117 protein-coding genes and 1 pseudogene (2 of these 118 running past the window's edge) are annotated in these 115,343 nt (G+C 44.3%); 14 read left to right on the top strand and 104 right to left on the bottom strand.

All coding sequences use genetic code 11. The features are described 5' to 3' along the window. From AC0YN7_RS14245 to leuC, 15 genes are all read right to left on the bottom strand, one after another. Positions 1-96, bottom strand: the start of a protein-coding gene (locus AC0YN7_RS14245; protein ID WP_475810666.1) for an ABC transporter permease. 891 nt of this gene lie to the left of the window's left edge; only the first 96 of its 987 coding nucleotides appear in the window; it begins with the start codon at positions 94-96; its stop codon lies off the left edge, out of view. Next, a complete protein-coding gene (locus AC0YN7_RS14240) occupies positions 89-1,039 on the bottom strand; it encodes an ABC transporter ATP-binding protein (RefSeq protein ID WP_475810665.1) in 951 nt (316 codons plus the stop codon). Before AC0YN7_RS14240 ends, AC0YN7_RS14245 begins: the two co-directional genes overlap by 8 nt. Positions 1,040-1,080: 41 nt before the next feature. Further along, positions 1,081-1,905 (bottom strand): GDSL-type esterase/lipase family protein, encoded by an 825-nt coding sequence (locus tag AC0YN7_RS14235; RefSeq protein ID WP_475810664.1) that lies wholly within the window; start codon positions 1,903-1,905, stop codon positions 1,081-1,083. 1,473 nt (positions 1,906-3,378) lie between these two features. Continuing rightward, positions 3,379-3,654: a YqkE family protein gene (locus AC0YN7_RS14230; protein WP_475810663.1), complete on the bottom strand. Its 276-nt coding sequence runs from the start codon at positions 3,652-3,654 to the stop codon at positions 3,379-3,381. A 69-nt stretch (positions 3,655-3,723) separates the two neighbouring features. After that, positions 3,724-4,905: a formate-dependent phosphoribosylglycinamide formyltransferase gene (purT, locus tag AC0YN7_RS14225; RefSeq protein WP_475810662.1), complete on the bottom strand. Its 1,182-nt coding sequence runs from the start codon at positions 4,903-4,905 to the stop codon at positions 3,724-3,726. A 139-nt stretch (positions 4,906-5,044) separates the two neighbouring features. Beyond that, complete coding sequence (locus AC0YN7_RS14220; RefSeq protein WP_475810661.1) at positions 5,045-6,868, bottom strand: ABC transporter ATP-binding protein; 1,824 nt, start codon at positions 6,866-6,868, stop codon at positions 5,045-5,047. Continuing rightward, positions 6,865-8,652, bottom strand: coding sequence for an ABC transporter ATP-binding protein (locus tag AC0YN7_RS14215; protein WP_475810660.1), 1,788 nt, complete (start codon positions 8,650-8,652; stop codon positions 6,865-6,867). Before AC0YN7_RS14215 ends, AC0YN7_RS14220 begins: the two co-directional genes overlap by 4 nt. Positions 8,653-8,957: 305 nt before the next feature. Continuing rightward, the gene (locus tag AC0YN7_RS14210; RefSeq protein WP_475810659.1) at positions 8,958-12,644 is read right to left on the bottom strand and encodes a dynamin family protein; all 3,687 of its coding nucleotides are present in this window, start codon (positions 12,642-12,644) and stop codon (positions 8,958-8,960) included. A 10-nt stretch (positions 12,645-12,654) separates the two neighbouring features. Then, positions 12,655-12,927, bottom strand: a complete 273-nt coding sequence (locus tag AC0YN7_RS14205; protein WP_475810658.1) for an NAD/NADP transhydrogenase alpha subunit — start codon at positions 12,925-12,927, stop codon at positions 12,655-12,657. Positions 12,928-12,932: 5 nt separating this feature from the next. After that, on the bottom strand, positions 12,933-13,628 hold the full coding sequence (gene nth / locus AC0YN7_RS14200; protein WP_475810657.1) for an endonuclease III: 696 nt from the start codon (positions 13,626-13,628) through the stop codon (positions 12,933-12,935). 140 nt (positions 13,629-13,768) lie between these two features. Next, the gene (locus tag AC0YN7_RS14195) at positions 13,769-16,270 is read right to left on the bottom strand and encodes an S-layer homology domain-containing protein (RefSeq protein WP_475810656.1); all 2,502 of its coding nucleotides are present in this window, start codon (positions 16,268-16,270) and stop codon (positions 13,769-13,771) included. Between the two features lie 55 nt (positions 16,271-16,325). Then, positions 16,326-16,877, bottom strand: a complete 552-nt coding sequence (locus AC0YN7_RS14190) for a GerMN domain-containing protein (protein ID WP_475810655.1) — start codon at positions 16,875-16,877, stop codon at positions 16,326-16,328. A 19-nt stretch (positions 16,878-16,896) separates the two neighbouring features. Next, positions 16,897-18,312 carry an N-acetylmuramoyl-L-alanine amidase gene (locus AC0YN7_RS14185; protein WP_475810654.1) on the bottom strand — a complete coding sequence of 472 codons (1,416 nt, stop codon included), beginning with the start codon at positions 18,310-18,312 and terminating at the stop codon, positions 16,897-16,899. Between the two features lie 158 nt (positions 18,313-18,470). Further along, positions 18,471-19,070 (bottom strand): 3-isopropylmalate dehydratase small subunit, encoded by a 600-nt coding sequence (gene leuD, locus AC0YN7_RS14180; protein WP_475810653.1) that lies wholly within the window; start codon positions 19,068-19,070, stop codon positions 18,471-18,473. Positions 19,071-19,098: 28 nt separating this feature from the next. Continuing rightward, complete coding sequence (gene leuC / locus AC0YN7_RS14175; protein ID WP_475810652.1) at positions 19,099-20,514, bottom strand: 3-isopropylmalate dehydratase large subunit; 1,416 nt, start codon at positions 20,512-20,514, stop codon at positions 19,099-19,101. A gap of 186 nt (positions 20,515-20,700) precedes the next feature. On the opposite strand from leuC, the gene AC0YN7_RS14170 reads away from it, so the two are divergent. Next, the gene (locus AC0YN7_RS14170) at positions 20,701-21,594 is read left to right on the top strand and encodes a LysR family transcriptional regulator (protein ID WP_475810651.1); all 894 of its coding nucleotides are present in this window, start codon (positions 20,701-20,703) and stop codon (positions 21,592-21,594) included. Here AC0YN7_RS14170 and AC0YN7_RS14165 read toward each other — a convergent pair whose 3' ends face one another. Then, complete coding sequence (locus AC0YN7_RS14165; protein ID WP_475810650.1) at positions 21,595-22,395, bottom strand: carbon-nitrogen family hydrolase; 801 nt, start codon at positions 22,393-22,395, stop codon at positions 21,595-21,597. It lies immediately after the preceding gene. A 123-nt stretch (positions 22,396-22,518) separates the two neighbouring features. Here AC0YN7_RS14165 and AC0YN7_RS14160 point away from each other — a divergent pair, with 123 nt between their 5' ends. The 9 genes from AC0YN7_RS14160 (at position 22,519) to AC0YN7_RS14120 (ending at position 33,289) form a co-directional block, all read left to right on the top strand. Continuing rightward, entirely contained in the window at positions 22,519-22,989 is a 471-nt protein-coding gene (locus AC0YN7_RS14160) for a hypothetical protein (RefSeq protein ID WP_475810649.1), read from the top strand. Positions 22,990-23,103: 114 nt separating this feature from the next. Next, on the top strand, positions 23,104-24,300 hold the full coding sequence (locus tag AC0YN7_RS14155) for an aminotransferase class I/II-fold pyridoxal phosphate-dependent enzyme (RefSeq protein ID WP_475810648.1): 1,197 nt from the start codon (positions 23,104-23,106) through the stop codon (positions 24,298-24,300). 353 nt (positions 24,301-24,653) lie between these two features. Continuing rightward, positions 24,654-25,760 carry a glutamate 5-kinase gene (gene proB, locus AC0YN7_RS14150; protein WP_475810715.1) on the top strand — a complete coding sequence of 369 codons (1,107 nt, stop codon included), beginning with the start codon at positions 24,654-24,656 and terminating at the stop codon, positions 25,758-25,760. Positions 25,761-25,793: 33 nt separating this feature from the next. Then, positions 25,794-27,047: a glutamate-5-semialdehyde dehydrogenase gene (locus AC0YN7_RS14145; RefSeq protein ID WP_475810647.1), complete on the top strand. Its 1,254-nt coding sequence runs from the start codon at positions 25,794-25,796 to the stop codon at positions 27,045-27,047. Positions 27,048-27,097: 50 nt separating this feature from the next. Beyond that, positions 27,098-27,967, top strand: a complete 870-nt coding sequence (gene proC, locus AC0YN7_RS14140) for a pyrroline-5-carboxylate reductase (protein ID WP_475810646.1) — start codon at positions 27,098-27,100, stop codon at positions 27,965-27,967. Continuing rightward, positions 27,964-29,193 carry a 2,3-diketo-5-methylthiopentyl-1-phosphate enolase gene (locus AC0YN7_RS14135; RefSeq protein ID WP_475810645.1) on the top strand — a complete coding sequence of 410 codons (1,230 nt, stop codon included), beginning with the start codon at positions 27,964-27,966 and terminating at the stop codon, positions 29,191-29,193. Before proC ends, AC0YN7_RS14135 begins: the two co-directional genes overlap by 4 nt. Further along, complete coding sequence (locus AC0YN7_RS14130; protein ID WP_475810644.1) at positions 29,193-29,876, top strand: 2-hydroxy-3-keto-5-methylthiopentenyl-1-phosphate phosphatase; 684 nt, start codon at positions 29,193-29,195, stop codon at positions 29,874-29,876. Before AC0YN7_RS14135 ends, AC0YN7_RS14130 begins: the two co-directional genes overlap by 1 nt. Further along, positions 29,873-30,526 carry a methylthioribulose 1-phosphate dehydratase gene (gene mtnB, locus AC0YN7_RS14125; protein ID WP_475810643.1) on the top strand — a complete coding sequence of 218 codons (654 nt, stop codon included), beginning with the start codon at positions 29,873-29,875 and terminating at the stop codon, positions 30,524-30,526. Before AC0YN7_RS14130 ends, mtnB begins: the two co-directional genes overlap by 4 nt. A gap of 465 nt (positions 30,527-30,991) precedes the next feature. Next, positions 30,992-33,289 carry a discoidin domain-containing protein gene (locus AC0YN7_RS14120; protein WP_475810642.1) on the top strand — a complete coding sequence of 766 codons (2,298 nt, stop codon included), beginning with the start codon at positions 30,992-30,994 and terminating at the stop codon, positions 33,287-33,289. 195 nt (positions 33,290-33,484) lie between these two features. Here the strand turns inward: AC0YN7_RS14120 and AC0YN7_RS14115 are convergent. The 22 genes and pseudogenes from AC0YN7_RS14115 to AC0YN7_RS14010 all read right to left on the bottom strand — a co-directional run. Then, a pseudogene (locus AC0YN7_RS14115) lies at positions 33,485-33,808 on the bottom strand (ATP-binding cassette domain-containing protein); the annotation flags it as partial. 608 nt (positions 33,809-34,416) lie between these two features. Then, positions 34,417-35,100, bottom strand: coding sequence for a DnaD domain protein (locus tag AC0YN7_RS14110; RefSeq protein WP_475810641.1), 684 nt, complete (start codon positions 35,098-35,100; stop codon positions 34,417-34,419). A gap of 31 nt (positions 35,101-35,131) precedes the next feature. Beyond that, complete coding sequence (locus AC0YN7_RS14105) at positions 35,132-36,349, bottom strand: acetate/propionate family kinase (protein WP_475810640.1); 1,218 nt, start codon at positions 36,347-36,349, stop codon at positions 35,132-35,134. Then, a complete protein-coding gene (locus tag AC0YN7_RS14100) occupies positions 36,349-37,221 on the bottom strand; it encodes a 3-hydroxyacyl-CoA dehydrogenase family protein (RefSeq protein WP_475810639.1) in 873 nt (290 codons plus the stop codon). Before AC0YN7_RS14100 ends, AC0YN7_RS14105 begins: the two co-directional genes overlap by 1 nt. Before the next feature lie 151 nt (positions 37,222-37,372). After that, entirely contained in the window at positions 37,373-38,866 is a 1,494-nt protein-coding gene (locus AC0YN7_RS14095) for an AAA family ATPase (RefSeq protein ID WP_475810638.1), read from the bottom strand. Next, positions 38,859-39,401: a hypothetical protein gene (locus AC0YN7_RS14090; RefSeq protein WP_475810637.1), complete on the bottom strand. Its 543-nt coding sequence runs from the start codon at positions 39,399-39,401 to the stop codon at positions 38,859-38,861. Before AC0YN7_RS14090 ends, AC0YN7_RS14095 begins: the two co-directional genes overlap by 8 nt. Positions 39,402-39,526: 125 nt before the next feature. Next, entirely contained in the window at positions 39,527-40,027 is a 501-nt protein-coding gene (locus AC0YN7_RS14085) for a cell wall elongation regulator TseB-like domain-containing protein (protein ID WP_475810636.1), read from the bottom strand. Positions 40,028-40,059: 32 nt separating this feature from the next. Next, positions 40,060-41,361 carry an amidohydrolase gene (locus AC0YN7_RS14080; RefSeq protein ID WP_475810635.1) on the bottom strand — a complete coding sequence of 434 codons (1,302 nt, stop codon included), beginning with the start codon at positions 41,359-41,361 and terminating at the stop codon, positions 40,060-40,062. Next, on the bottom strand, positions 41,342-41,998 hold the full coding sequence (locus AC0YN7_RS14075; RefSeq protein ID WP_475810714.1) for a redox-sensing transcriptional repressor Rex: 657 nt from the start codon (positions 41,996-41,998) through the stop codon (positions 41,342-41,344). Before AC0YN7_RS14075 ends, AC0YN7_RS14080 begins: the two co-directional genes overlap by 20 nt. Then, positions 41,998-44,877, bottom strand: coding sequence for an ATP-dependent DNA helicase DinG (gene dinG / locus AC0YN7_RS14070; protein ID WP_475810713.1), 2,880 nt, complete (start codon positions 44,875-44,877; stop codon positions 41,998-42,000). Before dinG ends, AC0YN7_RS14075 begins: the two co-directional genes overlap by 1 nt. Before the next feature lie 4 nt (positions 44,878-44,881). Next, positions 44,882-45,610 (bottom strand): tetratricopeptide repeat protein, encoded by a 729-nt coding sequence (locus AC0YN7_RS14065; protein ID WP_475810634.1) that lies wholly within the window; start codon positions 45,608-45,610, stop codon positions 44,882-44,884. Positions 45,611-45,730: 120 nt separating this feature from the next. Beyond that, a complete protein-coding gene (gene panD / locus AC0YN7_RS14060; protein WP_475810633.1) occupies positions 45,731-46,114 on the bottom strand; it encodes an aspartate 1-decarboxylase in 384 nt (127 codons plus the stop codon). Further along, positions 46,041-46,991: a pantoate--beta-alanine ligase gene (panC, locus tag AC0YN7_RS14055; protein ID WP_475810632.1), complete on the bottom strand. Its 951-nt coding sequence runs from the start codon at positions 46,989-46,991 to the stop codon at positions 46,041-46,043. Before panC ends, panD begins: the two co-directional genes overlap by 74 nt. Continuing rightward, positions 46,988-47,914, bottom strand: a complete 927-nt coding sequence (gene panB, locus AC0YN7_RS14050) for a 3-methyl-2-oxobutanoate hydroxymethyltransferase (RefSeq protein ID WP_475810631.1) — start codon at positions 47,912-47,914, stop codon at positions 46,988-46,990. The genes panC and panB overlap by 4 nt, the downstream gene beginning before the upstream one ends. Before the next feature lie 240 nt (positions 47,915-48,154). Continuing rightward, positions 48,155-49,141: a biotin--[acetyl-CoA-carboxylase] ligase gene (locus tag AC0YN7_RS14045; RefSeq protein WP_475810630.1), complete on the bottom strand. Its 987-nt coding sequence runs from the start codon at positions 49,139-49,141 to the stop codon at positions 48,155-48,157. A 2-nt stretch (positions 49,142-49,143) separates the two neighbouring features. Beyond that, positions 49,144-50,460 carry a CCA tRNA nucleotidyltransferase gene (locus AC0YN7_RS14040; RefSeq protein ID WP_475810629.1) on the bottom strand — a complete coding sequence of 439 codons (1,317 nt, stop codon included), beginning with the start codon at positions 50,458-50,460 and terminating at the stop codon, positions 49,144-49,146. A gap of 32 nt (positions 50,461-50,492) precedes the next feature. Further along, positions 50,493-51,656 carry an N-acetyl-alpha-D-glucosaminyl L-malate synthase BshA gene (bshA, locus tag AC0YN7_RS14035; protein WP_475810628.1) on the bottom strand — a complete coding sequence of 388 codons (1,164 nt, stop codon included), beginning with the start codon at positions 51,654-51,656 and terminating at the stop codon, positions 50,493-50,495. A 191-nt stretch (positions 51,657-51,847) separates the two neighbouring features. Further along, positions 51,848-52,546 carry a bacillithiol biosynthesis deacetylase BshB1 gene (bshB1, locus tag AC0YN7_RS14030; RefSeq protein ID WP_475810627.1) on the bottom strand — a complete coding sequence of 233 codons (699 nt, stop codon included), beginning with the start codon at positions 52,544-52,546 and terminating at the stop codon, positions 51,848-51,850. Next, entirely contained in the window at positions 52,543-52,965 is a 423-nt protein-coding gene (locus tag AC0YN7_RS14025) for a methylglyoxal synthase (RefSeq protein WP_475810626.1), read from the bottom strand. Before AC0YN7_RS14025 ends, bshB1 begins: the two co-directional genes overlap by 4 nt. Positions 52,966-52,995: 30 nt before the next feature. Further along, positions 52,996-53,802 (bottom strand): 4-hydroxy-tetrahydrodipicolinate reductase, encoded by an 807-nt coding sequence (gene dapB, locus AC0YN7_RS14020; protein ID WP_475810625.1) that lies wholly within the window; start codon positions 53,800-53,802, stop codon positions 52,996-52,998. A 5-nt stretch (positions 53,803-53,807) separates the two neighbouring features. Then, positions 53,808-54,353: a tetratricopeptide repeat protein gene (locus AC0YN7_RS14015; protein WP_475810624.1), complete on the bottom strand. Its 546-nt coding sequence runs from the start codon at positions 54,351-54,353 to the stop codon at positions 53,808-53,810. 54 nt (positions 54,354-54,407) lie between these two features. Continuing rightward, entirely contained in the window at positions 54,408-54,743 is a 336-nt protein-coding gene (locus AC0YN7_RS14010; RefSeq protein WP_475810623.1) for a nucleotide pyrophosphohydrolase, read from the bottom strand. 182 nt (positions 54,744-54,925) lie between these two features. Here AC0YN7_RS14010 and AC0YN7_RS14005 point away from each other — a divergent pair, with 182 nt between their 5' ends. Continuing rightward, the gene (locus AC0YN7_RS14005; protein ID WP_475810622.1) at positions 54,926-55,789 is read left to right on the top strand and encodes a YitT family protein; all 864 of its coding nucleotides are present in this window, start codon (positions 54,926-54,928) and stop codon (positions 55,787-55,789) included. A 1-nt stretch (position 55,790) separates the two neighbouring features. Here AC0YN7_RS14005 and AC0YN7_RS14000 read toward each other — a convergent pair whose 3' ends face one another. The 60 genes from AC0YN7_RS14000 to AC0YN7_RS13705 form a co-directional block, all read right to left on the bottom strand. Further along, positions 55,791-56,660, bottom strand: a complete 870-nt coding sequence (locus tag AC0YN7_RS14000) for a sporulation protein YpjB (RefSeq protein ID WP_475810621.1) — start codon at positions 56,658-56,660, stop codon at positions 55,791-55,793. 42 nt (positions 56,661-56,702) lie between these two features. Beyond that, on the bottom strand, positions 56,703-57,332 hold the full coding sequence (locus AC0YN7_RS13995) for a DUF1405 domain-containing protein (protein ID WP_475810620.1): 630 nt from the start codon (positions 57,330-57,332) through the stop codon (positions 56,703-56,705). A 587-nt stretch (positions 57,333-57,919) separates the two neighbouring features. After that, entirely contained in the window at positions 57,920-58,792 is an 873-nt protein-coding gene (locus AC0YN7_RS13990) for a c-type cytochrome (RefSeq protein ID WP_475810619.1), read from the bottom strand. 18 nt (positions 58,793-58,810) lie between these two features. Then, a complete protein-coding gene (gene qcrB, locus AC0YN7_RS13985; RefSeq protein WP_475810618.1) occupies positions 58,811-59,482 on the bottom strand; it encodes a menaquinol-cytochrome c reductase cytochrome b subunit in 672 nt (223 codons plus the stop codon). A 16-nt stretch (positions 59,483-59,498) separates the two neighbouring features. Further along, positions 59,499-60,032 carry a Rieske (2Fe-2S) protein gene (locus AC0YN7_RS13980; protein WP_475810617.1) on the bottom strand — a complete coding sequence of 178 codons (534 nt, stop codon included), beginning with the start codon at positions 60,030-60,032 and terminating at the stop codon, positions 59,499-59,501. A 241-nt stretch (positions 60,033-60,273) separates the two neighbouring features. Continuing rightward, complete coding sequence (locus AC0YN7_RS13975) at positions 60,274-60,696, bottom strand: DUF2487 family protein (RefSeq protein WP_475810616.1); 423 nt, start codon at positions 60,694-60,696, stop codon at positions 60,274-60,276. A 185-nt stretch (positions 60,697-60,881) separates the two neighbouring features. Further along, the gene (locus AC0YN7_RS13970; protein WP_475810615.1) at positions 60,882-61,064 is read right to left on the bottom strand and encodes an IDEAL domain-containing protein; all 183 of its coding nucleotides are present in this window, start codon (positions 61,062-61,064) and stop codon (positions 60,882-60,884) included. Positions 61,065-61,086: 22 nt separating this feature from the next. Beyond that, positions 61,087-61,569, bottom strand: a complete 483-nt coding sequence (locus AC0YN7_RS13965; protein WP_475810712.1) for a gamma carbonic anhydrase family protein — start codon at positions 61,567-61,569, stop codon at positions 61,087-61,089. A 100-nt stretch (positions 61,570-61,669) separates the two neighbouring features. Continuing rightward, on the bottom strand, positions 61,670-62,845 hold the full coding sequence (locus AC0YN7_RS13960) for a hypothetical protein (protein WP_475810614.1): 1,176 nt from the start codon (positions 62,843-62,845) through the stop codon (positions 61,670-61,672). 235 nt (positions 62,846-63,080) lie between these two features. After that, positions 63,081-63,686 (bottom strand): histidine phosphatase family protein, encoded by a 606-nt coding sequence (locus AC0YN7_RS13955; protein WP_475810613.1) that lies wholly within the window; start codon positions 63,684-63,686, stop codon positions 63,081-63,083. Positions 63,687-63,732: 46 nt separating this feature from the next. Continuing rightward, entirely contained in the window at positions 63,733-64,338 is a 606-nt protein-coding gene (locus AC0YN7_RS13950) for an anti-sigma factor family protein (RefSeq protein WP_475810612.1), read from the bottom strand. After that, positions 64,335-64,931 (bottom strand): RNA polymerase sigma factor, encoded by a 597-nt coding sequence (locus AC0YN7_RS13945; RefSeq protein ID WP_475810611.1) that lies wholly within the window; start codon positions 64,929-64,931, stop codon positions 64,335-64,337. The genes AC0YN7_RS13950 and AC0YN7_RS13945 overlap by 4 nt, the downstream gene beginning before the upstream one ends. Before the next feature lie 319 nt (positions 64,932-65,250). After that, complete coding sequence (locus AC0YN7_RS13940) at positions 65,251-67,056, bottom strand: ABC transporter ATP-binding protein (protein ID WP_475810610.1); 1,806 nt, start codon at positions 67,054-67,056, stop codon at positions 65,251-65,253. Then, positions 67,049-68,890 carry an ABC transporter ATP-binding protein gene (locus AC0YN7_RS13935; RefSeq protein ID WP_475810609.1) on the bottom strand — a complete coding sequence of 614 codons (1,842 nt, stop codon included), beginning with the start codon at positions 68,888-68,890 and terminating at the stop codon, positions 67,049-67,051. The genes AC0YN7_RS13940 and AC0YN7_RS13935 overlap by 8 nt, the downstream gene beginning before the upstream one ends. Positions 68,891-70,009: 1,119 nt before the next feature. After that, on the bottom strand, positions 70,010-71,101 hold the full coding sequence (locus AC0YN7_RS13930; protein ID WP_475810608.1) for a prephenate dehydrogenase: 1,092 nt from the start codon (positions 71,099-71,101) through the stop codon (positions 70,010-70,012). Positions 71,102-71,105: 4 nt separating this feature from the next. After that, positions 71,106-72,203 (bottom strand): histidinol-phosphate transaminase, encoded by a 1,098-nt coding sequence (gene hisC / locus AC0YN7_RS13925; protein ID WP_475810607.1) that lies wholly within the window; start codon positions 72,201-72,203, stop codon positions 71,106-71,108. A 144-nt stretch (positions 72,204-72,347) separates the two neighbouring features. After that, on the bottom strand, positions 72,348-73,154 hold the full coding sequence (gene trpA / locus AC0YN7_RS13920) for a tryptophan synthase subunit alpha (RefSeq protein WP_475810606.1): 807 nt from the start codon (positions 73,152-73,154) through the stop codon (positions 72,348-72,350). Continuing rightward, positions 73,141-74,346 carry a tryptophan synthase subunit beta gene (gene trpB, locus AC0YN7_RS13915; protein WP_475810605.1) on the bottom strand — a complete coding sequence of 402 codons (1,206 nt, stop codon included), beginning with the start codon at positions 74,344-74,346 and terminating at the stop codon, positions 73,141-73,143. The genes trpA and trpB overlap by 14 nt, the downstream gene beginning before the upstream one ends. Further along, the gene (locus tag AC0YN7_RS13910; RefSeq protein WP_475810604.1) at positions 74,343-75,020 is read right to left on the bottom strand and encodes a phosphoribosylanthranilate isomerase; all 678 of its coding nucleotides are present in this window, start codon (positions 75,018-75,020) and stop codon (positions 74,343-74,345) included. Before AC0YN7_RS13910 ends, trpB begins: the two co-directional genes overlap by 4 nt. Further along, the gene (trpC, locus tag AC0YN7_RS13905; RefSeq protein WP_475810603.1) at positions 75,017-75,817 is read right to left on the bottom strand and encodes an indole-3-glycerol phosphate synthase TrpC; all 801 of its coding nucleotides are present in this window, start codon (positions 75,815-75,817) and stop codon (positions 75,017-75,019) included. Before trpC ends, AC0YN7_RS13910 begins: the two co-directional genes overlap by 4 nt. Beyond that, a complete protein-coding gene (gene trpD / locus AC0YN7_RS13900; RefSeq protein ID WP_475810602.1) occupies positions 75,804-76,856 on the bottom strand; it encodes an anthranilate phosphoribosyltransferase in 1,053 nt (350 codons plus the stop codon). Before trpD ends, trpC begins: the two co-directional genes overlap by 14 nt. A 30-nt stretch (positions 76,857-76,886) precedes the next feature. After that, on the bottom strand, positions 76,887-78,428 hold the full coding sequence (gene trpE, locus AC0YN7_RS13895; protein WP_475810601.1) for an anthranilate synthase component I: 1,542 nt from the start codon (positions 78,426-78,428) through the stop codon (positions 76,887-76,889). A 330-nt stretch (positions 78,429-78,758) separates the two neighbouring features. Then, positions 78,759-79,127 (bottom strand): chorismate mutase, encoded by a 369-nt coding sequence (gene aroH / locus AC0YN7_RS13890; protein ID WP_475810711.1) that lies wholly within the window; start codon positions 79,125-79,127, stop codon positions 78,759-78,761. Between the two features lie 2 nt (positions 79,128-79,129). Further along, complete coding sequence (gene aroB, locus AC0YN7_RS13885; RefSeq protein ID WP_475810600.1) at positions 79,130-80,227, bottom strand: 3-dehydroquinate synthase; 1,098 nt, start codon at positions 80,225-80,227, stop codon at positions 79,130-79,132. A gap of 2 nt (positions 80,228-80,229) precedes the next feature. Beyond that, complete coding sequence (gene aroC, locus AC0YN7_RS13880) at positions 80,230-81,399, bottom strand: chorismate synthase (protein ID WP_475810599.1); 1,170 nt, start codon at positions 81,397-81,399, stop codon at positions 80,230-80,232. A gap of 198 nt (positions 81,400-81,597) precedes the next feature. Next, the gene (locus tag AC0YN7_RS13875; protein ID WP_475810598.1) at positions 81,598-81,765 is read right to left on the bottom strand and encodes a hypothetical protein; all 168 of its coding nucleotides are present in this window, start codon (positions 81,763-81,765) and stop codon (positions 81,598-81,600) included. A gap of 72 nt (positions 81,766-81,837) precedes the next feature. Beyond that, positions 81,838-82,617, bottom strand: a complete 780-nt coding sequence (locus AC0YN7_RS13870) for a CheR family methyltransferase (RefSeq protein ID WP_475810597.1) — start codon at positions 82,615-82,617, stop codon at positions 81,838-81,840. Between the two features lie 30 nt (positions 82,618-82,647). Then, entirely contained in the window at positions 82,648-83,091 is a 444-nt protein-coding gene (gene ndk / locus AC0YN7_RS13865; protein ID WP_475810596.1) for a nucleoside-diphosphate kinase, read from the bottom strand. Positions 83,092-83,120: 29 nt separating this feature from the next. Continuing rightward, the gene (locus tag AC0YN7_RS13860) at positions 83,121-84,095 is read right to left on the bottom strand and encodes a polyprenyl synthetase family protein (protein WP_475810595.1); all 975 of its coding nucleotides are present in this window, start codon (positions 84,093-84,095) and stop codon (positions 83,121-83,123) included. A 4-nt stretch (positions 84,096-84,099) separates the two neighbouring features. Continuing rightward, on the bottom strand, positions 84,100-84,951 hold the full coding sequence (locus AC0YN7_RS13855) for a menaquinone biosynthesis protein (RefSeq protein WP_475810594.1): 852 nt from the start codon (positions 84,949-84,951) through the stop codon (positions 84,100-84,102). After that, on the bottom strand, positions 84,941-85,588 hold the full coding sequence (locus AC0YN7_RS13850; RefSeq protein WP_475810593.1) for a UbiX family flavin prenyltransferase: 648 nt from the start codon (positions 85,586-85,588) through the stop codon (positions 84,941-84,943). Before AC0YN7_RS13850 ends, AC0YN7_RS13855 begins: the two co-directional genes overlap by 11 nt. Continuing rightward, positions 85,582-86,457, bottom strand: coding sequence for a UbiA-like polyprenyltransferase (locus AC0YN7_RS13845; protein WP_475810592.1), 876 nt, complete (start codon positions 86,455-86,457; stop codon positions 85,582-85,584). The genes AC0YN7_RS13850 and AC0YN7_RS13845 overlap by 7 nt, the downstream gene beginning before the upstream one ends. Positions 86,458-86,459: 2 nt before the next feature. Continuing rightward, complete coding sequence (locus tag AC0YN7_RS13840) at positions 86,460-87,170, bottom strand: demethylmenaquinone methyltransferase (protein WP_475810591.1); 711 nt, start codon at positions 87,168-87,170, stop codon at positions 86,460-86,462. An 18-nt stretch (positions 87,171-87,188) separates the two neighbouring features. Then, positions 87,189-88,049 carry a heptaprenyl diphosphate synthase component 1 gene (locus AC0YN7_RS13835; protein WP_475810590.1) on the bottom strand — a complete coding sequence of 287 codons (861 nt, stop codon included), beginning with the start codon at positions 88,047-88,049 and terminating at the stop codon, positions 87,189-87,191. Between the two features lie 123 nt (positions 88,050-88,172). Beyond that, the gene (locus AC0YN7_RS13830; RefSeq protein WP_475810589.1) at positions 88,173-88,748 is read right to left on the bottom strand and encodes a hypothetical protein; all 576 of its coding nucleotides are present in this window, start codon (positions 88,746-88,748) and stop codon (positions 88,173-88,175) included. Positions 88,749-88,938: 190 nt separating this feature from the next. Next, entirely contained in the window at positions 88,939-89,160 is a 222-nt protein-coding gene (gene mtrB, locus AC0YN7_RS13825; RefSeq protein WP_475810588.1) for a trp RNA-binding attenuation protein MtrB, read from the bottom strand. A gap of 179 nt (positions 89,161-89,339) precedes the next feature. Beyond that, positions 89,340-89,615 carry an HU family DNA-binding protein gene (locus tag AC0YN7_RS13820; protein ID WP_475810587.1) on the bottom strand — a complete coding sequence of 92 codons (276 nt, stop codon included), beginning with the start codon at positions 89,613-89,615 and terminating at the stop codon, positions 89,340-89,342. Positions 89,616-89,905: 290 nt separating this feature from the next. After that, on the bottom strand, positions 89,906-91,384 hold the full coding sequence (spoIVA, locus tag AC0YN7_RS13815; RefSeq protein WP_475810586.1) for a stage IV sporulation protein A: 1,479 nt from the start codon (positions 91,382-91,384) through the stop codon (positions 89,906-89,908). A 295-nt stretch (positions 91,385-91,679) separates the two neighbouring features. Beyond that, positions 91,680-92,432, bottom strand: coding sequence for a hypothetical protein (locus AC0YN7_RS13810; RefSeq protein ID WP_475810585.1), 753 nt, complete (start codon positions 92,430-92,432; stop codon positions 91,680-91,682). Between the two features lie 14 nt (positions 92,433-92,446). After that, a complete protein-coding gene (locus AC0YN7_RS13805; RefSeq protein WP_475810584.1) occupies positions 92,447-92,794 on the bottom strand; it encodes a 2Fe-2S iron-sulfur cluster-binding protein in 348 nt (115 codons plus the stop codon). Then, entirely contained in the window at positions 92,794-93,396 is a 603-nt protein-coding gene (locus AC0YN7_RS13800) for a nucleotidyltransferase family protein (RefSeq protein WP_475810583.1), read from the bottom strand. The genes AC0YN7_RS13805 and AC0YN7_RS13800 overlap by 1 nt, the downstream gene beginning before the upstream one ends. 117 nt (positions 93,397-93,513) lie before the next feature. Then, entirely contained in the window at positions 93,514-93,810 is a 297-nt protein-coding gene (locus AC0YN7_RS13795; RefSeq protein WP_475810582.1) for a 2Fe-2S iron-sulfur cluster-binding protein, read from the bottom strand. A 55-nt stretch (positions 93,811-93,865) separates the two neighbouring features. Further along, positions 93,866-94,045: a DUF2768 family protein gene (locus tag AC0YN7_RS13790; RefSeq protein WP_475810581.1), complete on the bottom strand. Its 180-nt coding sequence runs from the start codon at positions 94,043-94,045 to the stop codon at positions 93,866-93,868. Between the two features lie 138 nt (positions 94,046-94,183). Then, positions 94,184-94,459 (bottom strand): stage VI sporulation protein F, encoded by a 276-nt coding sequence (locus AC0YN7_RS13785; protein ID WP_475810580.1) that lies wholly within the window; start codon positions 94,457-94,459, stop codon positions 94,184-94,186. 73 nt (positions 94,460-94,532) lie between these two features. Next, entirely contained in the window at positions 94,533-95,567 is a 1,035-nt protein-coding gene (locus AC0YN7_RS13780; protein WP_475810579.1) for an NAD(P)H-dependent glycerol-3-phosphate dehydrogenase, read from the bottom strand. 6 nt (positions 95,568-95,573) lie between these two features. Continuing rightward, a complete protein-coding gene (gene plsY / locus AC0YN7_RS13775; RefSeq protein WP_475810578.1) occupies positions 95,574-96,173 on the bottom strand; it encodes a glycerol-3-phosphate 1-O-acyltransferase PlsY in 600 nt (199 codons plus the stop codon). A gap of 12 nt (positions 96,174-96,185) precedes the next feature. After that, positions 96,186-97,508 (bottom strand): ribosome biogenesis GTPase Der, encoded by a 1,323-nt coding sequence (der, locus tag AC0YN7_RS13770; protein ID WP_475810577.1) that lies wholly within the window; start codon positions 97,506-97,508, stop codon positions 96,186-96,188. Between the two features lie 73 nt (positions 97,509-97,581). Then, on the bottom strand, positions 97,582-97,776 hold the full coding sequence (locus tag AC0YN7_RS13765) for a capping complex subunit for YIEGIA (protein ID WP_475810576.1): 195 nt from the start codon (positions 97,774-97,776) through the stop codon (positions 97,582-97,584). Continuing rightward, entirely contained in the window at positions 97,769-98,686 is a 918-nt protein-coding gene (locus AC0YN7_RS13760) for a YIEGIA family protein (RefSeq protein WP_475810575.1), read from the bottom strand. The genes AC0YN7_RS13765 and AC0YN7_RS13760 overlap by 8 nt, the downstream gene beginning before the upstream one ends. Continuing rightward, positions 98,686-99,330, bottom strand: coding sequence for a YphA family membrane protein (locus AC0YN7_RS13755; RefSeq protein ID WP_475810574.1), 645 nt, complete (start codon positions 99,328-99,330; stop codon positions 98,686-98,688). Before AC0YN7_RS13755 ends, AC0YN7_RS13760 begins: the two co-directional genes overlap by 1 nt. Positions 99,331-99,431: 101 nt before the next feature. After that, positions 99,432-100,667 (bottom strand): 30S ribosomal protein S1, encoded by a 1,236-nt coding sequence (gene rpsA, locus AC0YN7_RS13750; RefSeq protein WP_475810573.1) that lies wholly within the window; start codon positions 100,665-100,667, stop codon positions 99,432-99,434. Between the two features lie 79 nt (positions 100,668-100,746). Continuing rightward, the gene (locus tag AC0YN7_RS13745) at positions 100,747-101,328 is read right to left on the bottom strand and encodes a lysophospholipid acyltransferase family protein (RefSeq protein WP_475810572.1); all 582 of its coding nucleotides are present in this window, start codon (positions 101,326-101,328) and stop codon (positions 100,747-100,749) included. 3 nt (positions 101,329-101,331) lie between these two features. Then, on the bottom strand, positions 101,332-102,027 hold the full coding sequence (cmk, locus tag AC0YN7_RS13740; RefSeq protein ID WP_475810710.1) for a (d)CMP kinase: 696 nt from the start codon (positions 102,025-102,027) through the stop codon (positions 101,332-101,334). A 144-nt stretch (positions 102,028-102,171) separates the two neighbouring features. After that, the gene (locus AC0YN7_RS13735; protein ID WP_475810571.1) at positions 102,172-102,369 is read right to left on the bottom strand and encodes a hypothetical protein; all 198 of its coding nucleotides are present in this window, start codon (positions 102,367-102,369) and stop codon (positions 102,172-102,174) included. A gap of 55 nt (positions 102,370-102,424) precedes the next feature. Next, positions 102,425-103,075 (bottom strand): flagellar brake protein, encoded by a 651-nt coding sequence (locus tag AC0YN7_RS13730; protein ID WP_475810570.1) that lies wholly within the window; start codon positions 103,073-103,075, stop codon positions 102,425-102,427. A 61-nt stretch (positions 103,076-103,136) separates the two neighbouring features. After that, a complete protein-coding gene (ypeB, locus tag AC0YN7_RS13725) occupies positions 103,137-104,495 on the bottom strand; it encodes a germination protein YpeB (RefSeq protein ID WP_475810569.1) in 1,359 nt (452 codons plus the stop codon). A gap of 371 nt (positions 104,496-104,866) precedes the next feature. Continuing rightward, entirely contained in the window at positions 104,867-105,562 is a 696-nt protein-coding gene (gene prsW, locus AC0YN7_RS13720; RefSeq protein ID WP_475810568.1) for a glutamic-type intramembrane protease PrsW, read from the bottom strand. 50 nt (positions 105,563-105,612) lie between these two features. Beyond that, entirely contained in the window at positions 105,613-105,798 is a 186-nt protein-coding gene (locus tag AC0YN7_RS13715) for a hypothetical protein (protein ID WP_475810567.1), read from the bottom strand. A 97-nt stretch (positions 105,799-105,895) separates the two neighbouring features. Then, on the bottom strand, positions 105,896-106,510 hold the full coding sequence (locus AC0YN7_RS13710; protein WP_475810566.1) for a genetic competence negative regulator: 615 nt from the start codon (positions 106,508-106,510) through the stop codon (positions 105,896-105,898). 205 nt (positions 106,511-106,715) lie between these two features. Next, positions 106,716-107,039, bottom strand: a complete 324-nt coding sequence (locus AC0YN7_RS13705) for a hypothetical protein (RefSeq protein WP_475810565.1) — start codon at positions 107,037-107,039, stop codon at positions 106,716-106,718. Between the two features lie 194 nt (positions 107,040-107,233). Between AC0YN7_RS13705 and AC0YN7_RS13700 the strand changes: the two genes are divergently transcribed. Continuing rightward, the gene (locus AC0YN7_RS13700; protein WP_475810564.1) at positions 107,234-108,055 is read left to right on the top strand and encodes a polysaccharide deacetylase family protein; all 822 of its coding nucleotides are present in this window, start codon (positions 107,234-107,236) and stop codon (positions 108,053-108,055) included. Here AC0YN7_RS13700 and AC0YN7_RS13695 read toward each other — a convergent pair. Further along, on the bottom strand, positions 108,045-108,278 hold the full coding sequence (locus tag AC0YN7_RS13695) for a hypothetical protein (protein ID WP_475810563.1): 234 nt from the start codon (positions 108,276-108,278) through the stop codon (positions 108,045-108,047). The genes AC0YN7_RS13700 and AC0YN7_RS13695 overlap by 11 nt on opposite strands. Beyond that, on the bottom strand, positions 108,275-108,868 hold the full coding sequence (locus AC0YN7_RS13690; protein ID WP_475810562.1) for a lysostaphin resistance A-like protein: 594 nt from the start codon (positions 108,866-108,868) through the stop codon (positions 108,275-108,277). Before AC0YN7_RS13690 ends, AC0YN7_RS13695 begins: the two co-directional genes overlap by 4 nt. Before the next feature lie 105 nt (positions 108,869-108,973). Here AC0YN7_RS13690 and AC0YN7_RS13685 point away from each other — a divergent pair, with 105 nt between their 5' ends. Further along, the gene (locus tag AC0YN7_RS13685; protein WP_475810561.1) at positions 108,974-109,891 is read left to right on the top strand and encodes a hypothetical protein; all 918 of its coding nucleotides are present in this window, start codon (positions 108,974-108,976) and stop codon (positions 109,889-109,891) included. A 19-nt stretch (positions 109,892-109,910) separates the two neighbouring features. Here AC0YN7_RS13685 and AC0YN7_RS13680 read toward each other — a convergent pair whose 3' ends face one another. Next, a complete protein-coding gene (locus AC0YN7_RS13680) occupies positions 109,911-110,237 on the bottom strand; it encodes a rhodanese-like domain-containing protein (protein ID WP_475810560.1) in 327 nt (108 codons plus the stop codon). Positions 110,238-110,501: 264 nt separating this feature from the next. Between AC0YN7_RS13680 and serA the strand changes: the two genes are divergently transcribed. After that, complete coding sequence (gene serA, locus AC0YN7_RS13675; protein WP_475810559.1) at positions 110,502-112,094, top strand: phosphoglycerate dehydrogenase; 1,593 nt, start codon at positions 110,502-110,504, stop codon at positions 112,092-112,094. Between the two features lie 118 nt (positions 112,095-112,212). Here the strand turns inward: serA and AC0YN7_RS13670 are convergent, their stop codons facing one another. The 3 genes in view from AC0YN7_RS13670 to ccsA are tightly spaced (at most 26 nt apart) and all read right to left on the bottom strand, a layout consistent with a single transcriptional unit that may run on beyond the window. Beyond that, positions 112,213-113,673, bottom strand: coding sequence for an ATP-binding protein (locus AC0YN7_RS13670; RefSeq protein WP_475810558.1), 1,461 nt, complete (start codon positions 113,671-113,673; stop codon positions 112,213-112,215). Then, positions 113,674-114,390: a response regulator transcription factor gene (locus AC0YN7_RS13665; protein ID WP_138753462.1), complete on the bottom strand. Its 717-nt coding sequence runs from the start codon at positions 114,388-114,390 to the stop codon at positions 113,674-113,676. A gap of 26 nt (positions 114,391-114,416) precedes the next feature. Continuing rightward, positions 114,417-115,343, bottom strand: the 3' portion of a protein-coding gene (gene ccsA, locus AC0YN7_RS13660) for a cytochrome c biogenesis protein CcsA (RefSeq protein ID WP_475810557.1). 333 nt of this gene lie beyond the right edge of the window; the window shows 927 of its 1,260 coding nt (coding positions 334-1,260); its start codon lies beyond the right edge, outside the window; it ends in the stop codon at positions 114,417-114,419.

Here is a 115,343-nt window from a genome sequence, read left to right as displayed (position 1 = left end):
AATAAGCGCAGCCAATAGGAGAATGATAACAAAAAATCGTTTCTTTTTCCAAATTTTAAGCATTTCATTCTGGATGAGCGGTAATATATTAGCCAAACGCTTCACCCTCCGTCAACGTCAAAAACAGCTCTTCCAGCGTAGGCGCTACTTGTTGTACGGATAATACGCCTATTTGAGAATCGACAAGCTGCTTTACGATCTTTGGAATATTTTCGGCTGGCATTGTAGTTATTATGGCGTCCTGCTTATCGGCTAATAAGATTTCGTCAACATGGCTAGCGTTACGATCTACAATTTCAATTCCTTGATTCGCAGCCAGCAGCTGCTTACCTGATTTGGTTTGGTCCAGCTCCCAAATCACATATCCACTTGAATTCTTGATTAAATCGATTACCTTTCCCTCAGCAAGCAAACGACCACCATTAATGATAGCTACTCGATCGCACATTAGCTGTATTTCACTGAGCAGGTGGCTCGATATGAAGATACATAATCCTTCCTCAGCCAACTGCCTTACAAACTCTCTAAGCTCCTTAATTCCTTTTGGATCAAGCCCATTTGTCGGCTCATCTAGAATGAGCAAACTTGGCTTGCCAAGCAGCGCTTGTCCGATACCAAGGCGTTGACGCATACCGAGCGAGTATGTTCTCACTTTATCGTGGATACGATCTTCAAGCCCTACGATACGTACAACCTCATGAATGCGGGCCTCGTCTATCCCTACAAGCATGCGCGCAAAATATTCAAGATTTTCCCAACCAGTCAAATACGTATACGCTTCAGGATTCTCAACAATACAACCTACATGTCGAAGCGCCTTTTCAGGCTCTTTCTGTACATGATTTCCACATATCCGCACCTCGCCTGAAGTTGGTTTAATTAGATCGACAAGCATACGAATCGTCGTTGTTTTGCCTGAGCCATTCGGACCGAGGAAGCCGAATATTTCTCCTGCTCTTACTTCAAAGCTAATGTCATGGATTATGGTTTTCCCTCTTATTTTTTTGTGCAATCGATTGACAGCAAGAACATTTTCCATATAAGCTTCCTCACTTCCCAATTAACTCATTAATAAGCATTCTAATATAAGGATTCAATAATTCGAGCAGCTATTCGCTCATAGCCTAGGTGATTAGGATGAAAATGATCGTCTGACAAATAGTCGGTAATTTTCCCTTCAAACAAATCAAAGGTGGGAATCATCATCATGTTCGGATAGGTGTGAAGCATAGCATACGATTCTTTATTCCATTGCTGCACCTCAAGACTGCCGCTCCTTAGCGCTTCAATATCATAAAATGGATTGTATAAACCAACGTAAACGATTTTGGCGTTTTCATTAATATGGTGCAGCTCGGCTAACACTTGTTTAAAGCTATTTAATGCCTTTGGCAGCTCGATCGATAAGCTCGTTATAGTGGTTGCTGTGAGCTTCTTTCCAGCATTCTTAGCGCGCGCAGAATGAAATAAATCGTTTCCGCCGATTGTAAGAAGAATTAAATTTGCCTGTTTTATCGCATATTTGAAGCCATTATCATTGTGCAAACGATCTGCAAGTTCATCTGCGCGCATACCGTTTATAGCTAAATTATTCAGCACCCGTACCGGCTTATTCAGCTCGGTCCGCAGACCTTTTGCGACCATCTTTACATAGCCTTCTCCTGTCGTGTCTCCCGTTCCCTTCGTGAGGGAGTCACCTAGCGCGACAATCCGGATTTCCGACGCTTCCTTCAAGTTGCCCGCGGATGGTTTGTTGACATCCTCCACCTTCTCTACTTGATTCATCTGGTCCAAATCAGGAAGCAGCATATCCTTAACCGCCCAGCCGAATCCAAGCAATAACACCGCTGTCGCGCATATCGAGACAATCATCAAAGCATTCCAACTTGTACGAAAACTGTTCATCAGCTTGACTCCTTACCTATCAGCAATCTCCGTATCGCCAAAATAATTGATGTTAGCATGTTTTGCAGAATGATGGAATTTATGTATGATCCGCTAAAATAGATGAATATACAAACTCGACTACTACACTTTTAGAAAGTTTAGACGAATCGCATTAAGCAAGGATTTAGTTGAATGCAGCTAAATGAAGTTGAACGCAAACGAAAACTGTGTTTTAATCAAGTGATGTGTTCGAGGTCGAGCCTTATTTTATTTATTCTTTCAAAAGAGGGATTATTATGAGTGGTAATGAACGCGTGGATTGTATGAAATGCCAGTATTTTCATGTTACTTGGGACCCAAAATCACCAAAAGGCTGTAAAGCTTTTGGATTTAAAACTAGCACCATGCCAAGTCTAGCTGTATATAACTCTTCAGGTAAGTCTTGCATGAATTTCGAGCTTAAACTAAAGCCTAGATCATAATAATTAATACATTTACTCAAATACACCCTTTAAAATATAAATTAATTATAGGCTCTTCCTAAAGTTCAGCGTTTGACAGAAAGTGAGATCTACCTACTCCACAGTACTCTATTGTACTTTTCTACTCAACTCTACTCTACTCTGCTCTGCTCTGCTCTGCTCTGTTCTGTTCTGCTCTACTCTGTCCTGCTCTGTTCTGCACTGTTCTGCTCTGCTCTGCTATGCTCTGCTATGCTCTGCTCTGTCTTGTTCTGCTCTGTTCTGCTCCACTCTATCCTGTTCTGCTCTGTTCTGCTCTGTTCTGCTCTGCTCTGTCCTGTCCTGTTTTGCTCTATCCAGCTCTATCCTGCTCTATCCCGCTCTATCCTGCTCTACTCTGTCTTGTTCTGCTCTGTTCTGCTCTGTTCTGCTCTACTCTGTCCTGTTCTGCTCTTCTTCTCTGTTCTGTTCTGCTCTGCTCTGCTCTGTTCTGCTCTGCTCTGTCGAATTTGACTGTATTTTATACAATCAAATCTACTTCATAAACGTTGTCTTTGTCCCAGACTGTAAATCATACAGGCTAATCGCCTGTTATGCGGATAAATAGCTTCTAACGACCTATTTGATTGTATATTTTCCATTCAAACACATTAAAACATGAAAAATAAGACGTTTGAATGTACAATATCCATTCTAAACCACCATATAGCACTTTACATGCGTTAAAATAGAATGATGGTAAGGGTGCCTAGCACCGTCCTCTTAGGGTTTAGTAAAATCAAGTATTGATTTTTAGATTGAGCCTAAATACAGGAACTGAAACATGAGCTTAATAATGAACTTAAATATGAAACTAAACTTGAAGCTAAACTTGAAGCTAAACATGAAGCTAAACATGAAGCTAAATATGATCTTAATTACTTAATTGATACTACATGAACATAAATTAGTTATACAAAAACGGACATCCAAGCCTATAAGCAGCTGGATGTCCGTTTTTATTAAAAAGCACGCTATTATTAATGTTGATCTACTTATGCTTGGACCAGCTTGGATCACTGTTATCTAATAGATAAGCGAAGTCATTTTCCAATCGTTTTTGTTCCTGCTTTTTTTTGTCCTCTTCCTGCTTTCGAAGCTCTTCCTTCCGCGTCGCTTCCTCCTGCTTCATTTCCTCTGCTTTAGCCTTCAGTTTACTGACGATATCCGCGCTAAGCAGCTCATTAAGCAATACAGGATTACCCTGTTCAGACTTCGAAGACGCTTTAGCTGCAGAAGCAGCAGCTTGCTTCCGTTTTTTGCTCATTTCGTATACCTCCAGACTTAGAGCTTTATTCAATAGAGAGAGTTAGATCTTTTTATAACTATCGATTAATTAATTATTGTATTCTATATACAAAGCTTCAGCCGCTATACGAGCTGTTTCACGCGCTTGTTCTACATTTGCCGCAGAACTAAGCGCAACGGCCATTCTACGGCCTGCCTTCGTCTCAGGCTTGCCGAATACTCGAACTTGCGTGTCAGGCACAGACAGCGCCTGCTCTATGCCGCCGATGCGGAAGTCTTTATACTCTCTATCTGCTTTCAAGGTGTGTGAAGCACCAGGCGTCAACAGACGTATAGTTGGAATCGGAAAGCCTAGAATAGCGCGAACATGGAGCGCAAATTCAGATAAATCCTGTGTCGCCATCGTCACCATACCTGTATCATGCGGCCGAGGCGAAACCTCACTGAACAGCACGCCATCATTCGTAATAAACAGCTCTACGCCATAGATACCGAAGCCGCCCAGTTCCTCCGTAATTTTCAGAGCGATTGCCTCAGCTTGTGCAATTTGCTGCTCGGTCATCTCATGCGGCTGCCAGGATTCGATATAATCTCCGTCCTTCTGGACATGACCAATTGGTGCACAATAGCTTGTACCGGATACTGATCGTACAGTTAACAGAGTAATTTCTGACTCAAATGTTACGAAGCCTTCGACTATTATTCTTGTCTTCTTCGCTCGCCCGCCTTCCATCGCATAATTCCAGCAAGCTTCAACCTCTGCTTCGGAACGACAAACACTTTGACCTTTGCCAGATGAGCTCATAATCGGCTTTATTACACATGGAAATCCTAGCTCTATTGCAGCCTGTCTCAATTCGTCTTGCGTATCCGCAAATCGATATGGAGCCGTAGGCAAACCTAAAGTTTCCGCGGCTAATCGACGAATACCTTCACGGTCCATCGTAAGGCGTGCTGCTCTCGCAGTCGGAATGACCTGATGACCTTCCTGCTCCAGCTCCAAAAGCGTTTCTGTCGCGATTGCTTCAATTTCAGGCACGATAAGATCCGGTCTTTCCTTCTCAATAATACGACGAATAGCCGCTCCATCAAGCATATCCGCGACATAACTGCGATGTGCAACCTGCATAGCAGGCGCATTCTCATAGCGATCGACAGCAATCGTCTCAACACCTAACCGCTGTGCTTCAAGCACAACCTCTTTACCCAGTTCACCTGAGCCTAGTAACAATATTTTGCGAGCATACTGAGTTAATGGTGATCCATACATAAAAAAAGAGAACCTCCTGGAAGCAAGCCGTTTCGTTGTTCGTTGCCATTATTGGCGAGAATAATCGATTCGGTTCGTTTTTTTCTTCCATTGTGGAGGTTCCTCAAGCAAAAATCAACTATTTTAAAAAATTATGCTGTTATAAAAAACGATATTGCGCTTCAATTAGCCCATTATAAACACCTTTGTGAGCGATCAATGATTCATGATTACCCTGTTCGACGATTACACCATGATCAAGCACAATGATTTCATCGGCGTGACGGATCGTAGACAAACGGTGCGCGATCATGAATGATGTGCGGCCTGCCAGCAAAATTTTCAACGCCTCTTGAATTTTGAGCTCTGTTTCCGTGTCTATACTTGCTGTCGCTTCATCCAAGATCAAAATTTGCGGATCAGCCAGCAAAGCGCGGGCGAAGGATAGCAGCTGGCGTTGCCCCATCGAAAGAATGTTGCCTCGCTCCTCAACCTGTGTATCGTAACCATCCGGCAAGCTCATAATGTACTCATGCGCGTGAACGGCTTGCGCAGCCTTAACAACCTCCGCATCCGTTGCATCCAGCCTTCCGTAACGGATGTTGTCACGAATCGTTCCTGCGAAAATAAAAGTATCCTGCAGTACGATGCCGACCTGTGAACGCAGGCTCTCAATCGTGACATCGCGAATATCGATTCCATCAATTAACACGCGGCCCTGAACAGGATCATAAAACCGGCAAAGCAAATTAATGATTGTACTTTTACCTGATCCCGTATGACCTACAAGCGCTATAGACTGACCCGCTTTAACATCAATGGTGATCCCTTTAAGAGCGGGTCTGCCTGGCTCATATTCGAAGACGATCGAGTCAAATTTCACAGCGCCTTTAATAGACGGCAATGACTTCGCAGTAGTTTTTTCTCCGACAGTAGGCTCTTCATCGATAAATTCGAAAATACGCTCCGATGATGCCATTGCAATAAGCAGCTGGGAATACATTTGGCCTAAACGGTTAATTGGATCCCAGAAGTTCCCGATGTAATTGGCATAACCGACTAATAGGCCGACTGTTATAATATCATTTTGAATCAGATAAGCACCGTACCAGAACAAAATAAATGTTCCGACTGCCGAAGTTATTTCTATAACCGGACCAAATGTCTGATTTAGCGCTGACGCTTTATTCCACGTCTTAACATTATCCGTATTCATTTGGTTGAAAAAGCTCATATTATCATTTTCTTGCACATACGCTTGTGTGACCTTCATCCCTTGAATACTTTCATTCAAGTGAGCGTTGATTCGGGACTGCTTCATTCGAACTTCCTGCCAAGCAAAGCGAATTCGTTTGCGCAATGTCGTCGATACAAGGAACATAAGCGGTACAGTGATCATAACTGCGATACCCAGATTAAAGTTCCATACAAGCAAAATAATGACGATACCGAACAGCTGAACGCAGTCCATCAGCAAGTTGACGACTCCATTCGTGAATAGGTCTTGCAGCGCGTTCACGTCATTTGTGACACGAACTAACACTGATCCAGCCGGTCTTTTATCGTAGAACCGGAATGAGAGCTTCTGAATATGCTGGAACAGATGGTTGCGCAAATCGTAAATGACCTTTTGACCAATAATATTCGTATATTTGATTCGATACGCATTGGAGGCCCATTGTACGACGTATAATAAAAGCATAATTGCGGAGATGATCAACAGCTTAGGTATGCTGGTCTGCCCATTCTCAGGAGCAATTGCCTCGTCGATCGCCAATATGACGAGCGCCGGAACGCCGAGCCGAGTTAATGTTCCAAGAATCATCATAAAGATGACCGGCATGAGCTCTTTCTTGTAAGGCTTCATATACGTAAACAATCGGCGGAGCTGTCCCCAGTTAAACGGCTTTTCAATCAACTCATCATCCTGGTAGACGAACCGTTCGTTTTTGTTGGTAGCTTTGGTTTTCGCGCTGGTACTCATTGTGAGGTACTTCCTTTCCGATCGTTCGCTTGGACAACTACAGCATCGTCAAGCGGGTAGTCAGCATATTGAATGTTATACGTATCTCGGTATGGACCTTGCTGCTTAATCAGTTCAGCATGACTGCCGCGCTGTACAATATATCCCTTATCCAAAACAATAATTTCGTCCGCATGACGCAAAGAAGATATTCGGTGGGCAATAATAAACGTTGTGCGGCCAGCCATAAGCTCCTTGAAGCCTGCTTGAATTTCATGCTCAGTTTCCATATCAACCGCGCTTGTCGCATCATCCAAAACAAGAATACGCGGATTTTTGATTAATGCTCTCGCAATGGCAATACGCTGCTTCTGACCGCCAGACAAGCCCATACCTCTTTCTCCAACGATCGTATCATAGCCAAGCGGCAGCTCCATAATGAAGTCATGTGCTTTCGCGAGACTTGCAGCTTTATAAATTTGCTCATCCGTTACATCGCGGACACCAAAGGCGATATTGTCCCGGATTGATGCTGAGAACAAGAAGGTTTCCTGGAACACTGGCGCAATAAGGCGGCGGAGACTTTGAACATCCAAATCGCGTATATCAATTCCGTCTAGCTTAATGCTTCCTTCCTTCACATTGTACGCCCGCATCAGCAATTGAATAATCGTTGATTTACCAGATCCGGTAGCACCCAGCATGCCGATTACCGTACCCGCAGGTGCGTCAATACTGACGTTAGTAAGCGCTGGCGATTTATCCGGATAGCTGAAGGTGACTTTCTCAAAACGGATATGCCCCTTCGATGTCTTACTGCTTACTACCACAGCGTCCTCCGAATTTTTCACATGTACATATTCATTTAATAGACCCAATACCCGTTCGCCCGAAGCTTTGAACTGAGTATAGTTATTGATATGGAACCCTAGTCCCCACATCGGACCAATAATATACCAAATTAAACTGAAAAACGCGACGAACTCACCTAGCTTTAACGAGTCGTTTATTACGAGAATACCGCCGGCTACAAGCAGGATGACAGCGCTCAAGTTAGCTACAAGCTCCATAAAAGGAAAAAATTTAGCCCAAATCTTCGCGGCGCCAACCTGATTGTTTTGATAAGCCTCACTGCGCACAGAAAACTTTGTTACTTCATGCGATTCACGAGCAAACGATTTGACAGTTCGCACGCCTGTAATATTTTCTTGAACGGCAGTTGTTAAATTACTCATTGCTTGACGCATTTCTCGAAATGCTGGATGAATATTGCGTTCAAATCGCATTGCCGCAAAGCCTAATAAAGGAATGGTCACTAGCGTAATCAAGGTCAGCTGCCAATGTATCGAAAGCATCATCGCTCCTCCGAACACGACCATGAGCACCATGTTCAAAATCTGGGCAAACCCAAAGCCGATAAAGTTGCGGCACGCTTCCAAATCCGCGGTCAATCGAGACATCAAATCGCCTGTTTTCGCTTTATCATAGTACTGGTAAGATAACGTCTGTAGCTTATCGTATAGAGCATTGCGCATACGAAACGCTACACGGTTTCCAAGCCTGCTTCCAAAAAATCCGTGTAAAAATTGCATAAAGCCTTTAAACGAAACAACTCCTACTACAGTAAAAGCGAGCGCAGGTACAAGTTCGAATTTTTCAGGGTAGATCACATCATCAATCAGGTACCGCAACAAATTCGGATAAACAAGACCGAGCGCTGTCGCGCACATTAAGCACAGTATGGAGGAAAAAAGAAACTTCCTTTCCGCCCAATAAAATGCTTTCAATTGCCTTAACACGTCCAAGTACGAACATCTCCCCAAATCTATTTTATAAGTATGAAGTGAATATTATCAGCATCGGTTAGGAGGAGCAAACAGTATAAAAATGCGTATATGTGATTAAACTCCCTTATTAAGCCAATACGAGAAGGAGAAAGCATAATTACTCCTAATTGCTCCTTATTGGTGCTAAATGTGTCGTATATGATCCATTTATTTCATTTTTGCATATGAGCACACAAAATAAAAAAATGCTTCTGCAGAACGTTAGACGTACTGCAAAAGCATTCAGCTATAAATGCGATTATAACCTCGTCATTTAATAAAAATTAGAGATTAATCAGCTGGTTATAAAGTTGTTTGAGCTCATCAGAATTTGCGCTGCCCGTTAACGTGCTGCTCTTGCCATCCACGAAAGCGAGCATATCATTTAACAAGCGATCTGCTGCCTGTTCAGCCGCAGACTGCCAAATTTGCTCATATATCTCTGTCCATAGATGAGTCTGCTCGGCCATCCAGCCGTTCAATGAAGGCGCAAGCGCAGCATCGAGATCTTTGCGAAGCACGCCCTTTCCATCACCCTCAAAGAAATGGCGAGGAGATTTGAACCGACTCCACAGCCATTTCGCATCAATCCGATCCGCTTCCCAAGCTGCAGGCTCTTCCGGTGTCTGTAGATCAGCAGCTGCGTAAGGTACAGCGCCATATGATGCGATTGCAGACTCAAGTCGAAGCGCACAGCTGTCATATTGCTTCTTCAGCTGCGTATGAAGCCCGCGCTCCATACGCAGAGACGTGGCGAGCAGCTCTTGCAGCAGCTCCTGCTGGACAAGCCGCTGCAGCTCCAGCCATGAGGTCCAAATCATTTTGCGCAAATCTCGTCCGTCATCCTGCAGCGACGCTGGGTTGAAGGCAAAATTATAAAACTCGCCAAATCGATATTGAATCCGCTGCACAACATAATATAACAGCTCGCTCAGCTCTTGCTTCAGCTGCTCTGTAAAGAGACTCGCTTTGAGCTCATCAATATCTTTTCGTCCCGCACTAGAAGCCAGCATTAGCTCTCCTAGCTCCGCTTCCTTCGAAGCGGCGTCTCCCTCTGCGCTCTTCAGCCATCCTGATACTGTAGAAGCAGCACGCTGTAGATCCTGCTCAGCTGCTTCAATAGCCAGGCGACCAAGATCGTTCTGAATAAAGGATAGGAAGGATTGCTCAAATGCATCAATACCTGATTGCTTCTTCAACTCCTCGTCGCCTGCTAGCTTACCATCAAGCGCCTGCAAGCTGGAGATTGGGAAAAGACGCGGTTTACGAATCGCATGTTGAAGCAAATTGTCTTCAACATGCTTCAATACCCCTTCAAGCTCCTCTTGATCGGCCGCCAAATCAGCCGCATTTACGAGGAAAAACATTTTATCCAGCTCAAATTGATCCTTCACGCGGCCAAGCTGCATCAGAAACTGCCGATCGGCCTGCGAGAAGGCATGGTTGTAATAAGTAACGAACAATACGGCGTCAGCGTTTTTGATATAGTTAAAGGCGACTCCTGTATGTCTAGCATTTACGGAATCCGCGCCTGGCGTATCCACCAGTACAATACCTTGAGCCGTTAAATCGCAATCATAATGCAGGTCAATCTCGCTTACGAAGCATGAGCGAGACTCCTCTGCTACGTAGCGCTCATATTCCGCTTGATCAACCGATAGATGCTGACCTAGCAGCGGCTCGTGTTCTGACCAGCCTGCGCGAGCTGCGCGCAGGAAGCTGAAGTGCGGGCGGCCGCCAGCGCCGATTGAATCCGGCGTGAGACGGTCAATTGCCCGCATAAGCGCTGTTGCGTCCGGCAAATGATCGGACGCGGCGTTCTCTCCGAGCAGCGCTAAGGAATAGCGCAGGTCATCTATAATTGCGTCGCGCGATTTCATAACGATGCGCGCCGTGCCATGTCCGTGCTCCGCCGTAGGGGGCACGAGACGGTTGATCGCCGCGGTAGTCGGATTCGGTGAGACGGGCAATACCGGCTCACCGATCAGCGCGTTCGCGAGCGATGATTTGCCGGCGCTGAAGGCGCCGAATAACGCGATGGTGAAGCGGCTGTCCTGCAGCCGCTTTGCCTTGTCGCGCATCGCTTGCGCAGCAGCGGCCAGAGCCGCGTGCGGAGCCAGCAGCTCCGCGGCGCTAGCTAAGCGCGCTGCCGCGCTGTGCTGCTGCGCGAGCGCTGCTCCGCCAGCGAGCTTGCTGCGCGCGGCGCCGGCGCTGGTGCCGGTACCCGCGGCGCCCGCTTTGCTCGGTGCGGCATCTGCCGCCGCACCCGCAAGTGCGCTGGCTGCGCCAGCCTCAGCGGCTCCCGCCGCCGCCGCTGCAAGAGCCGCAGCCCCGCCAGCTGCGCTCGGCGCTGGCAAAGCCGGCCTTGCCGGTGCCTCCGGCAGCGCCGAGCGCAGCTGCGCCGCATGCGCAGCCGCGCGCTCCGCTTGCGCGGAAAGCGCACCAAGAGCGCCAGCCTGCGCGCGAAGCGCCGCGAGCTGTGCCTGTGCTTCCACTGCGGCTGCTGCGCTTGCCGCAGCTGCATGCGCCGCCAGCGCATCGATCAGCTCAAGCGCTCGCTTGCGATATTCACCCTTCACATCCGCGGCTAGGTCGCGGCTGTACGTCATCGTATATTCATTTCCGATGACGGCACCTGCCTTAACTCGTTCCACGAGCCATTCAGCCTCCGGCAGCCACGTCAATTGCTGCGCCAGCTGTTCTTCCAGCTGCTCTCCGTCATAGCCGATACGCTCTGCCGCTTCACGCAGCAAATGCTTCACATGCCAATCAATGGAAGCGCTAATTAAGCTGTTCAGCTCCTCGCGGAACGCGTTCAAGCGACGCTCCTGCTCAGCAGCTGTCTTCGCACCTGCAAAAAGCAGACCAGATTTAAAACCAGCCTTGCGACTTTCAAGAAAGGATTGCGCCAAGTCGCGTAATGCGGCTGGCGTTATATTCGCATTATCGAGTAAAGATTGAAGCTCCTTGCGCAGCTCCCCTCGATAAACCTCAGTATCTTCTTCCAGTTTTCTAATATGTGATGTTAAACGGCTCATTTCCTGCGTTACTAGTGCCGCCGCTTCTTCGCCGCCGGCTTCCGCCAGTAATCGTTCACGCTCTGGCTCATCCTGCTGCTCGACCCACTTCAAATGACCCGTGACCAAATGGCGCAGAGAAGCATCCACGCTGTACGCGCAAAGAGGCTTGCGAAGCTGCTGCAGCTTATCCAGCAGCTCGAGCAGCTGCTCCCATTCCTGATGAGGATGCTCCGGCTCACGCATCGACAAATATACGATCCCGGCAGGCTCCAAGTGCCACGCATGAAACGCATCTTCCACGCTTTGACGATAGCTTGCGAAGGATAACTCGCGGTCACGATGCTTATCAATTTGATTAACGATAAAGTATAAGGGCTTGCCCCAATCTTTCAGCTGCTTCGCAAATGAGAAGTTGATTTCAGATTGCACATGATTATAATCCATCACATAAAACACGACATCGGCAAGATGAAGCGCGGATTCCGTCGCCATACGATGCGCATCGTCGGTTGAATCAATACCAGGCGTGTCTAATAATACGGTATGATTTCCTAATACCTCACTCGGATAGACGATAGACACCGAGGTGAATTGTTCTCCATCTACACAATAGCGATCAAGCTCGTCAATAGGCACTTCGGCTTTAGAGAATGTTCCATCCTTCACAGTCTCAACAGCCGCATAGGCCCGTTCACCGCCTCTAATTGAAACAACGTTGGCGCTTGTTGGAATCGGACTTGATGGGAGCAGCTTCGCTCCGCAAAGCCGATTGATCAAAGTTGATTTCCCAGCAGAAAAATGTCCACAAAAAGCAACAGTAAGCCGACCTTCGGTCAGCTTACTGTCCAGCTCCTGTGCTTGCTTTGCATGTTTATGATCTCCGGCAGCCGACATTGCGCCAGCTGCATCGAATATAGCCCCTGCTATGCTTTGCACTGTTAGTTCTGTCATCTTGCACTCCTTAAACGGCTTCCTCTTCATCAGACGGCAAGCAAATTTCAAAAACATTGCCGTGTTGCAAAATCATAATTTTCCGTTCTTTGTCTCTCATCACGACAACTTCTGGTTTAACACGCATACGCTCGATGTATTGCTCAGGCACGTCGCCGGAGCCGCTAACAGTAATGCCCTCTACTACTATATCCTCATTCTCTTGTGGTGGTGACTCAAGCACCTGCTCGTAAATATCGGAAAAAAGTTCAAAATTGTTAGTGTACACGGAAATACAGTTCATGTTCATCATCCTTCATTGGCTATTTTCTTTTTTGTACTCTTATTTTTTGTTGTACTGCCTGACTTCATACGTTGTTTTCCTTCTTTGCACAAATCAAGCAGCGGACATATCGGACACTGCGGGTTTTGTGCCTTGCAATGGTAGCGACCGAAAAATATGAGTCTATGGTGTGTTAATGTCCATTCCTCACGCGGAACTAGCTTCATAAGCTTCTTTTCAACCTCAAGTACATTATCGTCAGGCTTCGCGAAGCCTAACCGCTTAGATACACGATCAACATGAGTATCAACCGCGATTGCCGGAACGCCGAATGCATTTGACATCACCACATTCGCTGTTTTTCGGCCTACGCCAGGCAGCTCAGTTAGCCCCTCGTGACTCGCAGGCACTTCCCCGTCATATTTATCAATTACTATGCGGCATAGCTTTTGAATATTAGACGCTTTACTACGAAACAATCCAATGCGGCGAATATCCTGTTCAAGCTCTTCGAGCGGAACCTCTAAATAATGCTCAGGCCGTTTATATTTTTCAAATAACGTAGCCGTCACCTTATTAACCGTTTCATCCGTACATTGCGCAGACAGCAAAACCGCTATCGTAAGCTCGAACGGATTACTGTGGTTTAGCTCGCAGTGCGCGTCTGGAAACATGTCAGCCATAATGTCCAGTACATGACGCATTTTCTGTTTCGCAATCATCGTCCTCTCCCCTAAACAAACACTATCGTTCAAAGTGTAGCGAAATTTGTCACGCTTCGCAACCGTAATCTAGCACATTCTAAAAAAAAACTGCCCAAAAGGGCAGTTTTTTCACAAAATATAGATATCTTGCTCCTACTTTACAGCTTTACGATTTCAATCACTTTGTTTTTAAAGCGATAGACGATAAGATTATCGCCTGTTTTTAGTTGGGTAGGTACGATCATTTTTCCATTATGCGTAATTTTAGTGTCTGCAGTTACTTTGAGATAATAACCGCTATCCGTGCCTGACAACTGTTCCGTCCTTACTTGACCCTCTTTCGTATTGTAGCTCGTAAATACTCGACTTTCCGGAAGTGCTGCTGTTATACGTGTCTTGCTAGTACCTGACTGTGCAACTTCTACATAATCGCCAACTGACAGCAAGCTTGTTGCTGTACCTTGGTTTGTTCCTTTAAAAATATCAAAACCTTCGCCAGATGTATAAGTTACTGCTTTACCTGACAAATCGTTGACAGTAACACTGCTTTCGGTAATCGTTTGAACCTTGCCGTAAGTAACGTCTACAACTTGAATGGCTGCAGGTTGCTTACCAACGTAAGACACATTAACAATTGTTCCCGGCACAAATTGATTAAGTGTTAGCTTTGTGCCAGCTTGGCTCAATAGCTCCGCTCCTGATACCGAAAGCTCAACAGTCTTAGCTGCAGTATCCTTTAGAAGAAGCTTGCTTTTAGAAGTATCAAACGATACTACCTCGTACTGGGCGCTTGAATGGACGCGTATTGTCGCCACTTGCTCTTGCTTCTCATTCAATTGCAACGTCAACGTACTTCCTATTTTCAAATCACTGAAAGTTGGAGTAGTGGTGGCCCCAGCAATATCAACAAAAGCGGTATTATAAGGCAAATAAATAACAGTACCGCCATTCAGCTGCAGCCCAATTAAATTGCCATACGAATTGAGCGACACTAGAGTACCCGTATATTTTGTTAAAAACTCAAGAGAAACTATCGTATTTCCCGTATAGGAAATAATAACTTTACGATTTGGCATTACCAGCAAGTTTTCTGCAGAAGAAAGCGGAATTATGCTTCCCCCATATTCGATTTTTGTTCTGTCGTTAAAAAACAAAGCTTGAGGTGCCCCGCCAGTTTCATCAAGTATAGTGAGCAGTTTTTTGTCCTTAACGTAACTAGCAATTTGTGCTCCCGCTATTTGCTTCACATTACGGTTCGTCACTTTAACTTTCGTAACTTGATCCGTAGCATTCAGCGTTAATTCTACCTGATCGTCATTAAGAAGATCCGAAATCGTTGCAACCTTCATGCCTTCAATCTCAACTATTACATCATTTGCAAAAAACTTCGATATTAATGAAGTGCCGTCCTTAATCGTAACAAGCTTTTTATCAGCACTTATGAAGCTTCCTTTCACCGAGGTTACAGGCGCTTCAACCGTACCCACAATTTTAATCGCATATGGTGATTCTCTAAACGTATCCTGCACGATGCTAACTTGACTGTCCGCTTTAAGAGCACTTAGAAGAAGCGGATTTCCTGACTCATCAACGATTACAACGGAGTCATCATAGTAAACAGCGACAGGATCATTCCCAATCCATACATACAGTTTCTTTTCTTCAGGTATAACACGACCCAGCTTGCCAGTTATCGTCTTCGTATACTCACTCTCGCGATTCTCACTCATTAGCTCCACATAAAGCGCTTTGCCTTCTTTCGAAATAACCGTTACATCGCCGTATTTATACAGCTGATCCAATGTAATCGGCACTTCTGTGTTGTAATGATAAAACAACGTTGACGAATCGATTGAATACGTCGTTTCCTTCTTGTCGCTCTCGCTATATACCGTAACGGATGTATCCGTAATTTTCGAAATGATGCCTTTTGACTGTCCTTCATAATCAACTGGAAACAGCTTCTCAGCACGACTGAACAATGTAGCAAGCTGCGCTCGGTTCACGTTAGCTTTCGGAGCAAACTTGACGTCCGTCACACCTTTGACTAGCCCCAATTCCGATGCCGCATTTACATAGCCGTTATACAAAGCATCAACTTCATTCGCGTCCTCAAAAGAAGAGACGGAATTTTGCAGCCGTTCCGCATCCGCTTCTCTGTCAATCGCAAGAATCATCAGCTTCGTTACCCATTCACGAGTAGCTGGACGTTTGCCCCATGCTTGGCTTGGATCTTTGGCTGCCAGCGCATACTCCTCGGTTTGATCCAGTAATCCCTCTGAGAAAGCAAGAGTAATATAAGGCTTGAAAAAATTATTAACTACAAAAGAGTCTGGAAACCCGATAATTGCATCTAGATCTGCTTTTTTCTCTAACCCAGCGAATCGAAGCGCCATTAGTACCGCCTCTTCCTGTGATACGCTTTGCGTAGGAAGAAATACAAATGAATCCCCTTTCGCATAGCCTGTAATGATCCCTTGAAGGGCCAGCTTTGCGACATGCTTCTCCGCCCAATGACCTTTGTTTATATCTGTAAAAGGAGTTGTCAGTGCTGCTGAAACGGCGTTGGAAACGGATGGCGCTACCATTCCGCTTCCTGTTACTAGCGATAACGCCAAGGCGCCTACTATCAATTTATTTTTTGTTAAATAAAATGGCATGAGTCATAATCCTCCTAATGTTTCATCTCGCAAACTATTAAACTAGCATTTACGATTATTCCTTCGTATAAGGATGCTCAAGCTCCAAATGTCCCATTAAAGTTTCAACGGCAGCGCCATCTACTAATAACTCTATTGATTGAACGAATTCAAATTGAAATAATGTTTGCTTCATCGTTTCAATAACAAGCTCCTCACCAGGTGCTCCCAAGCGAGCTTCGTCCGGCAATTGAATATCGATCGTAACGAGACCGTTATCCAGCTTAACTGAATTGATTGGTATGGCTTTCCATACAGATACTTCGTCTTCCGTTCCATCCTTTTGCAGTTCATTCAAAGTGGCTTTAACAATTTCCAATTCTGGCTCATTTTCTAAAAACATCAGATTCACTTTTCGCTCAACGGATTTGGTCATTTCACTATCCGCTGCATAAATAATGACTTCACGCTCAACTTTAATTTCTTTCTCCTCATTAGTAGGAGTTGGGGTGGGCTGTTCAATTCCATTACCTGTTTGTTCACGCGGCTTATCCTGAGCGCCGCACCCCGCAAGCACTGCTGATAAAATGATGACAGCAAGCAGCCCTCGTGCGTTGAATTTTTTCATTACACTGAACACCTGCTTTCTATTTCACTTTTAAATATTCTTTAATTCCTGCAACAAGCTCTGCGGCAATACGATTTTGAGAGGCATCATTAAAAAGCACTTTTGCGTCAGATGTGTTGGTGAGAAATCCTGCCTCGATAAGAATAGCGGGCATTGTCGTTTCTTTAATCACTTTATACGCTGCCGTTTTTACGCCACGGTCTTTAATTCCAGTTGCAGCTATCAAATGTTTATGCACAACCTTTGCAAACTCTTTGCTGTTTTCTCGATAATAATAGGTTTCAGAACCCGTTACAGAACTGCCTGCGCTATTAGCATGAATAGACATAAATAGATCTGCTTTCATTTTTTCCGCAAAGGCAACACGATCACCTAAGGAAGGATAGGTATCGCCTGTTCTCGTAAAATGAGCTTTGATTTTTGGCTCTTTATCAAGCAAAGCCTTCATCTTCAAAGCAATGCTCAAATTAAATTCTTTCTCCCACTTATTCAATACACTTTTGGCGCCGGGATCTGAACCTCCGTGTCCTGCATCGATCACGATATGAAATACTTTTTCGCCAACAGGCGGTATAGTGGGATCTACTGGCAAATTAGGATCAACAGGAACCTCATTTACAGGCATCAATTTGATCTGAAATTGACCCTCACTCTCTGTAATGACATAACCGGTATCCTTAGCTGCATCTAAGACGAGCCGTGCTGTTGGAGGAGCGTTCTTAAATAAAGAGTATCGATAGCTCTTTAAATATGTATTCTCTGTTACCGTAGTAGTTACCTGCCCATCTACGAACAGCTCTGACAGGCTAGTCGAAAAATTTGTTTCCGAAAAGTCGAATACAATGCGATTGTCCAGGTAGAACGGTTTGTTAGCCTTAACGATACCCTCATAATTGATGGTTATCGTGTTTATTCCGTCAAACTCTACTGCAGTAATCACACCTGCTGGTTTAATTGGCGGTACAGGCTCTTCTGGGTCCGTTGGTATTCCTGGCTCTGATTCTTGATACATATGTACTTCCTTTTCAACATCTTTCCACTCGAACTTCAAACCGAATTGTTCGCCGACAAAGCGAATCGGAACAAGTGTAGTACCCGTTCCCTTTAGAATCGTAGCTGGCGCATCCATCTTAACGGGCTGCCCATTAACAATAGCAACGCTGTCATTAATTTTCAGTTTGATTACATCATAGCCATTATTGACTGTGACTGTTCTGTTCACATTGTCCCATTTGATATCAAAGCCTAAGCTTTCCGTAATAACCCGCACTGGAACAATAACTCGCTTATTGGTGATTTGCGGATTAACACTCGAACTTAACAATTGACCATTCAAATAAAGCTTAGGGACGACTGCTTCTGCAGCTTGTCCTACTGATGCAAATATCGTGAAAAAAAACGACATTAACAACATAATGGATACAAATTTCTTCATTTCCCACCTCGATGACAGATATTGCCCGCATCGAATGAGCACATTCGACTTTACAGACTGCAAATATAGACGCAGCTTGTCAGAAAAAGTTGCGTTTTTAGGAAAAAAGAGGACTGTTTCACCGGTATCGGCGGAACAATCCTCTTACTAGTGTATGATTAGCCAAGTCGAGCAGCGTGCTTTTGCTCATAAGCTGTAATTTTATCCTCATGTTGCAAGGTTAAGCCGATATCATCAAGCCCTTGCAGCAAAAACTGACGGCGATGCTCGTCAAGCTCGAAATTAATGCTGAGACCATGCTCATCGGTAAGCAGTTTATTTTCCAGATCAACATTCAGCTTGTAGCCATCATGCTTTGCTGTACGCTGGAAGATCTCTTCAACTAGTTCTTCACTCAGCTTGATAGGCAAAATTCCGTTTTTGAAACAGTTATTGTAGAAAATATCCGCATAAGAAGGAGCAATAATAACTTTGTACCCATAGTCAAGAATTGCCCATGGAGCATGCTCACGTGAAGATCCGCAACCGAAGTTAGCGCGTGAAACTAGTACAGAAGCTCCCTCATAGCGTGGTTTGTTCGGCTCGAATTCCGCGTTCACATCACCATTTTCATGAAAACGCCATTCGAAGAAAAGAAATTGACCGAAGCCGCTGCGCTCAATGCGTTTCAAAAATTGTTTAGGAATAATAGCGTCTGTGTCGACGTTGACCCGGTCGACCGGGGCGACGATGCCTGTCAGTTGTTTAAACGGTTCCATATCAGTTATACCCCTCTCTCACGTGCAATTAGTTCAACACTTCTGATTTAACTTCCCAATCACGTACATCTGTGAAGCGACCCATAATAGCTGCTGCTGCAGCCATTGCCGGAGAAACAAGATGAGTCCGTCCGCCGCGGCCTTGACGACCCTCGAAGTTACGGTTGGATGTCGACGCGCAGCGCTCGCCTGGCTTCAATACGTCAGGGTTCATTGCTAGACACATCGAGCAGCCTGCATCACGCCATTCAAAGCCTGCTTCTGAGAAGATTTTATCCAATCCCTCTTCTTCAGCTTGAATTTTTACACGACCAGAGCCTGGAACGACAATTGCTGTTACTCTATCGCTAACCGTGTAGCCTCTAGCAATTTCAGCGGCTGCACGCAGATCTTCAATACGACCGTTTGTACAAGATCCGATAAATACATAATCGATAGCGATCTCACTCATCGGAGTACCTGGTTTCAAGTCCATATATTCTAGTGCCGCTTCTGCAGCTTTGCGTTCGTTTTCTGTCGGAAGATCAGCTGGGAAAGGAACAGATGCTGTAATGTTAGTACCCATACCCGGGCTAGTTCCCCAAGTTACTTGCGGGATCAAAGCATCTACGTCGAAAGGAAGAACTTTATCGAATTGTGCGCCTTCGTCAGTAGTAAGCTGTTTCCATGCTTCAATCGCTTCTTCGAAGTTTGCCGGTGAATATTGACGGCCGCGAAGGTAGTTGAAGGTTGTTTCGTCCGGAGCGATCATGCCTGCGCGGGCACCTGCTTCGATCGACATATTACAAACCGTCATACGCTCTTCCATAGTGAGGCTAGTAATAGCTTCACCTGTGAATTCGATAACATAGCCGGTTGCAAAGTCTGTACCATATTGCGCGATAACGCCAAGAATCAAATCCTTCGCAGTTACGCCTGGCTTACGTTTACCGTTAAAACGGATTTCCAATGTTTTGGCTTTGGATTGCTGCAAGCATTGTGTAGCCATTACATGTTCAACTTCACTTGTACCGATACCGAATGCAAGAGCGCCAAATGCGCCATGCGTTGAAGTATGACTGTCGCCGCAAACGATCGTTTTACCAGGATGCGTAAGGCCAAGCTCAGGTCCCATAACGTGTACTACGCCTTGATCAACACTATCAAGATCGAATAATGTTACGCCAAAATCTTTACAGTTTTGCGTAAGTGTATCGATTTGCTGCTTCGAAATTGGATCTGTAATGTTAAAACGGTCCTTCGTCGGTACGTTGTGATCCATTGTTGCAAACGTCAAATCCGGACGACGCACTTTGCGGCCCGAAAGGCGTAAGCCTTCAAATGCTTGTGGTGATGTCACTTCATGAACAAGCTGCAAGTCGATATAAATAACGCTCGGCTTTCCTTCTTCTTGATGAATGACGTGATTTTCCCAGATCTTCTCAAACATAGTCTTTTTCGTCATTATATTCACCCCATCGTTTCATTAAATCTTTCTGCTCTTCTTAACTGGATCTATCATAGCATTTCTTTCTTCATTGAACCAAGATATAATATCTATAACGTTTATAGGTAATAGCTATAATGAAAAATATCAATTTTATAGTAAATAGAAACGGATTATATTAAATTAGGAACGGAGTGTAAACTTATGGAACTGCGCCAACTCAATTATGTGATACAAATAGCATCCGAGAAAAATTTTTCACGAGCAGCGGAAAAGCTGCATATCGCCCAGCCTTCTCTAAGTCAGCAATTATCTAAGCTGGAGCAGGAGCTAGGCGTTCTTCTATTCCGACGTACAACCAATTCGGTTGAACTAACACAAGCCGGACAAGTATTTGTTGATAAAGCACAAACCATTTTAGATGCGGTAGAGCAGCTTAAGCAGGAAATGGATGATATGGCTCAAATGCGCCGCGGCCGGTTAGTCGTCGGGACATTGCCGATAACGGGATCACATATTTTACCCATTGTCCTGCCTGTGTTCGGTGCTCAATATCCGCAAATTGATGTTGTACTTGTTGAAGATACAACAGCTAAGCTTGAGCAATTAACAGCTAGCGGCGGAACAGACCTAAGTTTGCTTTCATTGCCGTTAATTGATAGTTCTCTCTCCTGGGAACCATTTATGGAAGAGGAGATTTGTTTAGCCGTCTCGTCGCAGCACCCGCTTGCTCAGCGTGAAGATTCAGTTGCCATTCATGAGCTTCAGGATGAGCCGTTCATTGGCCTAAAGCGCGGACAAGGATTTCGTCAAATAACAGTTGATCTATGTGAGCAAGCAGGCTTCACTCCGAGAATTGTGTTTGAGAGCAGCAATATAGAGACGATTCAATCACTCGTTGCTGGCGGTATGGGAATCGCCTTCGTCCCTAAAATGCTTACTCGTGTCAAAAACGCGGATTTTGCTCCAACTTACTTGACATTGAATCCTCAACCGACAAGAACATTAGTCATTGCCAGCCGAAAAGGCCGGTACTTGTCCAAAGCTGCGGAGGCCTTTATACGAACACTTAAAAAAACGATTACTCCCTACCATTGATCAAGCTTCATAGATGGAAGGTCTACGATCTTCAAATACGGGTATTTTCGATCGAACAGCATCGACAAGGGATAGATCAATATCTGCATAGAGAATGGTTTCCTCTTCTCCCGCTTCGGCAATTGTTTCTCCCCATGGATCTAAAACGATCGAATGACCGAAGAATTGCGAGTTGCCGCTCGTTCCCATCCGATTGCAGGCGATGACGAACATTTGATTTTCAATAGCTCTCGCCGTTAATAACGTTTTCCAATGATGCAAGCGAGGATGCGGCCATTCAGCCGGAACAAAAAGCAGCTTTGTACCATCGAGCGCAAGCTTCCTCGCCAGCTCTGGGAAACGAATGTCATAGCAAATCATCATGCCCGCTTGCGTTCCTTCTATTTCAAGCTTGCCGAGCTTATCCCCAGCAGTCAAATACTTCTCTTCCTCCATTAGACGGAACAAATGGATTTTGGAATAATCAGCAATGACCTCTCCTTGTCGATCATAAGCATAAATCGTATTCAAAACCTGCTCTGACCTCAGCTCAGCAATTGATCCACCGATTATATATACACCATGTTTTTTACTGAAATCAGATAAGAACTTCTTCGTCCTTTCTCCCTCTTGATCCGCAAGCGTTTGAATTTCCGTTAAAGCGTAGCCTGTATTCCACATCTCAGGAAACATAATCACATCAGGTTTTTGTTCATGAGCTACCGCTTCCTCCAGCATTATAGCCAGCTTTGCAAAATTCACTTCTGGATATCCTGCTTCTATATCCATTTGCAGCAGAGCAAGCCGCAATTTGTTATTCATCTGCCATTCCTCCCGATATTGCTTTATTTCCCTAATGATAACCTCTCATGGAACGGTGTCAAGATGGGAAACGTAACAACGAAGCCTTTACCATTTTGAGCTTAGAAAAGGAGAATGTCCATTATGCTGCCAAAAAGATATCTCACACTGCTTATCGTGTGCTGCTCGCTTTTTATGTTTGCACATGTAACGAATGCCCGCAGTGCGGATACTAGCGTCAACAACCCCGTCCCTGAAACAGAGCTAAAGCCTGTACAGGTATTTGATGTCTCTGTCGGAAAAATTGTAAAAACGATACCGAACGATAAACAGTTCCAAGCCTTCGCCGCCTCATGGGTTGGCTCAATAAAGGGACTAGCCCCGCAGCTAACAAATGACGAGAGCTGCAGCTACGTATACAGAGTGCCGCTTATGAAAGCTGTTACGATTAAAAACAAAGATATTTCGGTTACTTCTGACGATTTATTTTTGTTTTACTGCAAAGATAAGCCGCCGCTTCTGCTCGTATTCGATGAGAAAAGGAGACCGTACTTATTTTTATTTAAAGCAGATATTAAACCATTCATCCAAAAGGTTGGTCTGCCAGCGACCTAGAAACACCCTTCTCTAATTCACTCATTCATGCTAAATTAAAGCTATTGTTCAAACGTAAACGACTTTCGCCGTCTTCTACGGCAATAGCGATTTTATCATGTGGAGTGTGAAACATTGGAAACGAAAATCGGTCAACACCTAATTCAACCCGCGGATCGGATGAACGGACTTCCGACGCAATTTTTTGCCAAGCTGGTCGCCAAAGCTAATGCGCAAGCGGCCAAAGGACGCGACGTTATCAATTTGGGACAAGGCAATCCAGACCAGCCGACTCCTCCCCATATTGTTGCAAAGCTGCAGGAAGCTGCAGATAATCCGTTGTATCACAAGTATCCGCCTTTCAGCGGCTATTCTTTCTTAAAGGAAGCTGTCGCTAAACGATACAAAGAGGATTACAACGTGGATATTGATCCAACAACGGAAGTAGCTATTTTATTTGGAGGAAAGACTGGCCTCGTTGAAATTAGCCAGTGCTTGCTCAATCCGGGTGACGTATGCCTCGTCCCTGATCCAGGCTACCCAGATTATTGGTCAGGTGTAGCGCTTGCCGGTGCGGAAATGTCCTTTATGCCGCTTACCGAGCAGAACAGCTATTTGCCTGATTACAGTGCGATTAGTCCTGAGATAGCTAAGCGAGCTAAGCTTATGTTTATGAACTATCCGAATAACCCTACTGGTGCTGTAGCCAATGCAGCATTTTATGAACAAACGGTGGAGTTTGCTCGTGAGCATGGTATCGTGATCTCAAGCGATTTTGCATACGGTGCTATTGGCTTCGACGGCAATCAGCCAATTAGCTTTTTGCAAACATCAGGCGCCAAGGAAGTCGGCGTAGAGTTCTACACCTTGTCCAAAACATACAATATGGCTGGATGGCGCGTCGGGTTCGCAATTGGTAATGCTCAAATCATAAAGCTGATTAACCTGATTCAAGATCATTACTACTGCAGCTTATTTGGCGGTATTCAAGAAGCTGCCGCATTGGCTTTATCTGGTCCGCAGGACTGTGTCGCGGATCTGAGATTGATGTACGAGAGCAGACGCGAAGCTCTGTTCTCCGCGCTTGAGAAGATTGGTTGGAAGGCTGCCCGCCCAGGCGGATCGTTCTTCTGCTGGCTTCCGGTACCTAAGGGATATACGTCGGAAACATTCGCTGATTTACTTTTGCAAGAAGCAGATGTTGTTGTAGCTCCTGGAGTAGGCTTCGGAACCCACGGAGAAGGCTTCGTACGTCTTGGGCTGTTAACAAGTGAAGCGCGTCTGGAAGAGGCAATAGAGCGGATCGGTAAACTCAAATTATTTCAAGTTTAATGGACGTATACTTATCATCCACTAGCGCCTGTCTTGCTTTACAGCGGCATTGGATCGTGATATGATTATAGGAATTGAACATGAAACGTGATGACGGGACTAGTAAGCATGAATGGGTCGCGCTCAGAGAGTAAATTCCATCGGCTGAAAGAATTTACCCCGACCGCTTGCCGAACCTACCTCCGAACGGCCGGCTTTGAACCGGACAGCGCCTTCTGTTATTAGGCTTAAGCTGGATGTCCTTTTTGCCGAGGACATCAACAAAGGTGGTACCGCGGAAGCTAAGACTTTCGTCCTTTATTGGACGAGAGTCTTTTTTGTTGTCATGAAACGAGCATAGGATGGGATAAATGATGTCGGAACGTATTGTCGTGAAAATTGGTAGCAGTTCGCTAACATCGGAAGAAGGCGGCTTAAATCGCGAACGTATTCAGTATTTTGCTGAGGAATTAGCTTCTTTGCATAAGAATGGTGATAGCGTGATTCTTGTAACTTCAGGCGCTGTAGCTGCAGGTTTTCGTCAAATTGGCTATCCTTCTAAGCCGAAGCTCGTTCATGAGAAGCAAGCTGCGGCAGCGGTTGGTCAAGCACTCCTCATGCAAGCCTATCAAGATGCATTTAGCCGGTTTGGTATTGTAGCCGCACAAATCTTGCTTACAAGAGCAGACTTCTCCAATCGTCGTCGCATTCAAAATGCGCTAATGACTATTGAAGAACTGCTCAAACAAGGAATTATCCCTATTATTAATGAAAATGATACAGTTGCCACAGATGAGCTAGTACCAATGTTCGGTGATAATGATAACTTGTCTGCACTCGTTGCGGTGATGACCAAGGCGGCAAAGCTTGTAATCATTACAGATATGGATGGTTTATATACAGAGGATCCGCGCAAAAACCCGCAAGCTGTCAAAATTGAACGTGTCGAGCAAATTTCCGAAGATATTTTAAAGCTAGCTGGAGGCGCCGGTTCATCTGTAGGAACTGGCGGTATGCGCTCAAAAATTGAAGCGGCTCGTATCGCTATGAGAAGCGGTGTTCACGCGTTTATTGGCAAAGTGCAGCAAGGCGGCGAGCTATCGCTAGCTGTGCAGGGTATCGGCCGAGGCACCTATTTTGATACGAAGCTGCATAGCTTGTCTATGAAGAAGCAATGGCTAGGCTTCCATTCAGTACCTCAAGGTCGAATAACTGTTGATGATGGCGCGGTAAATGCTCTGCTCGATGGCGGAAAAAGTCTCCTCCCTGCTGGGATTACTGAAATTCATGGTGAATTTCATTCAGGTGATGTCGTAGAAGTAAAGAGTTCACATGGAGAAACAATAGGCAGAGGTGTCGTCAATTACGACGCTTGGCAGATCCAAGCCGTAGCTGGGCTTACAACCGAAGAAGTACGCCGCAGAGTTGACGTGGCGCGCATTGAAGTTATTCATCGTGATGAATGGATTACTTTAAAATAAAACGAGTTACATTTTACGCTAGGAGGGTTTTTCATGCAAATAAGTGAAGTGAGACAAAAAGCAATACTTGCCAATAAAGCCGCAACCGTTATGAACCGTTTGACAACAGAGCAAAAAAATACGGCACTTGAACAAATGGCCGATGCGCTGCTCTCTGAGACAGCTTCCATAATAGCGTCTAATGAGCTCGACCTGCAGCGCGGACGCGAGCAAGGTACGAGTCCTTCTCTTCTGGATCGTCTTGCACTAAACAAAGAACGTGTTGCCGCAATAGCGGAAGGACTTAGACAAATTGTTTCTCTACCTGATCCAGTCGGTGAGCTGCTCGAAAAATTCAACCGTCCAAATGGGCTGCTTGTTGAAAAGATTAGAGTGCCGCTTGGAGTTATTGGTATGATCTACGAAGCACGTCCCAATGTAACTGTAGATGCGGCCGGCCTTTGTCTCAAAACGGGAAATTGCGTTGTGTTGCGAGGTGGATCTGCTGCTATTGAATCCAATCGCAAAATTGTTGAAGTGCTGAAGAATGCACTTGAAGCAACTGAAATGCCTTCCGATGCTATTCAGCTAATCGAAGATTCTGATCGCGCTTCTGTCAATGAGATGCTCAAATTGAACGGCTTGCTTGACGTTGTCATTCCACGCGGTGGAGCTTCTCTTATTCGCAACGTAGTTGAAAATGCCACCGTCCCTGTTATTGAAACTGGAGCAGGCATTTGCCATACTTTTGTAGACGAAAGTGCAAACTACCAAATGGCGGAAGACATTGCATTTAACGCAAAGGTACAGCGTCCTTCCGTTTGCAATTCTATGGAGACGCTGCTCGTTCATGAATCGTTCGCGGCTCAGCATCTTGCCGCTCTTGCAAAACGATTTACAGAAGCTGGAGTTGAGCTCCGCGGCTGTGAGAAGACTCTTGCCATTTTGTCTGATGCCAAAATGGCGTCGGATGAGGATTACAGCACAGAATACAATGACTATATTATGAATATTCGGATCGTATCGGATCTTGATTCTGCTCTTGAGCATATTAGCCGTTTCGGCACTAAGCATTCTGAATGCATTGTAACTGAAAATACGAAAAATGCTGAACGCTTCATTCAAGAAATTGATGCGGCTGCGGTTTATCATAACGCATCCACTCGCTTCACCGATGGTTTTGAATTCGGCTTTGGTGCAGAGATTGGCATCAGTACACAAAAGCTGCATGCCCGTGGTCCAATGGGACTGCCTGCCCTTACCTCAACTAAATACCGGATTTATGGAACGGGTCAAATACGCGGATAATATGCCCGTAAAAAAAACAATCTGACTACTATTTTGGAGGTAGATACACGATGTCCTTATTAACACATACCGGCATTGCCTCTCTTCAAATATGCTTTTATGGCGCTGGCTCGATGGCTGAAGCGATTGTTAGAGGCCTTATCAATGAAAAATTGCTCGAACCTAATCGCATATCCATGCTGAACCGTCAAAATGAACAGCGTTTGACAGAGCTTCACGAGCGCTACGGCATACGTACAATCGTTCAAGGCTCAAGCAATGAAGCCTATTTACGCGAAGCGGATATTATCTTCCTGGCAATGAAGCCGAAGGATGCAGCAGCGGCTTTAACAGCGATAAAGCCCCTTCTATCTTCAAAGCAGCTTATTATTTCCGTAATCGCTGGACTGTCAATCTCATCAATAGAGCAACTGCTTGGTCAGCCTCTCGCGATCGTAAGATCAATGCCTAATACATCCAGCACAATTGGTCTCGGAGCGACAGGAATCAGCTATTCCGAAGCGGTCACTTCACAGCAGCGTCAATTGACTGAAGCTATTTTCCAATCCGTAGGCATTAACGCGGTTGTTGATGAGTCATTACAACAAGCGGTAACCGGTGTATCCGGTAGCGGACCCGCATATGTGTATTATTTCATGGAAGCTATGATCAATGCTGGTGTTGAGCTTGGCTTGACTGCTGAAGCAGCGAAAGAGCTCGTCGTACAGACGGTGCTTGGCGCGGCTCAAATGGTTCAATCAACCGGAGAAGAGCCAGCTGACTTAAGACGTAAAGTAACTTCCCCTAATGGAACAACGCAAGCGGCGATTGAAAAGATGGATGAGCATCATTTTACCGAGTCTATTAAAAAAGCGGTATCCCGCTCCGCGGAGCGTGCTGGAGAGCTTGGCGCTGACATTGAAAGGAGCATAACCGAATGAGTGGAGTATGTATCGCAACCTATAGATCTTATGACGACAAAGCAGATTTTCATAAAAAGGCACTTTCCATTGCTGTCGGCTTGACTGTTGGCAGCTGGACCGAACTTCCAGAAGCTCAAAAGGCTAGTATGGAAAAACATTTAGGTAAAGTGATATCCGTAAAAGTGCATGAGCCAGCAACAGCTGCACCAGGTGAACGCTTTGCTGACATTCAAATCGCGTATCCCGATATTAATTTCAGTCGTGATCTACCTGCGCTGCTTGTTACCGTGTTTGGCAAGCTATCGATGGATGGCCGGATCAAGCTTACAGATCTTGATGTATCGGAGACGTTCGCCTCCGCTTTTCCTGGTCCTAAATTCGGTCTGAATGGCATTCGTGAACTTCTTGGCGTTCATGACCGACCATTGCTTATGAGTATTTTCAAGTCAGTAGTTGGTTATGATCTCGCTAATTTGCAGGATCAATTTTATAAGCAAGCATTAGGCGGTGTCGATCTCATTAAAGACGATGAGATTCTATTTGAAAACCCGCTTACTCCACTTGAGAAGCGTGTGGAAGCCTGTATGGAAGCAGCTCGGCGCGCTCAGGAAGAAACAGGACAAAAGCTACTATATGCAGTCAATCTGACCGGCCCAACCTCTCAGCTGGCCGCCAATGCGCGTAAAGCAATCGCAGCTGGCGCCAACGCGCTTTTATTTAACGTTCTGGCATATGGCTATGACGTATTGCATGAATTAAGCAGCGATTCAACCATAAATGTGCCGATTGCCGCTCATCCTGCTATGGCTGGTGCTATGTATCCATCTCCGCATTACGGAATCGGAGCATCACTGCTGCTTGGCAAGCTGATGCGTCTTGCTGGCGCTGATCTTGTACTTTTCCCTTCTCCATACGGCTCAGTCGTTATGCCTAAGGAAGAAAATCTAGCTGTTAAAGACGCTTTGCTTGCACCGATGCATGGTTTGCGGACGAGCTTCCCTGTGCCATCGGCTGGTATTCACCCCGGCTTGGTGCCGCTTATTTTGAAAGACTTCGGTACGGACGTTGTAGTAAATGCCGGCGGTGGCATACATGGGCATCCGATGGGCACTGCTGCTGGCGGCCAAGCGTTCCGCCAAGCTATTACAGCTACGATGAATGGCGTCTCGCTACGTGAAGCTGCTGATCTGCAAGGTAATGAGCCACTGCAAGCAGCAATAAATGTTTGGGGGATTAAAGAATAATGACAGTTAACCATACATCTAAGAAACGCATCGTATTTTGTGATTTTGACGGTACTATTACGATTAATGACAATATTATCGCAATTATTAAACACTTCAATCCACCGGGCTGGGAGAAAATCGCCGAGCAGACTATAGCTCAAGAGCTAACAATCAAAGACGGTGTGGGACAACTGTTCCACCTCCTTCCTACTTCTATGCAGCATGAAGTTATAGATTTCAGCATATCCAATGCAAAGATTCGAGACGGTTTTGCTGAGTTTCTACAATACTGCAAGGAACAGCAAATTGAATTTTACGTAACGAGCGGCGGTATCAATTTTTTCATCTATCCGATTCTCGAGCCATTTGGGATTCCCTTTGACCATATCTATTGCAATGGCAGTGACTTTAGCGGTAAAACCATTGAAATAACTTGGCCAAACCCTTGTGATGAACATTGCAGCAGCGATTGCGGTATGTGTAAGACAACGATCATGCGCAACTTTCCTGCTGATGAGTACGAACGAATTATTATCGGGGATAGCGTAACTGATTTTGAAGGGGCGAAGCTGGCAGATGTGGTATTCTCTCGCTCCCACCTTACTGTAAAATGCAAGGAGCTAGGCTTGAAGCATCATGAATATAAAACGTTCCACGACATCATTAATTATATGAATGCGGAAAGGACAACTACAAAATGAGCTTTCAACAAATCGCATTAGAAGATAAGCAGCGGGCTTTGTCTGAGCTAAAAGAAGTTAAGGAGCTGTTCGCCACTCGCGGATGGTTCCCTGGAACGAGCGGCAATCTCTCGATCCGCGTTGGCGACTTTAAACCAGACGACTTTCAATTCGCTATTACAGCTAGCGGCAAAGACAAAACGATCCACACGCCAGAAGACTATTTGTTCGTTGATCAAGAAGGTAAGCCTTGCGAGACAACGAGACTAAAGCCTTCCGCAGAAACGCTTATTCATTGTGAGATTTACAAGCTGACTGGTGCCGGTGCTATTTTCCACGTACATACGGTATTCAACAGCGTGATCTCTGAGTACTTCTGGGATCGCAAATCCGTACCCGTTGACGGCGTCGAGCTGATTAAAGGCTTTAACATTTGGGATGAAGAAGCGCATATCGATATTCCGATTGTGTCCAACTTCGCTCACATCCCATCAATCGTCCCAGAAATAACAGATCGAATCGTTCCGAACATTCCCGGTATATTGCTGCGGAAGCACGGCATTTACGCTTGGGGTGCTAATGCTTTCGAAGCTAAGCGCCATCTCGAGGCGTTTGAGTTTATTTTCGAATATGTGTATCGGTGGGAACTGTTGAATCGCGGCAATCGATAAGTTCTAATAAGTGAAAACAGCTGTCGCCGTCCTTGCGGCAAAAGCTCTTTTCGCGGTGAATTATAAGTGTGAAACATATAAATTCTTATCATTCAAGGTGAAACGGCTGTCGCCGTCCTTATGGCGGTGGCGCGTTTCATTCTGCAGAAATATAGAGAAAGTATGGAAAAATGATATACTTTCCTATATTTCAAGAAAAACCGGGGAAAACCACCCCGGTCTATTTGTTTGCAACGACCTACAATTGAGCAGGGGTCCCACTTCTATTCACTTCATTTCTGTCCTCCGCAGATTTCTTTCCTACCGATCATTAATTTAGTATTCATTTCCAATAAAATCTTTTCATTATGCATTTGATTGATTTCTGGAAGGTATTGGTGGAAATCTGCTTAAATGATACAATCATAATAGGTTGAACATTTTCACCAATCAGTCAGATGTCAGATGATATGAGGAGGATTTTATTTGAAGAAGATTGTCGTTTTCCCCGCCATTATCATTATCACAGTGGCTGCTGTTTATGGTGTGATGATGGCTCAAGACAGAGCTAAGTCGTATGCCGAGATTGCGGATACCCTTGGAAACCTGGCCTATAATAAGCCTATTGTTGTAAGTAGCACAAGCTTAATGGTCCCAAAGAAAAATCTAGTTCTTAATAAACCTGTAGTGGCAAGCGGTACTCAAGGTAAACCCTATCGCGGCGAAATGGCAGCAGATGGTGAGCTCAGCACGCGTTGGGCAACAGGTGATGCTAGCACAGGTAACACTTTAGAGTTTGATTTTGAAAGCGATATCACATTTGATCGTGTTGAGTTTACACAATTTCACGAAAAGGTTGGAAGTTATACCATTCAATACTGGAAAGATAATTCCTGGCATGATGCCTATTCAGGCGAAAATATCAAAGGTGGCTATACCAATGCAAGCGAAAGCTATAATTTCACACCAGAAATCGTCGACTTCCCTCCGGTAACAGGCAGCAAAGTTCGATTCGTCATCGATTCGATTTCAAATGGACTGAGTTTCTGGGAAATTGGAGTATATAACTCAGCAGACAGCCAAGGTGCACTGGTACCGAATCCGATGTATGATGGCTCCAAATTAGTAGATGCTGACCCCGGCAGCTATTGGAAAACGGAAGATACAGTCCAGTCTGCGACAATCGATGTGGAATTCGGGAAAACGATCCCATTCAATCAAATAGAGTTCTTACAGCCCATTTTAAAATACGGCAATTATACCGTTCAATACTGGGATGGCTCGGTGTGGATCGATGCGCTTCAAGGCCAATTTTATGCGAACAAAGAAAGTTTAGTGTTCAAGCCCGTAACCGGTAGTAAATTAAGATTGAAACTAGATTTAAGTCCTGGAATTTCCGGTCTAAGCATTTCAGAGCTTGAGGTCTATAACACGACTGCCGATCCGGGACTGTCGCGCGGACAACGGGTGTTAATTGACAAAGGGCTGCAGCAGCAGTCATGGGTTACCACCGATCAGACTGGTCGTGCCTTCCCTTCTGCACAAGAATGGAAGGATATACATTTTACAAGTCCAGCTTACTATGAGGCTCCTATGTACAACAAAGCGTTTCATGATGCGCTTCCAGAATCACAGTGGTCTTTAGCGCAAGTGCCATCTGCTGTTTCAGGTCCGACGTCGCAAGAACATTTTCTAAATGAACAACAACGGGCGAATCTATCCAATCTTGTTAGCATGCAATTTGGAGATGAAGAAGAATTTGGCGCTTCAGTCGTCCAGTCATTAACAGGCTGGTATGATATAAGTCGCAAATTGTATCCTGATGCAATCGTACATAACAATCAATATATCGGGCAATGGAACACCGACCAAATTAGATCCTATACTAGAGCCGCAAAACCAGACATCTTGACATATGATTGGTATTACTTTAGTTCTGAAGGACAGTATCCAGGTGGAAGTGTCATAGGTTTGTATAATGATATCAACATATATCGCACGATCGCTTTAGAAGGTTATGATGGAACAGGACGCTCGCCAATTGCTTTTGGACAATACACACAAGGTTTTGAAAACGGGCCTGATTATATTCCATCAGAATCCGAGCTCAGTATTGTGTCATCTGCTACCTGGACCATGGGTGGAAAATGGTTGAGCATGTTCCGATGGGAAGAGGATAATGGAAACGTATTCATTTTCCACGACAGCAATGGCAACCTGGCACCAGCTTACTATCAATTCGCTGAATTGGGCAAACAGGGTAACAATATTGGTAATTATCTAGTCCGTTTGAACAGCACGGATGTCCGTTTTTTACCAGGGGAACATCCCGTTAATGGGAGCGATAAAATGGTCAAGAATCAAAAACCGGGTTCTATTGCACTATGGGAACCGTCTGCAGATCCGTACATTCAAACTGTTGATGTTCAGAATATCGGTGAAACGAACAAAGGTCAACGAGGCGACGTTCTCATCGGGTATTTCGAGCCTCTAAAAGGGCTAACGAAGAAGGATATGAAAGCCCTACCAGCGAACGCTACGAACTACTTTATGATTCTGAATGGTTTGACAGCAAGTGGAGATAGCGGAACATCGAAAAATACGCAACAACAGATCACATTGACCCTTGACCTGAAAGACAAGAAAGAATTGCTGTATCGAGTGAACAGTATGACGGGTGATATTGAAATGGTGAAGTTGACTCCAATTGCAGGACAGGAAAATATGTACGTTGCAGTTCTTACGCTCGGCGGTGGTAAAGCTGATTTATTTTTCTGGAAGTAGATATGGGATGGAAACAGCGGCGGACTAGGACTTGAAGATAAAGCCTTAGACTGCCGCTGTTTTTATTTAGCTATCATTTGCTCTCTGTTCCACTTCATCCAACTCAGCAACATATGCACATTTGAATCGTTCTACCGGCTTTTCCCAAAACGGACTTGGTAAGAAGTCCGGCTCTTATATACATTCCCCCTCACCTCACAAACTATAATGTTTCAAATACGGTTTTGCTTGCTCGTTAAACATTTCATAATAGGCCCCGCCCAGTCTAATCAATTCGTCATGACTACCAGACTCTACAATCTGACCGTTCTGCACGACAAGGATTAAATCAGCTAACACCGATGCTGTTAAACGATGGGATACAAGGATGACCGTTTTCTTCTCAAGCTGGTCAATTACTTTCTTGTAAACTTCTATTTCCGCAATCGGATCAAATGCTGCAGTAGGCTCATCCAGAACGATGACGCCGTGATCATTGGCAAATGCTCTGGCTAGTGCTAATCTTTGCCACTCTCCTCCGGAGAGACCTCTTCCACCAAACTCTCTATCTAGTGAGCAATCTAATGACCTGCACTAAAGGAACATGGAGGATTGCTGTGGACAACAGAAGGTTTATAAAAGCCCTTATTAAAATGAAGCTGAATCAGTCTAAGACTTTATTTTCTATTTACACTTTTTACCATTGTTCAAAATGGTACTCCATTCACTAGTGGATACTTCATTCGAGGGTGGCTTAGAATAATTAGGTTACTCTCGTGCTCTCATCCCAGCAGTAGCTCGCCTAGTAAATGAATACTCGAAAAAAAAACTGCAAGCTCGAAAATCAAGCTTACAGAGCTCAGACTAACCAAAAAAGAGACTATAAGCTCCAAAACCGAGCTTACAGCCTCCCTTTCCGTCAAAAAATCAGCGATATTCAAGCTGTAAACTCAAAAATCATGCTTAAGTCCCTCTACTTAACCACAAAAGGTGACTTTAAGCTCCTAAAATGTGCTTACAGCTTTCTTTATTGCACTCATCATGCGTGATCAGTTGCAATCTTCTATACACAAATGGTGCAATAAGATTTACATGAACCAAGCAATTACATCAGAAACTGAGCTCATAGCACTCTTATTTACCACAGATTAGCCTCTGCCGCCGCCTCTAAACTTTTGTGAATGGGCGCGCGCTTCTTCCGCATTAGTTACCCGATTGCGGCTCCATTCGATTAGTATGCGATCGATGTAGCGCAAGCTTAGCTTGCCTGCGAACACCGCTTCCTTCAGCGCAAAGCGTATGATTTCATCCGTATAACGGTCTTCATCCAGCCAGCCGCTGATGGTCTCGCACTCCATCGGTGACAATAAGCGCCCCAGCTCCTGCTCGAACACGCTGAACAAATCGGATGCTGATGCAGCAAGCTGCTTCTCAGGCTGCCGCTCCGCTTTCTTCGATTCCCGCTTTTGCTCCGCGGTTATCTGAGCTGCCTTAAGCAGCCAGCCACTCCAGTTGTAGCGTTCAGATTGCATCCCTGTCCCGCTGTCGACATACTCATCAATCGTTAGAAAGCCGTCCTTAATTAGTCTTCCCAGCATTTGTCCCACTTCTCGAACGGTCATTCCCATTCGCTCAGCAAGCTCCTCTGGTACTGGGAAGTCATTTAAATCCGCTTCCATGTAAACCATTATTTGAAGAAGGAGCATTGCTTCCGTGTCCGATAGATCAAGCTTTCGGTAAGTGCGAAGCAGCATGGCGGATATATGAACACCGCCATCCTGCAACGCAGCGGCCATGCCATGCGAATACGCCTTCCAAATCTCGTTGTTCACTGCCTGCCGCCTCCCTATTTAACATCGCTTATTATGTTGTTGAAGCTTTGGATTCTAGAACTATTTTATACGTATCTCTCGCGATCAATAGCTCCTCATTCGTTGGAACGACGAGTACCTTTACCCGTGAGCTGTCTGTAGATATGATTCGAACATCGTTGCTGCGTACAGCATTCCGCTCTTCATCAAGTTCAATACCAAGAAACGAGATGCCCTCGCATACTGCTTTTCGCAAAATGACTGAGTTTTCTCCAACACCTGCAGTGAATACTAATGTGTCAAGGCCATTCATTGCTGCCGCATAGGCGCCAATATATTTTTTTAACCGATAGGTGTACATCTCAAAAGCTAAAGTCGCATTTTTGTCGCCTTCTTGCATAGCATCCGTTATTTCTCGCATATCGCTGCTTACTCCAGAAATGGCTAACAGACCACTGTGCTTGTTAAGCATAGAATTAGCCTCATTCAGAGTCAATTCTTCTTTATTCATAACATAAGGTACAATCGCCGGATCGAGGTCACCGCTTCTCGTTCCCATCATTAAACCTTCGAGCGGAGTCATCCCCATACTTGTATCCAATGATTTACCATCCAGTATAGCGGCACAGCTAGCCCCATTACCTATATGGCATGAAATCATTTTAAGCTTTTCCAATGGCTGCTTTAAATAAGCAGCCGCTTGTCCGCTAACATACAAATGGGATGTACCGTGAAAACCATATCTGCGAATTTTATGACGGCGATACAATACGGTTGGTATCGCATATAAATATGATGTCTTAGGCATCGATTGATGAAAAGCCGTGTCAAACACTACCACCTGAGGGACTTCAGGCAAAGCTGCTTCTACTGCCATAATTCCCATCATATGTGCTGGATTGTGTAGAGGGGCTAGATCAAAAAGTCTGCTTATTTCTTGTTTTACTTCTTCCGTGACAATGACGGAATTACTGAATGCCTCGCCGCCATGAACAATACGATGTCCTACGGCATCGATTTCATTCATTTGAGAGATCGCTCCATGAGTGGGATGAGCTAACATTTCAGTAACACGCTTAACCGCTGTTACATGATCCAATATTTCACTAACTGTGTGAACCTCAGGCTTATCAATCGGCTTATAGGTGACAATTGAAGTATCCATGCCTATTCGTTCTACACGGCCGCTTGCAAGCACCGATTCATCTCGCATATCATAAAATTGGTATTTTAAAGAAGAACTTCCAGAATTAATAACGAGTACTTTCATTAGATTCTGTCTCCATCCATGTCATATTTAAAGAAGCCTACACCCGATTTCACTCCAAGGTGTCCAGCTCTCACCATTTTTTTCAATACAATTGAGGGACGATATTTGAGCTCGCCATATTCTCGAAACATTCTTTCAAGTGCAGCTAATACAGAATCTAAGCCAAAGCGATCACACATTTCGAAAGGTCCATGCTGAAAGGAGTACCCAATCCGCATAGCGCTGTCTATATCCTCAGCAGTTGCCACACCCTCTTCAAGAACATGCAAGGCTTCATTAATAAATAAACAAATGAGACGACTTGTTACAAAGCCAGGTGATTCAAAAACCATGATCCCTTTTTTATTAATAATTTTCTCTACGAAATGCTTGGTTCTCACAAATGTATCCTCAGACGTTTTCAAGCCTCGTACGATTTCAACTAAATCAATTTTATACACTGGAAAAATAAAGTGCATGCCAATAACTCTTTCAGGATTCTGAGTAACACTAGCAAGTTCTGTCATGCTGAGTGTAGAAGTATTGCTTGCCAATATAACGTCAGTACCGCAAACTTGATCGATTTGTTCAAATACCGCTTTTTTGCTATCTAAATCCTCTGATATGGTTTCAATTACAAGTCCACATTCCGCGAGCTTCTCTAAATATGTAGTTGTTTCAATTCGATTAAGGATAAGTTTTTTCTCTGTTTGGGTAAGCGCCCACTTCTCGATTTGTTTATCAAGACTGACCTCGATCATGTGTAACCCATACGCAAGGCGTTCTTGCGAAATTTCGATCATCACAACATCTAACCCTTTGGAAGCAAGCATTTCTGCAATGCCCTGCCCCATTGTACCTATACCTACAACACCGACTTTTTTTATATGCAATTTGATAAGCTCCCTTAGCATCGAATGTGTATGAATCATTTTACATAATGGAAGAAATCGATATAAACAGTTTTATCTCATTATAACGGATTTAGTCGAAAAAAAAAGACAGACTCGATGTCTGCCTTCAATTTGTAATAATTAGCTCGATTTATGCCGCCTTATATCGCTCTAATAAACCTCTAAATTCAGCACCACTAAGCGTTTCCTCTCGAAGTAAGGTTTGTAGCGATTGTGTGAACACTTCTCGTTTCTTCTCAAGCAGCGCTTTCGTCTGTGCCATCAGTTTGTCTAAAATAGTACGATTAATGTTAGCCCAAGCGTCTGGGGTCATCATTGAGGAATCAATAATACCAAGCTCAGTTAATCCTGACTCCACAAGTGTCTTAACGATACCTATTGATTGATCGAAGTCTCCTCGCGATCCGGTACTGCGATCTCCGTAAAATATTTCTTCGGCGGCTGCCCCGCCAAGCGCGATCATAATTTGTCCATGTAAAAATGGTGTCGTATATAAATAATGATCCTGCTGAGGATTATGACGAACATAGCCAAGCGCTTGACCGCGCGGAGACAACGCCACCTGCGAAACGCTTCCCGGACGAACTATTTCCGCCGTAATCGCATGTCCCAGCTCATGCAGCGCAATCCGTTCACGCTCTTCCTTCGTCGCTTCCCGATCCGTCTTCTCACCCATCATAACCTTATCGATTGCCATAGAAATATGCTTTTCCATAATCAAGGCGCTATTCTCTCTCAATGCATAAATAGCTGCTTCGTTCATTACGCTCTCAAGCTGCGCCCCAGAGAAACCAAATGATTCCTCCGCAATTTTTTTCATATCAACGTTATCGCTGATCGGTTTATTTTTTGCATGAATGTTTAAAATATGCAGCCTGCCCTTTTTATCCGGCAAGTCAACTCCGATATGACGATCGAAGCGTCCCGGTCTAAGCAGTGCACTATCGAGCATTTCTTTCCTGTTCGTTGCCGCGATGATTAAGATTCTTGGAGATTCGTTCGCGTGGATACCATCCATTTCAGTAAGCAGCTGATTTAACGTTTGATCATATTCACGATGCTGCCCGCCATCACGCTTTCCGCCGATTACTTCAATTTCATCTATAAAAATAACGGCATTGCTTTTACCTTCTTTGCTTGCCTTCATACGGGCTTCCTTAAAAAGCTCACGCACGCGTCCCGCTCCAACACCAACATACATTTCAACAAATTCACTGCCTGATGCAGTTAAATAGATTGAATCTGTATATTGTGCCGCTGCTTTAGCCAGCAGTGTCTTACCTGTACCTGGAGGACCCGATAATAAAATACCTTTTAGCGGGCGTATGCCGAGCTTTGCAATTTCTTCTCGGCGCACGAGAAAGTCAAGTGCTTCTACAAGCTCCTGTTTCGCCCGCTCCTGACCTCCAATCTGATCGAAGGACAATGGAGTTGATTTCGATTCTGAACGCCGCTTCTGGCTAGGCAGCGCAGTTAGCTTCCCTCTACCGCGTGTGGCGAAGGCAACAACAAATGCCAAAATGCCAAGAAGCAGCACTGGCAGTACATTCACTTCAATAAAAATTAAAAAAACAAGTAATATAGGCACAAAACCAATAACGATTTCCATCCAATATTTACGCATTCGTCCACACCTCCAATTGAGCAGGCGTGCGCGGAAGCACAACATATTTGACGGATTGTTCATTTTTCAATGTGATATATACATTTTTATCGTCCATCTCAGTCGTAACCGTGACGTCTTTATATGGTTTAATCGCTTCATTCATTGCATTTGGTATATCCGAATAAGACTTTGTTTCCATTGCTTCTGCAATCTCAAATAATGATGCATACCAAAGATCATCTAGTTGTTTATCAGGTTTTGTCTGAAACTGAAGCACAAGCTCTCGGTTTCCAAATACATCCTTACCGTTTTTGGAGATCGTTTCATATATGGTTCTTACATTTGCATTAGGTGTTAATTCAAGCTCTATCGTTACCTGTTCACGGCTCATTACGGGTTTCGACGCCTTTACGACATTATCTATTTCTTTCACCGCTTGCTCCAAGGGAGCAGCAACAGCAACTTGATTATAAATAGCCCAGCCGCCGAACAATAACGATGCGGCAATTGCTGAAGTAATTATAATAGGAATGACACGTGGTTTCTTTATCATCAATTAATTCGCCTCCCGCAGCTTTATGTTTATATAAAGTGTATAATTCGTATATCAGCTTTTCTATACGATAGTATATCATATCATGCAGCAATACGGGCATTGTAAAAACAGGAAACGGAGCCTCACGGCTCCGTTTTAGCTGGCAGCTTATATTCATCAATGAAATTTCCGCTGTCAAAAGTATAAAATGCATAGTAATGATGACCTTGACCAGCATCATTAGCTTTATAGTAAACTTCCCATACCGGTTCGCCGTTAAGCAGTCCCGGTTGAATCCTCTTTACATCTGCATCAGGGTGTTCAGCAGTGAAAGCACCTGCTAGTGCTCTCGAAGATATGGCATCCGTCGCTTTAATCATTATGGGCTGCCCATCTTTAATAATCCATACAAAAATATCTTCTTCCTCTTGATTAACGCCTTCTACAATCCAGCTTTCCGTATTCCATACATGCTTGTAAATGTTCTCTACGCTTGCAAGATTCGCAGCCTCAATTGCTTGAGCTTTTATTTCGCTCGCTGCTGACCATTTTTCCATCTGTATGTCACGATAGTAAATACCGAATCCCGTTAGCAAGAGAAGCAAACTGGCTACAATTACGAATATCCAGCGCTGCGTTGACATAAATGGCGGACGTTTCCTAGCTGTCGCTCGCATTAGGCTTGAAGTAAACGATCGAAGCTGGCTTGCGCTTCAAATCGAATTTTCTCCTCATCCATCCAAGTACATTCCCCATTGCGCAATACTTGGCGTCCATCAATCCATACATGCTTTACATCACGGCCAGAACCGGAGTATACAAGATGGGATACAATATCTGTTAACGGGTAAAAATGTGGTTGATCCATATCAATTGCAATAAAGTCAGCTTTCATTCCGACACGCAGGCTGCCAATATCGTTTTGCTGCCATATCGCGCGAGCACCATAGGTCGTCCCCATCTTCAAAGCTTCCATTGCTGGAATTACAGTTGGATCACCCGAAACACCTTTATGGAGTAATGCAGTGAAACGAATTTCCTCAAACAAATCTAAGTTGTTATTGCTCGCTGCGCTGTCAGTACCAAGCGATACGGTGATTCCTGCACGAAGCAAATCTGGAACACGAGCAATTCCGCTAGCAAGCTTTAGATTGCTCACTGGATTATGCGAGACGGAAACCCCTTTTGCTGCCAGCAGCTCAATCTCAGCATCATTTAAATGAACCGCATGAGCCACCAAGGCAGGACGAGTGAAAAACCCATGACGATCTAAATGCTCAACCGGACGCAAGCCGTATTCGCGTACATTTTGCTCTACTTCGGCAATCGTCTCAGACATATGTGTATGAAGCGGCAAATTATAATCATGTGCTGCTTGTACAAATTTCTCAATATAATCCGGCGGACAAGTGTATGGCGCGTGCGGAGAAATCATCGTCGTTATGCGGCCGTCCGCCTTGCCATTCCACTCACGTGCGAATGAAATAGCTTCTGCAAGCTTCGCAGCTTGCACATCTTCCGGACATAAACCAATTACTCCACGAGTCAAGCAGCCACGAATTCCCGATTGCTCAACCATTTGCGCAACCTGTTCCATTCGATCATACATATCAACAAATGCTGTTGTTCCGCTGCGCAGCATTTCGACAATAGCGAGAGCGCTGCCGGCACGCGTATCTTGATCAACATATTTGGCTTCCATCGGCCACATCTTTTGTTCTAACCATACCTGAAGGTTCTGGTCATCCGAATATCCACGGAGCAAGGTCATAGCCGCATGGCCGTGTGTATTGATTAAACCAGGCATGAACGCTAATCGACGGCCATCAACCTTTTGAACATCGCTAGCCAGCTGCTGCGGCGGTTCTGCCCCGATGTATGTAATACGATCATCCGTTACAACCATATGTCCCTGAATAGTTGGCTGAGCATCATCCATCGTTACAAACAATCCGTTTTCAATCCAAATCTGACTCATCTTGTTTATCTCCTTTTCTAACTAAATAATAAGCTAAGCTTAACAATTCCTTCGTGAAGTCGGCATTATGAATACGTATCTCATCGGGCACACGAAGAATAGCTGGAGCGAAATTGAGAATTCCCTCCACACCTGCTTCTACGAACTGATTGGCAACATTTTGCGCTTCTAATGCAGGAACTGAAATAATACCGATACGTATTTTTTGCTCAGCAACCGTCTTCGCAAGCTCACTCATGGGCAGTACATTCAAATTATTAATTTTAGAACCAATTTTACTTGGATGATCGTCAAATACCGCAGTAATTTGCATATTATCCTTGGAGTATTTATTGTAATTACACAATGCGTGCCCCAAGTTGCCCGCACCGACCAAAGCAACTTTGATTGTCTGATCGACCTTTAATATTTGACGAATTTTCTCAATCAAATAAACGACGTCATAACCGATGCCCTTTCGTCCAAACTCTCCGAAATAAGCTAAGTCCTTGCGAATTTGAGCAGGGTTTAAATCAAGCTTGATACCTAACTCCTGCGAGGAGACCGTTTGAATCTCACGCGCAAACATCTCATTTAATACTTGGAGGTAAATGGGAAGTCTTCTTACAACTGCTTCCGATATTTTAGTCTGCTTCATCATTTCTCCTCCTCCACCCTTGATTCAGACAGCCACTCTCTCATTCTCAGTACCATTTGATCGGCATGCATCGTTTCAATTTTAGGACTTGGCAGCGAATATAAGAAGTGCTTTCCATAATACGTATCAATAACCCTTGTATCGTATATGATAACAATTCCTTTGTCTTGCGCAGTTCGAACGAGCCGACCGAAGCCTTGCTTGAAACGAATGACCGCTTGAGGAATCGAAAGCTTCATAAACGGGTTTTGCTTTTGACGTAATAGCATTTCAGCTTTTGCCTCAGCAAGCGGATGGTTTGGAGGCTGAAATGGCAATCGAACAATTGCCAAACAAATCAAGGCCTCGCCTGGAATGTCAACACCTTCCCAGAAGCTGCTCGTTCCAAGCAGCACAGACTCTGGCTGTTGGCGGAATCGTCTCGTCAGCTTAGTGCGATTGCCACTGTCAATCCCTTGTCCAAGCACCTGTATTCCCGACTCATTTAAGTGCTCCTTAAGCGGATCATAAACTTGTTTAAGCATCCGGTAAGAAGTAAAGAGCACTAGCATTCTGCCTCTCGTTTCTTTCGCGGAATCAGCCAATGACTTCACAAGCATCTCTAAATAAGCGGCATCTACTCCAGAACCCTTCAACACCGGAAAATTACGCGGAATAACAACTAACGCTTGCTCTCTGTAATTAAATGGTGATGACAGCTGAACCGTTTTTAACCTGCCCTGCTCCTCATATCCGACCAGCCCTAGCTGCTCTGCCGCATATTGAAAAGACTTCTGCACAGATAATGTAGCTGATGTTAGTACAATGCTTTCCTTTACGTCAAAAAAATACTTTTGCAGCTGTGTGCTTACATCGACTGGAACGCCATACAGCTGCACAGAACGAAACCGATACGCGTGACTTGCCTCGATCCAAAATACAGAATCAGGCTGCTCTAATTTAATAAAGATGCGCAATTCATCTTTAACCCGAGTCAAATCACGAGTTGCGCCGTTTAAATCAGTGATAACAGCTTGAATAGACATATCATCTACGCGCTCTTTAATATCTGTTATCATTTTTTCAACGGTGCGAACGACACGGTTTAGCTCCGTATGTATGTTAGCTTCGACTGAAACAGCATCCTCCCAGCTTGGAGGCAGCTCGCTATTTTTCAAGCGACAAACCGATTGACCGTTATCTGAACCGCCGTCAGAGGTGGTCGAAGTAAAGCTATAGAACATTTCAAACAGCTTATCCCAATGCTCCTTAGCTTCTTGGAAAATGGGAATGACAGTATCGATAGTTTCTATCCATGCTGTGCTGTGATGGTCATCTTCGTTAAGAAGCTTCTGCCGGAGTGCCGGCAGAAGGCCAGAACGGCTATCCTTATACAATCGCAGAACAGCTTGCGTCAGTGAGAAGTAATTGATTTGCATGCCTAGGTGCTTGCCTGCAACCTCCTCGACATGATGAGCCTCGTCAATAACGAGATGAGTATAGGATGGCAGCAGCCTATGATCGGCTTGAATATCTGTGAACAACATCGAATGATTAGTTATACATACATCAGCTATATTAGCTTCATTTTTTGCGCGGTGATAAAAGCATCGTTTGAACCAAGGACATGCACGGTTAAGACACGAATCTGTATCACTTGCAACAGTCGACCAAAACTCCGCGCCCTTATTTCCAAAATTAAGCTCCTCCTGATCTCCCGTTTCCGTCTCGCCCAGCCACACGACCATTTGCGCAGCAGTTACCGTATCTTCAATCGGGGATACAAGATCCTTCGTATTCACTTTTCCTTCAAATTTACGTAAGCATAAATAATTGCCGCGCCCTTTAAATATGGATGCCTTGAATTCAAATGGAAGTATATCGTTTAACAGCGGCAAATCACGCTGCCTAAGCTGCTCCTGCAAATTGATGGTGTGAGTGCTTACGACAACCTTTTTACCATTTTGAACACTGTAATATAATGCAGGAATTAAGTAGCCTAGTGATTTACCAGTACCGGTACCCGCTTCAATAAGGAGATGCTTATTGCTATTAAGAGCGCTATAAACTTCTTGGAACATCTCCGCTTGTGCTTCACGTTCTTCATAATCTTCGAATTTTTCCTCAAAACGCTTCCTAACGTCGGCCAAATAACTGTCAAATGAAACATCAGTCAGCGGCTCAGGATCGTTGCTCCCTGCTCTAGGCGGCTGTTCATCCGTCCATTCCGATGCTTTTAATGCAAATTGGTTAAAATAATCATACTCATTCGATTCGAAGACGTTGCGAATCTCCATTTGCTGCTGCGTATGCTTGATGAACCAGCTCAAATCGCTGTCATCGTCAACTAACGCGGATAGCCGCTGCAAAGTAAGCAGCGGCATATTGCGAAGCTTTTTGACCGTTTCGATAAGCAATAATGCAGTTGCCATTGCATCGCTGTCTGCTCGGTGATGCTGATCATGCGATATGCCGAACAGCTCGGAGACAGCTCCAAGCTGGTACGTATTAATAGTTGGATATAAAATGCGAAGCAGCTCAATCGTATCCAGCTTGCGGCCAACAAAGGAATGATAACCGCTGCGGTGGAGCGCTTGATTAAGAAAACCCGCATCGAAACCGACATTATGAGCGACGAGCACAGTATCCTCCAGAAGCGGAATTAGCTTAACGAGTACTTCATCAAGCTCAGGCGCATCTGCCACAAGAGTCTCATCTATGCCCGTCAATTGTGTAATGAATGCCGGTATTTGGATTTTAGGTCGAACAAAGGAGTTAAACGTATTGATGATTTCAAGCTCATCCGAAACGATGACCAGCCCAACCTGCAAAATGTCATCCTCTGAGCTATGTCCCGTCGTTTCCAAGTCCAATACTGCAAATTTCATTTGTTCCCCGATCCTCTCACAAACAGCACAACTCCGTGCTCCCGAAATATAACGATAATTGCTTGGGTGTTTCTTGACATGACTTCAAATTATTAAGTGGCCCGGTAAAGCTTGGACAAGTGTTATGAGCCTTCATGAATAATTGCTCCGCCTGTGCCAAGTTCATATGCACCGCTTGAATGCACCCTAGCGCATTATATCCCATTGCAAGCCATTTAGGAAAGTCCGTTAACACGATGAGCAGCTGAAAATGGCGCTGTGCTTCATTCCAATTTTGCAAATGCATATGCGTCATTCCTAAGAAAAGTCTCGCTAAATTACATTCCGGCGATTGAGCGATTGCAGCTTGAAAATGTGAAGCAGCTTCTGAAAACATAAATAACTTATAATAGCCTTGACCTTTGGAAATAATGGAAGCCACTTCATTTGGTATTTCAAGATCAGCTGCATTGCAAGTCGCAACAGCAGAAACTGGCAGCAAAGCTTTGTCAGCTTTACCTTCAGTTGTTTCAGACACCGTCTCTAATGAAGCAGCAATACTGGACTCCATATCGATCTGCTGCTCCTTGAAGTCGGTAAACTTATCCTCAAACTTCAGCCATTGCTCGACAAAATCATCACTTACCTTTTTGAGCTCGTTCATTTGTTTGATGAATTGTTGTTTTTCTTGCTCGCTTGCGCCTTCATACTGCTTGATGATTTGATCAAGCATTTCGTTCATGGACGTAAACATATGCTGGAACATACCGCATCCCGCCTTCGCCAAAGAATTAAGGAGTGTTATGTTCATTTTTTGTTTTAAAGCAGCTTTTCATTCAGCATTCCAGCTGTTACATAACTCAGAGAATGATGATGATATCTTATTCTACAAAATGGTTGCGTGAAGTTCTTCCGTCAGCATCTGCAGCGGTTGATTTTTCTCATCCAAAATAGTAATGAGCGGCTTATGCTCCCTTGCTTCTGTCTCCGTCATCATCGCGTAGGAAATAATAATGACTTGATCGCCAGGCTGTACTTGCCTTGCAGCCGCACCATTTAGACAGATAACGCCTGACCCGCGTTTGCCGGTAATAACATACGTTTCAAAGCGCGCGCCATTATTATTATTAACGATTTGCACCTTTTCATTTTCCCATATGTTAGCCGCGTCCATCAAATCTTCATCTATTGTAATACTACCTACATAATTCAAGTTCGCTTCTGTTACGGTTGCCCGGTGCAGCTTCGACTTCATCATCGTTCTGAACATGCTCTTCCACCTCCATAGAATTCAATAAACAGTTATCAATTAATCGTGTAGCTCCAAATTTGACAGCCAAAGCGAGAAGCAATGGCTTCTTAACCGATTTCAACAACGCTGTTGGCTCTGGAGCATCCAGCCTTGGATAATGGAGGAGCTCCACATAATCGATAAAAGCAATGCTTGCTTCTGAGATTTTCTGCTTCACATTAGCAATCAGCAGCTCTACAGTCATCTCAGAATCGTTCATCCATTCACCCGTCATATGCAGCGACTTCGACAGTACAACGGCTTGTTGCCGCTGCTCAGCGCTTAAAAATACGTTTCTAGAGCTTAACGCCAGACCATCAGGCTCGCGAATGATGGGACAAGGAACAATTTCGATCGGAAAATTCAGATCATTCACCATCTGCTGGATAACAGCAATTTGCTGAGCATCCTTCATTCCAAAATAAGCGCGATCCGGCTGAACGAGATGGAACAGCTTGCTAACTACAATACCAACACCGTCAAAATGTCCTGGACGAGACGCTCCGCACAGCTTATTTGTAATTTGATTCACGATAACAGATGTCAAAGGCTTTTCTGGATACATTTCCTCTACAGAAGGGATAAATACAAGATCAACTTTGCATTCCTCTGCAATAGCTAAATCGCGTTCTTCATTGCGAGGATAACGATCTAAATCCTCATTCGGTCCAAATTGAAGCGGATTGACAAAAATACTAAGTATAGTCACATCATCTTCCGCTTTCGATTTTCGGAGCAAGCTTGCATGCCCTTCGTGCAAATATCCCATAGTCGGTACAAATCCGACTCGCTGACCATTACGACGAAGCTCAGTTAGATTCAACTTCAGTTCTGCTTTCGTGCGGCAAATAATCACTTTAGCTGAACCCCCTTATCTGAATGCTTGCTATTCTCTTGCTCCTTATTAGCTTCAAGCTGAGCTTGTTCTTTGCCGCCATAAAGAGTAGTAACCGATTCGGATTGAGCACCGAATACATGCTCTTCAGCTGGAAAAGCGCCTGTTTTTACATCATCCACATAAGAATGAATCGCATTTCTAATCGTAGATCCAATGTCGGCATACGTCTTCACCATTTTTTTCTCAAAATACGGGGAAGCATACTGAAGAATATCGTGATAAACTAGAACCTGCCCATCACAACCTCGGCCAGCCCCAATACCAATAGTCGGTACAGATATGGCTTCGCTTATTGCTCTAGCAAGTGGTTCGGTTACCAATTCCAGCACTATGCTGAACGCTCCCGCTTCTTCTAAAGCTTTCGCATCTTTGATTAGCTGCTCAGCTTCCTTGTCCAGCTTGCCTTGAACCTTATAACCACCGAGTTGATGCACCGATTGTGGAATAAGTCCGATATGTCCCATCACGGGAATTCCCGCTTTGACGAGCGCTGCTACGTCAGCTGCTATATCAACACCGCCCTCAAGCTTCACAGCATGAGCTCCGCCTTCCTGCATTATCTTGGCCGCATTGCGAAGTGTAGACTCCCGTCCTATACCATAAGTCATAAACGGCATATCAGCGACTATGAATGTTTGATTAGCCCCTCTAGCCACTGCTCTTGTATGATAAATAATATCGTCGATTGTTACAGGAATGGTCGTATCATAACCAAGCACGACATTCCCTAACGAGTCTCCGACAAGAATAACGTCAATTCCAGCCTCTTCTGCAAGCTTCGCAGATGGATAATCATAAGCTGTTAATACGGAAATCGCATTGCGTTCCTGCTTCATTTTTTTCATATTCGTAATCGTCAGTCGTTTCCTCACCAGCTTCATCTCCATTCCATATTAGGATAAACACAAAAAAACCTTTTAGCCGTTGCTAAGAAGGTCCCCAAACTGAAAAGGAAACGATTGCTTGCTGTGCTTCCTTCTGTCTCGGTCCCTACGGCTCAGAGCAGAGTGTGCATTTCCAATCATTAGTGTAATCATGTATTGCAGCAGTGCAGCTTCCTTGGAATTGGAATACCGCCTGTCACAACTATTTTAACAAATTTATGTCGATCCGTAAACGGATCAAGACTCTTGGATTGGTTCACCCATCTCCGCAGAAAATATCGACTTAATCGTTCCGTCTGCAAGCTCTAGTCGTATCGCGCCACTTTCATCCAGACCTATCGGAACACCAATTATTTCTCCTTGAGGCGTATTGAGGCGCGCCGGCTTGCCAAGCGATACCGATAAGGCTTCCCATAGTGTAATAATCGGGCTGAAGCCCTGCTCTTCATATAAAAAATAGAGCTGCTCCCACTCTTGAAGAAAATCAGCTATCACTTCATGCCGATTCAGCTTTTGACCGCCGCCAGCAATGCGAAGAGAAGTTGCTTTCTGAAGTAGCTCCTCCGTGTAATCATTCTCATCCAAATTAACGCTTATGCCAATTCCAGCGATTACATAACGCAGTCGTTCATCCTCTGCAGCTGACTCAAGTAAAATGCCGCTAATCTTTTTCCCGTCAATCAGCAAATCATTAGGCCATTTAATGCCTACAGACAAACCCGTCATTCTTCTCAAACTTCGACATAGGGCAACAGCAGTAAGTAAAGTAAGCTGCGGCGCAAAATGTATCGGAACTGTAGGTCTAAGCACCATGCTCATCCATATGCCTTTGCCGCGCGGAGAAATCCAACCACGCCCCATACGGCCTCGTCCACTCACCTGCTGCTCCGCAATAATTAGCGTCCCTTCTGCAGCTCCGGCTTCCGCCGCGTTACGAGCAATATTTTGTGTAGTATCCACAGAATCATATAATACGAGCTCTTTGCCAAAAATTTTAGATTGAAGTAAACCGTTTAATTGCTCTGCGTTCAGCTTGTCCGGAACACTTAGCAGTCGATAACCGAGTCGTCTTGATGCCTCAAATTGATATCCTTCCGCCTCGAGCTTGCGAATTTTCTTCCAAATTGCCGTTCTGCTTACATTCAGCTCTTGACTCATCTTCTCGCCTGAAACGTATTCGCCTGGATGAAGCTTGAACAATTGCAGCAATGGTTCATAATTCATTATCAAATAACCTCTTTATCCCATAGTACTGCTTGTTTCAGCAGATTCATTTGTTCGTTCTGTATTTCACCTACAGCGACAGAAAGCAGCAGTCTATTAAGCAGCTCGCTAACCCAAGGCCCTGCTGGACGCTCCAAATGCAGCGCAAGCTGTTTACCGTTCACATCAAGGTGCTTAAGTGTCGTAATAGAAAGTGATGTCATCCAGCTCTCAAGTCGCATTATTACGGATTGTTGGATATTCTCATTTGATGTTGTAATAACGCTTGCTACCTCTAGCCATTCGGCTGCCGAACGTTTGCCATAACGGATAATTATTGCTGTCCAGCTTTTTCGAAGCTGCTCCTCGTCCAACTGTTCGACCGCAATTAACATTTCCTTTTGAATTGCTATTATTGACGTTATCGATTTAAATCGAAGGTTAGAAAAGCGCAATAACCGCAGCATATGTTGAGCATTTTCCAATGATAGGCTAGCAACAATTCCAATCGCTGCCCATCGAAGGTCGATGTCATTTAATAGATGCAGTCTGGAAAAAAGCATATTCCAATTATCATGTTGAGTTTGTGGATCATGCGGATCATGCGAATCAAATCTACGAAGCAAATTATCCACTTCAGTTGGCAACGGCTCCTTCAAACACAAGAGCAGACCGCTTGCAGAGACATAACGCAGCGCTCTCTGCGGCGAGCTTCCCGTCAGCATTTTATCCAGCTCCGCATGCACACGTTCCAATGCTATGTACTTCATAAGTGATCGATGGCGAAGCAAAGCTCGCCAGGTTTCATGAGCAGGTTCGAAACCATAAACAGCAATAAACCGCACAGCCCGCAGCATACGTAGAGCATCCTCTTGAAACCTCGCGTCGGCATCTCCAACACATCTTATTTTTCGTTTTTGGATATCAAGCAAACCGTTATATGGATCATGCAATTCTCCTGAATCCGAAAGCGCCATTGCATTGATAGTAAAATCTCGTCGCAGCAAATCACCGTCTAAATTGGTTATATACTGCACACTTTCTGGCTTGCGGAAACCTTCATAATCCGACTCTTCCCTGAAAGTCGTTACCTCATAGGTTATGTTATTTTGAAGCACCGTAATTGTCCCGTGCTGTAGACCAGTAGGAATACATCGTTCAAACAGCTCCAGAACTTGCTTTGGACGAGCAGAGGTGGCGATGTCTACATCCTTGATAGATAAGCCTAGAACGGTGTCACGCACCGCACCTCCAACAAATACCGCTTCAAATTGATGTTCACGCAAACGTTGAACGATAGGCAAAGCAGTTACTAACGCTTCCGGCAACGAAAGCCGCATATGTACACCGTCCTCCGAAGCACCGATACCTGTTATTCAGAACATACCGCTATCGGCAGATCTGCCTGAATGCCAAGCGTGCGATAATAAATTTGTTCATATTGCGTTGTAATCACATCATTGCAAAATTCATTTCTGGCCCTAAAAATACATGCTTTTATAAATTGCTCATGCAGCTGGGGATCTTTTAGAAGGCGTAATGCATTGCCAGCCATGCCCTCAACATCTCCAATAGGCGATAAGTATCCCGTCTCGCCATGTGTAATTAACTCAGGAATACCTCCGGCATTGGACCCGATTGTCGGCACTCCGCATGCCATTGCTTCTAGGGCAACGAGTCCGAAGCTTTCCTTCTCAGAAGGCAGCAGAAGTAAGTCAGCTAGTGAAATAATTTGTGCGACATCCTCTTGCTTCCCTAAAAAATGTACTCGCTCTTCTAAGCCCAGCTGGCGTATTTTATATTGAATTTTGGAAAGCTCCGGCCCTTCTCCTACGAGCAGCAGCTTGGAAGGCACTTCTTTGGACACACGGTGAAAAATATCTATAACGTCACCTACCCGCTTAACCGGACGAAAATTTGAGATATGCATCAAAATCTTCTCTTCCGGCTTCGCATAATCAGCTCTTAAGGAAGCTGATTCACGCGGGTAATATACACGCTTGTCTACAAAATTATAGGTCAAATCGATTGGAGTCATAATGTCGAGAAGTTGTCTCGTTTCATTTATCAAATCTTGAGAGACAGCAGTCACCGCGTCACTTTGATGAATAGCTAAGCGAATAAGATCCTTTAACGATTCATCCTGTGCAAGCACAGTAATATCAGTTCCGTGCAATGTTGTAATCGTCTTAAGACCGTCTCCGACCATCTGCTTAGCCAGATAAGCACAAACCGCATGAGGCACCGCGTAATGGACGTGGAGCAGATCAAGCTGCTGCATTTTTGCAACCTGCGCCATTTTGCTTGCTAGTGATAAATCGTACGGCGGAAAGCGGAACACATAATAATCATTTACTTCCACTTCATGAAAAAATATGTTTTTGTGAAAATGACCTAATCGGAATGGAATACTGTGTGTAATAAAATGAATTTCATGGCCTCGTTCGGCCAGTAATTTTCCCAGCTCAGTAGCAACGACGCCCGATCCACCTAATGTAGGATAACAGGTTATCCCGATCTTCAATTTTCTCGCCATTGTTGACACACCTCCTGTGTTAGCCACGTATATCTATTGTATTCGACAAGAGCTGTACATTTTGCCAAAACTTTTAATAAACAATTGAAATATTAAATATTCGATAAACGGAGTAAGCTGCGTCTTATACTTTCTTACTATTAAAAATTGAAAGGCGGTCGTTGTCAACGACTGCCTCCTATTGTATGTTGTTAAAATAAATTTACAGGGAGCGGACGCTTCAAAGCAAAACCTTCGGCATACGCATAGCCGTGAGCTTGTCCAAGCAGACCGTCACGCGCTTCAACACGCTCTACATAACGATTCGTTAACGGTGTTTCTACGCGATCTGCTCCAGCAACTGTAGAATCGAATTGAGAACGGTATGCCATTAGAGCGTCTCTCTTGCTGTTATAATAATCGCTAACATTGACAACGAGAGATACTTGTTCCATATCGTTAATATAATAATAAATAAGCTGCTCCACTTGAACTGCTGGCAGCTCAGGCATGTAACGACGTAATTTCGCGTTAAATACAGCTTCTTCTATAAGCCTGCTGCACTGAACATGATCTGGATGCCTGTCGACCCAATAAGGAGCAAATACAACGCGCGGCTTGCAGCGTCGAATTTCCGCTACAATTCGTTCGATTTGTTTACTTGTAGGTTCTAAACCTCGATCTGGAAGCGCAAGATTGGTGCGAGCACTTAAACCTAATATTTTCGACGCGTGTTCAGCTTCCTGTTTTCGCAGCTCCACCGTGCCGTTCGAGGACATTTCAGCTTCTGTTAGATCACAGACACCTACACGATATCCAGCTTGTACATGTTTGGCAATCGTACCTCCCATTCCGATTTCCGCATCATCGGCATGTGCACCAAATATGAGAATATCGAGGGATTCACTCATTCTTCTATACCTGGTTTATATTTATGAACAAGCTCGCGCCAAGCGAAATCACCGCGCTCCAAAGATTTTACAAGCAGCTCGGCAGATGCTACATTCGTCGCTACAGGTATCCCTTGTACGTCGCAAAGTCTCAGCAACGCAGAGATATCCGGCTCATGCGGCTGCGCCATTAATGGATCGCGCAGGAAGATAATGAGGTCCATTTCATTTTGAGCTACCATCGCACCGATCTGTTGGTCGCCTCCGAGCGGACCCGACATGTAACGATGGATGGACAAGCTAGTCTGCTCCATTATGCGAGAGCCCGTTGTACCTGTGGAAAATAAATGATGAGGCGTAAATACTTTCTCGTATGCTATAACAAAATTAACCATTTCATCTTTCTTCCGATCATGAGCTATAAATGCGATGTTCAACATTATGTTATCCTCCTCAGCTGCTTAGAAAAACTAATCCATAATATGTTCGAAGCCGTAAATTAAGCCGCTATAAGTCATAACCTTTTTCACTGCAACGTTAACGCCTGGCATATAACCCGCGCGATCATAAGAGTCATGACGAATTTTAAGCGATTGCCCGTAACCGCCAAATACAACCTCTTGCTGGGCAAAAACACCTGGAAGTCGAACGCTATGTATACGGAATCCATTATAATAAGCTCCGCGAGCGCCTTCTATTGTTTCTTCCTCTTTTGGATTGCCTTGGCGAAGCTCCTGACGAGCCTGAGAAATAAGCTCCGCAGTCTTAATTGAAGTTCCTGATGGCGCATCAAGCTTCTGGTCGCCATGGTATTCAATAATCTCGACATGCGGCAAATATTTGGAAGCCTCTGCAGCAAACTTCATCATTAGAATAGCGCCAATTGAAAAGTTAGGAGCGATTAGCCCTCCAATCCCTTGCTGCATGCAAAGCTCGTCCAGCTCCTCAATCTGTTCAGGAGTAAATCCGGTTGTACCGATTACCGGGCGTACACCATGCATAATTGACGCTTTCGTATTGCTATAAGCCGCTTGCGGAACTGTGAAATCAACCAATACATCCGCTGCCGAATGACTTAGAGCTTCATCAAGCGTAGCACTCACGATTACACCTGTATTTGCTTTACCGGCAAGCAGGCCGGCATCGATTGGGCCGGCTGAAGGAACTACCGCAGCCACAAGCTGCAGCGCTTCATCCTCCAGCACCATTTTCACGACCTCGCGTCCCATTCTTCCGCCTGCGCCTGTTACTGCCACCCTTATTTTTTGTTCCGTCATGTTGATCACCTATTCCTTTTTCGTTTTCGTTCCGTTAATCGATTGTTCAGCACGCGGCGCTTTCTATTGACATCGGCGAAGAGAGTGCGAGCCGCCGAATGAGCTGGATCAAGTCGGACTGCTTCCCTCGCGTTAATGACAGCTTCATCTAACCGATCAAGAGTAGCATACACTAAAGCAAGCGTATAAAAGGCTTGAAAGCTCAGCGGATCAAGCACTGTCGCTTGCTGCAATCGTTCTGCAGCCTCCTCCAGCCTTGGCGGTGATTTCGATAACAGCAAATCAGCTTCCGCAAGCAGCAGCCAAGCATCAATGGTTTGCAGATGATACTTGTATTCCATTTGTTCCGGATCCAGTCTCATCGCTTCATCCGCATAGCTTTTTGCTTTTGTCCACTTACCGCTTCGTGCGCAAGACACCGCACATATATGATAATAAGACGCATTTTCGGGCTCCGCAGCAATAGCTTGCTCGAACCAGTATATCGCTTGCTCAAAATCGCTGTTAAAGATGAATTCGTAGGCCTTCTTCATATAGCTCTCCCCGTTCATCCGCCCATCCTCCTTGTACACAGGTTGATGGTACAGCATATGTAGGGTGCTTGTTTACAGTTCGGTCATTTTCTTTGTCCACCGATTGGCATCACGAGTTGTAAATTTATGCATGACCTTATTATGCGCTTCCGTAAGATCAATATTAAGTGAATTGGCAAAGCAAGAAAGAATAAATAAAATATCACCAAGCTCCATCTCTACGGAATTTTCCGCTTCGTCAGCCTTCTTAGGCTTTTCACCATAAAAATGGTTGACTTCCCTTGCCAGCTCTCCAACTTCCTCAGACATTCTCGCCATTAGAGCAAGCGGGCTGAAGTAGCCTTCTTTAAATTGAGAAATATAATCATCCACTTCTCGTTGAATATCCGATAACGTTTTTTGCGACATCGATACAAATCCTTTCCGACAGGTAGCTATACATTCCTATGTTAACGTAAACTCCCATTTAAAATCAATGTTTTTCGAATGCTGTATTTATGACATACTACTACTGAACAATTGCATTCATTGCAGCCTCAATATTCATTTGATGATGGATTTGTAAATAAACGATAAGGAGTGGTGTCCAAATGACAAGGATTATTCAACAAATACGCATTCTAATTCCCATATTAATTGGAACAGCTATCTACGCGTTTGGACTACATTATTTTGTGCTGCCCAATCAATTAATGGAAGGCGGAGTTACTGGTATAGCTGTATTGCTTAATTACGCTGCTGGATGGCCTTTGTCTATTTCTACTCTAGTATTGAATATCCCCTTATTTATATTGGGCTGGAAAGTTCTTGGCGGAGGACAAATGCTGTATACACTAATTGGAATTGTATCGTTATCCGGTTTTCTTGCAATATTGGAGCAGCTTATAAGCCATGAGTGGTTAATTCCATTTCAAAGCTCTAATGATTATATGTTAGTCGCGTTATACGCGGGCGTTTCACTAGGTACAGGGCTTGGTCTTGTTTTTCGGTTTGGAGGCACAACGGGAGGAATAGACATTGTCGCTCGCATTATAACCCGTTGGAAGGGAATGAGCATGGGACAGATTATTCTTGCTTTCGACGTTATTATTATTGGTTTATCCTTCATTTATATTCCAATAGACAAAATCCTATATACGCTTGTTACAGTCTTCGTTGCATCTAAGCTAATTGACTTCATCCAAGACGGCGCGTACACGGCCAAATCCTTCTCCATTATTTCCGAGCACGGAGGTGAAATCGCTAAGAGAGTTACATTAGAGCTGGACCGAGGAGTCACACTTATACCAGCCAAGGGCGCTTTCTCCGGACAACAAAAAGAGGTCGTCTATTGCGTCGTCCAACGGCAAGAAATTCACCGATTAAAAACGATCGTTCGCAATGTCGACCCCCGTGCATTCATCGTAATTAATGAAGTGCATGACGTACTTGGAGAAGGCTTCAAGGAGGAATAGATTAAAGAAGAGGCTTCACTCCATAAGGCTCTCGCTTATATTTGCGCCAGCCCGAGAAAGCCAAGACAGCCGAAATAATGGCTCCTAAAAATAATGACCAGCTAAGTGGATTAGCTGCTGTTACAGGTGATATGACCGGCATTACTTCCGCTCGACCGCTCTCATCAAACAATCGAATGATCGCAGCTTTAAGAGCGATAAGAGATTTATCGACCAAATCACTATTTACCCCATTTGCTTGTAATGGGTCGAGCAGCTGATTTGTATAACGAATCCGTTCCATTACTTCAGCTTCATGAGAAGACCCATAGATAAGCGCTATTGCCGGCTCGATTCGCTGAGCATGCTCATTTAACGCATTCATTGTCGCCAATGCGGCTGCCGCACCATTACCGGCCTGACGCTTCCAAGACCGCTCTACACGTGATAAGTCATCAAGCATCACACTCTCATATTGCAGCCATAGCGCATGCTCTGAACGAATCAGCGCGTCTGTAGCAAGACGTACCCGAGCAGCTTGCATTAACCAGCTTGAACTTGTAGTCCTATTTGTCAACGCTTGCTCGATCTCCAACGCGTCCTGTTCTATCGCTCTCCATCCCTCTATTTTTCCTGCCCTGTATTTCAAATCACCTTCCACTAATCGCAGCAGTTGTTGTACATGGATGTATCCGGCCTGCCTATTATTCGTATAGGCTGATTCGTACAATGCGTTTGCCGTTTCATCCAGATACAAAAGCTGTTTATACTTGCTTCCCAATATTGCGGAATTATAGCCCCCTGCAACTGCCGAACCTCCCCATACTGAACCGGCAGAACCGATCAACATGACGATACATATGACGAATGGAAATATAAAACGTACCTTCATGGACATCCCCCCATAGACCACTCTATGAGGGGATGTCCAATGTTATTCCTTCTTTCTAAACATCCAGACTAACATTGCTGCGGCAAAGCTGCAAATGGATAACCCAAACGTAAAAGCGCGTACTGCAGACAAATCATCATACAGCTCATCTGCTAGGTACGGAAAAATCAAATACTTATAGTCAATCGTATCATTTAGCAATAACCAACCAGTCGCAACTGCCAGCGAAGCAATACCTGCTTTCATAAATCGGAAGTACAAAAGAGCTTCGAATGCCATGCCAAGATGCGATGCGATAAGCATATAATGTTCCCATTGCCATTCAGCGCCTTGCCATCCGCCTGCAACGATCATCGATACAGCCCAAATTCCATATTTAACTGAGCATACAACTGCTAACGCTTCAATAAGGCTTCTACCTAAGGACATAAAACGTGAAGGCTTTTGTGGGGGAAATAGCAAATATAGCAGCGCTAACGTAAAAAACAAGCTTGCTGTAGGTGAATCCGGCACAAAAATAACTTGCCATAGGGGTTGCGTATTTAAAGTCTCTATGAGTTGATGCTCATACCATATGTACCCATAAATCGTACCTGCTAAATTCACAAGAAAAAGCAGCCACAAAAATGAACGGTTTAATAAAAAAGCGCGGCTCCAAAAAACGGCGAGCATTAGGAATCACTTCTCCTTTAGTAATGATCAAGCTAAAACAGCTGGCACTGTCCTCAGGCGATATAAGCTCGTCTCGCGGTAAAATAGAGGAAAGAGTATCGCTCAATTTCAAAATTAGTGCTTGATGACATAAAACCCTATGCAGACGGTGCAGGGCATCTGTTACCATCATTCTTTTTCAACGCATGTAAAAGGATAGATAGGCGATTACAATGGATATTGTACATTCAAACAGCTTATACTTTCATGTTTCATTGTGTTTAAATGGAAACGATACAATCAAATAAGTAGTTTGAATCTCTTTATCTGCGTAACAGGCGATTAGCTTGTATGAAATACAATCTGAGACCAATATAACGTTTTTGAAGTGGGGTTGATTGTATGAAATACAGTCAAATACGACTACACAAAAGAATAGTAAGTACATTAAAGTACAATTGTGCAGAGTAGATTAGGCTGATCACACTTTCTGTCAAACGCTTATTTTTAGGTTGGGTCTAGAGTATAGCGTGAAACATATACTCCCCTACATTTTCAAAAAAAACCTGACCGCATAATACGATCAGGTTTTTTATCATTTCGACGACTTATTCAGTCGCAGCTTTTTGTTTGGACAACCATGTTGCCAGTTGATCAATTTGATCCGGTTTTAGGTTAGATCCCTGAGGTGGCATGTTCCCGCGACCATTTGTAATCACGTCTGCGATCTCTTCCTTAGTAAGGCGATCACCAACACCGACTAAACTAGGAAAGCTCGCTTGCCCTTTCAAATCATTAGCATGACAGCTAACGCAACCTACTTGCTTAGCGATATCCATTGCTGGATCATTAGGATCAACAAGTGACGCTGCAGCTTTACCAGGTTGCTCAGGTTTTGGACGTTCCTTACCCGCTTCAGCAGCAGCACGAGCTTTCTCTTCACGCTCATGATGCTCTGGAATTTGTCCGTTGATTTCCAATTGGTGCTGATAGTGATCCCATGACACTACTGTCAAGTATACACAAGCAACCAAAGTTAGAATCATCAATGAAGATGCAATTGGACGACGGTAGAAACGACGTTCCTTACCTGTATCAAGGAATGGAGCAAGCATCAGTCCTCCGAACAAAACTCCCGGAATACCGAGTGTACCAAGTAAAATGTAATCTTGCGATACGTATGGATATTTCAAAAATTGATACAAAAACAAGAAGTACCAGTCCGGCATAGGAATAAATGCCGCATTTGTTGGATCAGCAGGATAACCAAGCGGTGCTGGCTCTGCAATAACCCAAACTAGAAAACCAACTAGTACAACGCAACCGACCATCCATTCCTTTAGAAGGAAGTTTGGAATAAACGCTTCCGATTTACCCGGAAATGACGTATAATCCGGCGGAATGTTCGGATGGTTGTTTTTCTTAACACGAGAGTCGCCAACGTAGACAACCTTCTCGTTCGAATTATGACCATGCGCCATAAGTAGCCCTCCCTTCGCTTAAAGTGGTCCCGAAATACCTTGTTTCCGAATCATGATAAAGTGCGCTGCCAACATCGCGATCAAAGCGCCAGGCAAGAAGAACACGTGGATCGCAAAGAAACGAGTGAGCGTTTGCGCTCCTACGATATCGCCACCGTATAGGAATGAAGCGATATAGGGTCCGAGTACCGGTACTGATTCAGCAATTTGGACACCAACTTTAGTTGCGTAGTAAGCTTTATTATCCCAAGGGAGCAAGTAGCCAGTGAAACCAAGGCCTAACATGATGAAGAAAATCAGCATTCCGACTACCCAGTTCATTTCACGCGGCGCTTTGTAAGAACCGGTAAAGAATACTCGTAGGGTATGTAAAAACATCATAACGATAACTAAGCTTGCCCCAAAGTGGTGCATTCCTCGAACGATTTGTCCGAAAGCAACTTCGTGCTGCAAGTAGTCTACGCTCGCATAAGCGTTAATAATGTCCGGTACATAGTACATCGTTAAGAACATACCGGATAAAATTTGAATAACCGTTATGAAAAACGTCAAGCCGCCGAAACAATACACGAAAGCGGAAAAGTGATGCGCGGGGTTTACGTGCTCGGGTACTTCATGATCCGCAACATCTCTCCACAGCGGCGTAATGTCAAGACGTTCGTCGATCCAGTTGTAAACACTTTTAAACATCTGCAATACGCCCTCCTTATTTCGTTCTTGTATTCGGCATTACCGGACCCAAGTATACGAATCCGTTTTCACGCTTTACTTCATACTCATCCAATGGGGCCGGGGAAACCGCAAGGTTCTTCCCGTCTTTCGTGTAGCGTGCATCATGGCAAGGACAATCATACTCATTCTTGCCTTTCGTGTTCCAACCGATCGTACAGCCCAAATGCTTACATATCGGTGAAAGCGCAAAAATATTTCCGTTTGCATCCTTGGAGATCCAAGCCGCAAGCTCTGGATCACTTACGTACCATCCATCTTTTTGATGAATTTTAAACTTAAATTCTTGCGGTTCGTTCGTAATCTTGCTTTCTTCCACAACTTTTACATAAACGCCTTCGCCCTTCTTAACGAGGAGCGGATCCACTGCAAAGCGAACCATAGGCAATACCGCGCCACCCATCATAAATGCAGTCGTGCCACCAAGCGTATATGACAAAAATTGACGCCGGGACATTTCCTTGCGCTGAACCGGTCGATGCGCGGTCTCGTGTTGTTCATGGTTACTCATCTTCTGTTCTAACCCCCTTTGCCAACCATATCTCGCGTCTTGCCGCACGGCAAAAACACATGACGAACTAGGACATAACTTATAATAGCCTAGGTGCTTATGAGCGTCAAGAATATGGCTGTACATTTGCTCACATATCAAAATACCGTTCTATAATTTGTTATTATTTTGTCACATTTGACCTTGTCTGGCATTTGTTTTTCCCAAAAACTAATCATATTATACGACATTAGGGGCAAAATCATGTAACTTGCCCACTCCACATTTCACGAATCGCATTGGATAGATCTGATTGAAGAGGTAGCGAACCTTCCTCATTAGGTAGAAAAGTTAAATCGATGGCTGGACTTGCTAGTTGAAGCTTATTATTAGCAGTAATAACGATAAGATAGCGGAAGCCCGATTTTTTAATCGCTGTGCACCATTCGTTTAATACCTCTTCGAAGAGAATGCTCTCCGATATGTAATGACAAGCAGGATAAGTAACGACTCTTCCCTTGAATGGTATTTCTATTAAATCCATCATATCTCTTAATTGCTCTAAGCATTTTGTAGCCTCATGCGGTTGCTCGTGCCCAGTCATTCCTGTTACCGGCAGCAAGCATGTATCCAAATACGGACTAAGCTCCTCCCATTGCTCTTCTGATATTTCGCTAAACTTCATCCCAATATCCCACTCCTTAAGCTGAAAAACCATATCATTTTACACTATGTTACATCCATTTCGTTCAATTGCCAATTACATTCGCGCAAAAAAAAGCCTCCCCGAACTTGGATTGGGCACTATTTGCCCTCACCGATTAAGGAAGCTCCTTGATTTATGGCTTCAGATAAACCTATCCAACCCATTTATTTTTTTAAATCATTTAACTGTTTCGCAAGTCGGTAAAACGTATCCTCATCACCTGCGGCCAGCGCTTTATCTATTGCTGTGTAAATTTGCTTAGTTTGAAACTTGAGAACCGCGTCATCTAGCACTAATTCTGCGGCCAAACCGAGCATCGCTTCATACGTTACTTTCATATTGTCCATAGGATACACCTCCATACCGGCGTTAAGAGATCCTATATTCTATACCTTTCGTCACATAGCTCTCCATCGTCTTTCTCATTCGCTGTAGATCGTCATCTGTTAATTCTCTTACGACTTTGGCGGGTGAACCGATAGATAGAGTATAGGGTGGTATTTTTTTGTTCTCAGTAACAATCGAACCGGCTCCTATTAAAGCATATTCACCAACCTCTGCGCCGTTAAGTACGATTGCCCCCATTCCAATTAATGTGCCTCTGCCTACCATGCAACCATGAATGATAGCTCCATGGCCTACGGATACTTCTTCTTCTAAAATTAAAGGCTGATTCGTATTCAAATGGCCGATGACGCCATCCTGAATATTACAGCTATGTCCGATTTGAATAGGTGCTAAGTCTCCGCGCAATACAGAATTAAACCAAACGGTGCTTTGCCTCGCAATCGACACATCGCCTATTATTTTAGCGCCTTGCGCAATATATACTTCCGAGTGTACAGACGGCATAATTCCTTTGTATGGTAATAACAACTCTCATCCACTCCTTTCTCCGTCCTTCTCACTGCTTGCTTGAGTGGAGAAATTTTACCAATACAATTGTCGAATGTCAACGCAAGCTGATTGGGGTATTACCTTCCAAGCTTAAGCCTGCTACGATTACCTTGCCTGCCTTCGTCATACGTACGACAGCGCCATAAAGCGGGTGCTCTCCTAATCGCAATAACCCTAGATGAACCATCATAGTTATAATTCTCTGCTCCAATAGCGTGTTGGCATCATCGTAATAATAAGGCTTAATGAACGGCACGAGCACGGCTCTAAGCGACTCAACCGTAACCCATTGTTCTGATAAAGCGCTCATCCAATGCACAAGCGACAGCAAATGAGTAACCGGTCCTTTGTACAGCCTTAACCAAAACCGATAAATTTCCTCCGTCTCGCCGGCTGGCCGCTTAACCATTCGTTCTTCGCCTGCCGCAGTAACCGTCAGCATCGCATGATTCTCGCTAATATACTTCGCGTAATAACAATAATCGTAGATGAATGAGAAGCGGTTCGGGTAATGATTGAAATGTCGGCCATATCCAAAGCGCCATTCCCCTTTCGATGGCAGCACCTCTTGCACACCGAATTGCTCCAGCATTTGCAGCATAAATCGTTTATACATAGAACCGTCTGCCGTCAGTTGTACTTCATTTTGATACACATATCGCAGCATATTCGTTATATCTTCCTGAAGCAGCAGCTGTTCGTCACGATAAATAGGCGGCTCATCTGTATATTGGAGCTCTGCGGCAAATCTTCTTGCGAGCGTATCGCGGAAACGTGCTTTCAAGTCATTCGGCACCTGGAACAAATACCGATTCGCACCGCTAAAGCCGTTAAACAGCCAGCCCTGATGTTTAAACTTAACAATCATTTCTCTCGGACTAAGCAATTTATTTTCATCTTCTGTTTGTTTCTTTGACTTCTTCTTTTTTTTAGGCGTTTCCGTCTCTACTTTCACAATCTCATTACCAAATCTGCTTTGCTGCACCCTTGCAATTAAATCCTCCAGACTGAAAGAGTCGCGTGATTCGAACAATAGGGAGTTTAGAAAACGTAAATCCTCCAGCTGCATACTGCTTATTTGTGCTTCAAAAACATCATTTCGACTTACGGTTGAGAGAATGGATTGAATCAAATCGTTTTTGGAATGCCCATTGCACTCACATCTATAAACGTCTGCAATTCTGCTAAGCTGTTGTATATCCGCGTAACCTAGCATATCCGATAAATTCATAACTCTCTCCTTTCTGCATAGCCCGAAGAATAGATCCAGGGGTCCAGCTACGTAAGTATGCTGTGCAATAAATAAGCGTTAGTTACTACCATTATGGGAAATTTTCTTTTTTTTATAACAGCCAACAGCAACAATCATATAAAAAAATAAAAAAGAGACCCTCCGCATAATAATGGAGCAGGTCTCTCATAAACATTTATTTAAATATAAAGCAGCAGAAGTCAGATGCAGCTGTTTACGCTTTGTTATTTAAATGAATCGTACAATTATGCAATTTCGGATGCCACTTGCCCTCACTAAGCTCAACTATGGAGTAAGATACGTTCGAGAGATGCTGGTCCTCTAGCTCCGAACATAGCTCTGACAGCAGCGCAGCAAGAAAACCGCCATGTGAAACAACTAACAAATTTCGATCAGGCTGCTCACTACTCCACTCATTAATTGCGCTCAAGCCTCGTGCAATCACATCTGCTTGCGGCTCTATTCCTTCAGCTGTTGATCGCCAGTCGTCACCCCAGCGTTCGCGACGTTCCTTCTCAGTCGTCCCCTCCACCTCGCCGAAGTAAAGCTCCCTAAGTCGCTTGTCGCCTTCTAACAGAGGAATTTGAAGCCTCTCTGCTATAAGCTGGGCCGTTCCGTAGGCTCGTTTGAGATCACTAGCTACTACAGCATCCCAAACTTTATCCTCACTGCTCAGTCGTTCAGCTAATGCGGTAGCTTGACTAACACCAACTGCATTCAGTGGTATATCCGTTTGTCCTTGAATTTTTCCCTTAGCATTCCAATCCGTATTTCCATGACGCACTAAACCAATTAACAAAGCAGCATCTTCTCCTTTCATACTAAAAACAAAAAGCTCCCATGGGAGCTTAATCGAGGCAGCATCGTTAGCTTCGAGTTCTAGAAATCCAATTCAATATAAGCAGTGTTACTATTATACCAAGTAATGATAATGCAACATAGTATTGAGGGAAAGCAGGTACTAATTTTAGGACGAAAGGATCACTTATACTTGCAACTGGAATTTCTGAATAAAAGCCTGCTTTTACGACCAAGCCGTCTCCAGACGCATTTGCAGTATCCATTATACCGCTAAGCTCTGCAATTTGAGCATGCGAGGCGGATTCCTGATTATCGAACACAAATACAAAGAATGCACAAACAAACATAGCCATACAAGCAGCAACAATAAGCGCAAAATTACGACGAAATGATTTAGAGAAATGATAGCTTTTCTGAGGCACTGGCATAAGCCAAGATTGCTCCGCATAAATGCGCTCCATGACGTTGCGATTAACATGTTCTGTCGGGCCAATGATTGCATCATCTTCTGAAAGAAAACGAATCAAATCATCGCTCTCTTCCCAAATCCGAAATTGCTCCGCACAGGACTCACATTCTAATATGTGACGATCAATCGCTTGCCGCTCTTTATCATGTTCATCTAAATCCCAATATTCAGCGAATTTATCTTGCATATCGTTGCAGCTCATCTTGTATTCATCCCTTCGAATTCTTCAATCATCGGCGATTGTCCGAAATAAGGCTCCAGCTGCGTCTTGACGCTTGCTCTCGCTCGGAATAGCAATGATTTTACTGAACTGACCGTTTGCCCTAAAATGCTAGCAATCTCTTGGTAGTCGAGCTGATCATATTCTCGAAGAATAAGTGCCGAGCGTTGCTTCTCAGGCAAATTATTTATAGCTTCGCGAACCATTGCCATTCTTTCATTTCGCAGTACATGCTGCTCTGGCACAGCATCCAACGCTGCTATAGGCTCAAAGCCCGACTCATCTATAGATACATGTGTCGACTTTTGCTTTCGAAGCTCGCTAAGCACGGTATTACGCGCAATTGTATATAACCATGTTGAGAAAGAAGCATCCATTTCACGGAACGAATGAAGACTGCGGTATGCTTTGTAAAAAGTTTCAGAGCATAAATCCTCAGCCAGCAGTTCCAACTTCGCACTCTTCAGCATGTGATAGATGAAAGCTAAAATTTTTCGTTGATAGCGCCGCATAAGATCAGAGTACAGCTCGACATTGCCATCCTTAATTTCACGTATTAATTGGGAATCAGTCATGACAGGCGAGCCTCCTCCACCTGTGGATTATCCCCGGGCCGCTTGTTACATTGTACCGACCCGAGAACGAAAAGTTGCGGTCATAATCATAAAAAATTCAAAAAATACGAGTATACATACAATTCGAGTCTCGTCCTCAAATTCCTGCTTGTTTCGACAAAAAGGATTTTATGTAAAATAATAGTAATAAAAGTCACGCCTAGTTGTGGCTAATCATATCCTAATCGATTTTAATCGATCAAAATCTAAAATTGCAGTTAATCTTTTCTCATCAAATAAAAGATGATCTACCCAAAGGCCTCGATGCTCCAAGTTTGAATCACGTGTACCACTGGGATTGAATGCCGAGCATGCCAGCATATGCGCCTGCCTGTTTCATTAACTCCACATGGCTTCCCTGCTCGACGACCTCGCCCTTATGCAGAACAATAATGCGATCTGCCAATTTGGCGACGCCAAGACGATGGGATATAAGCATAGCTGTCTTATTTTGCATAGAATCACGAAACTGCTTATAAACCTCAACCTCCGCTTTCGGGTCAAGGGACGCCGTCGGCTCGTCAAGAACAATAATATCGCAATCTCTCATATAGGCTCTGGCTACAGCAATTTTCTGCCACTGACCTTGAGACAGGTCAACTCCGTTATCAAATTGCTTCCCGAGAAACGTATCATATCCATCAGCCAACCTATCAATCACGTAATCGGCTCCTGACATTTTCGATGCATCACGGATTTTTTCTTCGTCCTGTAAATTCAACAGATTACCAATGCCGATATTATCCTTAGCTGTCATGTGATATTTTTGAAAGTCTTGAAATATGGCAGCAGATCTACTCAACCATTGCATCGAATCGATTTCCAAGAGATCTTTGCCGTCTACCAATATTCGTCCTTTTGTCGGACGGTAGAGTCCAAGAAGTAGTTTGATCAAGGTTGTTTTGCCCGATCCGTTTTCACCAACCAATGATAACCGCTCGCCTCGTTTAATGTGCAGGTTGATATTTTTTAGCGCAGGATCATGGGTACCAGGATAGCAGAAAGTAACCTGTTCGAACTCAATATTGCTCTCGAATCGAATAGATGTGTCGACTTGATCCAAGATTTGTTCTTCTCCAGTAAGATCCATATACTCAAACATATCCCGAATGTAAAGATTATCACGATTAATTATGGCGATATTCCAGAACATATTTACCATATTTTGCTGAACCATAAGCACTGACCCAATGAAAGCAGCATATATCCCGGCAGTCAGTCCTTCGCGAGAAGCAACAAAAACAAAGAAAATCAAAGCTGCCCCAAAGGATAGCGTAGTACCCGTCGTGCTGATCAAGTCAAGCTTGAATTCGCGCTTTGTGAGAAGTAGACGTTCTTGGCGCAATTTTCGGTACAAGCTTCCCCATTTTGGAAGCAAATACTTACCTAATCCGAACAATCGTACTTCTCCCGCAGCGCTCCTTCCCGTCATCAACTCACCCAAATACGCAAGCTGACGCTCCTCCTCAGATTGCTTCCTCTGCAGCAGATACTGCTCTGTATAAAGACGCACCTTCACTAACGCAAAAGCCGCTGTTCCAATTGAGAGTATCAGAGGTATCATCCAATGAATTGATCCTAAATAAACAATGAGCGAAACGATGGTCACCGATGCCGTGAAGACTTCAAATATAAAGGACATCGTCGAAAACAAGCGGTTATCCAAACCTTTCTGAGCCCGTTGCAACTGATCATAAAACTCCGGACGTTCAAATGTTTCAAGCGGCAAGGACTGGGCTTTGGCCAATATTGCCATTTGTATTTTCGATTTCACATTCTCCTGAAGGTGATTGATGAGCGCTGTACCGTAAGTGATCATTATTTCTTGAATTACCATTGCACATAGAAACAATCCGGTCCACACTGCCAGTTCAGAAATTCCGGCTTCTCCATTCGTTGCTTTGACCACGTAATCGATCAATTGCCGAAGCGCATACAAAGAGATGAGCGGAATAAGGCCGGCAAATATATTGATGAATAGTACGACGCTCATATCCTTAGGGCTTACTGCTAATAGATATTTTATTAGCCGAATAAAATGAATCCATTGTCCCATTTTATCGGCGGACTGCTTGTTATCAACCACCTATAACTCCCCCCTCCTCACTTTGTTCCTGGTACCATTCAGCTTGCATGCTATATAACTGTGCATAGTTTCCGTTTTGAGCCAGGAGTTCATCATGGGTACCTGACTCACAAATACACCCCTTATCGAGCAACACAACACGATCTGCGAGACGAGCTGAACCTAGTCTATGGGAAATAAGCAGCATCGTTTTGCCCTTTGATACGCTGCTGAATTGTCTGTAAACCTCATATTCAGCTTTCGCGTCTAACGCAGCAGCTGGTTCATCAAGCACCAGCACCGATGAATCTCGAAAGTATGCTCTTGCAATCGCCAGCTTCTGCCACTGGCCTCCGGACAAATCTTGTGCACCTTCATACCTCTTACCAAGAAGAGTTTCATATTGATTGGGGAGCTGCTGTATCGCAACATAGGCCCCGCTTCGTTCAGCGGCGCTCATCATGCCTGCTTCATCATTTATGCTGTCAACGTTGCCGAGTACAATGTTCTCCTTTGCTGTGAATTCATATCGCACGAAATCTTGAAACACTGCTCCGCACCTTTTATGCCAGGAAGCTGGATTCAGTTCTGCAAGATCTATCCCATCAACCAAAATTTTCCCATCTGTCGGTCGGTATAATCCAAGCAGCAAACGCGCGAGCGTGCTTTTTCCTGAACCGTTCTCTCCAACAAGCGCAATACGTTCTCCCGGTTTAATATGAAAATTAATACGGTCAACAGCCAGTTCCGAGCTCCCTGGGTACATAAAACTGACATTTTGGAAAACAATTCCTTCTTTAAGCGCTGCTGTCGTTTGTATATCCAAACTTCCACTCGCTTCATGTAGACGCAAAAACTCTGGCACATTTCGAAAATCTGCATAAAATGAAGTGAGTAGATCGCCACTCCATGCTAACGCTCTACCCGCATCTTCCAAACGTTTTAACATATATAAAGTAGATACAAGTATTCCAACTGAGATCAATCCATTCATTCCGGCGTAAATCGACCATACTGCAATGGTTGCAATAAGCCCGATCATCATGAGCTTGAACATTAATACCTTGAAAACTAGCTGTCTCCGAGCGAGGAACAATTCACGGTTCACTTGGTCGTTCAAAGTCTGCCAACGGCGTAAGAAAAGTTCTCCAAGCGTGAACAACCGAAGCTCAGCAGCCGTCTCTCTGGCCGTCGATACATTACGCCAATATGTTGTTTTCCTTCTTAGCGGCGATTGTTCATAATTTACTTCTTCAAAAATTTGATTCGTTCTTATGTTCGCAGGTATAAACAAGATCATAGCAATGAGGACAAATATAGATAGGACCCAACTAATGTTACTAACAAAAATGATGATAACGACGACTTCAATTATAGTCCCAACAAATGAACCCAATTCGTCCAAAGCTTCTGCTAGCCTATACCCGCTTACTCGGTTGGCTCTTTCCAATTTGTCATAGTATTGTGGAGATTCAAAAGTTACTAGATCCACTTTAAGTGATTTTTCATATACGAGCCTTTTTAACGTTTCCCCTATTTTCTCATTCAGATATCCGGTTAGAAGTGGACGAACGGAGCCCACCACTTGTCTGAAAAGAATAGCACCTAGCAAGATTAACGCCCAGGGCAGTAATTCCTCTAACGCGACAAACCAATTCTGTTTTTCAATTGTGCCCAGATATGTAAGCTTGTCGACAAGTCCTGTAATCGCCCTTAATTCAAATAATGCCGTCAGCCCGCCTACACAGCTTAATAAGAGCAGAACCAAAGTGATTCCTTTGGAAGCCCGCCATAAAGAGTTTGCCGCAAAATGAATGACGTGTGCCGCTCTAAGTTGTTTTTCTGTTTCCACCATACTCTAATTACCCCTCCCGCCTTTTTTGTATGCTATCCATCTATCACCATAAGACAGCCTGAGTCTAAAAAATCTGTAGTTGAAGTTATTATTGCTGGAAACTTATCTGCATCAAAATATTCGCATAGAACTCGACCCTAGAAAAACATAATCTCCCGCAGCTACTGCTGATGAATAACTATATGGAGTCGTTACTCTTGTGATCACTAACATATCCACCTTATACCCAAAATTAATTTCCTAAATATTAGTATATTTGTTCGCGAATGTATATCTTTATTTTATTAATAGAGTCAAATCAAATATTTAAACATTTAAAATGCTAAATTACCCGTGCATAAGGAAAGGCAGCCAATTATACTAATGGCTGCCTTTCCTTATGCACGTTTGTTGAATATTCTAATACTAAGAAACAGTCCTTCTTAGTTTCATTTATTGCAATTAATTGGAGTAGCAAAAGAAACTGCTCCAATTTAGTTTCAGAATATGAATCTATTGGCTGGATTAGCTCATCTATGCCCACTTTCGTGTGATTTAGCTCCAAATTCTGAAACTAATTCGTCAATAATTCCTCAATGCCGATCAGTAGTTTCAGAAAGTGAAACTAATTTATCAACCTTCCCGCTAACCCCTCAGAAATATATGTACATAGGTGGCAATATCACCTCAACCAATAGGGCGTTCTTTAAAGAATTGGATAATCAACAGTCATATGACTTATGTTCTCTTGTACCATAAAAAAAAACCACTCCGAGGAGTGGTCAGCCTTCATTATGAAAGCTATAGTTTTAGGATAGGAGTGGAGAGAAACCATACTGTACCTCTATTATATGTATACGCTTCCAATCTGTCAATAAGCGCTTTCATTTTATTTTTTTACAAATTAGATCCTACCCATTATGCGTAAACGACTGTCGCCGTCCTTGGCGGCAAAGCTCGTTTCGCGGTGAATTATAAGCAAATTAAAGGTGTGAAACTTGTAGATTCTTATAATTGCACACAAGGTGAAACGGCTGTCGCCGTCTTCATGGCGGTGGCGCGTTTCATTCCGAAGAAATATAGAGAAGGTATGAGGAAATGATATACTTCCTATATTTCAAAAAAAATGATGCACACCCCTTACAGGTGTACATCATATCCGTTCGCAGAAAGAAGGACAATAGCTTGATCCAAATACTCTTGACTTCGGAAGGACAGCCTTAAAATACCTGGTACATCTTCTCTGCTCTCAATAATCTGAATGTTGCTTAAATTAATTAAGCTATTCCCTAGCTCACTCGTGATTTTACCAATAATACCAGGATGATCGGGTACGTCTACGTAGCAATCGAACGCAGAGAGAATCATCCCCTTGCGACGCTCCGGCATTCTGCTGCGGAATTGTCCCGCCGCTTGGAAAGCGTCTACGATCGCATCTCCATTTGAATGTTCCAACATTGCTACAAATTTATCCGTTTCTTTGCCCCAATCCCGAAGCAACTTCAACAATATGGTCCGATTATTAATTAGAATATCACGCCATACGACAGGATCACCAGAAGCGATTCGCGTAATGTCACGGAAGCCTCCCGCGGCGAGTGATTCGTATAGATCATTTTGCTCATTATAACCGCGAACCTGATTTACTAGCGATACCGCGATCATATGTGGTAAATGACTAATTGCGCCTACGATCTCATCATGAGCTTGGGCATCTACTTTTACGATATTAGCTTTCGTATAGCTGAGAAGCTCCGTTAAACGTTCTACAGCTTCAATAGGCGTTGTTTCATCGTGTGTTAACACATAATAGGCGTTCTCATACAGATGCGAGGAAGCCGCCTCGACACCAGAACGCTCTGAGCCTGCCATCGGGTGGCCTCCGATAAATACTGCCTTCCCAAAATCCAGCACTCTCGCGCACGCCATGACAGATGCCTTCGTACTGCCGGCATCAGATATAATGCAACCGGGTTTCAGATCAAAAGAACTCAGCTTCACCATATATTCTTCTATGTTGCCTACTGGAACGCAGACAAAAATAAAATCAGCCTGCTCAGCAGCCTCTTGCATAGACGTTGTCGCATAATCAACAACGCCGCGCTGCATATATTTCTCTACTTGAGAAGGACGATTAGAATGCCCGATTACCGTAATATCCGGCTTCCCTTTTAAACAAAGGGCTATCGAGCCTCCGATTAATCCAACTCCAAAAATCGCTACAGTTGTCATAAAATTATCCTTGCACCGCCGCTTCTTGCAATACTTGCTCTAAAGCTTTAATGAATTTCTCGTTTTGATCGGAAGTACCTACAGATATACGAATATAATTTGGATAATGAGTCCAACGTGATCTAGAAATGATGCCTTTGCGCAGCAAACCGTCAAATACCTCTGGCGAAGGACGCTTCACGTCTACCATTATGAAATTTCCATAGGCAGGGAAATATGAAAGTCCTAGACGGTCAAACTGTTCAGCTAGATACTTCAGACCTAGATTATTTTGTTCACGGCAATAAGAAATAAAAGCTTCGTCCAATAGTGCCGCTTTTGCTGCTGCTTGCGCTACACGCGACGTATTAAACGGCTCGCGAACCTGATTAACAAACCGAATCACTTCAGGATGTCCGATTCCATATCCGATACGAAGCGCGGATAAGCCGTAAATTTTGGAGAAAGTACGCAATACGATTAAATTGCGGTGCTCACGAAGCAATTGAACCCCGTCTGGAAATTCCGGATTTTCAACAAATTCGCCATACGCTTCGTCAAGAACGACCAGCACATCAGCTGGTACTTGCTTCAGAAATTCAGACAATTCCGGCAGCGTTACGATCGTTCCAGTAGGATTGTTCGGGTTGCATATCCAAATAATTTTCGTGCGGTCAGTTATCTTCGTCAGCATCGCCGGTAAATCATGCTTGCCGTCCTTTAATGGCACCTCAATAATGTGAGCATTCTCAATTACCGCGTTATGCTTATATTGAGAAAATGTTTCATTCGCTAAAATCGTTTCATCCCCAGGGGCGATAAACGCTCTGTTTATCATCAAAATAATATCACTGGAGCCCGTTCCAAAAATAAGTTGGTTAGACTCTACACCCAGCTTTTGAGCAAGCGCTTCTGTAAGCTCGAAGCTTGCACCATCCGGATAAATATTTAAATTATTCAATTCTTCTATAATTGCTGCTTTAGCAAGTTCAGAGCTGCCGAACGGGTTTTCATTGGAAGCCAGCTTTATTACTTCCTTCAATCCTAATTCTCTCTTGACATCTTCAACCGGCTTACCAGGCTGGTAGACGGGAAGGTGGACGATATTACTTTTCGGCTGCATGTGCCGTTCACCTCTTTTTAATAGGGTCTGGTTATATTGCTTATCATCCATTGTCTCATATCTTATTACGGTTTTAAAGTGTTTTTAAACAAACGAAAGCCTCCTGCTATTCTAGCAAGAGGCACTTTAGAGAATATATAAACTTTATCCTTTCAGCTGCGCGACAAAATCTCCAATTTGTTTAAGCCCAGCTTCGCGCGTAGTTGCATCCTGAAGCATTGGAATCGCCTCTTCAATGGTACGAACAATCGCACTGCCGACAATGACGCCGTCACACTGCTTTTCAAACCGCTCTACCTGTTCACGGCTTGAAATACCGAAGCCCACCGCAATTGGCAGTTCCGTTGCTTCACGAACAGTTGCCAGAAACTCGTCAATCCCGGTATGGAAGTCGGCTCTTACGCCTGTCACACCTAATGAAGACACACAATAAACGAAGCCTCTCGCGCTTTGTGAAATACGGATAACCCTATCTTTAGACGTTGGCGCGACTAGCGGAATGAGATGCACATTAGCCGCTTCTGCCATTTGTCTGACCTCTGAATCTTCTTCAATCGGCAAATCAGGAATAATAAGACCGCTTATACCTTTGCTTTTTACAAGCTCGAAGAATGCATCCAAGCCGAACTGGAACACAGGATTAAAATAAGTAAACAAAATAAATGGAAGCTTTACCCCAGCTTCACGAGCTTGCTCCGCTACATTTATGCAATCACGCAAAGTGATGTGATTAAGCAGGGCGCGCTCAGAAGCTCGCTGTATGACTGGTCCGTCTGCAAGCGGGTCGGAATATGGAACCCCAAGCTCAATCATATCCGCTCCGGCCTTTTCCATCGTTTTGATGATTTCTACGGATGTTTCGATATCAGGATCACCCATCGTTATAAACGGAATGAGCGCAGTGCGCCCTTCAGATTTAATACGCGCAAATGCTGCATCAATGAGATTCATTTTTTTCGACCCCCAAATAACCCATAATAGCTTCTACATCTTTATCGCCGCGTCCAGACAAGCTAACAACAATGACCTTATCCTTGTCAAGCGTCGGTGCAAGCTTCAATGTATGCGCGATAGCATGTGCCGATTCCAGTGCGGGAATGATACCTTCCGTGCGACTAAGCAGCTGCAGTGCCTCTAACGCTTCAGCATCTGTCGCAGGCACGTAATCAGCTCTGCCGGAATCCTTCAAGTAGGCATGCTCAGGACCAATGCCGGGATAATCAAGCCCAGCGGAGATCGAATGCGCGGGCTGTACTTGTCCGTGCTCATCCTGCAGCACGTAGCTTAGCGAGCCTTGGAAAATACCATGACGTCCTTTGGTCATTGTTGCAGCGTGCTCAATTGTGTCTACACCGCGCCCCGCCGCTTCAACACCGATCAAACGCACGGAATCATCATTAACGAACGGATAGAAAATACCCATCGCGTTACTTCCCCCGCCAACTGCCGCAACGACATAATCGGGCAATCTGCCTTCATCAGTCAAAATTTGTTGACGAGCCTCGTCTCCAATAATCCGTTGAAAATCACGAACAATCATCGGGTAGGGATGTGGTCCTGTAACAGATCCCAAAATGTAATACGTGTCCTCAACATGACTTACCCAGTAGCGAAGCGTTTCATTGCAGGCATCCTTCAATGTGCGCGTGCCTGATAGGACAGGAACTACCTCGGAGCCAAGCAACTGCATACGGAACACGTTAAGCTGCTGACGCTTCATATCTTCTTCACCCATAAACACCTTGCACTCTAAGCCAAGCAAAGCAGCTATCGTAGCGGAGGCTACCCCATGCTGTCCTGCTCCAGTTTCAGCAATAATTTTTGATTTGCCCATTCGTTTAGCGAGAACACCTTGACCAATCGTATTATTAATTTTGTGAGCGCCTGTATGGTTGAGGTCTTCACGCTTTAGATATATTTTAGCGCCTCCAAGATGCTCGGTCAGACGCTCAGCGTAGTAGAGCGAGGTTGGTCTTCCCGAATATTTGTTCAGCAAATAGCGTATTTCATCTTGGAAGGTAGCATCCTTCGAATAATGCTTGTACGCTTCCTCCAGCTCAAGCAAAGCATTCATAAGTGTTTCTGGCACATAACGTCCGCCAAACTTGCCAAACCGTCCGTATTCATCTGGTACCTGTGTCATGCTTCCATCACCCTTCTAACAAATAATCGAATTTTGTCTATATCTTTCCGTCCATCTGTCTCGACACCGCTTGATACATCAATACCACTCGGGGAATAGGTCCGTAGAAGCTCTTGTACGTTGCCCTCATGCAGTCCTCCCGCAACATAAAGCGGTATTCCAATCGCCTCAGCAGCCTTATTATACTCCTCGATGGCCTTCCAATCGAAAGTATGACCGGTGCCGCCTCCTGGCGCGTCTATCAATATAGCATCCACAGCCTCTAGAAATGGAGTCATTCTTTCAAGCGCGGTTTCTGAATTAACGGTGTCGGTGTTCCCTTTGATCGAGAATACTCTCCAAACTTGCACACCCAGCTTCGTTCTAAGCTCGCGGCAAAATTCTGGTGTTTCATTGCCATGCATTTGGACGATGTCTAATGGTGCTGCAGTAATTATAGTGTTAATTTCCTCAAACGATGGATTAACGAATACGCCTACCGTTAGTGGTCGCTTATCGTCATACGCCCTCAATCGATGAACAGCCTTGATCAATGGCGCAGCTGTTGCAGCGTCAACCTGTCTCTTGCTAGGAGCGAATACGAAGCCAATTTCATGAATTGGCAGTCCGTCCATTTCTTCAATCGTTTGGACATCCTTTAGTCCGCATATTTTGATACGCGGCTGCTGTCTCATCGTACAGTCACAGCACCCATCAAATTATTAACGGCTTGGCCTACATCTTCATGTCTCATAAAGTACTCACCAATTAGCACACCATGCGCGCCAATTGACTGCAAATAATCCATATCACTTTTACCCGCAATTCCACTTTCACTCAAAACGGTAACATCCTTCGGCATCATTCCAATTAGAGCTTCGGTCGTCTTAAGATCAGTAACAAACGATTTTAAATCACGGTTATTTATGCCGATCAATGTCGCCTTATCAAGCTCTAACACCTGCTCCAGCTCTGCTTGGTTATGCACTTCGACAAGTACATCCATACCAATCGATTTGGCTAGATCATGGAATTCAGAAAGCTGAGCTGATGTTAAAATCGCAGCAATAAGCAGCACTGCGTCAGCTCCAATTAAGCGCGCTTCATATATTTGACGAAAATCAGTCGTAAAATCCTTACGCAGCAAGGGCAGCCTTACCGTTTCCTTTACCGCGCTTAAGTATTCATTAGAGCCTTGGAAATAATCACGATCCGTAAGTACAGAAATGCAATCCGCTCCTGCAGCTTCATAAGCTGAGGCCAGCTCGGTAGGATAAAAATTCGCCCGTATAAGTCCTTTTGACGGTGAAGCCTTCTTCACCTCAGCAATGAGCCCCATGCTTCGATTCCGACCCCGCGTGGTAAGAGCGCGCTCAAAGCCTCGGCAATCGCCTAGCTTTGCGATTTCTTTCTCAGCCTCCGCAATATTAAAATGGGCAGCGAGCGCTTCAACTTCAGCCCGTTTCGTTGCTACAATTTTATCCAGAAACATGCGCCAACTCTCCTGTCATTTGAATAAGATTAACTAGCTTATGCTGTGCCTTGCCAGAATCAATGACTTCAGCTGCAACCGCTACGCCTTCTTTAATCGAAGAAGCCGCCCCTCCGACATAAATACAAGCCCCTGCATTCGCAAGTACGATATCGCGGTACGCTCCTTGCTGCTCTCCCGAGAATATAGCGCGGATAAGCGCTGCATTAACTGCAGGCTCACCGCCTATTACATCCTCTATCGGCCAACGTGAGAGACCAAGCTCCTCGGGTGTTATGTCATACGTATGAACCTCGCCGCCTTGCAGCTCGGATATTTGCGTAGAGGCAGAAATACTGATTTCATCAAGCCCATCGTGACTGCTGACTACAAGCGCGCGTTTCAGCCCAAGCTCACCCAGCACCTCTGCGATAGTAGATGTATGAGAACGGTCGTACAAGCCTAGCAGCTGTCTGTCAGCTCCGGCTGGGTTTGTTAAAGGACCAAGCATATTGAAAATAGTACGAATACCAAGCTCGCGCCGCGGAACTGCAGCATGTCGCAGCGATGGATGATAGAGCTGGGCAAACATAAAGCAAATGCCAATATCCTTCAAACATTCCGCTGCTTGCTCCGGAGAGATGTTAATTTGAACGCCAAGCGCTTCAAGAACGTCAGCGCTTCCTGCTTTGCCAGACATTGCACGGTTCCCGTGTTTGGCGACTCTGATGCCCGCAGCGGAGGCAATAATAGACGAAGCTGTAGAAATGTTGAATTTATGAATGCCCGATCCGCCTGTACCGCAGGTGTCCAGCAAACCCTCCTGCTCCGTGTGAACATGACTGGATTGCATGCGCATAACCTCTGCAAAGCCGGTTATTTCATCCTTCGTTTCACCCTTCATCCGCATTGCGGTCACAACTCCGGCTATTTGAGCAGGTGTCGCATCCCCGCTCATCATAATAGTCATGACGGTCTTCGCTTGCTCTCTCGTTAAATTCGAGCCACCAATAAGCTTGCTTAGCGCTTGCTGAATCGTTATTTCATTACTTTGCGGCATAACTGAATGAGCCCCTTTCCCAGCTTTGACTTAGTAATCACTATTGATGGCGTTATATGCGACTTCCCGGTTTTTCGGTTGTGCAAAAATAGCTTCAGCTGCCCGAATCGCCTTCAGCATCCCTTTAGCTTTGTTAACGGTCTCCAAATACTCGCTTTCCGGAACCGAATCCCACACGATCCCTGCACCAGCTTGAACATACGCTTTACCTTGCTTGAAGATAATCGTCCGTATCGTAATACAAGTGTCCATGGAACCGCCGAAGCCTAGGTATCCAATCGCTCCAGCATAAGCGCCTCGCGCTTCATTTTCCAGCTCCGCGATAATTTCCATTGCTCTTAGCTTTGGCGCACCGGATACCGTGCCCGCCGGCAGGCAAGAAACAAAGGCATCGAAGAAGTCTTTATCCTTGCGCAGCTTACCGGAAACGTTGGAGACAATATGCATGACATGCGAGTAACGTTCAATTTCCATAAATGAGTCACAAGTAACAGAACCAAACTCAGAGACACGTCCGATATCATTTCGACCCAAATCGACCAGCATCAAATGCTCCGCGCGTTCCTTCTCATCAGCGAGCAGCTCGCGTTCTAAAGCTTTATCTTCTTCGGTTGTTTTGCCACGCGGTCTAGTCCCGGCAATCGGTCTCGTTTCCACCCGATCTCCGTCTACCTTGACAAGAGCCTCAGGAGACGTCCCGACGATTACCTCCTCGCCCATTTTCAAATAATACATGTAGGGAGAAGGATTCATTGTACGAAGTACTCTATAGACATGCAATGGATCGATATCGGTCTCGATACTGAATCGCTGTGACAGAACCACTTGAAATATGTCCCCTGCGCGAATATACTGCTTTGCCTGCTCAATATTTGAAATAAATTGCTCCTTCGTTACATTCGATTGAATATCGCCTAGCTCATGATCAACTTGAATAGAAGAACCTCCGGTAACCGGAATAGTAACAGGCTGCTTCAATCGTTCGATTGTCGCTTCAATTTTAGCAACTGCTGTCTCATAAGCTGCCGCGATATTCAGATCAGTCGCACCTTCAGCTATATGAACATTTCCTACGATTTGAAGCTGCTGCTTGAAATGATCAAAGACGATCACCTGATCGCAAAACATAAACTGCATATCATTCATGTTCAAGTCATCAATTCGGTGAGCGGGAAGTCTCTCATAATACTGCAGCAAGTCATAGCCAAAAAATCCGATAGCTCCGCCAGTAAATGGAGGCAGCTCTGGCATCGCAGGGCTGCGGTATGATCTTAAATGAGCTTTCAATAGCTCTATCGGCTTATCGTGAAGCGTATGCTTCTCTCCTTTACGCTCAAGCACCATTTCACCATTTTTACCATAGAGCATCATAAACGGATCTGTGCCAATAAAGGAATATCTCGCCCATTTAACGCCACCCTCTACGCTCTCCAGCAAAAATGCATGATTTTCCTTCGCGAAGTGCTGAAACAACCGAATTGGCGTTTCGGTATCGGCCATCATATAACGAACGATTGGTATTAAGTTGTATTGGCCAGCTAAACGTGTAACCTGCTGCAGTTCACTCGACATCCCGAACAACCTCCTTGTTTATGGTCTGCGTAAACCTATAATAAAACAAAAAAAGCTCCTGCCATGGCAGGAGCGTTGGATTAGATGATGACGGAGGTATGTAAGCGGAAATAAGATAGCTTACGCAACGGTGAAACAGCACTTTTACCTATCCTTGTGTATGTACATAAGGAACGGTTCAGCTCTTTCCTATACCCGTAATCGTAATTACCTTCACTCTGCTTCTCTCAACTATTCTCAGCTCATCTATACTCAACTAGAAACCTGCTCTACTCTTCTCACTTACGTATTTCAATATACAACAACTTACGACCGCGCGTCAATATTTGCTTATGCTTTAGATAGATCAGGACGAAGCGCCTGAGCGCCGTTAAGATACACATGACGGATCTCGGCTTGGCTCTTGTCTGTATTAATAAGCACCATTAGACGTATGCAGCGCTTAAGACTTCCTTTGACGGGCACTTCTAGTGAACACATAAGCGGTACAAGCTCCCAGCCTTGCATCTCCCTAATAGCTCTAGCTGGAAACGCTTCATCCAAATCATTCGTAACGGTTATGAATACGCTGCAAATGTCGTCAGGAGCAATTTGATTGTCCGCTACAATGTCATTCAACATCTCGATTGTAGCCTTCATGATCGCTTCTTCCTCATTTACTTCAACGGTAATCGCGCCGCGAACACCTCTAACACCCATCATTATGACTCCTCCTGCTTCAATTGCTCTACAATTTCTCGAACCCATTCCACGGGAACATCGGGCTTAATTTCTACTTTACCAATAGCGGTTGGCACTATAAATACCATCGTGCCTTCCGTGAATTTCTTATCATGCATCATGGCATCCATTACGGCATCTACATCGAAATGATCAGGCAAACGAACAGGCAGCCCGCACTTTGCAAGAACACGCTTTGTTACGGTATATACCTCTTCCGGTGCGCCGTAACGCAATCCGAGCTTCGCAGATCCAATCATGCCAATGGAAATAGCTTCACCATGAAGCAGCACACCATAGCCTGCAACTGCTTCAAGAGCGTGACCAATCGTATGCCCAAGGTTCAGAATTGCCCGTAAATCGTTTTCCCGCTCATCCCGAGAAACGACCTCAGCCTTCACGCTGCACCCCTTATACAAAGCATAGCCAAGCGATTCCGGATCAAGAGCAAGGAGCTTTTCTGCGTTTTCTTCACACCATAACGCGAACGATTCATCCCAGATAAGTCCGTGCTTGACAACTTCAGACAAGCCGGCCATCACTTCTCTAGGAGGGAGTGTTTGCAGCGTATTCAGATCATATAGAACCAATTCCGGCTGGTGGAAAGCTCCGATAATATTTTTGGCAGCTGGATGATTTACCGCTACTTTACCGCCTACACTGCTGTCATGTGCCAATATCGTAGTAGGAACCTGTACAAACTTAATGCCGCGCATATAGGATGCCGCAACAAATCCAGCCAAATCGCCGACCACACCGCCGCCCAATGCGACGATAGTCGATTTACGATCAAGACCCGCTTCGAGCGCTTTTCCAACAAGCTCTTCAAGCATAGCCAGTGACTTCGAGCTTTCACCTGATGGAACAACTGCGCTAACCGTTTTAAATCCGCCGTTCTTCAGCTCCGATTCTAACGCTTCCAGATGATGCTTAGCCACCTGACTGTCGGTAATAATCATCAGAGGTGATTTCGTACTAATATTATGTTTCAAGAAATAGGAAGAAGCCTCCTGCAGGAGGCCCTCCCCGATATAAATGGGATAAGAGCGATCACCTAGTTCAACTGTTAATTCGCGCATCCTTAGTACCGTCCTAATTGTTCTAAATAATTATTAAGATTAGCGCGAATTTCTTCGATGGAATCTCCGCCGAATTTCTCAAGGAACGCCTTCGCAACTTCCCAAGCGACAACATGCTCCATCACGACGCTAGCGGCAGGTACTGCACAGCTGTCTGAACGTTCAACTTGAGCGGTAAACGGCTCTTTCGTATCAATGTCAACGCTGCGAAGCGGCTTGTAAAGAGTCGGAATCGGCTTCATTACACCTCTTACAACGATTTGTTCTCCATTAGTCATGCCGCCCTCGAAGCCGCCAAGGCGGTTGCTCGCGCGATGGTAGCCGCGCTCAGCGTCGTACATGATTTCGTCATGGACCTGCGAGCCGCGCAGCTTAGCCGCTTCAAAGCCGATACCGATTTCACAGCCTTTGAACGCGTTGATCGAAACAACGGCCTGTGCGATGCGACCATCCAGCTTCCGATCCCACTGCACGTGGCTGCCAAGACCAATTGGCACGCCCTCGATGATACATTCCACCACGCCTCCGATCGAGTCGCCCTCCGCTTTAATTTGATCAATATATTCGGTCATCTTCTGCTCAGTTTCCTTGTCTACGACACGAACTGAAGACTCCTCTGTTAAACGAATCAATTCATCAACAGAAAGCTGATTCGCCGGCGCCTCGATCTCACCTATGCGAATAACTTGTCCTGCCACTTTAATGCCGAATTCAGCTAGAAATTGACGAGCTACCGCCCCTACAGCGACACGAGCAGCTGTTTCACGGGCGCTAGAGCGCTCCAGCACATTGCGCAGATCCTTCAAATCGTATTTCAAACCGCCATTCAGATCAGCGTGACCAGGACGCGGACGGTGAACACGGCGCTTCTCTTCATCGCTTCCTTCAATCGGTTCAATATTCATAACGGAGGTCCAATGCTTCCAGTCATTGTTCGCAACAATTAGCGCTACAGGAGCACCAGTCGTTCTACCATGACGTACGCCTCCTACAATGTTGGCAGTATCTTTCTCGATTTGCATACGACGACCGCGGCCATGCCCCTTCTGGCGTCTATGCAGCTGAAAATTCAATTCCTCGAAATCAATTGTTAAATTGCTTGGCAGCCCTTCAATAATAGCCGTCAATTGGGGACCGTGGGTTTCTCCCGCTGTCAAATACCTTAAACTCAACCAAAGCTCCTCCTTCAAGGCAAGCCTATAAGCGCCTGCTATGCTTTACTGCACTAAACATCTTTGCTCATTATAGTACAGCGCCTGCGGTTTGACAAGAATTCACGCCGCTTCCAGCTCGCCTATGTCCAATAAAAAGAGGCTGCTTGAACGCCTTCTAAGAAGACAAACAAGTCAGCCTCGTTCTATTTCACAATACTAGCTGTTAACAGAGTGTTTCTTGAGCAGCGCCGTTCCATCGTTCACGAGCAGCGGATCATTAACAAGCCTTATCATTTGTCCGCTGTCCACGCCAATAATTTGCGCACATTCTTGAATCGAAATAAATCCGCGCCTGTAGGCGGCTATTACTTTACGCTTATCCATCTCAAGCTCATCCTCCAAGTCCCTTCGGTTATGACTAGTATAGGAGAAGATGGAAATCGATATACATGGTAATTATACTTTCCGATAAAAGAACGTATCTGCTGTCTCAAAACCGTAAACCGCAGGTGAGAAAATTTGCTCCGTACTGCCCACAAACAGCAATCCGCCTGGTTTAAGCGCATTCGAAAATTTATGATACAACAAATGCTTCGCTTCTTCTGTAAAATAAATCATAACATTGCGGCAAACAATTAAGTCAAAGGAAGCATCGAATGAATCATGAAGTAAATTTTGCTGCTTGAATTGGATAAATTGCTTTAAATGATCCGATATATGATAGGCGCCATCTGCTTCTTTAAAATACTTTTGTCTGCATACAGAAGGCACATCGCGTAATGAACGCTCCAAATAACTGCCTTCCATTGCTTTCTGCAATACATTCGTATCCAAATCGGTTGCAAGCATCGTTGTACGCTGCAGCGCTCCTAGCTCTGCTAAAATCATTGCAAGAGTGTATGGCTCTTCTCCAGTTGAGCAAGCCGCGCTCCAAACCTTGATTGGGGAGGCGGATCTCATCATTTCAGGGAAAAAGCGATTTTGCAATACTTCCCACCTTGATGGGTTTCTCCAAAATTCAGATACATTAATCGTCATCCGATCCAGAAACTCATTCAACAAGCTTCGGTTCTGCTCCATAGCCTTCCAGTACTCATCAAAGGTTTGGTACCCATGTTTCATCCGAAGCGTTGTTAGTCTTCGTTTCATTTGAGCTTCTTTGTACTGCGACAAATCGATGTCGGTCTTTTGCTTTATTCGAACGATAAATTGTGCAAAATCTCGATCCTCCACCATTAAATCCTCCATCATTAACGGTTGTTAGAGCTAAATCCACCGCTGTATTGTGTGTTCATAGTTGAGAAGCTCATTTGGCGAGAAGAAATTGCTAAGCTCTCTTTCCGCATTTTCTGCTGAGTCTGAGCCATGGATCAAGTTAAAGTTTGTATGTACCGCAAAATCGGACCGAATCGTGCCAGGCAGCGCTTCAAGAGCGTCCGTCTTCCCAATAAGCGCACGTGTCAAAGCAATTACATTGTCTCCCTGCCATACCATAGCAAACACCGGACCGGAAGTAATAAAATCAAGAAGCGGCTCATAGAACACTTTTCCGTGATGCTCTTCGTAATGAGTCTCAGCAAGCTCCCTACTAACGAACATGAATTTGGCTGCAGACAGCTGCAGTCCCTTCTTTTCAAGCCTCGATACTATTTCACCTATTAATCCACGCTGTATACCGTCTGGTTTAATCATAAGAAAAGTTCTTTCCATCGCTAATCCATCCTCTCATATTCAATTCATTAGTAATTACGTTTCCCAACAAAATGCGCAATATCAATTAAATTCTTTTTCGCTGTAATGCTTGGTAATCCTTCTAGAGCAAGCAAAGCTTTTTGAATATAACGATTGGCTAGCTGATCAGCCAGGTCTCCGCCTCCACTTTTACGAATCATTTCAATCGCGCGGCTTGTATCCGCATGTCCATTATTTTCACGAATGGAATTTATCTCATGCAATAAAGACTGTCGAATACGTGTATCCTGCAAAGCTATTAAGACCGGAAGCGTAATGTTACCCTGGCGCATATCCGAGCCTGGAGGCTTGCCAATTTGCTTTTCTGTACCATAAAGATCCAGCAAATCGTCACGTATTTGATAGGCCATCCCAACATTATATCCAAAACGATACATTTTGTTTGCAGTCTCCCGATCCGTGCCCGCCGCAATTGCACCCAGCTGACAGCTAATCGCGATTAAAAGCGCTGTTTTGCGCCGTATACGCAGCAAATAATTACGTACAGATTGCTCTGTGTTGAAAAAATCACGTATTTGCTCCATCTCACCGACACACATTTGTACGAGTGCCTTTGACAGCACTTGATGTATGAGCGGATTCGGAAGCTGGGCCGCAATCGATAAAGCTTTGCCATGAATATAATCCCCTGTATACATCGCAATTCGATTGTCCCACTTCGCCTTAACAGTCAGCTGACCGCGACGTGTCTCCGCGTCATCGATAACATCATCATGAACAAGGGAAGCCATATGAATCAATTCAAGAGGGACAGCAACCCGCTTCATTATTTCAAGCTGGTAATCACCGAACTTTCCTGCTAATAAAACAAAAATTGGTCTGATGCGTTTACCGCCTGCTTTGAGTAAATGCAAAGAAGCTTCACTCAGAAGCACATGATCATCAGACACGCTGCGTTCAAGCTCCAGCTCGATTTGATTCAGATCACCTTTCATCTTCGCATATAAGTCAAGTAGTTTCATTCGTTCACCTACTGGGCAGATTGGTCTTCAAAAAAGTAAAAGCAACATCATACGAAAGCAAACCAAGCTGCTTCGCATATTGGAAATATAAAGCAAGCCCTTCTTGCAGCTTGCTTCCAAAATCATATTGAAGCGAATGAAAATACATGTCCCAGTAAGCAGTATCTCCGCCAAGCTGTTCGCAAGCATTAGCAATCAGAGGATCAAGATGAGTGTTATTATACTGTTTGCACGATAGAAGCGCATTATATACCGCTTGGATAGCATCGGGCTCTGCTTCCACTGCTTCTCTCCGGGCTGCAACTACCGCGTAAGTCATCCCAAGACCAGTCCAATCATTCCATAAACGCCCCAAATCAATGACCTGCAGCCCTTGATTTCCCCACGAAGCTTGGATAGCCGGATCACCTATAATTAGCGCTGCATCTGATGTTTCCAGCATCCGGTCAAGCAAAGGCTCTGCTGTCACATATTCTGGCTTACAATCATAGTGCATCTCCATTATTATTTTGAGCAAATTGACTGATGTAGCCGAAGTCGTGGTTACAGCAATTTTTTTCGGCCGTTTGTTTGCGATTGGTTCTTTCAAAAACAATAAGATCGAATTTACATTGCCGATAGATCCAACCGATAAATGCGGCAATAAAACATAGTCCTTTGCATTTTGACCATATGAGAAAGAAGATATGGCAGACAAATCAAGCTCACTTGATTGCAGCATCCGATTTAATTCAGATGGAACACGTGAGATAACTTTATAGCTATTGAAGTCTGCATGTTTTTCAAACTGGTGAAAAAGCGGCCATGCATTCGCGTAATCAATTCGACCGATGGTGATCGGGCGACTAAAGCCCATTCTGCTCATCTCCCCATCTTCTGTACAAATCATGTTCAATTCCCATGCTGTCCATTACTTTCCCTACTAGAAAGTCAATCATTTCATCCATGGATTGCGGTTTAAAATAAAAAGCCGGCATCGCCGGAATCATCCTGACACCTAGACGGGACAAGGTCAGCATATTTTCCAAATGGATAGCATGCAGCGGAGTCTCTCTAGGAACGAGCAGCAGCTTCCTATTCTCCTTAAGCATGACATCCGCCGCTCTTGTCATCAAATCATCGGAAATGCCGTGCGCGATCGACGCAAGCGTCCCCATCGAGCACGGCACAACGACCATACCTTCTACACGGAACGAGCCGCTTGCTATGCTCGCCCCTATATCAGCATTCGGATGAAAGACAAGTCTTCCATCCGCAAGTGCTTCGCCAAAGCGTAGTTCAAGCGCTGAAGAACGGCGTGCCGTCTCCCAGCCCAGCTCTTCCTTCAGAACACGCCAGCCGGCTTCGGTCAAGACAAGGTGAACCTGGAAGCCTCTGCACAGCAGTTCCTCAATAAGCCTTATCCCGTAAATAGAGCCGCTGGCTCCCGTTATCCCTACAACCCATCGTTTTAACAATCGGTTCTCACATTCTGCCGCCATTGTCTCTACCATTGGTGGAGCACCAACAAATCAACGATCGTAAACATAAACAAAACGACGCTAAGCGTACCGTTCATTCCAAAAAAGGCCGTTTGCACACGAGACAAATCATTCGGACGAACAAGCCAGTGCTGATAAAACAACAGTGCGATTGAAATCAACGTGCCGAGCAGATACATCCAGCTTAGCTCGGTCAGCCAGAACAAGGTAATGAAACCGATAGCTGTAACGATATGCAGCGAACGAGCAATCCAAAGCGCGCCTGCAATTCCGAAACGAGCGGGTATTGAGTGCAGACCAGCATTGCGGTCATATTCAAAGTCTTGCGTCGCATAAATGATATCAAAGCCTGCGATCCAAAGCGCCACAGTCCCGTATAATAACCATGCGGCAGCATCAAAACCACCTGTGATTGCAACCCAGCCGCCAAGCGGAGATAATGCAATCGTAAAACCTAGTACAAGGTGGCAAAGCCAAGTAAACCGTTTTGTATACGAATATAATACTAGGAATACAACAGCAATAGGCATCAACTTAAGCGCAATAGGCGCAAGATTAGCGCTCGCGACGAATAACATTACAAATGAAACAATCGTAAATATTAAAACCTCGGCTGACTTGAGCAAGCCTGCTGGAAGAGCCCGATTCTCTGTACGTGGGTTTCGTAAGTCAATCGCTTTATCAATCAAACGATTTAAGCACATTGCCGCGCTTCTCGCACCAAACATCGCTAGTGTAATCCATCCAATCTCTTCCCATGTAGGAAGACGCTGCTCCATGACTACCGCGCCTAATATTGCTCCCATAAATGCAAACGGCAATGCAAACACCGTATGTTCAAATTTAATCATTTCTAAAATAATGCCAATTTTGCGAACCATTGCTATTCCTTCTCCTTTATCCCCATATGCAGCGCTGCTACTCCGCCGGTCAAAGGAAAGGCAATTACCTGCTGCAGCCCTGCTTGTTCAAACATTTTTGCAAGTTGCATGCGATCAGGAAACAGTTTTAACGACTCAGGCAACCATTTATATTCCTCAAAGCGCTTGGCAACAAGCTTACCTATAAGCGGCAAGATACGCTCGAAATATAAATTATACATTCCTTTGAATGGCTGCCATGTCGGCTTTGATACCTCTAAGCAAACAACTTTGCCGCCTGGCTTAACTACACGTCTCATTTCTTTGAGCACCTGCATGTAATCGGGTACGTTACGCAAGCCGAAGCCAATTGTTACATAATCAAACGAGTTATCCTCAAACGGCAAACTCATCGCGTTCCCTTGTACTAATGAAATCTGATTTTGCAAGCTCAGCTTCTCCACTTTGACAGCACCGATATCAAGCATATTCTGACTGAAATCAAGACCGATCACCTTACCGGTCTCACTAGCTTCCGCAAGCGCGATTGTCCAGTCACAGGTGCCGCAGCAAAGATCCAGTGCGGTTTGGCCTGGCATCACATTCATCTTCTTCATGGTAAACTTGCGCCATGCTTTATGTCTGCGAAAGCTAATTAAATCGTTCATAAAATCATATTGCGGCGCGATTCGTTCAAAAACGCCATGCACATGACTCTTAGAATTCGAATCCATTTTCTAATATCACCTCGTCTAGTTTAGCGCAGGAGTAATGCTTGTCATCTTGTATATCAGACCATCAATAATCACAGACAGATCTTTGATTAGCTTGTCCGACTCCAGCTTGCCTGCAATTGCTTCCAGCGCAGCTGCTGAATGCTTCAGCTTAGCCGTAAGCAAGCTGCGTATTTGATATTTATCCACTAAACTCTTAATAAAGACTGGCCCATTCACGCCTCCAGCTAGCTGCAGGCGCTCCTCATCCGTGCCCTCCTGCATGACATGCCAGTAACCCCAGCTTTTATCAAAGCGTACTGGGGTGTCACAGCGCTCTAATTCCTCAAGAACAACTTCACATCTGCTTACCCCAGCTAACATCTCTGGCCATATTCGAGATATTGTTCCTTCGAGCAGACTTGAGAACAGCTGAAACAGCGTACTGCGAAGTTGTACGGAAAAGCTTAAATAATCATCAGCGGTCAGCTTGAGCTGTCTCATCCGCATATAGAGATTAACCTTAAGTCTGTTTACTTCACAGACAGCATTGCTTATTTTCGCAATCATATCAACCTGTCCTGCCTGTGCAAGCAGTTGATAAAAGCTAGCGCTGAAATAATCGCCAGCAAGCACCTTAAGCTGTCTCGAACGCATTTCACGCTCCGGGCGCTGCTCTAAATCAGTATCGATTAAATCATGGGTATCCATTCCTAGCTGAACAAGTGAAATGACGAGAGTATACAGCTCGCTTTGCTTAGCTAGCAATGGGTCTTGATCAAGAAAAGCATAAAGTAAACGGAGCCTTGCATCCGGAAGCTCCGGCAAGTCCGTATGTGCTTGAATCATGTCATATTCAATGTACTTTTGTGCTATTTCAGGTATACGGTATGGTTTCATGGGGTAAGCCTCCGAACAGAGAAGCGCAACTCGCCGCTCAATAATCTAAACTATTATAGCACAACTTTTTTAAAGAGCATATGAATCAGACTCTTTGTTTATCATTTTGCAACATATTGTGCTTCAGTTATTGATTATTGAGACCGGCTTTACTGTAAATCCCGTTATAGGACCGAACCTGTATTCCCAGGCGCTTGTGAAACTGACTCTCAATCTTTTTCTCCACAACTCATCATGAACGGGGTCCGCGTTTACAAGATTGTCCATATCGCTAATAAGCCAGCTATCTGTTTTGCGTACATCAATTGCCGCCAGCAGCGTTGTGCCTTCCGAACGATCCTCTACCATTCGAATGAGCACTCTTTTCACGTTTTCAAGCTGAATGAAAGCAACGCGAAGCAGCTTCTCCACATCAGCAAACCAAGCTGATGGACGTCCAACATCTGTACTTACTTTAATATCGATCGACAATATGGCATTATTCCATTCCACTTTATCAACCCGTTCTTTTAACTGGACACCTACAAGCACGTCAACTAAATTGCTGTTTGTTAATCGAACGGCTGGAGTTGTACGAAATACAGCTACTTCATGACGTGTGGACGGATTTTCCCAAGCCGCATGCGGCAGCCAAGACAGAATTAGGGTTACAGCAACAACAGCCATACAGGCCGATAGCAACGGTTTACCGATGCGCATTAGGCACCTCCAAGTTTCAAATATCCAACGCAGACCGTATCACAAGCTTTGTCATTCAAAAAAAGACTCATACATCATTGTACGAGCATGATAGGTCGAATATTCAACACTTGGCTTAATCGTCGCTCTTGCTTCAGTCACGTCAGGCTGATAATAAAAAAAGCAGGCAGCGCCTGCTCATTTCTTTCAGTTACTGATCGGTTTCCATCGTACCATATTTCGTCATAACGACCGCTTTCCCGCGAATTTTAATCGCAGAAGTATGATCAGTAAATTGGCAAATCAAAATCTCGTTTTTATCCAACTTTTCCGTATGATGAAACTTAGTATCGTGACCGCGTGTTAATCCGATGACCTGAACTCCTTGGTCTTTTGCTCTTACGATAATATACTCGCTATTTGTAGGCTCCATCGTTATCCCTCCGCATCCGTTATTGCAAACTATCCATGTGAATTATAGTGGAAGTCGATCATTTGTGCAATCTCTTTGCCGATTGATAAGCCTAAAAGGCTTTATCCGCTCATTACGGCATATATGAAACAAAAAACGCCCGAACGATTACCGCTCGAGCGTTGCTTGCATGCTTATACTTAATTGGATACGAGGTCCTTAAGTGATTTTCCTGGTTTAAAAGCAGGGATTTTACTAGCTGCGATGTCGATTTCTTCACCAGTTTGCGGGTTGCGGCCTTTACGGGCTTGGCGCTCGCGAACTTCAAAGTTTCCAAATCCAACAAGTTGCACTTTATCTCCGCTTTGAAGCGAATCTGAGATCGCATCAAATACAGCGTCAACTGCTTTTGTTGCATCTTTCTTAGAAAGTTCAGTCAGCTCAGCGACTTTAGCAATCAAATCTGTTTTGTTCATTGTTTCACCTCCTTAAAAGTTTTACAAAGTAAAACTTACTTCGTAAGCATGGTCCTAAAGTTTTAAGAAATAAAACTTACTTCGTAAGCATGGACCTTAAGATTTATGAAGTAAAAAGCTTATCTTATCCCTCTTATTCACCGAAAAATTCAAAATTATACCTTTTGACCGAACAAACCTATAGTAATACAGCCGATTAGCAATTTCAAGTGTTAACGTGCATTTCTGCCAAAACAAATAAGCTGCCCCTGTTTCGGAAGCAGCTTGTTCGTTCAATCCAACCGTTTCATTTACAAAATGATGGCGATCAATCCACCAGAGCCTTCGTTGATGATGCGCCCAAGTGTTTCTTGCAGCTTGTATCGCGCGTTATCCGGCATCATCGCTATTTTGCCTTGAATTCCTTCTCTAACGATCGAATGCAGTGAGCGCCCAAAAATATCAGACTCCCAAATTTTAATTGGATCGTTCTCAAAGTCTTGCATTAAGTATCTAACAAGCTCTTCGCTTTGCTTCTCCGTACCGATAATCGGAGCAAACTCCGACTCTACGTCGACACGAATCATATGGATAGATGGTGCTGTCGCTTTCAGCCTTACACCGAAGCGTGAGCCTTGGCGAATAAGCTCTGGCTCATCAAGGGCCATCTCTGCAAGCGAAGGAGCCGCTATGCCGTATCCAGTCGTCTTAACCATTTCAAGCGCTTCCGCGAAACGATCATACTCCCGCTTCGCGTGAGAGAACTCTTGCATCAATTGCAGCAAGTGATCCTTTCCGCGAATTTCTACACCGACGACCTCCATCAAAATACGGTCGTACAGCTCATCTGGAGCGTACAGATCAATTTCTGCTACGCCTTGACCCATATTCATTCCGCTCAAACCTGCTCGAGCGATAAAATCGTATTCCATGAACTGCGTTACTACTCGATCTACATCACGCAGACGACGAATGTCCTTCACCGTGTCACGGACGGAGCTCTCATAATTGCTGCGCAGCCAGTGGTTGTCGTTCAGTACCATAACCCAGCTCGGTAAATTCACATTCACTTCGTGAACAGGGAATTCATAGAGTACTTCCCGCAGAACGGAAATAACTTCATCCTCACCCATTGTAGCGACACTCATCGTCATTACCGGAATATCGTATTTGGCCTGCAGTTCATTTCGCAGTTGAAGCGCCTCTTCGCCCTTAGGACGAGTTGAGTTTATGATGAGCACAAAAGGTTTGCCAACTTCCTTCAACTCGTTAATGACGCGTTCCTCAGCTACAACGTAGGAGCTGCGCGGAATTTCAGCAATTGAACCGTCAGTCGTTACTACAACGCCAAGTGTGGAGTGTTCTTGAATGACTTTGCGCGTTCCAATTTCTGCTGCCTCTTGGAAAGGAATCGGCTCATCGAACCAAGGAGTCGTAATCATGCGAGGACCATTTTCATCCTCATAGCCCTTCGCTCCCTCAACCGCGTAACCTACACAGTCGACCAATCTCACGTTTACCTCAAGTCCATCGGTAACTTTGAGCTGTACAGCTTGGTTAGGCACAAATTTTGGCTCGGTTGTCATAATCGTCTTACCTGCGGCGCTTTGAGGAAGCTCATCCACGGCTCTCACACGGTCTGATTCGTTAGCAATGTTAGGAAGCACAACCGTCTCCATAAACCGCTTAATAAACGTTGATTTCCCCGTCCGGACTGCTCCAACCACACCGAGGTAAATATCCCCGCCAGTTCGTTCTGCTATGTCCTTGAAAATGTCTACTTTCTCCACTGAATATCCCCTCCCAATTGATTTTCCGGTTCGCCGCCATCCACCGGACAAAAGGGCAGGCCAGCGACGCAACTCGTACATGCTTTTTGGACTAGTAACATCTTATGTTCCGAGACTCCGATTATGACGATTTCCTCTATTAAATCTTTTTTCACCCGTCAACCAACTTCCCTTCCAAGATTGAGTTATATGAGCAATCGAGTGCAACTATGACGATTAATAGCAAAAAAAACTCTCCTTCAATTGGATTGAAGGAAAGTTTTTTTAAGTTTAGCTATGCAATACAATGCTTGTATTAAGGCTGAATAGCCTGTGGCTCATTATTAACCCATTGATAAGCCGGCGCCTTTACTGGTACAAAATCTGAACCGTCAACGAGCAGCTTGCGTAAATCAAACTTGGAATCGAATGACTTCTTACCGCTCTTTTCCACAGCTTGCATAATATCTATGCCATAGTCAGAATAGACGATTCCGTTATCATCGACTAGCGCTTGAATGGTTTGACCGGTGAACACGCTCAGAACAACTGGCGCCTTCTTGTTTAAACTTTTGTAATCAATTTGATAAAAGCCAGGGTACATTAATTCGCCTTTGGGCAGCTTTCCGCTGCTTTGAAAGCTTGCAGTCACCCAGCTTTGAATATCATTTAGCTGTTGGTAAGCTAAAATATTCATTAATTTTACGCGAGGCTTCGTTTCCTCATCAATGACAAGAAAATAATAATTGCCGCCTTTTTCAAATGCTGCTGATGGAATATCACTTAAATAGCCGGTTCGCTGCAGCTTCTCGAAATCTATAATGAACTTCTCATAGACAGGTGTTTCTACGCTGCTATTCTTAATTGGCAGCATTCCTGTCTCTTCTTTGTACTGATCAACTGCTGCCTGCACGTTGCGTACCGCTTCCTTTGGAGCTATTTGATTTTGTTTGAGTTGATCCTTTGGATACATACAGCCAGATAGAGAAAACAGCACAACTAACAAAGCTACACTAGAAACAATTATTCGAAAATGACTGCTTTGTGCTTGATTGCGTGATCGTTTCATCAATATTCCTCCAATTACCACAAATCGTCGTTTTGCTCCGCCTGCATGGCGAGCTGTCTTTCTACCGCCGCACGAAGAGGATCGAGCGGAACATCCACCTCAACCTTTCCCGCGACTCTAGCCTGGCATGAGAGCCTTACAGAATCGCCATCTAATCCAGAGAGCTTTCTTCTCTCCACGTCTGCGATAGGCTGCAGCTCGCTGCCCGGCCTTATGTTTACTTTGCACATGAAGCAGGCAGCCTTCCCTCCGCAGCGCGTTCTAATAGTCACATTAGCTCTTCGTGCTGCGTCTAATACCGTTGTGCCAGGCCTTACCTTAACTGATCGTCCAGAAGGCCAAAAGGTCACCTCACCGTCCATTACAGCTCACCTGCCTCTCTCTCACGAATCCAGCGGCGTATACTGAGCTTTGCAAGCTCGGTGAACGAATTATTCGCTTCTAAAGCTTTGAGCGCATTCTCGTGGATAACGGGCGCGTCAGCGAAGGCTTCAATGATAAGCTGTACCCGATCTTTACGTCCTCGCAGCGCATTAAACCAAAGCTCATGAGCGAGTGGTACTACATTAGCTATCAGTGAATCTTCCAACAACTCCATTTGACCAGCAAAAGGGAGAAGCAGCTTTCTCACGCTTGTCACATATTTGCATCCAAAAGCAGATACCTGAAATCCCCCGACTAGCTCAACCTGTACTCCATGAATATTAAAATGGCATAGCTTCGAACGATAGATTTCAGTTACGCTTATAGTTGGCTCATCAATCGCATATGCGATTAATGAATGGTAAATCGCGTTAACATCTTCATCATCACAATAAATATCCAGGTCACGCGGTTCAGTTTGCAACGGCAAATCCCTAAGCATTAATGCCGCGCTTCCTCCGACTATCCAACTTGTATCCATTGATTCTGTGGCTTTTATAATTGCAGCCAGCGCTTTTTGAATGCGTTCATTTTCGGTCATCGCCGGCACTTCCTTCCAAGCGTAAACGACTTGCGCCGTCCTCTGGCGCTGCAGCTCACGTTTCGCAGTGAACAAACAAGCAAACGAATTAAACCGCTGCTGCTTTGCCTCTATGTGTTAAAAATAAGTTTTATTTATCGCCACGATTGGTCCTGCATCTTTTTTCACAATAGCTTGACAGCCTAATCGATAGCCTTCCTCGAACTCTTCCGGCTCCAGACGATCCCACTCCTGGTCTGTTATTTCCTCCAGCTGGTCTCTACCCTCTGTTACAAGGCAGCGACAGCGCGCACAGGTGCCGCGAGTGCACGAGAAGCTCCAATCCACATTATGCTTAATGGCATGGTCTAATATGGACAAGCCCTCTTCCGCCTCGACAATTGCAGTTTTGGTTCTCCCCTTCAAATCGATCATATGTGTAATTTCTCCTTCTCTGCTTGAATGATCCAATTGTTATATGTACTCGACACTAGATTATAGAAAGCAGTCCGCAAATAAAACCTATTATTAAAATGATAAATGCGATCAATGAAAGAATAAACTTTACTACTCCTTTAGTTTTTGTCCTAGCGACCGTAATCAAAATAGCCGCGATTGCCATCATGCCGATACCAATTAACGATACCCACATTTTAGTCATAGCATCCATATAAAATTCATTCTCCTAATCTGTATCATAATGAGTTCTGTACCATTATAGCATCGTACAAAAAAAAGGACAAAAGCAGACAGAGTGTTGCACCAAATACGAAAATTCGGTACAGTCCCTCGCTTTTGTCGCTATCCATTACTTCTTGATCATCATTTTCATTAATGCTTCCATATTACTAGCGTTCATACCGCTCGCTTTAACTGCTTTTACGATATCATTTATTGTTGACTCTGAAACTTTAATTTTAGCCATTTCCGATACTTGCTTGATCAGCTTCCTTAGCTCTGCTTCGCTTTGCATCGTTTCTGCTGTTACGCCGCTGGCAAGCTTCTTAACTGAATTTTCGGAAATGCCTTTTCCGGTCTTTTTGTTAATCGAATTCAATATATCTTTAGAAAAATCCTTCGACAATTCCCCCAACCTCCCCCAAAAATTTATTCCTAGCATCATATGATTGGGAGATTGGTTTGGTGTAGGCGCTGTCCTAATTGATTTCTTCGATTTCGTGTGTGCGTAGACGACCCATTAAATGCTCTACAGCTATCCTAGGCGCCTTATTCTCGAACAATACCTCATAGAGTTGGGTTGTAATCGGCATCTCGACATCGTACTGCTTTGCTAGCTCATAAGCGGCACGTGTCGTTCTTACACCTTCTACAACCATGCCCATCTTATTCAGCACCTCATCTAACGGTGTACCGTCAGCAAGCATGTAGCCAGCACGCCAATTACGACTATGCTTGCTCGTACAGGTCACGACAAGATCGCCAACTCCAGCAAGCCCAGCAAATGTAAGTGGATTCGCGCCCATAGCTGCGCCAAGCCTGCCAATTTCGGCCAGACCACGCGTCAATAATGCCGCTTTGGCATTATCGCCAAAATTAAGCCCATCAGATAAGCCGGCACCAAGAGCAATTATGTTTTTGATTGCGCCCGACACCTCCACACCAACCACGTCCGGATTCGTGTACACGCGGAAGTGTGTATTCATTAATGCATCCTGCGCCTGCTCCGCTGCTTGCATATTGGCAGAAGCTACCACAACCGTTGTTGGCTGCTTCCGGATAACTTCCTCAGCATGGCTTGGTCCAGAGAGAACTACAAGCTCCTCAACGGAACGACCAAGCTCCTCAGAAAGAACAGTCGTCATCCGTTTAAGCGTCTCCGTCTCAAACCCTTTCGTAGCATGAACACATAAGGTTTCTGGCAACAAGTGTAGAGCCGCCTGCTTAGCAACCTCTCGCATTGCTCCTGATGGCGCAACAAACAGCGCAAGCTCCGCTAAGTGCAACGCCTCTTTCATATCGGTAGTTGCACGAATCAATTCTGGAAGCTTAACGCCTGGAAGAAACTTGCTATTTTCGTGATTTTGGTTGATGTCGTCTGCCTGCTCTTCATTCCGTGTCCATAACATAACCTGATAACCGTTGTTTGCCAGTACAGAAGCAAGAGCCGTTCCCCAGCTTCCTGCTACTAACACTGCCGCACGTCCTCTTGATGTTGAGCTATTCGTTGTCATGTAAAGCTACATTCCTTTCTTAGCGCCAAGCTTATTTTCCGTCCCTTGCAGCAGCTTTATTATATTTGTACGATGGCGAAAGAACGCAAAAAGACAAATAATGAGACTAGCACAAAGCAAAGGTACTGAGAAATAAAAGAAATAAATGAATAATGGCGTTAGAGCGGCAAATAAAAGCGAGCCTAAAGAAACATATCTCGTTAATGCAATAATTGCGATAGCTACCAAGCCTGCGCAAAGCGCGGGCACAAATGAAAGCGTAGCTATTACGCCTACTGTTGTAGCGATTCCTTTGCCGCCTTTGAAGCCGAACCAGATCGGCCAATTGTGACCAATAATCGCAGCTAGGCCGCATAGAGCCGGAATCCATTCATTATCACCAAGCCAATGCCCGATGCCTACAGCACCTACACCCTTGGCGATATCGAGTAGAAACACGAGTATGCCCGGACCTTTCCCAAGCACTCTTAATGTATTTGTCGCCCCGGCATTGCCGCTGCCATGCTGGCGTATATCAATCCCTTTGACCCATTTCGCTATAACAATACTGAAAGAAATCGAGCCTAACAAATAGCTTAACGCAACTGCGATAACCCCGTATAACAAGCTTCTTCTCCCCTAATCTTCTTCAGACTTCCGTCTTGAGAATATACGAATCGGTGTGCCTTCAAAATTGAACGCTGCACGAATTTTGTTTTCAAGATACCGCTCATATGAGAAATGCATAATCGACGGATCATTAACAAAAACAACGATCGTAGGCGGTTTAGTCGCTACTTGTGTCACGTAGTTAATGCGCAAACGTTTCCCTTTGTCACTTGGCGGTGGATTGATTGCAACCGCATCCGAAATAACATCATTAAGTAGATGAGTTTGGATACGCAGCGCATGCTGCTCCGATACATGGTTTACTACGGGCAACAGTTTTTGTAAACGTTGTTTCGTTAGCGCCGATAAATATACGATTGGGGCATAAGTCATGAATAGGAAGTGGTCTCGAATATTTTGCGAGAAGTTTTGCATCGTTTTCTCATCTTTATCAACAATATCCCATTTGTTCACGACAAAAATAGATGCTTTACCCGCTTCATGCGCATATCCAGCAATATGCTTGTCCTGCTCGATGATACCTTCTTCGCCATTAATTAGCACGAGGACGACATCCGCGCGTTCAATCGCTTTCATAGCACGCATTACACTATACTTCTCCGTCGATTCATACACCTTGCCGCGCTTGCGCATACCTGCTGTATCAATAAGAACATAGCGTTGTCCGTCACGTTCGAAAGGCGTATCAATCGCGTCGCGAGTGGTACCCGCAACATCACTGACAATTACACGATCTTCACCGAGTAAAGCATTTACTAAGGAGGACTTTCCGACATTTGGTCGTCCAATCAAGGCAACCTTAATAATATCTTCATCGTACTCTTCTTCTGTTAAATCAGGTAACAGTACTGCCGCAGCATCTAACAGATCTCCGATCCCAAGTCCATGAGAGCCAGAAATAGCAATCGGTTGCCCAAAGCCAAGTCCGTAGAATTCATACACTTCATCCATACGGTTAGCATTGTCAACTTTATTAACAGCAAGAACGACAGGCTTACGCGAGCGGAACAGCATTTGTGCAACCTCGTCATCAGCATGCGTCAAACCGGTTTTGGCATCGACCATAAAAATAATGACATCCGCTTCTTCTATCGCCAGTTCAGCCTGCATACGGACAGACTTCATGATCTCATCTTCACCATCAATTTCTATACCGCCAGTATCAATAATGCTGAACGGCTTGCCATTCCATTCACCAGTACCGTAAATTCGGTCACGGGTAATACCAGGCTTATCTTCTACAATTGCTAGTCGGTCTCCAATTACCCTATTAAAAATAGTGGACTTCCCTACATTTGGACGTCCGACGATCGCTATTACGGGTCTTGCCATAGTTAGCTTTTCACTCCTTCAAAAATACTCACGTTAACCATCATAGCAAAAAACTACGTTCTTGGCTAACTTTTCATGTTATTGTGGTTGACTTGTGGTTGACCAGTATAATCGTTCCGTTCTTTAAATCATGCGCGCTGGCATCTAATATTTTCTCAAGAAGAAAAGACGTTTGCTGCAGCTTCTCAACATTGTCTACTAAAAAAATCGGCGCACCGCCTGCTACTTTATCGGCCTTCATCGAAACGACGGCAACGATTTTAGCCATGCTCGCCCGCTCCTTTCTTATTTACCGATGCTTCGGTTGGCATTCGTACAGCTGATTCCAAGATTGGAACACGTAAAATAACAGCTTGACCTTTGCTCGAATCCTGTTCCTGCGGCAATATAAAAACCGCCATTCTGCCGTCTAACATATCAAGCTTAGCCATCGGGATAAGAGCGGGTTCTCCATCATCTCGGTATACACCCAGTATTGTAGCTAGATCATATAGTATCGCTTGACGTTGTCCAAGATTGCTTAAAGTAATTTTCGCATTAGCGTTATTAGGCGTCAATATAAACCCCATGCCTCTATCCGCAATAATTTGTTGATTCGTTTTCAAACCAACATTCATTATGTAAATGTTATCGACGAATAAATCTGGTCCGTCAACTACAACCTTAGCAGGCTTTACCGAAGCAATATGCGCGATCGATTTGCCTGATTTAAGCTTTTCCACCAGCAATAGCGACAACCCGCCTGCAACGATACCAACCCATACATTAAGTATAATCGCAAACAAGCTGGTTAGTAAGGAGGTCATTATAACTAAATAATTTCGGCCTTCAAAAACCATAGCAATACCTTCAATGTAGGTTGAACCGCGGCCAACAAGCTCCAAGCTGTCTATTTTAGTAAGAGTTTCACGTTCCATTTTTCGAACGTCACGGAACTGCTGTGCAGCCAACGTTAGAAAGGTTATTGCTGTATAATCCTTATTGTACAACGCAGGCACTGCTACTGACCCGAGCGCAGCGGCTATAACTCCTAATGATATATGAATAATACGTCCATGTGGATATGTCGGATATTGGCGATAATCCGTCCTAAGCATAAGCAGTCGCGAGACAATACCGAATATCATCCCTAGAAGCACACCAATTAACAATTTATTTTGCACAAGAAACGAATACATTACGACGAACGGCCCCCTTTATAATGCCATAGCATCTCACTAACCTTATCAAAAGCCAATCGGATCGCTTTAAGAAATAAAGTGAAAATCCGTGCCGTTACGATCGCAATCAAAAAGCTATCCCACCAGGATAGTGAACCTACCATCGCAGTGTATGACACACCCTGTAAAAATGCGTTCAGCATCTCGCCGAGTGCCGCTCCCCAAGCTATCATTCCGAATTGATGCTTCGCTTTTGAAGTGAAAGCACCGCACAAAATACCACTAAGCAGCGGGGCATCCCAAAGGGGACCAATCCAATAAAATACAGGATCATAGCTGTACATTTTACGAAGACTGCCCCAAATGACCATAATCATCAGAATGCATAATAATAAGTATCCTTTGTATCCCAACTCCTCTGAGTCACTTAGAGCCAATAAACCTGCAAACAATAATAGAAGCGCAGCCGCATTCAGCTCCACATGTACATATGCATTGACCGGTACCCACCAAATCGAGAAGGAAAGCAGAGCTACTATTCCTATTCCGAATATGATGATCGAACGCCGGCTAAAATCTGGAGCAACATAAGGCTTCCAGCCTGTAGCCAATAATATGATCAATATAACGATAATCCATAATGACACATATCCTGGATTCACAATTCTTCACCTCTTGTACCCCCTATTATGCTCCAAAAAAAAAGAGCTATTCCTGTGAATATCCACAGAAATAGCCCCACTGGGTACAATATCAAAAATTGTTATTTCAGCTTGCTTAGTTTATCTCCAAAGCGCTCTGCAAGAGAGTAGCTCATGCTCTCATTGCTCAGGCTCACGTTCGGGTTATCGATTTTCTCGATTTTCGGTGAGCGTGGAGCTCTTTCAGGTCTAGCTGAAGGAGCAGCTTGCTCAGGTGCTTCTTCTGTCTCCTTGATGCTTAGGCTTACGCGCTTCTCAGCAGGGTTAAAGTCAAGCACTTTCGCTTGTACTTCTTGACCCTCTTTGAGAACATCGTAAGGAGTCGCAATATGACGGTGTGCGATTTGGGAAATATGAACAAGTCCTTCTACACCAGGAGCGATTTCAACGAAAGCTCCGAATGTTACGATGCGGCGAACTGTACCTGTTACGATATCACCAATATTGAACTGTCCACCTGCAGCATCCCAAGGACCTGGTTGAGCAGCTTTCAAGCTAAGACTGATTTTGCCAGCGGCAGCATCAACCTTAAGTACTTTTACGCGAACCGCTTGACCTTCAGCAACAACATCTTTTGGATGCGCTACATGCTGCCAGGAAAGCTCAGATACGTGTACAAGCCCATCAATTCCACCGATATCAATGAAAGCACCGAATGGTGTCAAACGTTGTACAGTTCCATCAAGCTCTTGGCCTACTTGCAGAGCAGACATAACTTGCTGCTTGCTTTGCTCGAACTCAGCATCTAGAACTTCTTTTTGTGACAAGATCACTTTGTTGTTCTCACGGTCGATTTCTTTAACCTTTACGCGAAGAGTACGGCCTTTGTAATCGCTGAAATCTTCCACGAAATGACGCTCAACCATTGAAGCCGGAATAAAACCGCGGATGCCGACATCTACGACAAGACCGCCTTTTACCACGTCAGCAACGATAACTTCAAACACTTCGCCGCTTTCAAAACGTTGTTGCAGCTCATCCCATGCTTTCTCTCCGTCAACTTGACGTTTGGAAAGAACAAGCTTTTCTTTCTCATCATCAATGCTAACTACTTTAAGCTCAACCTCTTGACCAATTTGAACGGCTTCCGAAGCGGATTCGATTTGCACAGCAGAAAGCTCACGAACCGGAATAACACCGTCATATTTATATCCAAGGCTTACATAAGCTTGGTTATCTTCGATTTTGACGATTGTACCTTTAACAGAATCGCCTTTTTTCAAAGACACAAAATTATCCAAAGCGTCTTGGCTTACTTCTTCCGCCACGGATTCTTGCACATTAGTTTCTTCTGACATTTGAAATAACCTCCTCAGTTCATACCCCAACTTTATTTAAATCCACATACGCCTAGAGCGCAAGCAGCATTTAAAACACTTATTTATGATTGTTTGCAGCAATCTCGCGAATGCGAGTCATAATGGCGTCTGTTACTTGTTCAAGCATATCAGGTGATGATTCATCAATAATTGCTTTAAAATCAATAGGCTCTCCGTAACAAACGATCATTTTGCTGAATGGTCTATAGCTTCCAATAATCGCAACAGGCACAACCGCCGAACCACTTCGCATTGCAATCATAGCTGCGCCCTTTTTGGCCATTCCTGCTTGATTATTGCGTGTTCCTTCCGGGAAAATCCCCATTACTTTACCTTCCTTAAGAAGATTAATAGCAGATTTAATTGCATCCTTACTCACTCCGCCGCGTTTGACTGGAAATGCACCGAACGACGTTATGAGAGATCCGAAAACAGGAATTTTGAATAATTCTTCTTTCGCCATAAAATGCACCTTGCGTCGAACCTTGACCCCTACTGTTGGCGGGTCGAGCAGACTCAGGTGATTCGAGGCCAATACGACTGGGCCGGTTGCTGGAATATTTTCCACACCTCTAGCTTCCAATCGGAATAAAAGCGTGTAAATGACACGCAAAAGAAAACGGAATATCAGATATAACATAGTTTACTTCGCCTCCGCCAATTTCGTTCGGCTTAATTTAACAATTGCGTTTATTACTTCATCAATTGTCATATTGGTGCTGTCGAGTACAACAGCATCAGAAGCGCAAATGAGCGGCGAAATGTCACGTTGCTCGTCTAAGGAATCACGTTCCGCAATTTCAGTTTCAAGCTGCTCCAACGTTATGGATTGACTGCTCGATATTTCTCGATAACGACGCAGCGCACGTTCCTTTACCGTTGCGGTTAGAAATATTTTCAGTTCTGCGTCAGGCAAAATATGCGATCCAATATCCCGCCCATCCATGACAACGCCTTTGCGTGAAGCAAGATTTCGTTGCATGTCTTTAAGAACTTCACGGACGGTTTCATTAGCGGCAATATGTGAAACCTGAAGTGTAACTTCACGTGAACGAATCTGATCTGTTACATTGTCCCCATTAACATAAACGGACTGCCCGTTTTCACCAGGCTCTAGCTCTATTTTTAGAGATTTCACAAGCTTCCCTAGTTCAATAGGCTGTTCCGACGTAATTCCTGCACGTCCAGCACAAAGTGTGACTGCACGATACATAGCGCCTGTATCGATATATACATATCCAAGCTGTTCGGCAACTTTACGTGCAACAGTGCTCTTGCCCGCACCAGCTGGTCCGTCAATAGCAATGTTCATGCGATCGCTGTCACCTTCGTGATGCATCAAGTACGGTCAACCCCCTTTTAGTAGAGATGGCTGGCCGTATGCATGTACGAATGCGACGCTAACCACTCAAGAAAAAAGCAGGCTTTGCCTGCGAACGTGAAAATTATACCACACTATATGCATAGATGCAAAAGCCGAGTGCTAGTTCAAGCGGGTTCCTTCCCACCGATCTACACCCGTCAGCCACTGTCGTATCTCATTATTTTGTAGTGCAACCTGGGAACAAACTAACAAAATAAGCAGTGTAATAATCATTTTCCGCAATACAGTACTAACTTCTTCCGTCAAGCTCAGCAATTGCTTACGATTTCTTTTTCTTCTTAAAAACTTGCGAATCATATGGATTGACCCCTTCCTATTTCAGGGTATCTTTCCATTGATTACACCTTTTTATTCATCGATTTCGAAATTCCAGCTGCTTTTCAAAGCAATAGCGTATAACCTTTTGCCGTTCCGAATCATTGATCATCGTATATTTAATCATAACTTGCTTTCGACCTGATTCAAGCACGACTACACGAACGATTTCTGCTGTAAATGAAGCATGATCAATATTTCCGTTCTTAAAGGGCAGCAGCAGCCAGCATTCCAATGTCTGCTCTGATTGAACCGGCCATTTGCCATCGCATATGAATGATATGCCGCCGCCGCCGACATCATCAGTTTTACAAACAAAACGTTCATAATTCGACATTTTTATCGCTATTTCAAGCTCAGCTGCTACACGAAGGAAGCTTCGTCGCTGTACCTTTGTTATGCGATCTTGTTCTGGCTTAAGTATTTTAATTAATCGAACGCCATCTTCTTTAAATCCGAGTACATGAGAATCAAAGAAGCTTTTAACACCGTCTCCTGAAATAAAATAAACAGAGAGCTCGTCACCTAGAAATAATCGTTTGAATCGGCCAGTCTTCTCATTGATCGGAATTTCAATGAGGAAACTGTCCTCTTGCTCATCGGCAATTCGAGATTTATATTCGATCATATTTTCCTGCTCGTCCGAAGAAGCGACATGATAAAACAGCATTTGGTTCACTTTAGGCATCAAATTGGCTCCCCCCATTCACATGTCATTATAACATGTCAAAATAAGAGGAGCCATATCGTTATTTGCCAGAAGCTGCCTTAACATCATACGGAGACATTTCTTCGATTGATTCCTCTAGGCCCGATTCAGAATTTATATACACTCTGTAAATACTACCATTAATTTTACCGGTATACTCGTAACAGAGCACCTCTTCGCCCAGATCGTTTTTAATAAGCGCTAATTGCTCATTTGTCACTTTCATCTCGGTATTCAAAGCTTTTCGCGCATCAGCCTTTGTAATGATTGGACTTGGCAGATTCCGTTTATGATGCTCATATACATAGTCGCTTGCTTGCAAGCCCACGACCTCACCCTTATCAAGTGCTACTTTAACTGTTAGCTTGTCAGGGTAGATTAGAACGCCGCTTTGCGAGCTCACATAAGTAAATGTTCCTGAATTATCGGATGCATCGTAGCTGATTGCTTTCATGCCAGCTAACTCATGTTTTTCCAAGAAGGAATCAGCAGCTGCTTTCGCTTTGTCCAAATCTACCTTCTTAGCTCCAATATCACGTGAATTCATAAACCAGATGAGTTGTCCGCCTTTTTGGGTGAATTCCATCTGTATTCTGTTGCCGTTGTCAGACTCATTTACCATAGCGGAAAATGAGGCATATTCCGTACCTTGTGCATTTTCAACAACACGGATACTTGATTCTGGAACATTTGCAAACTTGGCAGCGTTTTTCTTAATTTCTTCTGCTGTCACTTGTTCTCCGCTGAGTGTTTTTATTGTCCGCTTCTCATACATGCTGCTTACAGAAGGTCCCCAGTTGATTTCTGGATATTCACTAACTTTCTTGTCAACAGATCTAAAGCCGTCAACAATGATATTGTCGTTCGTTGATTGTTGGGACGCAATAGCAAGTTCAACATCCATCCATCGCAATTTGTTTTTCAATACATCTTGCTGCATGCCGATCAACTCTTTGGAAATTTGTTCGGAGTTCGCATACAAAGTCTTCATCGTTTTAAACTCGTCTTCCGTTAATGGCTGCTTTGTTAAATCCCGTACTGCTGTCTTGTAAGAGAAATTTGCAATACGTGATAAAAAGTCGCTAGTTTCGTTGAATGGCAGCATCGTTACGGGCAGCTGGTTAATCTCATTCTGAGCCTGGCTTGTTAGCCGCCAAACGTTAACCAAGCCTTTTCGATGGAAAGCCTGAGAGGTAGAGTTAACCGCGAGCGTATTACCTAGCTGCTGATGCAGCTGCTCAACATGATTGGTTAAATCGTGGAATGCACGTTGATACTGGTTCTCCGCCTTTATCAATATCGTGTTTTTTTCTTGATGCTCTTGATAGCCCCAAAAAGCGGCACCAATGAAGAGTATTGACATTATCGGAAACATAATTGAGCTGAGTCGACCGTACATAACACAAAAGCTCCTTTCTTGTGCAAAACTTGGTGTTAGTTTGGTTTGCCCAAGGGAGCTTTATGCATCCGTTTATTCAATTATATGCCATTCCTTTAAAATACACCGTGCTCTTCAATATCCAGGTCGTTTCTGTTATTGCAGATACACTGTTTGAAGCCGGTATCGACAGCGCCATTTTCTCGTCGTCCACGCAGTACGAACTTCTCACCGCACACATTACACCTAATGGTCACCTTCACTCTTAAAGCTTCCATACGTCCCTCCTACAAAGTTTCGAGCAGCAAAACTTACTTCGTAAGCATAGGCTACCATTATTCGAATGCCATCCTATGAGGCATTACAATATAATGTAAGTATGGACGGATCATTTATAGTTTAATCTCATCCTCGCGAGCGACGAATCGAAAAGGTGACCGAGAATTTGCATGGTTCATCTTGCGTAAGCCCCATATCCATAACGCGATCATAAACGGAACGATAAACCACATCCAATTTGTTCGAAGGGTAATCATAATCCAGTCGTACGTTCCGTGCAAAAATGTAGGGAGCAATAAGGATATGGCTAAAAAATAACGTACCTTGTTCGTTGGCGCAAATTTTGCTTTACCTAAATAGTAACCCATCATAACGCCAAACAATGCATGTCCGGAAACGGGAAGCAGGGCACGAGCAAGCAGCGTTCCGAATGTTGCCGGAGAATAAATGGCGTATAAAACATTTTCAAGCGTCGCAAAGCCAAGCGATATCGAGGCTGCATATACAATTCCATCATAAGGCTCATCAAATTCGGTGTGGTTAAATATAACATGATAAAGCACAAACCACTTTAAAAACTCTTCCACTCCTGCCGACTCTACATAAGCGAATAGCAGTGTATGATCTCCTAGCCAGAGCTCTAGCCCTCGTTGAATAACCATGATTGGCACAACAACTAACATACCTAGCACAAACAATCGTACGACCATATGAATCGGCTCAACATCGTACTTATCTCTTAAATATAAATAAGTTAGCAGCGCGACACCTGGCGCGACCGCGGCAGTCAAAACGGAAAGTAGTAGCATTTTGTTCCTGCTTTCTCACATCCAACCCTAATATCGAGAGGCTTGAGCATTCATCTAATGCCAGCCATACAGCCATCTAGCCGCATATCGACTTTGTTGGTGCGATGGATTTCGAACACGTAATCGATATCTCGTCTCTCCTGATTATACAACGCTCTGGCCATATACGAAACACCGCCTTTATCTATAATTAAAAATTGGCAGTTATCATTCGCTAATTCAACTAACAATTTCACACAAGAAAAGCACCGTGCAGATAAGTCAAATCTGCTTGGTGCTTTTTATGCATTCACATATAAGTATCGTATAAATGTAGCTATACCCTCTTATATTTTAATATTTAAAATGATTGCATATTTCTCGTACTGCCTCTTCAGCCATTATAACTTTGCCGTATTCCTCTAACATCGCGTAGGTAACCGATGTGGCTTCGCCATATTCAGCAAGCAACGCAATAACCGCATTGTGCCGAGTTGAATCAATCAACGCTGGCTCAAGCACCAATATATACTTCCCATTGTAGGAATACAACTGTCCATCTTCTGTCAAGGCTGATGATTGAAGCTGCTTACAAACCGAAATAACATCCTCAAATTCACGGAATGCGTACATGACGATATCACTTTGCTCAAGCGTTACTTCCATCTCATATATCTCGTCTTCCGTGTCATCCTCTTCTAGCGATCGATCCTCGGAATGACTATGCATCTTACCACGGGTGACAATTACGACCATACCTTGAGCGGGGAGAGCAAATACTTCGACCGCTAATGGGCCGCTGGCATCGAATCCAAGTTCACTATATGCTTGATCCATCATTTCACTGAATAGTTCGTGTACTTTTGGAATTTCGCGCCACATGTCTTCCTTCTGGATCCCCCGTTCCAGCAGGTCGTCGAACGTCAGGAAAATCCTTATCTTGTCCTGACTCAGTCGTTCGATTTTCATGACAGGATCCTCCTCTGCAGCATCTGTTGTAATAAAGTATGAAATTATTAGTAAGATGTGATCATTTCGACCAAATCATGCTATGTAACTACTTTATCATGTCTGTCCGTTGAATGCACTAATAATAGCCCAAAAAAAAGAATCGTTTGAACACTTTGCACTTAAGCAAAAAGTGTACCTACGACTCTTTTTTTGGTTAACTGAATTAATGTGTTACAGCTGACGATTCCGCTCTAATGCTATCCGCTTCTTGTTTCAATGCGGGGTCACTATTGACAATTGCTTCAATTTGATCCCAAGCGGCTCCTGATTTTACGGCGGTATCGTCTGTAGGCTTTGGGGCCATAACCGCAGCCTCTTGCTTCCAATTGCCATTCATCATTTTTGATACGGATTTACCTATCACTTTAGTGCTTACATCAGACATCGCGCTAGCAGCCCAAGCAACAGCTCCTGGTCGTTTACGGGAGACATATACGGTGGCTACCGCGCCAATCAATCCTCCAACTAAAAAACCGCTTAACCTCATCGTATGGACACCTCTTTCCTATTCGGTATTCCTTCATTAGTTTGACCGTCGCATCCTGGTGTCATTCGATATAAATTAAGGAAATAACGCTTCCCGCCTACCATTCCGGACTCTTATACAACAAATTGGCATATATGATACAATATTGTCGATTTAGTGATTAACAAAACAAACGTACGGAGGGTCACAAAAAAATGAAACGATCAGCTCAATTATTAGCTGCAATTCTTCTCCTTGGCACACAATTGGTCGCATGCAGTGCCCAATCGAATAATGTGAACATCGAACAAACACCTAAACCAAACATAACGGCGGAGCCGACAACCTCAGCAGCTGAACCGATCGCAGCTGAACCGATCACAGCTGAACCTGCCCCACCAATCAAGCAATACCGTATGAATGAAGTCTATCGCTTTGTTCCAATTGATGAAAAGACGACAAACAAAGCCGTTTTGCTCACCTTTGATGACGGGCCAAAAGATGAAACTGTACTAAAAAGTATGCTTGATACGCTCGACAAACATGCGGCTAAGGCTATATTTTTCGTAAACGGTTACCGTGTGAAGCAAAATCCTGATCTTCTGAAGCTCATTTATGACCGCGGTCAAACCATTGGCAACCACTCATGGGATCACATCAATTTAAAAGAGGAATCGGAAGAAGTAATTGAACAGCAGATCGGAGATGTGCAAATCAAAGTCGAGTCGCTCGTAGGCGTGAAGCCGAAATTTTTCAGGCCTCCATACGGCTCAGGTGGAGATATGGTAAAGAAAATCGCAAAAAACCACGGCATGTTATTCATGACGTGGTCTAATGGATCATTGGATTGGGATAAATCAGCCAAAAACAAGCCGGATGAAGTCATTCGAAATGTAATGGAACAGCTTCATCCCGGCGCAAATATATTGATGCATGAGCTGCAATGGACAGCCGACGCGTTAGATGAATTACTGAACAAGCTTGAAAAAGAAGGCTACAGCTTCATTGATCCTGACGAGATCGAAGTTATTGACTAAATTTAAAGCCATACCAGAATAATCCGCCAACTAAACATACAAACATAACAAATAACAAATTATAATACCACTTCGTCACTTTTTGAGCGCTCGAAGGAAACTTTTTGCGTCTAGGCGGTAGAGCTTCGAGTTCATTGGATTCCATTCCAATGCTGGACGGCTTTGCCGCCTTTTCTAGCTGTCCTTTTCCTCTGGAACTGCCAAACTTCTCTTTCCTGCTCATGACTCCCTCCTGAATCTAATAATTAATCCCATAATAAAATCAATCAAGAAATGCGCGATAATAGGCGCCCATATTGAACCGGTTTGAATATAGATCCAACCAAGTCCATAACTAATTGAAAATACTAAACCAGTTGGGATCCAATGCTTCAAATACCTTACATGGATCGTTGCGAAAATAATGCTCGTCCAATATGTGCCAATCGCATGCTGAATCGCTCCGCGAAAAAGTAATTCCTCACATATCGCTACTACAAATGATAAAAGAGCGATGTGCCAAATGGGACGTGTACGAAAAATCCGATCATTTACTCCACCATCATCCGCCGCTTCTTCTGGTACCCAGCGGGAAATTATTAAATCAACTGCTATCACTATACCTGCAAACGCTATGCCCCATATTGCAAATTTCAACTCTTTTGGAATAGTGAACAAATGAATTGGATTTTGGTGCTGAAATAAAACCCATATTAAACCGATAATAAAAGTAAGCCCCTGAGTTGTGTATAAATTAATAAGCAGCATACGGTCATCCAACTGATCCACCGTCACCTTGCGAATGCGAATATTACGAATGTCAAATTTCTTCATTTCTTCCCGCCTGTCTGGAATGTTCGTATTTTCTTTTTCGACCTTTTCACCTATACTAGTTACACATTTCGACAACATAACTTTAATGCATAGAGGGAGATAGAGATGGAAAAAAGATTAACGACTACCGCAATGTTATTTAGTGTTGGATTTGTATTTTTGCTCGTTTGTACAGTAGGAGCCTTTTTCTACGGCATCCAAATTGGTTCAGCTAAAATTGAATCTAAGTACGCAGCAAAAGAAGAAATGAAATCATCTCCTGCTTCTATCAGTCCTTATCAGCAGCAAGATTTAGTTTCTTTCTATCATACTGTATTTTTACCTTATCGTGAATTTCAAAATGAATGGTTTGCAGCTATGAATAAAGTATCGCAGGGAAAAACGATTGAAGCAACATCGTTGTTTAAAAATTTATCTAATCTAGCTGAGTCCAAGGCAAAAGAAGCTAGCTCAGTAGATATGCAGAAATCACCTTTACTGGGACAAGCTCAGACCAGCTATGTACGTAGTTTAAAAATGTTTAAAGATGCATCAAACAAAGCGGCATCTAATGCAAAAACATTAAGCAATCACGATTTAGAGAAATACATAGAACAAGAAAAGTGGTATCAATCCGCCTCACAGCAAGCATTAATTGCACAACAGGCTTATTATTCCGCCATGTTAAAGTGGGCGTCATCCGTTGACCCAAACATTCCGTCTGATTACAAAGCAGTATCGATCATTGAGCTCACACAATGGCAGAAGCTGCCGCTTGCTGTCAAAAATAAGCTTATGTCCGATCAGCTCATGAATCGCAAAAAGCTGGTTTCATATTACCCTCATGATTTGACAAGTCGGGTGGACGAATTAATTGTTTCAGGCCAGGCTACAAAAATGAAGCTACATACGCTGTCAGCAGTTGTCGATCTGCTTATTAACACAGAAGCTGTCAGAACGGGAGATTTTACAAGCAGCAAATCCCGTCTATATCAGGAGGCTACCCTTCCGCAGCTGCCGTTTTTCTACCCTGACACCAATTAATTGTTACTTTCAGTTTCAATTAATCATATTGAAATCCTTTTAACGAGGCTACAGCTGCCATTCCGCCAGTTACATTGTGGAGGCCGCTGTAGCCTTGTTCATCTAAGAAGCGGCAAACAGCTACGCTGCGTACACCATGCCCGCAAACAATATAAATTGGTTTGTCTTCGTCGAGCTCACTGAGCCTTGATGGAATAGTATTCATTGGAATTAACGTTGAACCTTCAATATGGTAATATTCCCACTCGAATGGCTCTCTCACATCTATCAATTGACTTGAATCTATTTGACCATTGTCTATTAATCCAAGTATTATTTGCGGTGCAATATCCTTCCATTTTGTCATCTATGCGGGCCTCCATTGTCGGATTTTGTTATCAATTATGCTAGAATCATATCGAAATTTTCACATTTCAGCAAGTTTGAGCATTGCATTGACCACTCCATTGCTATAAAATAGAAATGTCCGATTTTGTTGAAACTAGACTGAATCATGTACGATGATCCAACTCTTGTCCCGCTGCTGCACAACGGTGCCGGGTCGAGGGTTTTTCTATTCATATTAAGCGAAGCACAATAGCTTCGCCCCAATTTAGGAGGCATATTTCACATGTTTAAAGTGTTAGTTTCCGATCCAATCAGCGATCTAGGTATCCAGCAGCTTGTTGACGCGGCTGATGTCGCGGTAGACAAAAAGCCAGGTTTAAGTGAAGACGAATTAGTCGCTATTATTGGCGAATACGATGCATTGCTTGTCCGAAGCCAAACACGCGTAACAGCTAAAATTATGGAAGCTGGAAAACAGCTGAAAGTAGTAGGTCGTGCAGGTGTTGGCGTAGACAACATCGATCTTGAGGCTGCAACACAGCAAGGAATCATTGTTATCAACGCGCCAGACGGCAACACAATTACAACATGTGAGCACACTTTTGCCATGATGATGGCTTTAGCCCGTCACATTCCGCAAGCGTACATGAAGACTGTAAACGGCGTTTGGGATCGTAAAACCTTCCTTGGTGTTGAGCTTCGCGGCAAGACGCTAGGTGTACTTGGTATGGGCCGTATCGGCAGCGAGGTTGCCAAACGCGCGAAAGCTTTCGGCATGGAAATCTTGGGTTATGATCCGTTCATGACTGAGGAAAGAGCAGAGAAAATAGGCATTAAGCTTGCTAGCGTTGATGAAATTGTGCGTCAAGCAGACTTTATGACTGTTCATACTCCGCTAACACCAGAAACACGTCATATGATTGGCAAAGCTCAATTTGAAGTTATGAAGCCTGGCATGCGCATCGTTAACTGTGCGCGCGGCGGAATCATCGACGAAATCGCATTGGTCGATGCTATAAATAATGGTGTAGTTGCCGGTGCGGCATTCGACGTTTTTGAAGTCGAGCCTCCTGCTCCCGATCACCCGTTTTTGACACATCCATTAATAATCGTAACACCTCATCTAGGCGCATCAACTGTAGAAGCACAAGAGAACGTGGCTATTGACGTATCAGAGCAGGTACTTCATATCCTTCGCAATGAGCCGTTTATAAATGCGGTTAACATGCCTCCGATTCCAGCAAATCTACAGAGCATACTGCAGCCTTATTTCACTCTTGGAGAAAAGCTAGGCAGTTTCATCGCTCAAGCGACCGAAGGCGCTGTACAAGAGATCGTCGTAAGCTATGCTGGCGAGCTTGCTGAAGTGGATACTCAACCGTTGACACGTCATATTGTACGCGGTGTCCTTGCACACCACCTTGGCTTAGAGCAGGTGAACATCGTAAACTCCATGCATTTAGCGAAAAGCCGTGAAGTGAATATCGTCATTCAGAAAACGCACACATCGAAGGACTTCACAAACCTTGTAACGGTATCACTTCGTACGAAAAAAGAAGAGCGAGTAGTTGCAGGTACATTATTGACTGGCTATGGACCCCGCATAGTACAAATCGATAAGTTTACAGTGGATCTTACACCAGAGGGCAATCTAATCCTTATTTCACACAACGACAAACCAGGTATTATCGGTCGTGTCGGAACGCTGCTCGGCAATAACGATGTCAATATCGCGACAATGCAAGTAGGTCGTAAGCTTGTCGGCGGTTCGGCTATCATGGTTCTTAGAGTGGACAAAGGTACTCCGAAGGATGTACTCGTTCAATTAACAAGCATGCCTGAGCTTAATACTGCAAAAGAAATTACTCTCATCTAAATGGATGCAAAAAACGAGCCAGTCGGATTAACCGACTGGCTCGTTTTGTTTCACGAACAACAAGAATAAACGGCTCTTTTCAACAAAAAGAGCGTACCTTTAAGATACGCTCTGACAACTATTGATGTGCTTCGACAGGTAGCAGCAAGGTGAACGAAGTTCCTATTCCCACTGTGCTTTCTACGATAATTTGACCATGATGAAGATCAATCATATTTTTAACAATAGCTAAACCAAGTCCTGTACCGCTGGATGAACCGCGCTTCCGCGCTTTATCCGCTTTGTAGAAGCGTTCAAATATAAAAGGAAGATCCTCTGACGGAATTCCCTGCCCTTCATCAGTCACCTTGAGCTGCACATAAGGAACAAGATGGCTAGCCGTATGCTCCCCTGCTAATACAATGGAGTGGCCTGATGTTGTGTGCCGCAAAGCATTATCGAGTAAATTTGTAAGCACCTGCTCAAGTCGATCCTCGTCCGCTTCCTTCACATGCAAGGGCTGTTTAGGCAGCTCACTTAGCAATCTAACCCCACGTTCCTTCGCGTACGCTTGAAACTTGCGGTGAACACGTTTAACAACATTTCTTAAATCTACTTCTTGAAAATTCATATCGACATGCCCTGCTTCCATTCGGGCAATATCGAGAAAATCATTCACCAGTCTGCCCATACGAAGTGATTCATCATAAATAACTTGTACGAGCTCCTTACGTTCTTCATCTGACACTACAATATCATCCAGCAGAGCTTCGCTATAACCTTGAAGCATCGACAACGGTGTCCTAATTTCATGTGAAATATTGGCGACGAAGTCTCTCCGCATCTTTTCAAGCTTGTGCTCCTCTGTAACATTGCGGATAACGGCAACAGCCCCCCGCACTATACCCTTCGATTGCAGAGGCGCCATTACGATAGACCATACGCTGCTATGAACATGAACCTTGTCAGTTGCATCGGTCCCCTCTTCCATTACCTTTTGGAACAATTCGCGTATCGGCATTGGCACATCAGCATAAGCTGTTGTGCTTGCAAAATCCTCCTGCCAAACAAGCTCTAGACCAGACCACTGGTTAATGAGCATATCCCCGCTCGGATTTGTTAATATGACTTTGCCTTCCGCGTCGAAAGTAATAACGGAATCGCCCATACTGCGTAAGACGCTCGCCAAATGATTTTTCTCATGGTTCAGATCGTGTATAAATTTATCAAGCTGACCCGTCATATGATTAAAAGTATTCGCGAGCTCACCAATTTCATCAGATGATCGAATATTAACCCTTATACTGTAATTGCCCTGTGATACCGAATCTGCAGCATTTTTCAATTGAAGCAAAGGCTGCTGAATTTTTTTGGATAGGAAAAATGCAAAAAAGGTCGACAATAAAAACCCGATTATCGCCGTAATGATAAACAGCATTTTCACCTGGTATGCATTGTCGTCGACCCAATGATCTACATATTGCAAAAGAAAGACTCCAACTATAAGTAATACAACAGCTACGAGCAACATAATCGTCGCCCATAGCTTTCCTACTACACTATGCCATAATGAACCAACCACTCTATTCCATATCTTCATTTATTTCGGAACCTCAAGCTTGTAGCCAACGCCCCATACCGTTGTAATCATCGCTGCAGCATCAGGAGATACTTTGTTCAGCTTCTCACGCAAACGCTTAACATGCGTGTCTACCGTTCGCAAATCACCGAAAAATTCATAATTCCATACATCCTTCAGCAGTTCCTCACGGGAGAACACTTTATCAGGCGATACTGCCAGATAATGAAGCAATTCGTATTCCTTAGGAGTCAAGCTAACCTCTTGTCCTCCAGCCGTTACCCGATGAGCGTCATGCTCAATGATGAGGTGCGGGAATACGATATTATTGCTGGAATTAATCTCTTTTGTAAGGAAGGCAGTTGCTGATGAACGACGCAATATCGCCTTCACTCGATAAATAACCTCACGCGGGCTAAACGGCTTCACGACATAATCGTCCGCACCCACTTCGAAGCCTTGCACACGGTTCATCTCTTCACCCTTGGCTGTAAGCATAATGACCGGAGTTGCTTTTACTTGACGCAGCCGTGAGCACACCTCTACACCATCTATTCCCGGAAGCATGACATCCAATAAGATAAGCGCATAATCAGTATTTGAGGCTAGTCTAAGCGCAGTTTCCCCATCCTCAGCCTCGTCGATTGTATAGCCTTCTTTTTCTAAATACATTTTGAGCAAACGACGAATTCTCTCTTCATCATCAACAACCAATATACGGCTCGAATAATCAGACATACTGCATTGCCCCTCTCCTTCAAAAACTATGTGCCAGAATATGAATGCAATCCTGCTATTACTAAATTAACACCTACAAGCGTGAACAAAATAATTACGAATCCGATAACCGCGAGCCACGAAGAACGAAGTCCTTGCCAGCCACGTGACAACCGGAAGTGCAAGTATGCACTATAATATAACCAAGTAATAAGCGCCCAAACCTCCTTCGGATCCCATCCCCAGAAGCGTCCCCAAGCGATGTTCGCCCAAATCATTGCGAAAATGAGGGCACCTAGTGTAAAGATAGGGTATCCAATTGCAATGGCTCTATAGCTTATTTCATCTAAGTCTTCCGGATCGATGTCTTTAAGCGCCGGATGAATTACCGCACTAAGCGGTTTACGGAACAATAACCGAAGTAGTCCATAGATTAAGGAACCAGCAATGATAGACCAAAGGACTGTATTCAGTTTTCTGCCCGCGTTCACGCCACTCATCCAATATGGAGCTTCAAAAAGAGCATTGTCTATTCCAAGGAATGACTCATATTTTACCTCAATGCTATTGTATGGTTTAACGATAGGAGGAAGCGTATAATCAACTGTATCGGTTATCGTTTGTTCAATACCTTTAGCATCAATTTTAGATATTTCTTGCGTATACTGTGCCTCGTATCCCATTCCGCGGAATGCGAATACGGCTACGATAAATCCAACGATTAAAATAATGGAATAGACCGAGAACTCTAACCAAAACTGTGCTCTGCGCGCCTCTTTCGTTTTACCTTTAAAGTCAGTCACTCGCAGCAAATACATAAGGCCCGCAGCAAAGCCCACTGCCATAAACGCTTCACCTAATGCAGCCGTTGTAACGTGTACTTTAAGCCAGTAGTTATTAAGTGCCGGAATTAATGGCTGTACCTCCTGCGGAAATACCGAAGCATAAGCCACAATAATAACCGTCAACGGAAG

Source organism: Paenibacillus sp. J31R122 (assembly GCF_056269185.1).
This window is presented reverse-complemented; position numbering and strand designations above follow the sequence as displayed.

Excerpts from the sequence above, each read along its gene's own strand:
- leuC (WP_475810652.1), bottom strand. The coding sequence starts at position 20,514 with ATGACGAAAAAGACTATGTTTGAGAAGATCTGGGAAAATCACGTCATT.
- AC0YN7_RS14190 (WP_475810655.1), bottom strand. The coding sequence starts at position 16,877 with ATGAAAAAATTCAACGCACGAGGGCTGCTTGCTGTCATCATTTTATCA.
- AC0YN7_RS13945 (WP_475810611.1), bottom strand. The coding sequence starts at position 64,931 with ATGACTGATTCCCAATTAATACGTGAAATTAAGGATGGCAATGTCGAG.
- AC0YN7_RS14135 (WP_475810645.1), top strand. The coding sequence starts at position 27,964 with ATGAGTGGAGTATGTATCGCAACCTATAGATCTTATGACGACAAAGCA.
- AC0YN7_RS14025 (WP_475810626.1), bottom strand. The coding sequence starts at position 52,965 with ATGTTGAACATCGCATTTATAGCTCATGATCGGAAGAAAGATGAAATG.
- AC0YN7_RS14010 (WP_475810623.1), bottom strand. The coding sequence starts at position 54,743 with ATGTCGCAAAAAACGTTATCGGATATTCAACGAGAAGTGGATGATTAT.
- aroH (WP_475810711.1), bottom strand. The coding sequence starts at position 79,127 with ATGGGTGTTAGAGGTGTTCGCGGCGCGATTACCGTTGAAGTAAATGAG.
- AC0YN7_RS13790 (WP_475810581.1), bottom strand. The coding sequence starts at position 94,045 with ATGGATGCTATGACTAAAATGTGGGTATCGTTAATTGGTATCGGCATG.
- panD (WP_475810633.1), bottom strand. The coding sequence starts at position 46,114 with ATGTTCAGAACGATGATGAAGTCGAAGCTGCACCGGGCAACCGTAACA.
- AC0YN7_RS14170 (WP_475810651.1), top strand. The coding sequence starts at position 20,701 with ATGGAACTGCGCCAACTCAATTATGTGATACAAATAGCATCCGAGAAA.
- AC0YN7_RS13690 (WP_475810562.1), bottom strand. The coding sequence starts at position 108,868 with ATGAAGAAATTTGACATTCGTAATATTCGCATTCGCAAGGTGACGGTG.
- mtrB (WP_475810588.1), bottom strand. The coding sequence starts at position 89,160 with ATGGAGCCTACAAATAGCGAGTATATTATCGTAAGAGCAAAAGACCAA.
- AC0YN7_RS14105 (WP_475810640.1), bottom strand. The coding sequence starts at position 36,349 with ATGAAAGTACTCGTTATTAATTCTGGAAGTTCTTCTTTAAAATACCAA.
- purT (WP_475810662.1), bottom strand. The coding sequence starts at position 4,905 with ATGTATGGATCACCATTAACTCAGTATGCTCGCAAAATATTGTTACTA.
- prsW (WP_475810568.1), bottom strand. The coding sequence starts at position 105,562 with ATGCTACTACTTTCCGTTTTGACTGCCGCGGTCGCGCCAGGTGTCGCG.
- AC0YN7_RS13875 (WP_475810598.1), bottom strand. The coding sequence starts at position 81,765 with ATGGATAAGCGTAAAGTAATAGCCGCCTACAGGCGCGGATTTATTTCG.
- AC0YN7_RS14220 (WP_475810661.1), bottom strand. The coding sequence starts at position 6,868 with ATGAGTACCAGCGCGAAAACCAAAGCTACCAACAAAAACGAACGGTTC.
- AC0YN7_RS13780 (WP_475810579.1), bottom strand. The coding sequence starts at position 95,567 with ATGACAACGAATAGCTCAACATCAAGAGGACGTGCGGCAGTGTTAGTA.
- AC0YN7_RS14230 (WP_475810663.1), bottom strand. The coding sequence starts at position 3,654 with ATGAGCAAAAAACGGAAGCAAGCTGCTGCTTCTGCAGCTAAAGCGTCT.
- AC0YN7_RS13990 (WP_475810619.1), bottom strand. The coding sequence starts at position 58,792 with ATGGCGCATGGTCATAATTCGAACGAGAAGGTTGTCTACGTTGGCGAC.
- AC0YN7_RS13850 (WP_475810593.1), bottom strand. The coding sequence starts at position 85,588 with ATGGTAGAGACAATGGCGGCAGAATGTGAGAACCGATTGTTAAAACGA.
- panB (WP_475810631.1), bottom strand. The coding sequence starts at position 47,914 with ATGAAGCTGGTGAGGAAACGACTGACGATTACGAATATGAAAAAAATG.
- AC0YN7_RS14095 (WP_475810638.1), bottom strand. The coding sequence starts at position 38,866 with ATGCGTAAATATTGGATGGAAATCGTTATTGGTTTTGTGCCTATATTA.
- AC0YN7_RS13980 (WP_475810617.1), bottom strand. The coding sequence starts at position 60,032 with ATGAGTAACCATGAACAACACGAGACCGCGCATCGACCGGTTCAGCGC.
- AC0YN7_RS13930 (WP_475810608.1), bottom strand. The coding sequence starts at position 71,101 with ATGACAACTGTAGCGATTTTTGGAGTTGGATTAATCGGAGGCTCGATA.
- AC0YN7_RS14205 (WP_475810658.1), bottom strand. The coding sequence starts at position 12,927 with ATGAACTGTATTTCCGTGTACACTAACAATTTTGAACTTTTTTCCGAT.
- AC0YN7_RS14075 (WP_475810714.1), bottom strand. The coding sequence starts at position 41,998 with ATGAAGCAGACTAAAATATCGGAAGCAGTTGTAAGAAGACTTCCCATT.
- AC0YN7_RS13685 (WP_475810561.1), top strand. The coding sequence starts at position 108,974 with ATGGAAAAAAGATTAACGACTACCGCAATGTTATTTAGTGTTGGATTT.
- AC0YN7_RS13870 (WP_475810597.1), bottom strand. The coding sequence starts at position 82,617 with ATGGTGGAGGATCGAGATTTTGCACAATTTATCGTTCGAATAAAGCAA.
- AC0YN7_RS13955 (WP_475810613.1), bottom strand. The coding sequence starts at position 63,686 with ATGAAAGGAGAAGATGCTGCTTTGTTAATTGGTTTAGTGCGTCATGGA.
- AC0YN7_RS14240 (WP_475810665.1), bottom strand. The coding sequence starts at position 1,039 with ATGGAAAATGTTCTTGCTGTCAATCGATTGCACAAAAAAATAAGAGGG.
- AC0YN7_RS14195 (WP_475810656.1), bottom strand. The coding sequence starts at position 16,270 with ATGCCATTTTATTTAACAAAAAATAAATTGATAGTAGGCGCCTTGGCG.
- AC0YN7_RS14015 (WP_475810624.1), bottom strand. The coding sequence starts at position 54,353 with ATGAACGGGGAGAGCTATATGAAGAAGGCCTACGAATTCATCTTTAAC.
- AC0YN7_RS14210 (WP_475810659.1), bottom strand. The coding sequence starts at position 12,644 with ATGACAGAACTAACAGTGCAAAGCATAGCAGGGGCTATATTCGATGCA.
- AC0YN7_RS14145 (WP_475810647.1), top strand. The coding sequence starts at position 25,794 with ATGCAAATAAGTGAAGTGAGACAAAAAGCAATACTTGCCAATAAAGCC.
- leuD (WP_475810653.1), bottom strand. The coding sequence starts at position 19,070 with ATGGAACCGTTTAAACAACTGACAGGCATCGTCGCCCCGGTCGACCGG.
- AC0YN7_RS13910 (WP_475810604.1), bottom strand. The coding sequence starts at position 75,020 with ATGAGACAGCAGCCGCGTATCAAAATATGCGGACTAAAGGATGTCCAA.
- proC (WP_475810646.1), top strand. The coding sequence starts at position 27,098 with ATGTCCTTATTAACACATACCGGCATTGCCTCTCTTCAAATATGCTTT.
- trpD (WP_475810602.1), bottom strand. The coding sequence starts at position 76,856 with ATGCCGCAAAGTAATGAAATAACGATTCAGCAAGCGCTAAGCAAGCTT.
- AC0YN7_RS14160 (WP_475810649.1), top strand. The coding sequence starts at position 22,519 with ATGCTGCCAAAAAGATATCTCACACTGCTTATCGTGTGCTGCTCGCTT.
- der (WP_475810577.1), bottom strand. The coding sequence starts at position 97,508 with ATGGCAAGACCCGTAATAGCGATCGTCGGACGTCCAAATGTAGGGAAG.
- AC0YN7_RS13960 (WP_475810614.1), bottom strand. The coding sequence starts at position 62,845 with ATGAATTTATCGGATATGCTAGGTTACGCGGATATACAACAGCTTAGC.
- AC0YN7_RS13970 (WP_475810615.1), bottom strand. The coding sequence starts at position 61,064 with ATGGACAATATGAAAGTAACGTATGAAGCGATGCTCGGTTTGGCCGCA.
- AC0YN7_RS14090 (WP_475810637.1), bottom strand. The coding sequence starts at position 39,401 with ATGATAAAGAAACCACGTGTCATTCCTATTATAATTACTTCAGCAATT.
- AC0YN7_RS13710 (WP_475810566.1), bottom strand. The coding sequence starts at position 106,510 with ATGAAAATCGAACGACTGAGTCAGGACAAGATAAGGATTTTCCTGACG.
- AC0YN7_RS13765 (WP_475810576.1), bottom strand. The coding sequence starts at position 97,776 with ATGGCTAAAATCGTTGCCGTCGTTTCGATGAAGGCCGATAAAGTAGCA.
- AC0YN7_RS13670 (WP_475810558.1), bottom strand. The coding sequence starts at position 113,673 with ATGAAGATATGGAATAGAGTGGTTGGTTCATTATGGCATAGTGTAGTA.
- AC0YN7_RS14185 (WP_475810654.1), bottom strand. The coding sequence starts at position 18,312 with ATGAAGAAATTTGTATCCATTATGTTGTTAATGTCGTTTTTTTTCACG.
- AC0YN7_RS13735 (WP_475810571.1), bottom strand. The coding sequence starts at position 102,369 with ATGATTCGCAAGTTTTTAAGAAGAAAAAGAAATCGTAAGCAATTGCTG.
- AC0YN7_RS13810 (WP_475810585.1), bottom strand. The coding sequence starts at position 92,432 with ATGAAACGATCACGCAATCAAGCACAAAGCAGTCATTTTCGAATAATT.
- aroB (WP_475810600.1), bottom strand. The coding sequence starts at position 80,227 with ATGCGCGAATTAACAGTTGAACTAGGTGATCGCTCTTATCCCATTTAT.
- AC0YN7_RS13705 (WP_475810565.1), bottom strand. The coding sequence starts at position 107,039 with ATGAGGTTAAGCGGTTTTTTAGTTGGAGGATTGATTGGCGCGGTAGCC.
- AC0YN7_RS14130 (WP_475810644.1), top strand. The coding sequence starts at position 29,193 with ATGACAGTTAACCATACATCTAAGAAACGCATCGTATTTTGTGATTTT.
- AC0YN7_RS13760 (WP_475810575.1), bottom strand. The coding sequence starts at position 98,686 with ATGTATTCGTTTCTTGTGCAAAATAAATTGTTAATTGGTGTGCTTCTA.
- AC0YN7_RS13835 (WP_475810590.1), bottom strand. The coding sequence starts at position 88,049 with ATGAAACCATACCGTATACCTGAAATAGCACAAAAGTACATTGAATAT.
- bshA (WP_475810628.1), bottom strand. The coding sequence starts at position 51,656 with ATGGCGAGAAAATTGAAGATCGGGATAACCTGTTATCCTACATTAGGT.
- AC0YN7_RS13800 (WP_475810583.1), bottom strand. The coding sequence starts at position 93,396 with ATGACCGAAAATGAACGCATTCAAAAAGCGCTGGCTGCAATTATAAAA.
- AC0YN7_RS13860 (WP_475810595.1), bottom strand. The coding sequence starts at position 84,095 with ATGAAACTACTTGACTTATATGCGAAGATGAAAGGTGATCTGAATCAA.
- trpE (WP_475810601.1), bottom strand. The coding sequence starts at position 78,428 with ATGTCGAGTGAACTGCAGCAGGTTACACGTTTAGCTGGCCAATACAAC.
- trpA (WP_475810606.1), bottom strand. The coding sequence starts at position 73,154 with ATGAATCTCATTGATGCAGCATTTGCGCGTATTAAATCTGAAGGGCGC.
- AC0YN7_RS14065 (WP_475810634.1), bottom strand. The coding sequence starts at position 45,610 with ATGTTCCAGCATATGTTTACGTCCATGAACGAAATGCTTGATCAAATC.
- AC0YN7_RS13845 (WP_475810592.1), bottom strand. The coding sequence starts at position 86,457 with ATGGTTCGCAAAATTGGCATTATTTTAGAAATGATTAAATTTGAACAT.
- cmk (WP_475810710.1), bottom strand. The coding sequence starts at position 102,027 with ATGCATCACGAAGGTGACAGCGATCGCATGAACATTGCTATTGACGGA.
- ndk (WP_475810596.1), bottom strand. The coding sequence starts at position 83,091 with ATGGAAAGAACTTTTCTTATGATTAAACCAGACGGTATACAGCGTGGA.
- AC0YN7_RS13975 (WP_475810616.1), bottom strand. The coding sequence starts at position 60,696 with ATGAAGTTTAGCGAAATATCAGAAGAGCAATGGGAGGAGCTTAGTCCG.
- AC0YN7_RS13730 (WP_475810570.1), bottom strand. The coding sequence starts at position 103,075 with ATGCCTAAAGTGAACCAAATGCTGTTTTATCATGTCGCTTCTTCGGAC.
- AC0YN7_RS13820 (WP_475810587.1), bottom strand. The coding sequence starts at position 89,615 with ATGAACAAAACAGATTTGATTGCTAAAGTCGCTGAGCTGACTGAACTT.
- AC0YN7_RS13830 (WP_475810589.1), bottom strand. The coding sequence starts at position 88,748 with ATGCGCATCGGTAAACCGTTGCTATCGGCCTGTATGGCTGTTGTTGCT.
- trpC (WP_475810603.1), bottom strand. The coding sequence starts at position 75,817 with ATGTTTCTGGATAAAATTGTAGCAACGAAACGGGCTGAAGTTGAAGCG.
- rpsA (WP_475810573.1), bottom strand. The coding sequence starts at position 100,667 with ATGTCAGAAGAAACTAATGTGCAAGAATCCGTGGCGGAAGAAGTAAGC.
- AC0YN7_RS14005 (WP_475810622.1), top strand. The coding sequence starts at position 54,926 with ATGACAAGGATTATTCAACAAATACGCATTCTAATTCCCATATTAATT.
- AC0YN7_RS13680 (WP_475810560.1), bottom strand. The coding sequence starts at position 110,237 with ATGACAAAATGGAAGGATATTGCACCGCAAATAATACTTGGATTAATA.
- AC0YN7_RS13840 (WP_475810591.1), bottom strand. The coding sequence starts at position 87,170 with ATGGATTCGAATTCTAAGAGTCATGTGCATGGCGTTTTTGAACGAATC.
- AC0YN7_RS13935 (WP_475810609.1), bottom strand. The coding sequence starts at position 68,890 with ATGGTGGAAACAGAAAAACAACTTAGAGCGGCACACGTCATTCATTTT.
- AC0YN7_RS13965 (WP_475810712.1), bottom strand. The coding sequence starts at position 61,569 with ATGCCGTCTGTACACTCGGAAGTATATATTGCGCAAGGCGCTAAAATA.
- AC0YN7_RS14040 (WP_475810629.1), bottom strand. The coding sequence starts at position 50,460 with ATGCGGCTTTCGTTGCCGGAAGCGTTAGTAACTGCTTTGCCTATCGTT.
- proB (WP_475810715.1), top strand. The coding sequence starts at position 24,654 with ATGTCGGAACGTATTGTCGTGAAAATTGGTAGCAGTTCGCTAACATCG.
- nth (WP_475810657.1), bottom strand. The coding sequence starts at position 13,628 with ATGATTGCGAAACAGAAAATGCGTCATGTACTGGACATTATGGCTGAC.
- AC0YN7_RS13950 (WP_475810612.1), bottom strand. The coding sequence starts at position 64,338 with ATGAGCTGCAACGATATGCAAGATAAATTCGCTGAATATTGGGATTTA.
- mtnB (WP_475810643.1), top strand. The coding sequence starts at position 29,873 with ATGAGCTTTCAACAAATCGCATTAGAAGATAAGCAGCGGGCTTTGTCT.
- AC0YN7_RS13700 (WP_475810564.1), top strand. The coding sequence starts at position 107,234 with ATGAAACGATCAGCTCAATTATTAGCTGCAATTCTTCTCCTTGGCACA.
- AC0YN7_RS13665 (WP_138753462.1), bottom strand. The coding sequence starts at position 114,390 with ATGTCTGATTATTCGAGCCGTATATTGGTTGTTGATGATGAAGAGAGA.
- AC0YN7_RS14165 (WP_475810650.1), bottom strand. The coding sequence starts at position 22,395 with ATGAATAACAAATTGCGGCTTGCTCTGCTGCAAATGGATATAGAAGCA.
- trpB (WP_475810605.1), bottom strand. The coding sequence starts at position 74,346 with ATGACACAGGTACCAGATGAATACGGACGGTTTGGCAAGTTTGGCGGA.
- hisC (WP_475810607.1), bottom strand. The coding sequence starts at position 72,203 with ATGCAGCCGAAAAGTAATATCGTCCACCTTCCCGTCTACCAGCCTGGT.
- AC0YN7_RS13995 (WP_475810620.1), bottom strand. The coding sequence starts at position 57,332 with ATGCTCGCCGTTTTTTGGAGCCGCGCTTTTTTATTAAACCGTTCATTT.
- qcrB (WP_475810618.1), bottom strand. The coding sequence starts at position 59,482 with ATGTTTAAAAGTGTTTACAACTGGATCGACGAACGTCTTGACATTACG.
- AC0YN7_RS13805 (WP_475810584.1), bottom strand. The coding sequence starts at position 92,794 with ATGGACGGTGAGGTGACCTTTTGGCCTTCTGGACGATCAGTTAAGGTA.
- AC0YN7_RS13695 (WP_475810563.1), bottom strand. The coding sequence starts at position 108,278 with ATGAGCAGGAAAGAGAAGTTTGGCAGTTCCAGAGGAAAAGGACAGCTA.
- bshB1 (WP_475810627.1), bottom strand. The coding sequence starts at position 52,546 with ATGAGTGAATCCCTCGATATTCTCATATTTGGTGCACATGCCGATGAT.
- serA (WP_475810559.1), top strand. The coding sequence starts at position 110,502 with ATGTTTAAAGTGTTAGTTTCCGATCCAATCAGCGATCTAGGTATCCAG.
- dapB (WP_475810625.1), bottom strand. The coding sequence starts at position 53,802 with ATGACGGAACAAAAAATAAGGGTGGCAGTAACAGGCGCAGGCGGAAGA.
- ypeB (WP_475810569.1), bottom strand. The coding sequence starts at position 104,495 with ATGTACGGTCGACTCAGCTCAATTATGTTTCCGATAATGTCAATACTC.
- AC0YN7_RS14000 (WP_475810621.1), bottom strand. The coding sequence starts at position 56,660 with ATGAAGGTACGTTTTATATTTCCATTCGTCATATGTATCGTCATGTTG.
- AC0YN7_RS13855 (WP_475810594.1), bottom strand. The coding sequence starts at position 84,951 with ATGGGCTTTAGTCGCCCGATCACCATCGGTCGAATTGATTACGCGAAT.
- AC0YN7_RS13795 (WP_475810582.1), bottom strand. The coding sequence starts at position 93,810 with ATGATCGATTTGAAGGGGAGAACCAAAACTGCAATTGTCGAGGCGGAA.
- AC0YN7_RS14080 (WP_475810635.1), bottom strand. The coding sequence starts at position 41,361 with ATGAGTCAGATTTGGATTGAAAACGGATTGTTTGTAACGATGGATGAT.
- AC0YN7_RS13745 (WP_475810572.1), bottom strand. The coding sequence starts at position 101,328 with ATGTTATATCTGATATTCCGTTTTCTTTTGCGTGTCATTTACACGCTT.
- AC0YN7_RS14085 (WP_475810636.1), bottom strand. The coding sequence starts at position 40,027 with ATGTCAACGCAGCGCTGGATATTCGTAATTGTAGCCAGTTTGCTTCTC.
- AC0YN7_RS14045 (WP_475810630.1), bottom strand. The coding sequence starts at position 49,141 with ATGAATTATGAACCATTGCTGCAATTGTTCAAGCTTCATCCAGGCGAA.
- AC0YN7_RS14235 (WP_475810664.1), bottom strand. The coding sequence starts at position 1,905 with ATGAACAGTTTTCGTACAAGTTGGAATGCTTTGATGATTGTCTCGATA.